121 protein-coding genes and 3 pseudogenes are annotated in these 115,343 nt (G+C 40.6%); 68 read left to right on the top strand and 56 right to left on the bottom strand.

From position 1 onward, the window contains the following. Positions 1–137: 137 nt before the first annotated feature. A complete protein-coding gene (locus RMZ43_RS18520) occupies positions 138–404 on the top strand; it encodes a hypothetical protein (RefSeq protein WP_322656008.1) in 267 nt (88 codons plus the stop codon). Between the two features lie 908 nt (positions 405–1,312). Here the strand turns inward: RMZ43_RS18520 and RMZ43_RS18515 are convergent. The 6 genes from RMZ43_RS18515 to RMZ43_RS18490 form a co-directional block, all read right to left on the bottom strand. Then, the gene (locus RMZ43_RS18515; protein ID WP_322656009.1) at positions 1,313–1,735 is read right to left on the bottom strand and encodes an acyl-CoA thioesterase; all 423 of its coding nucleotides are present in this window, start codon (positions 1,733–1,735) and stop codon (positions 1,313–1,315) included. Between the two features lie 381 nt (positions 1,736–2,116). Further along, on the bottom strand, positions 2,117–3,037 hold the full coding sequence (locus RMZ43_RS18510) for a M23 family metallopeptidase (protein ID WP_322656010.1): 921 nt from the start codon (positions 3,035–3,037) through the stop codon (positions 2,117–2,119). 547 nt (positions 3,038–3,584) lie between these two features. Continuing rightward, on the bottom strand, positions 3,585–3,788 hold the full coding sequence (locus RMZ43_RS18505) for a hypothetical protein (protein ID WP_322656011.1): 204 nt from the start codon (positions 3,786–3,788) through the stop codon (positions 3,585–3,587). 132 nt (positions 3,789–3,920) lie between these two features. After that, positions 3,921–4,409, bottom strand: coding sequence for a GIY-YIG nuclease family protein (locus RMZ43_RS18500; protein WP_322656012.1), 489 nt, complete (start codon positions 4,407–4,409; stop codon positions 3,921–3,923). 43 nt (positions 4,410–4,452) lie between these two features. Next, on the bottom strand, positions 4,453–4,974 hold the full coding sequence (locus RMZ43_RS18495) for a transposase (protein WP_416212469.1): 522 nt from the start codon (positions 4,972–4,974) through the stop codon (positions 4,453–4,455). A 16-nt stretch (positions 4,975–4,990) separates the two neighbouring features. Then, the gene (locus tag RMZ43_RS18490; RefSeq protein WP_416212470.1) at positions 4,991–5,239 is read right to left on the bottom strand and encodes a transposase; all 249 of its coding nucleotides are present in this window, start codon (positions 5,237–5,239) and stop codon (positions 4,991–4,993) included. A 329-nt stretch (positions 5,240–5,568) separates the two neighbouring features. Here RMZ43_RS18490 and RMZ43_RS18485 point away from each other — a divergent pair, with 329 nt between their 5' ends. From RMZ43_RS18485 to RMZ43_RS18465, 5 genes and pseudogenes are all read left to right on the top strand, one after another. Beyond that, positions 5,569–5,703 (top strand): hypothetical protein, encoded by a 135-nt coding sequence (locus tag RMZ43_RS18485; RefSeq protein WP_428850849.1) that lies wholly within the window; start codon positions 5,569–5,571, stop codon positions 5,701–5,703. A 10-nt stretch (positions 5,704–5,713) separates the two neighbouring features. Continuing rightward, a complete protein-coding gene (locus RMZ43_RS18480) occupies positions 5,714–5,938 on the top strand; it encodes a hypothetical protein (RefSeq protein ID WP_322656013.1) in 225 nt (74 codons plus the stop codon). Positions 5,939–6,478: 540 nt separating this feature from the next. Continuing rightward, the gene (locus RMZ43_RS18475) at positions 6,479–7,075 is read left to right on the top strand and encodes a hypothetical protein (protein WP_322656014.1); all 597 of its coding nucleotides are present in this window, start codon (positions 6,479–6,481) and stop codon (positions 7,073–7,075) included. 188 nt (positions 7,076–7,263) lie between these two features. Further along, the gene (locus RMZ43_RS18470; protein ID WP_322656015.1) at positions 7,264–7,533 is read left to right on the top strand and encodes a hypothetical protein; all 270 of its coding nucleotides are present in this window, start codon (positions 7,264–7,266) and stop codon (positions 7,531–7,533) included. A gap of 310 nt (positions 7,534–7,843) precedes the next feature. Continuing rightward, positions 7,844–8,706 (top strand): annotated as a pseudogene (locus RMZ43_RS18465) (IS4 family transposase); the annotation flags it as partial. Between the two features lie 102 nt (positions 8,707–8,808). Here the strand turns inward: RMZ43_RS18465 and RMZ43_RS18460 are convergent. Both RMZ43_RS18460 and RMZ43_RS18455 read right to left on the bottom strand, forming a co-directional pair. Further along, on the bottom strand, positions 8,809–9,594 hold the full coding sequence (locus RMZ43_RS18460; protein ID WP_322656016.1) for a DUF3598 family protein: 786 nt from the start codon (positions 9,592–9,594) through the stop codon (positions 8,809–8,811). A gap of 358 nt (positions 9,595–9,952) precedes the next feature. Further along, on the bottom strand, positions 9,953–10,150 hold the full coding sequence (locus tag RMZ43_RS18455; protein WP_322656017.1) for a hypothetical protein: 198 nt from the start codon (positions 10,148–10,150) through the stop codon (positions 9,953–9,955). A 65-nt stretch (positions 10,151–10,215) separates the two neighbouring features. On the opposite strand from RMZ43_RS18455, the gene RMZ43_RS18450 reads away from it, so the two are divergent. Both RMZ43_RS18450 and RMZ43_RS18445 read left to right on the top strand, forming a co-directional pair. Continuing rightward, positions 10,216–12,204, top strand: a complete 1,989-nt coding sequence (locus RMZ43_RS18450) for a beta strand repeat-containing protein (protein ID WP_428850848.1) — start codon at positions 10,216–10,218, stop codon at positions 12,202–12,204. Positions 12,205–12,468: 264 nt separating this feature from the next. Continuing rightward, positions 12,469–12,663, top strand: coding sequence for a hypothetical protein (locus RMZ43_RS18445; protein ID WP_428850847.1), 195 nt, complete (start codon positions 12,469–12,471; stop codon positions 12,661–12,663). A gap of 885 nt (positions 12,664–13,548) precedes the next feature. On the opposite strand, the gene RMZ43_RS18440 is transcribed toward RMZ43_RS18445, so the two are convergent. Further along, positions 13,549–14,109 (bottom strand): hypothetical protein, encoded by a 561-nt coding sequence (locus RMZ43_RS18440; RefSeq protein WP_428850846.1) that lies wholly within the window; start codon positions 14,107–14,109, stop codon positions 13,549–13,551. A gap of 233 nt (positions 14,110–14,342) precedes the next feature. Here RMZ43_RS18440 and RMZ43_RS18435 point away from each other — a divergent pair, with 233 nt between their 5' ends. Beyond that, on the top strand, positions 14,343–15,806 hold the full coding sequence (locus RMZ43_RS18435; protein WP_428850845.1) for an ISLre2 family transposase: 1,464 nt from the start codon (positions 14,343–14,345) through the stop codon (positions 15,804–15,806). Positions 15,807–16,008: 202 nt separating this feature from the next. On the opposite strand, the gene RMZ43_RS18430 is transcribed toward RMZ43_RS18435, so the two are convergent. Further along, on the bottom strand, positions 16,009–16,434 hold the full coding sequence (locus RMZ43_RS18430; protein ID WP_428850844.1) for a hypothetical protein: 426 nt from the start codon (positions 16,432–16,434) through the stop codon (positions 16,009–16,011). Positions 16,435–16,572: 138 nt separating this feature from the next. On the opposite strand from RMZ43_RS18430, the gene RMZ43_RS18425 reads away from it, so the two are divergent. Together RMZ43_RS18425 and RMZ43_RS18420 are read left to right on the top strand one after the other, a co-directional pair. Continuing rightward, positions 16,573–16,770, top strand: coding sequence for a hypothetical protein (locus RMZ43_RS18425; protein WP_100902070.1), 198 nt, complete (start codon positions 16,573–16,575; stop codon positions 16,768–16,770). Continuing rightward, on the top strand, positions 16,767–17,150 hold the full coding sequence (locus RMZ43_RS18420) for a type II toxin-antitoxin system VapC family toxin (protein ID WP_428850843.1): 384 nt from the start codon (positions 16,767–16,769) through the stop codon (positions 17,148–17,150). The genes RMZ43_RS18425 and RMZ43_RS18420 overlap by 4 nt, the downstream gene beginning before the upstream one ends. Before the next feature lie 49 nt (positions 17,151–17,199). Here RMZ43_RS18420 and RMZ43_RS18415 read toward each other — a convergent pair whose 3' ends face one another. From RMZ43_RS18415 to RMZ43_RS18400, 4 genes are all read right to left on the bottom strand, one after another. Continuing rightward, a complete protein-coding gene (locus tag RMZ43_RS18415) occupies positions 17,200–17,349 on the bottom strand; it encodes a hypothetical protein (protein ID WP_428850842.1) in 150 nt (49 codons plus the stop codon). Positions 17,350–17,592: 243 nt separating this feature from the next. Continuing rightward, positions 17,593–19,782, bottom strand: coding sequence for a xanthine dehydrogenase family protein molybdopterin-binding subunit (locus tag RMZ43_RS18410; RefSeq protein WP_428850841.1), 2,190 nt, complete (start codon positions 19,780–19,782; stop codon positions 17,593–17,595). Beyond that, on the bottom strand, positions 19,779–20,756 hold the full coding sequence (locus RMZ43_RS18405) for an FAD binding domain-containing protein (protein WP_428850840.1): 978 nt from the start codon (positions 20,754–20,756) through the stop codon (positions 19,779–19,781). The genes RMZ43_RS18410 and RMZ43_RS18405 overlap by 4 nt, the downstream gene beginning before the upstream one ends. Continuing rightward, a complete protein-coding gene (locus tag RMZ43_RS18400; protein WP_428850839.1) occupies positions 20,743–21,291 on the bottom strand; it encodes a (2Fe-2S)-binding protein in 549 nt (182 codons plus the stop codon). Before RMZ43_RS18400 ends, RMZ43_RS18405 begins: the two co-directional genes overlap by 14 nt. A gap of 686 nt (positions 21,292–21,977) precedes the next feature. Between RMZ43_RS18400 and RMZ43_RS18395 the strand changes: the two genes are divergently transcribed. The 4 genes from RMZ43_RS18395 to RMZ43_RS18380 all read left to right on the top strand — a co-directional run bounded on the left by RMZ43_RS18395 (position 21,978) and on the right by RMZ43_RS18380 (position 25,100). Then, positions 21,978–23,168: an FAD-dependent oxidoreductase gene (locus tag RMZ43_RS18395; RefSeq protein WP_428850838.1), complete on the top strand. Its 1,191-nt coding sequence runs from the start codon at positions 21,978–21,980 to the stop codon at positions 23,166–23,168. 236 nt (positions 23,169–23,404) lie between these two features. Further along, a complete protein-coding gene (locus RMZ43_RS18390) occupies positions 23,405–24,316 on the top strand; it encodes an IS982 family transposase (protein ID WP_428850837.1) in 912 nt (303 codons plus the stop codon). A 30-nt stretch (positions 24,317–24,346) separates the two neighbouring features. Further along, positions 24,347–24,724, top strand: a complete 378-nt coding sequence (locus RMZ43_RS18385) for a hypothetical protein (protein ID WP_428850836.1) — start codon at positions 24,347–24,349, stop codon at positions 24,722–24,724. Between the two features lie 166 nt (positions 24,725–24,890). Then, positions 24,891–25,100: a hypothetical protein gene (locus tag RMZ43_RS18380; protein ID WP_428850835.1), complete on the top strand. Its 210-nt coding sequence runs from the start codon at positions 24,891–24,893 to the stop codon at positions 25,098–25,100. Between the two features lie 125 nt (positions 25,101–25,225). Here RMZ43_RS18380 and RMZ43_RS18375 read toward each other — a convergent pair whose 3' ends face one another. Together RMZ43_RS18375 and RMZ43_RS18370 are read right to left on the bottom strand one after the other, a co-directional pair. Continuing rightward, complete coding sequence (locus tag RMZ43_RS18375; RefSeq protein WP_428850834.1) at positions 25,226–25,348, bottom strand: hypothetical protein; 123 nt, start codon at positions 25,346–25,348, stop codon at positions 25,226–25,228. A gap of 220 nt (positions 25,349–25,568) precedes the next feature. Continuing rightward, a complete protein-coding gene (locus RMZ43_RS18370) occupies positions 25,569–25,781 on the bottom strand; it encodes a helix-turn-helix domain-containing protein (RefSeq protein ID WP_190734108.1) in 213 nt (70 codons plus the stop codon). 204 nt (positions 25,782–25,985) lie between these two features. Here RMZ43_RS18370 and RMZ43_RS18365 point away from each other — a divergent pair, with 204 nt between their 5' ends. From RMZ43_RS18365 to RMZ43_RS18335, 7 genes are all read left to right on the top strand, one after another. Next, positions 25,986–26,885, top strand: coding sequence for a hypothetical protein (locus RMZ43_RS18365; RefSeq protein ID WP_428850833.1), 900 nt, complete (start codon positions 25,986–25,988; stop codon positions 26,883–26,885). A gap of 88 nt (positions 26,886–26,973) precedes the next feature. Next, positions 26,974–27,300 carry a hypothetical protein gene (locus RMZ43_RS18360; protein WP_428850832.1) on the top strand — a complete coding sequence of 109 codons (327 nt, stop codon included), beginning with the start codon at positions 26,974–26,976 and terminating at the stop codon, positions 27,298–27,300. After that, positions 27,293–27,496 (top strand): hypothetical protein, encoded by a 204-nt coding sequence (locus RMZ43_RS18355; RefSeq protein WP_428850831.1) that lies wholly within the window; start codon positions 27,293–27,295, stop codon positions 27,494–27,496. Before RMZ43_RS18360 ends, RMZ43_RS18355 begins: the two co-directional genes overlap by 8 nt. 33 nt (positions 27,497–27,529) lie before the next feature. Beyond that, positions 27,530–27,988 (top strand): DUF1392 domain-containing protein, encoded by a 459-nt coding sequence (locus tag RMZ43_RS18350; protein ID WP_428850830.1) that lies wholly within the window; start codon positions 27,530–27,532, stop codon positions 27,986–27,988. Between the two features lie 39 nt (positions 27,989–28,027). After that, entirely contained in the window at positions 28,028–28,834 is an 807-nt protein-coding gene (locus RMZ43_RS18345; protein WP_428850829.1) for a KilA-N domain-containing protein, read from the top strand. 196 nt (positions 28,835–29,030) lie between these two features. Continuing rightward, positions 29,031–29,645, top strand: coding sequence for a hypothetical protein (locus RMZ43_RS18340; RefSeq protein ID WP_428850828.1), 615 nt, complete (start codon positions 29,031–29,033; stop codon positions 29,643–29,645). Positions 29,646–29,675: 30 nt separating this feature from the next. Next, entirely contained in the window at positions 29,676–30,248 is a 573-nt protein-coding gene (locus RMZ43_RS18335; RefSeq protein ID WP_428850827.1) for an MT-A70 family methyltransferase, read from the top strand. Between the two features lie 101 nt (positions 30,249–30,349). On the opposite strand, the gene RMZ43_RS18330 is transcribed toward RMZ43_RS18335, so the two are convergent. Further along, positions 30,350–31,306 (bottom strand): cytosolic protein, encoded by a 957-nt coding sequence (locus RMZ43_RS18330; protein ID WP_428850826.1) that lies wholly within the window; start codon positions 31,304–31,306, stop codon positions 30,350–30,352. A gap of 40 nt (positions 31,307–31,346) precedes the next feature. Here RMZ43_RS18330 and RMZ43_RS18325 point away from each other — a divergent pair, with 40 nt between their 5' ends. The 7 genes from RMZ43_RS18325 to RMZ43_RS18295 all read left to right on the top strand — a co-directional run bounded on the left by RMZ43_RS18325 (position 31,347) and on the right by RMZ43_RS18295 (position 36,457). Continuing rightward, positions 31,347–32,153: a DUF5131 family protein gene (locus RMZ43_RS18325; RefSeq protein WP_428850825.1), complete on the top strand. Its 807-nt coding sequence runs from the start codon at positions 31,347–31,349 to the stop codon at positions 32,151–32,153. 43 nt (positions 32,154–32,196) lie between these two features. After that, positions 32,197–33,666 carry a hypothetical protein gene (locus tag RMZ43_RS18320; RefSeq protein ID WP_428850824.1) on the top strand — a complete coding sequence of 490 codons (1,470 nt, stop codon included), beginning with the start codon at positions 32,197–32,199 and terminating at the stop codon, positions 33,664–33,666. Between the two features lie 9 nt (positions 33,667–33,675). Continuing rightward, positions 33,676–35,040: a replicative DNA helicase gene (dnaB, locus tag RMZ43_RS18315; protein WP_428850823.1), complete on the top strand. Its 1,365-nt coding sequence runs from the start codon at positions 33,676–33,678 to the stop codon at positions 35,038–35,040. Between the two features lie 142 nt (positions 35,041–35,182). Then, positions 35,183–35,578, top strand: a complete 396-nt coding sequence (locus RMZ43_RS18310; protein ID WP_428850822.1) for an ASCH domain-containing protein — start codon at positions 35,183–35,185, stop codon at positions 35,576–35,578. Next, positions 35,575–35,802: a hypothetical protein gene (locus RMZ43_RS18305; protein ID WP_428850821.1), complete on the top strand. Its 228-nt coding sequence runs from the start codon at positions 35,575–35,577 to the stop codon at positions 35,800–35,802. Before RMZ43_RS18310 ends, RMZ43_RS18305 begins: the two co-directional genes overlap by 4 nt. 11 nt (positions 35,803–35,813) lie before the next feature. Beyond that, entirely contained in the window at positions 35,814–36,185 is a 372-nt protein-coding gene (locus RMZ43_RS18300) for a four helix bundle protein (protein ID WP_428850820.1), read from the top strand. A gap of 14 nt (positions 36,186–36,199) precedes the next feature. Then, positions 36,200–36,457, top strand: coding sequence for a hypothetical protein (locus RMZ43_RS18295; protein ID WP_428850819.1), 258 nt, complete (start codon positions 36,200–36,202; stop codon positions 36,455–36,457). Positions 36,458–36,706: 249 nt separating this feature from the next. Here the strand turns inward: RMZ43_RS18295 and RMZ43_RS18290 are convergent, their stop codons facing one another. Beyond that, positions 36,707–36,895, bottom strand: coding sequence for a hypothetical protein (locus RMZ43_RS18290; protein ID WP_322698096.1), 189 nt, complete (start codon positions 36,893–36,895; stop codon positions 36,707–36,709). Between the two features lie 863 nt (positions 36,896–37,758). Next, the gene (locus tag RMZ43_RS18285; protein WP_428850818.1) at positions 37,759–38,154 is read right to left on the bottom strand and encodes a hypothetical protein; all 396 of its coding nucleotides are present in this window, start codon (positions 38,152–38,154) and stop codon (positions 37,759–37,761) included. 200 nt (positions 38,155–38,354) lie between these two features. Here RMZ43_RS18285 and RMZ43_RS18280 point away from each other — a divergent pair, with 200 nt between their 5' ends. Further along, entirely contained in the window at positions 38,355–40,766 is a 2,412-nt protein-coding gene (locus RMZ43_RS18280) for an NACHT domain-containing protein (protein ID WP_428850817.1), read from the top strand. Positions 40,767–40,870: 104 nt separating this feature from the next. Next, positions 40,871–41,953 carry an iron-containing redox enzyme family protein gene (locus RMZ43_RS18275; protein WP_420759322.1) on the top strand — a complete coding sequence of 361 codons (1,083 nt, stop codon included), beginning with the start codon at positions 40,871–40,873 and terminating at the stop codon, positions 41,951–41,953. Between the two features lie 112 nt (positions 41,954–42,065). On the opposite strand, the gene RMZ43_RS18270 is transcribed toward RMZ43_RS18275, so the two are convergent. Next, positions 42,066–42,275, bottom strand: coding sequence for a hypothetical protein (locus tag RMZ43_RS18270; protein WP_428850816.1), 210 nt, complete (start codon positions 42,273–42,275; stop codon positions 42,066–42,068). Between the two features lie 232 nt (positions 42,276–42,507). Here RMZ43_RS18270 and RMZ43_RS18265 point away from each other — a divergent pair, with 232 nt between their 5' ends. The 3 genes from RMZ43_RS18265 to RMZ43_RS18255 all read left to right on the top strand — a co-directional run bounded on the left by RMZ43_RS18265 (position 42,508) and on the right by RMZ43_RS18255 (position 43,487). Further along, on the top strand, positions 42,508–42,891 hold the full coding sequence (locus RMZ43_RS18265) for a hypothetical protein (RefSeq protein ID WP_428850815.1): 384 nt from the start codon (positions 42,508–42,510) through the stop codon (positions 42,889–42,891). Beyond that, positions 42,851–43,048, top strand: a complete 198-nt coding sequence (locus RMZ43_RS18260) for a DNA cytosine methyltransferase (RefSeq protein WP_428850814.1) — start codon at positions 42,851–42,853, stop codon at positions 43,046–43,048. Before RMZ43_RS18265 ends, RMZ43_RS18260 begins: the two co-directional genes overlap by 41 nt. Positions 43,049–43,298: 250 nt before the next feature. Further along, positions 43,299–43,487 carry a DNA cytosine methyltransferase gene (locus RMZ43_RS18255; protein WP_428850813.1) on the top strand — a complete coding sequence of 63 codons (189 nt, stop codon included), beginning with the start codon at positions 43,299–43,301 and terminating at the stop codon, positions 43,485–43,487. Here the strand turns inward: RMZ43_RS18255 and RMZ43_RS18250 are convergent. The 4 genes from RMZ43_RS18250 to RMZ43_RS18235 all read right to left on the bottom strand — a co-directional run bounded on the left by RMZ43_RS18250 (position 43,412) and on the right by RMZ43_RS18235 (position 45,651). Continuing rightward, positions 43,412–43,687: a hypothetical protein gene (locus RMZ43_RS18250; RefSeq protein ID WP_428850900.1), complete on the bottom strand. Its 276-nt coding sequence runs from the start codon at positions 43,685–43,687 to the stop codon at positions 43,412–43,414. The two genes, RMZ43_RS18255 and RMZ43_RS18250, sit on opposite strands and share 76 nt — an antisense overlap. Before the next feature lie 60 nt (positions 43,688–43,747). Beyond that, a complete protein-coding gene (locus RMZ43_RS18245; RefSeq protein WP_428850812.1) occupies positions 43,748–43,966 on the bottom strand; it encodes a hypothetical protein in 219 nt (72 codons plus the stop codon). Then, positions 43,948–45,321 carry a WD40 repeat domain-containing protein gene (locus tag RMZ43_RS18240; RefSeq protein WP_428850811.1) on the bottom strand — a complete coding sequence of 458 codons (1,374 nt, stop codon included), beginning with the start codon at positions 45,319–45,321 and terminating at the stop codon, positions 43,948–43,950. The genes RMZ43_RS18245 and RMZ43_RS18240 overlap by 19 nt, the downstream gene beginning before the upstream one ends. A gap of 186 nt (positions 45,322–45,507) precedes the next feature. Further along, positions 45,508–45,651, bottom strand: coding sequence for a hypothetical protein (locus tag RMZ43_RS18235; RefSeq protein WP_428850810.1), 144 nt, complete (start codon positions 45,649–45,651; stop codon positions 45,508–45,510). A 91-nt stretch (positions 45,652–45,742) separates the two neighbouring features. Between RMZ43_RS18235 and RMZ43_RS18230 the strand changes: the two genes are divergently transcribed. Together RMZ43_RS18230 and RMZ43_RS18225 are read left to right on the top strand one after the other, a co-directional pair. Then, positions 45,743–46,045, top strand: a complete 303-nt coding sequence (locus RMZ43_RS18230) for an antibiotic biosynthesis monooxygenase family protein (RefSeq protein ID WP_335112365.1) — start codon at positions 45,743–45,745, stop codon at positions 46,043–46,045. A gap of 36 nt (positions 46,046–46,081) precedes the next feature. Continuing rightward, positions 46,082–46,282 (top strand): hypothetical protein, encoded by a 201-nt coding sequence (locus RMZ43_RS18225; protein WP_428850809.1) that lies wholly within the window; start codon positions 46,082–46,084, stop codon positions 46,280–46,282. Positions 46,283–46,356: 74 nt separating this feature from the next. On the opposite strand, the pseudogene RMZ43_RS18220 reads toward RMZ43_RS18225, so the two are convergent. Then, positions 46,357–46,572: pseudogene (locus RMZ43_RS18220) on the bottom strand (DNA polymerase IV); the annotation flags it as partial. Between the two features lie 97 nt (positions 46,573–46,669). After that, positions 46,670–48,151 (bottom strand): group II intron reverse transcriptase, encoded by a 1,482-nt coding sequence (locus RMZ43_RS18215; protein WP_428850893.1) that lies wholly within the window; start codon positions 48,149–48,151, stop codon positions 46,670–46,672. Here RMZ43_RS18215 and RMZ43_RS18210 point away from each other — a divergent pair. Further along, positions 48,151–48,636: a hypothetical protein gene (locus RMZ43_RS18210; protein WP_428850808.1), complete on the top strand. Its 486-nt coding sequence runs from the start codon at positions 48,151–48,153 to the stop codon at positions 48,634–48,636. The genes RMZ43_RS18215 and RMZ43_RS18210 overlap by 1 nt on opposite strands. An 11-nt stretch (positions 48,637–48,647) precedes the next feature. Then, on the top strand, positions 48,648–50,726 hold the full coding sequence (locus RMZ43_RS18205) for a recombinase family protein (protein WP_428850807.1): 2,079 nt from the start codon (positions 48,648–48,650) through the stop codon (positions 50,724–50,726). A gap of 77 nt (positions 50,727–50,803) precedes the next feature. On the opposite strand, the gene RMZ43_RS18200 is transcribed toward RMZ43_RS18205, so the two are convergent. The 3 genes from RMZ43_RS18200 to RMZ43_RS18190 form a co-directional block, all read right to left on the bottom strand. Continuing rightward, positions 50,804–51,763 (bottom strand): hypothetical protein, encoded by a 960-nt coding sequence (locus RMZ43_RS18200; RefSeq protein ID WP_428850806.1) that lies wholly within the window; start codon positions 51,761–51,763, stop codon positions 50,804–50,806. A 320-nt stretch (positions 51,764–52,083) separates the two neighbouring features. After that, positions 52,084–52,533: a reverse transcriptase N-terminal domain-containing protein gene (locus RMZ43_RS18195; RefSeq protein WP_428850805.1), complete on the bottom strand. Its 450-nt coding sequence runs from the start codon at positions 52,531–52,533 to the stop codon at positions 52,084–52,086. Positions 52,534–53,284: 751 nt separating this feature from the next. Next, positions 53,285–53,545, bottom strand: coding sequence for a hypothetical protein (locus RMZ43_RS18190; RefSeq protein WP_428850804.1), 261 nt, complete (start codon positions 53,543–53,545; stop codon positions 53,285–53,287). A gap of 238 nt (positions 53,546–53,783) precedes the next feature. Here RMZ43_RS18190 and RMZ43_RS18185 point away from each other — a divergent pair, with 238 nt between their 5' ends. Both RMZ43_RS18185 and RMZ43_RS18180 read left to right on the top strand, forming a co-directional pair. Then, the gene (locus RMZ43_RS18185; protein WP_428850803.1) at positions 53,784–55,334 is read left to right on the top strand and encodes a cryptochrome/photolyase family protein; all 1,551 of its coding nucleotides are present in this window, start codon (positions 53,784–53,786) and stop codon (positions 55,332–55,334) included. A 371-nt stretch (positions 55,335–55,705) separates the two neighbouring features. Further along, complete coding sequence (locus tag RMZ43_RS18180; protein ID WP_428850802.1) at positions 55,706–55,876, top strand: hypothetical protein; 171 nt, start codon at positions 55,706–55,708, stop codon at positions 55,874–55,876. Positions 55,877–55,886: 10 nt separating this feature from the next. On the opposite strand, the gene RMZ43_RS18175 is transcribed toward RMZ43_RS18180, so the two are convergent. The 3 genes from RMZ43_RS18175 to rpaB are packed head-to-tail and all read right to left on the bottom strand — an operon-like array spanning position 55,887 to position 57,351. Next, positions 55,887–56,330, bottom strand: coding sequence for an SDR family oxidoreductase (locus RMZ43_RS18175; protein WP_428850801.1), 444 nt, complete (start codon positions 56,328–56,330; stop codon positions 55,887–55,889). Beyond that, on the bottom strand, positions 56,320–56,568 hold the full coding sequence (locus tag RMZ43_RS18170; RefSeq protein ID WP_428850800.1) for an SDR family NAD(P)-dependent oxidoreductase: 249 nt from the start codon (positions 56,566–56,568) through the stop codon (positions 56,320–56,322). The genes RMZ43_RS18175 and RMZ43_RS18170 overlap by 11 nt, the downstream gene beginning before the upstream one ends. Positions 56,569–56,577: 9 nt before the next feature. Continuing rightward, a complete protein-coding gene (rpaB, locus tag RMZ43_RS18165; protein WP_428850799.1) occupies positions 56,578–57,351 on the bottom strand; it encodes a response regulator transcription factor RpaB in 774 nt (257 codons plus the stop codon). A gap of 278 nt (positions 57,352–57,629) precedes the next feature. Between rpaB and RMZ43_RS18160 the strand changes: the two genes are divergently transcribed. The 5 genes from RMZ43_RS18160 (at position 57,630) to RMZ43_RS18140 (ending at position 61,642) form a co-directional block, all read left to right on the top strand. Next, positions 57,630–57,923: a hypothetical protein gene (locus tag RMZ43_RS18160; protein WP_428850798.1), complete on the top strand. Its 294-nt coding sequence runs from the start codon at positions 57,630–57,632 to the stop codon at positions 57,921–57,923. Positions 57,924–58,035: 112 nt separating this feature from the next. Continuing rightward, on the top strand, positions 58,036–58,803 hold the full coding sequence (locus RMZ43_RS18155) for a Rieske 2Fe-2S domain-containing protein (RefSeq protein ID WP_428850797.1): 768 nt from the start codon (positions 58,036–58,038) through the stop codon (positions 58,801–58,803). 837 nt (positions 58,804–59,640) lie between these two features. Then, positions 59,641–60,096: a four helix bundle protein gene (locus RMZ43_RS18150; RefSeq protein ID WP_428850796.1), complete on the top strand. Its 456-nt coding sequence runs from the start codon at positions 59,641–59,643 to the stop codon at positions 60,094–60,096. 67 nt (positions 60,097–60,163) lie between these two features. Next, complete coding sequence (locus tag RMZ43_RS18145) at positions 60,164–61,174, top strand: tyrosine-type recombinase/integrase (protein ID WP_428850795.1); 1,011 nt, start codon at positions 60,164–60,166, stop codon at positions 61,172–61,174. Between the two features lie 3 nt (positions 61,175–61,177). Then, the gene (locus RMZ43_RS18140) at positions 61,178–61,642 is read left to right on the top strand and encodes a hypothetical protein (protein ID WP_428850794.1); all 465 of its coding nucleotides are present in this window, start codon (positions 61,178–61,180) and stop codon (positions 61,640–61,642) included. A 26-nt stretch (positions 61,643–61,668) separates the two neighbouring features. Here RMZ43_RS18140 and RMZ43_RS18135 read toward each other — a convergent pair. The 3 genes and pseudogenes from RMZ43_RS18135 to RMZ43_RS18125 all read right to left on the bottom strand — a co-directional run. After that, positions 61,669–61,905 (bottom strand): annotated as a pseudogene (locus RMZ43_RS18135) (YgjP-like metallopeptidase domain-containing protein); the annotation flags it as partial. A 156-nt stretch (positions 61,906–62,061) separates the two neighbouring features. Then, the gene (locus tag RMZ43_RS18130; protein ID WP_428850793.1) at positions 62,062–62,514 is read right to left on the bottom strand and encodes a hypothetical protein; all 453 of its coding nucleotides are present in this window, start codon (positions 62,512–62,514) and stop codon (positions 62,062–62,064) included. 397 nt (positions 62,515–62,911) lie between these two features. Further along, entirely contained in the window at positions 62,912–63,355 is a 444-nt protein-coding gene (locus RMZ43_RS18125) for a hypothetical protein (RefSeq protein ID WP_428850792.1), read from the bottom strand. A gap of 72 nt (positions 63,356–63,427) precedes the next feature. Between RMZ43_RS18125 and RMZ43_RS18120 the strand changes: the two genes are divergently transcribed. Then, complete coding sequence (locus tag RMZ43_RS18120; RefSeq protein ID WP_428850791.1) at positions 63,428–63,601, top strand: hypothetical protein; 174 nt, start codon at positions 63,428–63,430, stop codon at positions 63,599–63,601. Between the two features lie 246 nt (positions 63,602–63,847). Here the strand turns inward: RMZ43_RS18120 and RMZ43_RS18115 are convergent, their stop codons facing one another. Continuing rightward, positions 63,848–64,096: a hypothetical protein gene (locus RMZ43_RS18115; protein ID WP_185582802.1), complete on the bottom strand. Its 249-nt coding sequence runs from the start codon at positions 64,094–64,096 to the stop codon at positions 63,848–63,850. Positions 64,097–64,290: 194 nt separating this feature from the next. On the opposite strand from RMZ43_RS18115, the gene RMZ43_RS18110 reads away from it, so the two are divergent. The 9 genes from RMZ43_RS18110 (at position 64,291) to RMZ43_RS18070 (ending at position 70,731) form a co-directional block, all read left to right on the top strand. Further along, on the top strand, positions 64,291–64,869 hold the full coding sequence (locus RMZ43_RS18110; protein WP_428850790.1) for a hypothetical protein: 579 nt from the start codon (positions 64,291–64,293) through the stop codon (positions 64,867–64,869). A 22-nt stretch (positions 64,870–64,891) separates the two neighbouring features. After that, positions 64,892–65,266 carry a hypothetical protein gene (locus tag RMZ43_RS18105; protein WP_428850789.1) on the top strand — a complete coding sequence of 125 codons (375 nt, stop codon included), beginning with the start codon at positions 64,892–64,894 and terminating at the stop codon, positions 65,264–65,266. Positions 65,267–65,812: 546 nt separating this feature from the next. Continuing rightward, complete coding sequence (locus RMZ43_RS18100) at positions 65,813–65,986, top strand: hypothetical protein (RefSeq protein ID WP_428850788.1); 174 nt, start codon at positions 65,813–65,815, stop codon at positions 65,984–65,986. Beyond that, on the top strand, positions 65,979–66,194 hold the full coding sequence (locus RMZ43_RS18095) for a hypothetical protein (protein ID WP_069074056.1): 216 nt from the start codon (positions 65,979–65,981) through the stop codon (positions 66,192–66,194). Before RMZ43_RS18100 ends, RMZ43_RS18095 begins: the two co-directional genes overlap by 8 nt. Before the next feature lie 44 nt (positions 66,195–66,238). Next, positions 66,239–66,997 carry a hypothetical protein gene (locus RMZ43_RS18090; RefSeq protein ID WP_428850787.1) on the top strand — a complete coding sequence of 253 codons (759 nt, stop codon included), beginning with the start codon at positions 66,239–66,241 and terminating at the stop codon, positions 66,995–66,997. A 65-nt stretch (positions 66,998–67,062) separates the two neighbouring features. After that, positions 67,063–67,332 carry a hypothetical protein gene (locus RMZ43_RS18085; protein ID WP_428850786.1) on the top strand — a complete coding sequence of 90 codons (270 nt, stop codon included), beginning with the start codon at positions 67,063–67,065 and terminating at the stop codon, positions 67,330–67,332. Positions 67,333–67,343: 11 nt separating this feature from the next. Then, positions 67,344–67,574 (top strand): hypothetical protein, encoded by a 231-nt coding sequence (locus tag RMZ43_RS18080; RefSeq protein WP_428850785.1) that lies wholly within the window; start codon positions 67,344–67,346, stop codon positions 67,572–67,574. 390 nt (positions 67,575–67,964) lie between these two features. Then, positions 67,965–68,654, top strand: a complete 690-nt coding sequence (locus RMZ43_RS18075) for a hypothetical protein (protein ID WP_428850784.1) — start codon at positions 67,965–67,967, stop codon at positions 68,652–68,654. 733 nt (positions 68,655–69,387) lie between these two features. After that, entirely contained in the window at positions 69,388–70,731 is a 1,344-nt protein-coding gene (locus RMZ43_RS18070) for a hypothetical protein (RefSeq protein ID WP_428850783.1), read from the top strand. Between the two features lie 152 nt (positions 70,732–70,883). On the opposite strand, the gene RMZ43_RS18065 is transcribed toward RMZ43_RS18070, so the two are convergent. Both RMZ43_RS18065 and RMZ43_RS18060 read right to left on the bottom strand, forming a co-directional pair. Continuing rightward, positions 70,884–71,102: a hypothetical protein gene (locus tag RMZ43_RS18065; RefSeq protein ID WP_428850782.1), complete on the bottom strand. Its 219-nt coding sequence runs from the start codon at positions 71,100–71,102 to the stop codon at positions 70,884–70,886. Positions 71,103–71,172: 70 nt separating this feature from the next. Next, a complete protein-coding gene (locus RMZ43_RS18060) occupies positions 71,173–72,114 on the bottom strand; it encodes a hypothetical protein (RefSeq protein ID WP_428850781.1) in 942 nt (313 codons plus the stop codon). 1,096 nt (positions 72,115–73,210) lie between these two features. Between RMZ43_RS18060 and RMZ43_RS18055 the strand changes: the two genes are divergently transcribed. From RMZ43_RS18055 to RMZ43_RS18045, 3 genes are read left to right on the top strand one after another with little or no spacing between them, the layout of a single operon-like run. Continuing rightward, a complete protein-coding gene (locus RMZ43_RS18055) occupies positions 73,211–73,864 on the top strand; it encodes a PAP/fibrillin family protein (protein ID WP_428850780.1) in 654 nt (217 codons plus the stop codon). A 57-nt stretch (positions 73,865–73,921) separates the two neighbouring features. After that, positions 73,922–76,636, top strand: coding sequence for a filamentous hemagglutinin N-terminal domain-containing protein (locus RMZ43_RS18050; protein ID WP_428850779.1), 2,715 nt, complete (start codon positions 73,922–73,924; stop codon positions 76,634–76,636). A 55-nt stretch (positions 76,637–76,691) separates the two neighbouring features. Beyond that, on the top strand, positions 76,692–79,139 hold the full coding sequence (locus RMZ43_RS18045) for a CHAT domain-containing protein (RefSeq protein ID WP_428850778.1): 2,448 nt from the start codon (positions 76,692–76,694) through the stop codon (positions 79,137–79,139). On the opposite strand, the gene RMZ43_RS18040 is transcribed toward RMZ43_RS18045, so the two are convergent. Both RMZ43_RS18040 and RMZ43_RS18035 read right to left on the bottom strand, forming a co-directional pair. After that, positions 79,088–80,164: a hypothetical protein gene (locus tag RMZ43_RS18040; protein WP_428850777.1), complete on the bottom strand. Its 1,077-nt coding sequence runs from the start codon at positions 80,162–80,164 to the stop codon at positions 79,088–79,090. The genes RMZ43_RS18045 and RMZ43_RS18040 overlap by 52 nt on opposite strands. 93 nt (positions 80,165–80,257) lie before the next feature. Further along, positions 80,258–82,132 (bottom strand): protein kinase domain-containing protein, encoded by a 1,875-nt coding sequence (locus RMZ43_RS18035; RefSeq protein ID WP_428850776.1) that lies wholly within the window; start codon positions 82,130–82,132, stop codon positions 80,258–80,260. 415 nt (positions 82,133–82,547) lie between these two features. Between RMZ43_RS18035 and RMZ43_RS18030 the strand changes: the two genes are divergently transcribed. The 4 genes from RMZ43_RS18030 to RMZ43_RS18015 all read left to right on the top strand — a co-directional run bounded on the left by RMZ43_RS18030 (position 82,548) and on the right by RMZ43_RS18015 (position 90,669). After that, positions 82,548–84,059 (top strand): NB-ARC domain-containing protein, encoded by a 1,512-nt coding sequence (locus tag RMZ43_RS18030; protein WP_428850775.1) that lies wholly within the window; start codon positions 82,548–82,550, stop codon positions 84,057–84,059. A gap of 922 nt (positions 84,060–84,981) precedes the next feature. Continuing rightward, on the top strand, positions 84,982–88,551 hold the full coding sequence (locus RMZ43_RS18025; RefSeq protein ID WP_428850774.1) for a plasmid replication protein, CyRepA1 family: 3,570 nt from the start codon (positions 84,982–84,984) through the stop codon (positions 88,549–88,551). An 83-nt stretch (positions 88,552–88,634) separates the two neighbouring features. Next, positions 88,635–89,618 carry a tyrosine-type recombinase/integrase gene (locus tag RMZ43_RS18020; RefSeq protein ID WP_428850773.1) on the top strand — a complete coding sequence of 328 codons (984 nt, stop codon included), beginning with the start codon at positions 88,635–88,637 and terminating at the stop codon, positions 89,616–89,618. A 355-nt stretch (positions 89,619–89,973) separates the two neighbouring features. Next, positions 89,974–90,669 (top strand): hypothetical protein, encoded by a 696-nt coding sequence (locus tag RMZ43_RS18015; protein WP_428850772.1) that lies wholly within the window; start codon positions 89,974–89,976, stop codon positions 90,667–90,669. A 63-nt stretch (positions 90,670–90,732) separates the two neighbouring features. Here RMZ43_RS18015 and RMZ43_RS18010 read toward each other — a convergent pair whose 3' ends face one another. Continuing rightward, the gene (locus tag RMZ43_RS18010) at positions 90,733–90,897 is read right to left on the bottom strand and encodes a hypothetical protein (RefSeq protein WP_428850771.1); all 165 of its coding nucleotides are present in this window, start codon (positions 90,895–90,897) and stop codon (positions 90,733–90,735) included. 164 nt (positions 90,898–91,061) lie between these two features. On the opposite strand from RMZ43_RS18010, the gene RMZ43_RS18005 reads away from it, so the two are divergent. Beyond that, on the top strand, positions 91,062–91,301 hold the full coding sequence (locus RMZ43_RS18005; RefSeq protein WP_428850770.1) for a hypothetical protein: 240 nt from the start codon (positions 91,062–91,064) through the stop codon (positions 91,299–91,301). Positions 91,302–91,353: 52 nt separating this feature from the next. On the opposite strand, the gene RMZ43_RS18000 is transcribed toward RMZ43_RS18005, so the two are convergent. Continuing rightward, a complete protein-coding gene (locus tag RMZ43_RS18000; protein WP_428850769.1) occupies positions 91,354–92,382 on the bottom strand; it encodes a hypothetical protein in 1,029 nt (342 codons plus the stop codon). A 444-nt stretch (positions 92,383–92,826) separates the two neighbouring features. After that, positions 92,827–93,480 carry a hypothetical protein gene (locus tag RMZ43_RS17995; protein ID WP_428850768.1) on the bottom strand — a complete coding sequence of 218 codons (654 nt, stop codon included), beginning with the start codon at positions 93,478–93,480 and terminating at the stop codon, positions 92,827–92,829. A 648-nt stretch (positions 93,481–94,128) separates the two neighbouring features. Between RMZ43_RS17995 and RMZ43_RS17990 the strand changes: the two genes are divergently transcribed. The 4 genes from RMZ43_RS17990 to RMZ43_RS17975 are packed head-to-tail and all read left to right on the top strand — an operon-like array spanning position 94,129 to position 97,480. Continuing rightward, positions 94,129–94,962: a hypothetical protein gene (locus RMZ43_RS17990; RefSeq protein WP_428850767.1), complete on the top strand. Its 834-nt coding sequence runs from the start codon at positions 94,129–94,131 to the stop codon at positions 94,960–94,962. A 41-nt stretch (positions 94,963–95,003) separates the two neighbouring features. Next, on the top strand, positions 95,004–96,125 hold the full coding sequence (locus RMZ43_RS17985; RefSeq protein WP_428850766.1) for a hypothetical protein: 1,122 nt from the start codon (positions 95,004–95,006) through the stop codon (positions 96,123–96,125). A gap of 10 nt (positions 96,126–96,135) precedes the next feature. Continuing rightward, positions 96,136–96,852 (top strand): hypothetical protein, encoded by a 717-nt coding sequence (locus RMZ43_RS17980; RefSeq protein WP_428850765.1) that lies wholly within the window; start codon positions 96,136–96,138, stop codon positions 96,850–96,852. Next, positions 96,818–97,480 (top strand): DUF6753 family protein, encoded by a 663-nt coding sequence (locus RMZ43_RS17975; protein WP_428850764.1) that lies wholly within the window; start codon positions 96,818–96,820, stop codon positions 97,478–97,480. The genes RMZ43_RS17980 and RMZ43_RS17975 overlap by 35 nt, the downstream gene beginning before the upstream one ends. Positions 97,481–97,484: 4 nt before the next feature. Here the strand turns inward: RMZ43_RS17975 and RMZ43_RS17970 are convergent, their stop codons facing one another. Beyond that, entirely contained in the window at positions 97,485–98,168 is a 684-nt protein-coding gene (locus tag RMZ43_RS17970; RefSeq protein WP_428850763.1) for a response regulator, read from the bottom strand. 255 nt (positions 98,169–98,423) lie between these two features. Between RMZ43_RS17970 and RMZ43_RS17965 the strand changes: the two genes are divergently transcribed. Continuing rightward, on the top strand, positions 98,424–99,197 hold the full coding sequence (locus tag RMZ43_RS17965; RefSeq protein ID WP_428850762.1) for a sensor histidine kinase: 774 nt from the start codon (positions 98,424–98,426) through the stop codon (positions 99,195–99,197). 223 nt (positions 99,198–99,420) lie between these two features. On the opposite strand, the gene RMZ43_RS17960 is transcribed toward RMZ43_RS17965, so the two are convergent. The 12 genes from RMZ43_RS17960 to RMZ43_RS17905 all read right to left on the bottom strand — a co-directional run bounded on the left by RMZ43_RS17960 (position 99,421) and on the right by RMZ43_RS17905 (position 115,230). Then, positions 99,421–100,239 (bottom strand): hypothetical protein, encoded by an 819-nt coding sequence (locus RMZ43_RS17960; protein WP_428850761.1) that lies wholly within the window; start codon positions 100,237–100,239, stop codon positions 99,421–99,423. A gap of 1 nt (position 100,240) precedes the next feature. Further along, positions 100,241–102,901, bottom strand: coding sequence for a DUF3854 domain-containing protein (locus tag RMZ43_RS17955; protein ID WP_428850760.1), 2,661 nt, complete (start codon positions 102,899–102,901; stop codon positions 100,241–100,243). A gap of 1 nt (position 102,902) precedes the next feature. Beyond that, positions 102,903–103,313, bottom strand: coding sequence for a hypothetical protein (locus RMZ43_RS17950; RefSeq protein ID WP_428850759.1), 411 nt, complete (start codon positions 103,311–103,313; stop codon positions 102,903–102,905). A gap of 25 nt (positions 103,314–103,338) precedes the next feature. Continuing rightward, on the bottom strand, positions 103,339–103,854 hold the full coding sequence (locus RMZ43_RS17945) for a relaxase/mobilization nuclease domain-containing protein (RefSeq protein ID WP_428850758.1): 516 nt from the start codon (positions 103,852–103,854) through the stop codon (positions 103,339–103,341). Then, a complete protein-coding gene (locus RMZ43_RS17940) occupies positions 103,844–105,658 on the bottom strand; it encodes a type IV secretory system conjugative DNA transfer family protein (RefSeq protein WP_428850757.1) in 1,815 nt (604 codons plus the stop codon). Before RMZ43_RS17940 ends, RMZ43_RS17945 begins: the two co-directional genes overlap by 11 nt. A gap of 27 nt (positions 105,659–105,685) precedes the next feature. Continuing rightward, positions 105,686–106,900, bottom strand: coding sequence for a hypothetical protein (locus tag RMZ43_RS17935; RefSeq protein ID WP_428850756.1), 1,215 nt, complete (start codon positions 106,898–106,900; stop codon positions 105,686–105,688). Continuing rightward, complete coding sequence (locus RMZ43_RS17930) at positions 106,897–107,628, bottom strand: hypothetical protein (protein ID WP_428850755.1); 732 nt, start codon at positions 107,626–107,628, stop codon at positions 106,897–106,899. Before RMZ43_RS17930 ends, RMZ43_RS17935 begins: the two co-directional genes overlap by 4 nt. Next, complete coding sequence (locus RMZ43_RS17925; RefSeq protein WP_428850754.1) at positions 107,625–109,202, bottom strand: TrbI/VirB10 family protein; 1,578 nt, start codon at positions 109,200–109,202, stop codon at positions 107,625–107,627. The genes RMZ43_RS17930 and RMZ43_RS17925 overlap by 4 nt, the downstream gene beginning before the upstream one ends. Before the next feature lie 5 nt (positions 109,203–109,207). Continuing rightward, positions 109,208–109,972 carry a hypothetical protein gene (locus RMZ43_RS17920; protein WP_428850753.1) on the bottom strand — a complete coding sequence of 255 codons (765 nt, stop codon included), beginning with the start codon at positions 109,970–109,972 and terminating at the stop codon, positions 109,208–109,210. Positions 109,973–110,236: 264 nt separating this feature from the next. After that, positions 110,237–111,337, bottom strand: a complete 1,101-nt coding sequence (locus tag RMZ43_RS17915) for a hypothetical protein (protein WP_428850752.1) — start codon at positions 111,335–111,337, stop codon at positions 110,237–110,239. Between the two features lie 265 nt (positions 111,338–111,602). Beyond that, positions 111,603–112,325: a hypothetical protein gene (locus RMZ43_RS17910; RefSeq protein ID WP_428850751.1), complete on the bottom strand. Its 723-nt coding sequence runs from the start codon at positions 112,323–112,325 to the stop codon at positions 111,603–111,605. A 76-nt stretch (positions 112,326–112,401) separates the two neighbouring features. Then, positions 112,402–115,230: a hypothetical protein gene (locus RMZ43_RS17905; RefSeq protein WP_428850750.1), complete on the bottom strand. Its 2,829-nt coding sequence runs from the start codon at positions 115,228–115,230 to the stop codon at positions 112,402–112,404. Between the last annotated feature and the right edge of the window lie 113 nt (positions 115,231–115,343).

Below are 115,343 nucleotides of genomic sequence, written 5' to 3'. Positions count from 1 at the left end.
AGAAATCAAATAAAGTATGACCAAGTTGAGTCAAACTCATTATTAAAGTAAGTTTACTGCTAGTCCTACCCTACTTCCGTCAAACGACTTTATAAGATTAAAATTGCTATTAATACAAACTTACTACAGCATGAGAGATGACAGAGCGCCCAGGAAAATATGAGCATAACGGCAAGCCCCCGACAGTTAGCACCTCTTCACGAGAAATAGCCGAAAAGTTCGCCAATGCCATTGGTGAATTAAACTGGACAATCGATTATTTTCGGTTTTGCGAGCTTTTAGAACTGGAACCTGGGGAGTACGCCAACGACCAGTACAGATATTTTCAGCAACTAGCAGAATCGCTTACAAGGTTTAATGCAGAGTCTCTAGCCAAAATGATTGATGCAGGGAGCGTAGAGTGAAAAAGTAGCGATTCTCCTTGTGCAGTAATTCATACGCTTAACTACAGTGGGCACAAGTCTTCGGGAGCAAAGACATAAAACAAGCCCATCAAAACTATTCGCAATGCCAGAAATCTGAGATGCAGCAAGACTTTCGTAAGGGAGCATCTGTTGCTTAATTTGGGAGAATTGGTGGCTCCTAGAGCTAGGAGAGCAACGTTAACAGATGAAGGGGGCAGATTATCTGAGGGATGACACCAGAGCGATGCTTGCGGCGGGCTACGCCTACGCATTCGTGGGCTAAGGAAAAATAAGAACTTGGAGGAAGTTGCCCGTGCTGTGTTGAAAGACCTGGGGGTGATTAACCATTAGTACATCTGCAAATCTTCCTTTTACCGTACAATACAAAACTGCCCTGGAGTTAGGCCAGAGCAGTTTTAGATAGAAGTAAATTATATAGGAGACAATTAATGTTGTCCCCGGTTAATGCATAGTGAATACCGTTATATAATACTATTCACCTCCTGTCTAAGACTTTATGCAAAAAACGAATAATCTTGAAGTTGGCATTACAAAGTTTTAGAAGTAACCTCAAGGTATCCCAAGTATTACCGTATCATAGACGGCATCCGCGATTTTAAGCTTCTTCCTTGGCAGTCTACAGAATATAGCTGCTGACGATGAATGGGATGCTGATAAGAGGAAATCTAAGGTCAGAGCAAGGACGCAGTAGTAGCCGCGCATTATTAATTTTCCTATGTAACTAGATTTTTACTCCTTTCCCCCTAAGTAATAAGAGTGACGCGTGCTAGAAGATTAGCCATTGTAATTGGCTCGAAGAAAGCAATATCTCTGGCAGTCAGAACTACAGATGACCAACAGAGGTACACTAGGCTGTGGCAGAGGCTGTTGCAGCCGATTTAATAAGCTCAATTAATAGAATTGCTATTATTGCTAGCTGATTTTAAAAATTCTTGTAGCGTTCGCAAAGTTCGCTCTATGGAATCAATAAATACTACTTGAATGCGGGCTTCAACAGCAACTAGTAAATTCCCTTCTTTGATAACCTCAATTGATTGCCAAAAGTTGGCTTGGTAGAGTGATGGTTGATTTGATTGCTCTAACTTAGTGTTGACAATCACATCTTCCAATATAATTTCCTTACGATAATTAACTTCAATCCGAGCCACAACTGGAACAATTTTCTGTTTAATATTTATCTTATGGTGCTTTAACCAATCCCAACGTCCTGTTTCTAAATACTCCAAAATGGTAGCATTGTTAACATGACCTAAACTATCGAGATCATTTGGACGTCCCTGTAGTTTTAAAGAAACAAGTTCAAAACTCATTCGTTAAAAATCTTTGAATTTAAATTTATTTGACTAGTTAAAATACTAGTTGACAACATATTTAAATTAATTTTTGATAAAAACAATACAAATGAGGAAAAACGAGCATAGCTTATTTACATCTGATAATTTTCCAACCTGTTGTGGCGTTCACTTGATGATAGTTTTATTACAGGTATGGTAGAAGGCTTTGTAATGTTTCATAGAGAAAAAATCTTCATCGCTCTTATGACTAACGTACACACACAAATGCAGTAGGTAATTCACTAAAGGCGGCACAGTTGGTTAGATAGCTCAAGTGAAGCAATTGATGGAGCAGTAGATAACTGCACTGGCGAAATTATCTAGTACAAGTTCATAGAGAATTGGTAGAAGCTGTGTTCATGCTTTGACAAGGGAATTACGCACTAAAAATCTCCCATCAAAAATAATTAACACTCCTATGCCATGAAATAAATCCTCTAGCTGTTCACCTTGGACTGCATGAATATGTAAATGAGGTTCAGTTGTATTACCAGAATTTCCAACCTTTGCAATCAACTGACCTTTGTTTATCAATTCCCCTTGTGTAACTATGATTGAACTAATTCTGATGTGTGCTAGAACGACAAGATAGTTATCGGTTTTAATCACAATCTTGTTGCCAGCCAAGTTAATATCATCTTTCAAAGGCGGAATATTATCAGGTAGTTCATTTGTAATGTTGACAATCTCTCCATCACAAGGGCTGTATAGTTCATTGTCGAATATTTCGTATCTGTTTAACTCAGACGGGTAAAGTCCTCTTGCTCTAATACCCCATAGATTAAGTTTGACAATATCTAGAGCAAATCGCTGTGCTTGATTTTTATAGTGACTATTGACTAACGAGGAATTTCCCCCATGTGCAACGTAATATGTTCCCTGTTTGAGTGGGAATGAAAGAGAAATCGACGGTTCAAAGGTGGAATGGGCTTTGAATGCCTTGAGATTCAAAAACATAAAAAATATCAATACAAATCCGACAGCCAGTAAATCTGACCACTGATTTAATTCAGGGTTAAGCCAAAGGGGAAGTATAGTAAAAGATAATGCATATTTAATCGTTGCGATAGCAAAGAGGAATAGAAATAAATAGCGCAAGTAGTACCCAAACCAACTCCAGTTACCAACCAGAAAGATAAATAGTATATAACTACCGTAACTCCAGATAGTCATAAACAGTTCAATTTGGCTTTTTGGAAAGTCAATCCATAAGCTGACTATAAAAATAATTGGCACAATCAAATGTGTTGCTAATAAAACTGAAATTGAGAAAAGCATTTCTTTTTACTTATGGCTATCTTGCTTACTTTACGTTGGGCGCACAAGTTTTATGCAGAGCCAACCAATTTTTTATAAAAGTTCATTAAAAATCCTGCCTGATAATTTCACAACATAGTGTTTGTTAAGTTATCAGTTACGGCTTATAAGTTTTTCGCAGAGGACACTCTTTGTGTCAAATAAAAAATTATTGGTCATCTTTAACACATTAATGCCGCTTGTTTTATGCACGTTCCATATAAGGGCTTTCCCCAGTGCTGAAAAATGGTCACATGAGGCGATTGTTGCTTTTGTCAAATATGCGACCGGAGCGTATGCAAAAACTCTTGCGTTGCGGCGAATTTGGGGATATTTTAACACCCGCTTATCTCAAAGAAGCACTGTGAACTTGGAAAGGAATTAAGTCACCCGAAGCTATATTTGTCGCTGCTTGCAAGGAGGGCAGGAAACCAGAGGCACAGCAAGTTAGGAGCTGCTTATATTACCAAAACAACAACACCCAAGTTTTACTCGCTTCGCTATTGTACTATTCAATAAGCATTTCAATTTAGTCATCGGGAAACTGCCAAGATGAAATACTTTCTACGTCTTTGCTACTGCATTTAATACAAGTAACATCAAATGCTGAATCTATCCACTCATAATCGCAAGCACGACAATGACAGAAAATATTATTACGGTTGGCATCTTTTATACCCTGATGCCATTGCTGTAGTTGGTCAGGATTTTGAAAAGGTAAATTATCAGACATTCTAGTAAGCCTCTTATCGTCACAAAAAAAGTTTACCCAAACGGTTGTCCCCAGCGCTCCCAGTTCTCTTTATTAAATGGACTGCGCCACTTCAAAATAAGGTTCAACTCCAACTCTTGCCGTGCGCGTCGATCAACCGGAGCATCCCACCAAAATGCGGCGTTGACTGCTGGAGAGTAACCCATAGCGATAATGTAAATCCTGGTAGCTGGCGATGTAATCTTTGCAGGCGTGTATACCCTGCCATCGCTTATTAGAGCGGCACGTTTCGCCCACGTACAACACAACAGAAGCCGCCGAGTCTATGATGAAATACAGACAAGTTGACCCAGGACTATCAACTGGCATTCGATAAAACGACATTGGCACAAGCCGCAGCAAGAGTGGATCAATTTGGTCTGGGTCACAATGCTTAGGGGTAAGGTCAAATAATGCCGTCTGCTGTGGTGGTTTGTTCTCTTGAACCTTCTGCTGATATTCAAAAATCTGAGATTTCCACTTCAACAGCGCCTCAAGCCTCATTAACAGTGTCTCTGCTGTGCGTGCTGGTGTGACGATCAAATCAGAAAATAAATTTAGCTGGTTGCGTTCCAAGGTGATTAATGGGAATGTACAAACCACTAGATTATCCCCCACAATTCAATGGAGTCAAACCTGTTAGCAGCTAGTAGTCTGCCAAGGAAACGCAAGCGTTGTGGTCAGCAGAGGAGCGGAGGGGCAGAGGGGCAGGGGGGAAAGACTTACTGCAATTTTCTCCCCTGCTCCCACCAGCAAACCTGCTCCCTTGAACCCAGCGCTTGGGTAACAAAACAAACCCCTTATGCTCTTTGGGTCGGATGACTACTTGTATAATCCAACGGCAAAAGTCCATCACCCACTGCATAAAAGGATCACCATCAAAGCCACTATCAACCCAGACCTGATTTAGGCGGGACACGGCAGTTCCCATCCGTTTGACCTTCAGTAGTACTTGTTTCCCGCCAGCACGCTCACCCGTACTGGCAGCAGTGACCAACACCCTCAGTACTAATCCTAAAGTATCCACTGTTAAAAAACGTTTGCGTCCCTTGATTTTTTTACCCGCATCATAGCCTACTGCTTGACTTACTAATGCTGCACTTTTCACACTTTGACTGTCTATAATCGCTTCTGATGGACTCGGTTCTCGATCTGAGGCTACTCTCATCCACTCCCTTAGTTGATCATGCATCCTCACCCATGTCCCGTATGCAGCGCCAGTTACGGAAATATGTGTAGACTGTCTGCCAGTTTGGCAAGTCCCCTGGTAAAGCACGCCATCGACAGCCCTCACACAGTACATAGAAGATGGCGTTGAGAATGTCCAAGATATCGACTTCACATTTGCGACCACCGGGTTTTGGGGGTGGTATTAACCTACTAATCAGTTCAAATTGTTCTGGGGTCAAGTTACTAGGGTAAACTTTACTCATCGCTCTCAATGGTGCTGTATCTACGTATTTACAGCTTACGCCCTGAGAGCTTTTTTACTGCTTAACCGACTTTTCAAACAACCTCTTACTAAAAGCTAAGAGATCCCTTGCCTTTTCTTCAAACTACATAAGAAATTCTATTGGCTGATGGTGGGCTAAATTTAACCGGGTAATAGCATTCAACGTAAAGCTTTAAGAAAATTTTCTATTGATTACGGAATTGAGATGACATCCCTTGAAGTCATAATCGTCATCACACAAATTTTCTACCTCCTGACTGAACTTCTTCCTTTATCAAATGATTAAAACTACAAAGGAGATAAATTAATATGAGCGAGAATCAGAACTCACAACCTACAAAAAATAGACCACAACCTCCTAAAACAATAGGAAAACCACCTAAGACCGAATTCATTAACTCCGAACAACAGCCAACAGCGTCAGAATTATCAGATATTAATTGATCAAAAAGTTATGATACCAAACTTCAAAAAACTAGCCCTTGAAGATATCTATCTTCAAGAAATTCAACTTACAGACACTGAAGCTCAATCTATTAATGGTGGTTCACCAACTTTACCACTGCCACCACCTAGTAGTAGATTTTCGTTATTTTCCCTTGACTGGGTAGCAATCCAGCCCCAACCTCTCCCTCCTGGAGTTTTTGGGGATCAACGCCAAAAAGTTAGATCATCGTGAAATGAGCTTTCTTAGGCAGAGGGGAGCAGGGGGAGTAAAGAGAAATTTTTAGTAGATTTTACTACCGCAACCCCCTTGAATACACTGTTTTATTTCTTTCTTCTGCCTCAAGAGCTTATCCACCTCACCTAACGCTTTTCCATCACTCTCTCCGGTGGAAAAACAATAATCTTTGCTACATAAGACTTTCAGACAAAACTGATGATTATAGCCATAATGTTAGAAAATAAAGCTCGAAACCCAGTTTCTGTCTCTTGTTTAAAAGTTGGCTGAGATTTTTCTTTAACCAGAGTGATGGGAATACGGTTCGGATTGGTAGGATCTAGTGAGCTGGAGTTTAGACTAAATAGCCGTACAGACTATCTAGCATACATTACTTGTATCTCGGCTCAACCCTAATAGGTGTACATTCGTCAATAGTCCGAGTATCTTCTTTCAACAAGTAGTAATGGAATAATATAGGTCTTCCTGCAAACAAATCTCACAACTTCTTCAAATTCTTTTTCTATATTTAGAGTAGATTTTTTAGAGAAGTCAAATATGATTACTCCGCAGCTACCATCTGGCAGTCTTATCCGAGTTGAACGAACTACAAATGGTTTGAAGTTGAACTGGAAGAACCCAGATAATCCTTTTCTCCGTGTCTCAATTAGTAGTTTTTTACTCTTTTGGTTAGGGGGTTGGACTGTAGGGGGAATTTTTGCAATGCAAATGTTGTGGAAGTCTTATCAGGAGTCTATTCCTTTTTCATTGTTTTTACTCTTTTGGTTAGGGGGTTGGGCTTTTGGCGAAATCTCCGTCATTGTTAGTCTATCCCAAATATTAAGAGGGCCAAGCCGTTCATTGTTATCCCTCGGCTATCGAGACATCCAATATATACCTGGAAGAGTTCCACTTAGCTTTTTTGATTCTAATTTGGTTCAAAGAAGCCAAACGAGTAATTGGAACTTGTGGTCGAACCAAAAGCCCTTCTCTGCTCAAAAGCAAGAGGTTCAGAATTTACAACTCACAAATGTGGTTCAGCATTTACGTCTTAGTTTTGATGTTGGAACACGGCGGATTGAAATCGGAAGATATCTCAGTGAACCAGAAAAGGAGTGGTTATATCAAGTCATGGAAAAATGGTTGCATACTTAACGGGACTTAGACAAAAATTAAGCCCAAATGTAACCTAAACTAGCTTTATAAGCAGCAAACACGTCACGATTTAAGTTCAACCAATCAATAAATCGACTCATACATGGCTGTTCTGAACGCATCTATTACTTCAGTAAAAGTATTTAAATTGCTTCTAGTCTCAATCCAATGGCATTTGAACGACGATTATGAGTAACCCTCTTTCCCATCCCGAAGATCCAGACTTCCATTCATCTATTCAGGAGAATCTAAAACAGCTTTCTGCTCAGTTGGGATCTCCTTTGTCCGAATTATCAGTCATGGAAATATACCAAAATGCGTGTGATCTACTGAGCAACGTTTCTCCATCACCTCTTACTCTTGCCCGCGTTGCTGCAACATTACTCGTCTATCGAGTCAATGACACAGAACCGGAAGAATTTGAGTGGTTCAACCCAAGTGAAACAATGTCTGGATGAAGAAGAAGTTGAGGAGTTAATTGAATCCATACATCGCACGGATGCTTTGTAATCTTTCTCGTAATTGTTGCAATACCAATTGGCTAATTAAGTTTTCAAACAATCCAACCTGACTCAATCACTGACGACGTTTAGTGTGACATTCATAATCCTCAAAACGAATCTTAGCGATCGTACTTCGAGAAAAAGTTCTGGCAACAATACCTTGAGGGGAGACAAAATACCCTGAAATAGATATATGGCAAGTAGTGTAGCAATTTGTGGTAAAAGAAAAAGAGCCTTCATTCGCAACAAGCTCTATTTAATGATAATGTTACCAGAATTCTACGAAACAAACCTCAAGCGAGAATTGGGACGTGCAGAATATTTATTACTAAAAATCCTGATAAATTTATTACAATCAATAAAAACTGTAAGCCTTGAAGCATTGGCTACCGATTTACCTATACCAATATTATTTGAAAGTAGAAGAAAGAAAATCCAACGATTCTTATCTTTAAATTATATAAATGTTGAATAAATTTGGTTCCCAATTATTAAAAGTCGGTTAGAGATATATTTTCCTTTAAATGAAGTTATTTATTTAGTAATTGACCGGACTAACTGGGGGTGTATTAATCTGTTAATGATTAGTGTGGTTTGGGATAAAAGGTCTATCCCAATATATTTTAAGCTATTAGAAAAATTAGGTTCAAGTAATTTTGATGAACAAGAAGCAGTATTCAATAAAGCATTGCCGCTTCTTAATAATTATAAAACTGTCGTGTTAGGAGACCGAGAGTTTTGTTCGATAAAGCTTGCTAACTGGCTGACAGAGCAGAAAGTATATTTCTGTTTACGCCTAAAAAAAGATGCATTTATAGAAATAAAACCGGAAATTTGGCTGCAATTAAAAAATTCAGTCTTATCGCCTGGAGTTTCGTTCTTTTATCAAGGCATTAAATATACAAAAGCTACAGGCTTTATTAGCTTTAATCTTGCTGGTAAATGGAAACGTAAACGTTTGGGAGTTGCGCCGGAAGATGGCTGGTTTATCCTGACTAATTTAGATGATTTAGACTCAGCTATCAAAGCTTATAAACAACGTTTTGATATTGAGCGGAGTCGGAGACACTCCGCCTCCGAGAGATGTTCCGTGATTTTAAGAGTGGAGGCTATAACTTAGAAGAAACTTGGATGATCTGTATGGCTAAACCAAAACCAGTAGGCGAAAAAGTTACCTTGCAGATGGAAGGGAAATTTGAGGAAATTACCCGCTCTACCTCAAAGAACCTCTTAAACATTGGGTATCATAAATGCTTCTAGCGTCAGTGAATCAAACATCCCCAGCTCATCATAATTAGCAATTAGCTGATGCATTTTGTAAGGATTAATCAACCAATTGGCGATTAGAGAAAAGGGAGTGCCTATACTGATTGAATTAGGACAATTGACAGAAACACCATCAGGTAGATAGTAATATTTATGCCCTTCAGTATGCCAATTAAATTGAGTGGCTATTGGTTCGGAAATCTTCAGATTGGGAGTAATAGTCATAGATATCCCTTGCCAATCACTATTAAAATTTCGTTCTGGTAATTGATTTAATTTGTCTGACCAATATTTACTAGGAAATCCATTACAATCTTCACGAATATTTGCTATATGAAATAAATTTCCGTTCTCGTCATAAACAATACCTACACTATGTCGTAAATCTTCATGTCGAAAGAACAATTCTATCCCAAAATACGAGTTGGGTTTTAACTCCACTGTTGCCCAAGTAGCATGACCCGAAGCAAAGAAATATCCTCGCATTGTCTCGCGTGATGGATGGAAAAGTCCATTATCTAAGCTATTTGACAGAAAATTAAATTCCCAACTCTCTTGCTTATTTTCGCCATTTGCATAACTATAAGTATTAGTGTGGACGATTTTAGTCTTTTCTGGATTGCTTTCAAAACTTCTTAGACTTTGAAATGATTCTTTGACATCACCAGATGGTGTATATCGCGTCCAAATTCCATGCCAATTGAGCAAATGGTTAGTACAATAATTCCAATTTCGTTCTTTTGCATCCATAATATTGTGTCCAAAGTATATTTAAAATCTCATTGTTAAAAATAGTATTACAGTAGATTTGAGGTTAATGAGGCACACTAAATATTAGTGCATCAAGAATTACAATGAAACTTTACTCAGTTGACCTACGAAAGAAAATAGTAAATGCATACGAAGGAGGTGGCACGTCAATCAGAAAAGTTGCTGTTCAATTTGGTGTAGCAAAAAGCTATGTACAAAAGCGGACTTTTCCCGTTAAGTCATGAAACAACGAAGCAGCAAAAGTTTCATACTATACTCTATTCTCAATAACTTAAGATTAGTGACAATAAATTACGAGAAAATAGGGCTTTGGGCTAGAGGTATAGTAAGTGATCGCTCAATCAAGGAGATAACGAGAAAAGTCAGGTCGAGCAGAGGGAGCGGAAGTAGCAGGGGAAGAAAATTCCTCCCCAGCCTCAATATCTTCCCCAGCCCCCCCTGCCTGCCACCACACAAAGTTTTCTTGGAAGACTACTAGTAAGGTAGCTTGGAACCAACAGTTTAATAAATAAATTGCTACTTCAAATATGGGCATTTTTAGTATACTGCTCATCAGATAGCAAACTGACCGTACTAATCCGAATTTAGAGGATTGTAATTATGCCTAGATTGACGGTTCCACCCAATTTCACAGGCACTGCTGGTGACGACACAATAATAGGAGAAGATTTAAATAAATCTCCAGCAATTGGGATTGATATTTTAACTGGAGGTTTCATTGATACAGGCTTAGGAAAGGACACCATTAAGGGCAACGCCACTGGCGGTAAAGGGGCTGATGGTGTTATCGGTAAGAACGCCAATGGCAGCGAAGGCGGTGCTGGAATCGGCATCAGCAATAATGGCAATCTGAATGCAGGGCCCTGCGACGACGCTATCATCAGCAAGGGTATTGGGGGTCGTGGAGGCAACGGCGCGGATGAGGAGTTTACTTTAGGATCTGGCAATTTTGGCGGCAACGGCGGTGCAGGGATAGGCATCAGTAACATTGGCATCCTTAATACTGGGTTGGGAAACGATACTATCATCAGCAATGGCACTGGCGGCAACGGCGGCAACGGCGGCGGTCTCAGTTCCATTGGCGGCAACGCTGGATTTGGGACTGGCATCAGTAACAGTGGCAAACTGAATACTGGGTTGGAGAATGACACGATCGCTGGCACCGGTCAAGGCGGCATTGGTGCTGACAATCGCTTTGGCGGTGGTGGTAGATTGGGGACTGGCATCAGCAATACTGGGCAACTGGATACCGAAGACGGAAATGACGCGATCGCTGGCATCGGTATAGGGGGCATTCCCGGCACTGGAGTTGGACCCGGCGCAGGCGGTGTAGGGATTGGCATCAGCAATAATGGCAGTCTCAATACAGGCTCAGGAAATGACACGATCACTGGCACTGGCACTGGTACTGGTGACGACAGCTATGGCGGTGGCGGTACTGGAACTGGCATCAGCAACACTGGGCAACTGGATACTGGGGACGGAGAAGACGCGATCGTAGGCACTGGAACTGGTACTGGCAGCTTCTTTGACGACGACAAAATTGATGAAACTGGCATCCAGAACATGAAAGGTGCTACCATCACCACAGGACAGGGCAACGACACAATTACTGGTTCTGGCAACGGTTTAGCTTACAACCTTACCGTCAGAGGCATCTCCAACGATGGGGTAATTGATACTGGCAGTGGTTGTGACATCATTACAGGATTTGCTAGTACAACAATTGGTGGTGTTCCTTATGACAGTGGTAGTGCCATAGGCATTTTTGGACAAGGAACGATCCGGACTGGCGATGGCAATGACACTATCATCGGCACTGGTACCGGCGCTAACAGCGAAAAAGGCGATTACTATAGTAACCGTGCTAAAGGCTGCACTGGAACAGGTATTAGTAATAATGGCAATCTGAATGCAGGGGATGGGAATGACACTATCACTGGCACAGGAAAGGGCGGTAATGGTGCTAATGGCGATCAGGGCGGTAATGGCGGTAATGGTGGCACTGGAACAGGTATCAGCAATAATGGCAATCTGAATGCAGGGGATGGGAATGACACTATCACTGGCACAGGAAAGGGCGGTAGAGGTGGTACTGGCAAAATGTCAGGCGCAAATGCCACTGCCTATGGCATCTCAAACGACGGAGTAATTGATACTGGCAATGGTTGTGACATTCTTACCGGACAGGCTACAGCAACAATTGGTGGTACTGCATACGGCATTTATGGAAAAGGAACTATCAAGACTGGCGATGGCAATGACTTTATTACATCCACCAGTACCATCGATGGAGTTAAACAAAAAGTTACTATTGGTAGCGGTATCAACATTGATCTAGGCACTGGAAATGATTACTTCAAAGGGTTTGGGACTGGGACTGTGGATGGTGGAAAAGGTTTTGATACCTTAGACCTCAGTACTTTCAATCGTTCTGAACTCACTTTTTCTGGTCTAATTTCGGGCAATGCCCTAAACCCAGCTAACATCAGCTTCAATAACAATGGAAATGTTATTACACTGACCACAACAGGTTTTGAGAATTTTATCTTTGCAAATGGCTCTTTGGACTACAGCACTTTGGTCTAAAGTAAGGGGGAGGTAGTGTAATTGCTTCAAAGCTAATTGGATTTGACAAAGAAGATTGGAGATTGAAAATTGCAGATTACAGATTGAAGTTTTTGGTACAAGCCCCGTCCCTCATGGACGGAATAAATCTCAAATCTACTTTTCTTTAATCAGAGAAGCTGCATCCACTATGCAGGGTGCAGTCAATCTCAAATCTACAATCTCAAATCTACAATTGTTTGACAGCGATTACCTTATTGACAAGCCTCAATCTAGAAGAGTTTGGTGGTCGTGTATCAGATTTTGACGAAGGGCGCCCTTCGTGCGATCGCAGCAATTGACGAATCTGTAGTGACTCTGGTGAAAAGTTACGTGCTCTTTGCTCGTTTTAGCTCTCGTGGGCAAGCAAACTTTGCCGATAAACTTTTGTCAGCCATGCGCTATCAGTTTGGCGGGCATGATGAAAAAGCTAATTTTTAAAGAGGTTAGTCATAGAAACTCCTGATTCATATCATGTCCGGTTAATTAGTTATAATTACCGTAATCTATGCAGAAACCGGAAAACCCTCTTTCCCCCTGCCCCCTGCCCCCTGCGGTCTTAGTGATAAGTCTTTCACCGGACACGATATCAGACGCACTGGTATTTTTTGGGGCAACAGGTGACTTGGACTACAAGAAAATCTTCCCCAGCCTTCAGGCAATGCCCAGATAAGATTTTAACTGTAGAGCTTTGTTTGAAGGTTTCTATTAGCTTGCGATCACTAATCTTTCCACTAAATCTAGGTTTCATCATTTAGCCCCAAATTTTATTTTCTTATTTTATGTAATGTTCAAATCCCAAAATTTTTGGGAATACTAAGTTTACGTTTTTACAAGACATAAATAGATACTTTACAATCCTGGATAAATTGCAATCTCAATAGAGTTAGCATTTATCCAGGATTTTTTATCTGCAATAGGTGAGTTTATTACCCAAGAGTTTGTACTGTACAACACCAAAAGGAAGCTGGCTACTAAGTAAATCTCAGTGATTTTTTCAACATCCTTCGCCTGAAAGGCTTGCCCTGCCATCCGTTGTATCTATGTTGACAGTATTGTTGTTGTTGTCTCCCCATCATATACAATTATTGGGACTAGGACTTGCTTCCGGCGGGATAGATCGTTAATGAGCTTACCCAACCGACCGACATAATCGAGTTTCAAATCAATCTTCGCAAGTAACTTCTGTGCGATGCCTTCGGCAACCCGAAGCGGGAACGCTATGGAAGTAAGTTTTTTTGAGATAGTCACATTCAAATAATTTTTGATAGCAGAGGCGGGAGATCCATCTCAACATTGATAACACAACCGCCTCTGCCGCAACCCTCAAGGGTAGAGTGTCAAAACGAGTTGTTTAATGCCTGGGATTATCGATTTTATCCAGGATAACAATAGCGTCAGCAATTGGTCGCTCTCCAGTAGAATCAGACGGATGGTTAATAAGTTGTTGCTTGCTGGATTTTCGGGCCAGTGAAATCCTTCTCTAAAAGCAGTAATATCTATTTTTCCGTTTCGTAGCAACCTTGGGCCTCCATTAATGACTCCCAGACTCTCATCTCTTCTGGACACGTCCCATCCATTAGCCAAAACACGAGTGTTAATATCAATCTTTGAGCCTAGTTGTGCATAATTGCGTAACCACTCAACAGCATTACCCGTGGCTGATAAGACTGAGCCACTACTGGGAATCTGTCCTCCTCGCTGCTGTCGAAACTCGATGACTTGACCTGATTTATCAAGTACAGCTTCTGCTCCATCACCTGGCTCTGTAGTTTGCCCAAAAACAGGTGTAAATTGAATTAGTTCACTGCTATCTGTGCAAGTAAAGTCATGCTTAGGCTGTTGTGTCGGCAAGTCTCCACCGACACCACCACAACCTCGAATCAAACCGGGAGCAACGCGATTTGGTGAGGTTGGGCAAAAAAGGTGCGATCGCTAAAACACCTTCTAAGTATATTTAAACTATTTATAACTTACTTTGTGATATTACTACATAGAAAGTTTTACTGAAATTTGAAGTGTTGAGACAGACTCGTTTTTTTTGTGACAAAAAAAGGTAGGATTCCCTTTGGAGTAAAGGTTTTGATATCTGACATCAAAACCGGGAATGCCTACACTCAATGAAAAATAACATATATTCTACCTTTGATTTCAGCAAATCATTGTCACACTTTCAAGAAAAAGTTACGAAACTTTTAGAATTAACGAACATATCAGAATTTGATGGACGAGTTTTAAAATTACGTGAGGACAAGATTCGAGAATCTGCATTAATTTTAGCCGGAGAATGTATTGCTTTATTACTTCATAATCTGTCTAAATCTCAATATTTTTTAGAGAAATCAATGCAGCAGACACAAGGATGGTGGCATAAGACAACGCAAAAGCATGGTTATAAAAAGCGACAAATATTAACAGTTGGGAATGTAGAAGTAACTTTAAAACTACCGTATGTAGTTGAACGTATTTATCAACCAAATAAAGATAAAAAGTCTTTGCGCGAAGGATTTTGCCCATTTTTAAAATATTTAGGAATGGCTGAGGGCTTAACCCCGCTTGTTTTATCAACGGTGGCCCAATATGGTGCAATCGCTGGCTCCTTTGAAGCTGCACGTAGAATCCTAATTGATTGGGGAATAAATATTAGCTTAAAACGAATAGAACGACTAACATATTATTTTGGTCAACTGGGAATAGATTTACGTAATAATAAGTTAAATGATTTAAAATCTGGTAATTTATCTAACTTAAATACTCTTCAAGACCAACGTGTTGTAATCGCTGTGGATGGTGGGCGTACACGTATTCGCATACCTAAAAAAGGGAGACGTAGGGTTAAAACTAATCGTAGAGGCTTTACAGGAGAATGGATTGAGCCTAAGCTATTAACTATTTACGTAGTGAATGAGCAAGGTAAAAAAATTAAAGCATCAGATATTCCTATAACCAATGATGGGACTTATGAGGGATATCAAGGATTTTTAGAAATATTAGAGATGTATTTGTTCCGTTTGGGAATTAGTCAGGCAAAACAGGTTTTGTTAATTGCTGATGGTGCTGAATGGATTTGGAAGCATATTCCTCCTTTATTAAAAAAACTAGAATGTCCGCATGAAACTTATCACTTATTAGATTTTTATCATGCTGCCGAGCATTTACAAACCTTCGCTGACGCTGCTTTTAATACAGATAATGAGCGGCAAAGTTGGTTTAAAAAAGCTCGTTCTCTTTTAAGAAAAGGTCATACATTAGATTTAATGAGAAACATGGGTGAATTTATATTATCAGCTAGTGGAGAACGCTGTAAAATTTTGGTACGAGAACGAAATTATATTTTAAAAGCTTACCGACGCAGGCTTTTAAAATATAACGAAGTTGCATCTAAAAAACTCCCTTTTGGTAGTGGCGCAGTTGAAAGTTTAATTCGTCAAGCCATTAACTTATGTATGAAAGGAAACAGTAAGTTTTGGTTAAAAACTAATGCTGAAATTATGTTATATCTCCGATGTCAATGGATAGCTGGACGCTGGGATAATTTTTGTAATTCTGTCTTTAATTCCTTGATCAAGCCTATATCTGCTTGATAAATTTTATACCTTAATTTTAGTCTTAACTGATTAGCTGCTATAATTAAGACTAAGTAATTAAAATTGGAGCTTGCTAGTAATCTTTTTGAGATATCTCATCAAGATAAATTGTCCTATCAATCAGTATATTAATGGCAAATAAAGTTACTTTGTACTTAAATATAATTTTTAGCGATCGCACCTTTTTTGCCCAACCTCACTAAATCGCGTTGCTCCCCTGTTGCTCCTCGTAGCGTTTTCTTTCCCTGTCCTGCCGTTGCCTCTGCCGATAATCCAGCACGTTCTGGATAAACTCGACATCTTGAGTATTGAGCCGATAATATCGAACCCTCTGCCCATCTAAGAGTGGTCGCCGTGACTCAGTAGACAAACCCAGTTGCCAGAGGAATTGCCCCAAAATCCACACTGGAGACTCCAATAGCGGAATGGTCAGATTGAGAATACCTTTAACGTGAGAGGCATTGCGTTTGGAAAACTCAGCCAAAGCCTGAATCATCGGCTCGTCGCCTTTAATCTCAACCCCAGCCATCATAGACATCAGCACAGCCCTGAGTCCCAGCCGATGACGCATCAACCACGCGGTAGAATGATTACTCCAGGAGCGTGCAAATGGCCAAGCGATCACGTTCACTCACTTCTTTTATAAATTGGGTTCATGAATTAAACAGAGTAGAGATTTATTGACAGTCATCAATTTTGATAATAATTAAAATAAATTCGTTATAATCAAACCAATAAATCTGAGAAATAAGAGAATCTAACTGTGCCAATAATAAAAATACCAAAACATTATCTGATATATCAAGATGAAGATTCAATTACAGTAGATATACCAGAATCAATGCTGTTAGATTGGGAAAAAAACTATAAAAAAGTTTCTCAAGCTAAAGGGCTTTTAAAGCATAAAAAAGAAGCCATGTTGGCTCATTTAGATGCTGTACGTCAGGAGTGGGACGGATGAAATACGTATATGATACAAATATTTTTATTTATTATCTTGCGGATGAATCAACAGTTAATTCATTTTTTACAGAAGAATTTCTCAATTTGCACGAAGTTCTGATCTCACCGATTATCCACATAGAATTATTAAGTTTTGCAGGCTTAGAGAAAGAAGAAGAGCAAGCGATCAGAGATTTACTATCCCAGTTTTACTCAGTTCCTTTGTTAAGGGAGATTGAAGAGCAGACAATCCAATTGAAACGACAGTATAAAATTAAGCTTCCTGATGCAATTATTGCTGCTACTGCACTACATAAAGACGCATTTTTGGTTACAAGAAATGCTAATGATTTTCAAGGGATTGCTGAACTAAAAATTCAAAATCCTTTTATTAAATAAGGTAGGGAGAATTTGGTCAGAGCGATGTCTACGACGGTCTATTCGATCTCTACACCGCCATTAACCAATCGCACACCACAGACGTACACCCGCCTCCAAACTTAACCCAAACCTGCCATTGCCCCAAATACCCATTCCAGAACGGTTCACCATCAGCAACACCGACAGAAGAGCCAACGCTGTCTAGCCCAAGCTGCATTTTCACCATCAGCCCCAACAAGCCTTGTGGAGAAAGACTTTCAAGCTATTTAATAAAAGGGGTATTGATTGCGATATGTCAGTGAGCGATCGCATTCGTAGCTGTCTAATGATCCGCGAACGCGAACGCAGAACTTTTCAGTTTACTGAAATTGGCTAAGGTATTAAAAACAATAACTCTATTATATCAGTCCTTTCTTTTAATCCTCTTATTTTGGCTAAGGTATTGTAATTACAAACCTATTCACAGTAACTTATCTGGCGTGATGGGTAAATCACGAATTCGCTTACCTGTGGCATGATAAACTGCGTTAGATATGGCAGCCGCTACCCCAACAATCGGAAGTTCCCCCAGGCTTTTGGTTCCTAGTGCATTCACATAAGGGTCGTGTTCTTCAATGAATTGCACTTCCATGTTGGGGATATCTGCGTGAACGGGAATCAGGTAATCGGAAAGGTTAGCACCAACTATTCTGCCCTGATTGGCATCTATTACAGTTTTCTCCATCAGCGCCATACCAATTCCCCATGTAATCCCTCCTAAAACTTGACTCCGCGCTGTCTTGAAGTTAAGAATTTGCCCTGCATCATAAACGCCTACGCAACGTCTAATTTTGATTTCTCCCAATAATTCATCGACTGCAACTTCGACAAAGATCGCACCAAATGAGTGTTTGGCGTATTCTTCACTTTCTGGATTGAGTGAGGATTCCTCTGTAACTTCTAAATTCTCTAAACCGTGACGATGTAAAATATCGGTGTAACTGTCTCGCTTCGATGGGTCTTGTTTTAAAAATATTTGCCCTGACTCAACGATAATATCTTCTGCTTGAGATGTATAAAGCAGAGAATTTGGATCTTTGATCGCCATTTGAATTATTTTATCCCGTGCAGCGATCGCTGCTTGATGTACCACAGGAGAAACACTACCAACGGTGATTGAGTTACCTGTGATGGGCGCTTTCGGAAAATTGCTATCACCTAATTCAAACTGCACTGGTAAGCCTAATACTTCAGCAGCTACCTGCGTCATAACTGTATAAGTACCTGTACCGATGTCTTGAGTACCACTTTGTACCTTCACTTCTCCACTAGCAAAAATTTTTACTTTGACTGATGCAGTTCTAGAGTTACTGGGAAATGTCGCACTTGCCATTCCCCAACCAATCAGGAAATGATTATCTCGCATAGAACGGGGCATTGAGTTGCGTTGTAACCAACCAAAAATTTCTGCCCCTTTTTGGTAACATTGTTTCAAGGATTTACTTGACCAAGGTAATCCTTTATGCGGCTCGATATCTGCATGATTTATTAATCTTAGTTCAATGGGGTCAATATTTAAGGCATAAGCTAATTCGTCCATTGCCGACTCTAGGGCAAACATTCCCGTCGCTTCTCCTGGACCACGCATAAAAGTTGGTGTACCAGTATTGATGCGTGCCAAACGGTATTTAATTTCCAAATTAGGACAGGCGTACATCATCGTTGTGGCTACGCCAACAGGTTCCACGAAGTCATCAAAGAGGGAAGTTTTGGATGTGCCAATGTGATTGATGACGGTTAATTTGCCTTCCTTGGTTGCACCTAACGTTAGCTGCTGTTGAGTTTGCGATCTGTGTCCGCAAGAGGTGTACATTTGCGATCGCGTTAGCACAACTTTTACAGGGCGTTTTACTTGACGAGATGCGATGGCAGCTAAGATTGTATGTGATCGCAACAGCGCCTTACAACCAAATCCTCCGCCTAAATATTTGGAGATAACGCGCACATTCTCTTGCGGAATATTCAGTACAGATGCGATCGCTTTTTGGGTTGCCGAAATGCCCTGAGTGGTTTCATACAGCGTCAAATTATCCCCTTCCCATATTGCGATCGTTCCAGAAGGTTCTAGGGGATTATGATGTTCCATTGGCGTGGTATAGTCCTGCTCTACCACCACATTTGCTTGAGTTTTCCCTACTTCAACATCCCCTCTGGTAATTTTACTTGGCATCATGCCAAAAAATATTGATTCGGGTTCAAATATCTCTGCGTGTGCCACTGTGATTGTGGGAGCAGCTTCTTGGTAGATAATTTTTACCCTAGAAGCTGCGGTTTCAGCTTGTTCTAGAGTTTGGGCAATTACAATCCCTAGATGCTGACCATCATAGTAAATATTATTGTCTTTTTCGGTTGGCGGGGGTTGTTGAGGGGCAAAGAAGGGTATTTTCAGTAGAGATGGGGTTTGTTGGTAGGTAACGATATCTAGCACACCAGGGACGGTTATGGCTGCGGATATGTCTATTTGGATAATTTTACCGCTTGCGATGGCGCTTTGAAAAATCACTCCATAAGTTAAATTCTTTATTGGCACATCGGCTGTGTAAGGTGCTTCTCCGGTAACTTTGAGTCTCCCATCAACGCGATCAAGTGGTTTACCGATAATTTTATTCATAATTTTTCTGTCAGAACTGAAAGCGCACGTACCAAAGCGCGTTTAACTAATTCAATTTTGAATTCATTGTGTGTTTGCGGTTTCGCTTTTTTAACGGCTATTTCTCCTACGGCTGTAAAGGTAGCTGCGTTAATTGTTTTACCTTTGAGAAATTCTTCAACTTCCCAACCACGCCAAGGTTTGGGTGCTACTCCCCCAAAAGCGATGCGTGCTGATTTAATCATGTCTTGTTCTACCTCTACGGCAACAGCTACAGAAACAAGAGCAAATTCGTAGGAAGCTCGATCTCGGACTTTTAAATAATAGGACTTATATGCAAAATCTGGAATTTCAATGGCAACAATTAATTCTCCAGGCTGTAATAGAGTTTCTTTTTCTGGTGTTTCACCTGGTAAGAGATAAAAATCGTGAATTGAAATGCGACGGGCTTTTTCTAGCCCTTGAATGTAAATCACTGCATCTAATGCTGTCAATGCCACAGCTAAATCTGAGGGATGAACAGCAATACAATCTTCACTCACCCCGAAAATAGCGTGCATCCGATTGTATCCAGAAATTGCAGCACAACCTAAACCTGGAGTGCGTTTATTACAAGCAAAAACCGGATCGCGAAAGTAGCCACAACGGACTCGTTGCAGTAAATTACCGCCTACTGTTGCCATATTTCGCAGTTGCGGTGAAGCACTTTGTAACAATGCTTGGCTAATTACTGGATAACATTCTTGAATTTGGGGATGCTTTGCCACATCACTCATCCGAGAGATAGCACCAATACGGATTCCATTAGCAAGAGATTCAATATCTGTTAAGGGTAAACTATTAATATCGACTAATATATTCGCTGTTTGGACTCCATCTTTCATCAATCCCAGTAAATCTGTGCCACCTGCAATAAATGCAGCATTTGCGTCTTGATTAACTGTTGTGAGCGCAGCATCTTGGGAAGTAACTTTAGCATAACTAAATGGCTGCATTTTCCATTTCCTCCAACACATCCTGAATCGCTGCAATAATATTTGGGTATGCTCCACAACGACAAAGGTTTCCACTCATCTTTTCTCGAATTTCTGCCTCAGATTTTGGTGATTCTTCTAATATCATCCCTACGGCTGATACAATTTGACCCGAAGTGCAGTATCCACATTGAAAAGCATCATGGGTAATAAAGGCTGTTTGCATGGGGTGGAGTTTGCCATCTTGTGCTAATCCTTCAATTGTGGTAATTTCACTACCGATGTGCATTACTGCGAGAGTCATACAAGAGTTGATTCGCCGATTATCAACTAATACAGTACAAGCTCCACATTCGCCGCGATCACAAGCTTTTTTAGTACCCATCAAACCTAGCTTTTCCCGCAGTGCATCGAGTAAAGTAACGCGAGGTTCTAGCTTCAGTGAGCAGGATATATTATTGACATTCAACAATAATTCTCCTTCCTCTGAACCGAATATTTTCACTTCCTGGCTAAGAGGGTCTGAAGTTACTGGGACTAAGGAATTTTCTTTCATGTTTCATGTATATACTAATTACATTCATTACTTTCAATCAAACAGTACTGAGTTAAAAATAAGAATTATTACTCAGCACTGTTTCGCTGACATAATATTCAAGGAAATAGCCTAGACAGGCAATTTAGAGGTTCTTTTGGTAATATTCCTCTATTGCACTACAGCTTTTAATAATGGCGAATCTAACGGTTCAATCCAATCTGCTACTCCATGAGCTAAACCAAGAGTTTAAGTTCCTCCCAATGGTTCAAGCTAATCGTTTAGTGTCTTGGTTTCAATAGATTGTAGCAGCGATCGCATTATTTAAAGTTCTGAAAACTCAGGTTTGCCTTTAAGCGTCTGTTCGGCAATGTCAGACGCTTGGTCGATTAGCTTGATAAATTCTTCTATCTTAGTTTTCATGAAGGACATGAAGAGCTAACTTTTTGGACAAGGACTTTTGGTGAATTTACAAGAGTTTGTCAGATTTGTAAAAAATCCTAACTACGTATAATTTTTATTACTACTAGCAACCGCAAAGCTGATAAGAACTAATTAGAACAATCATTCAGAGTTGATTCTTAAGGAAGATTGACTAAAAAAGTACTTAGCAGTCAAGATAACAACTGTGAAGCTAGCTCAAACGTGAAGATGTCTTTAGGCATGGAGAAAAGACATATATTTGTGAGGATATTTTGATTTCCAATATGAACACAAATCTAACTCAGAAATTATCCAAACCAATAGTAGAGAAAGTTGCTATTGTCGGTGCTGGTCTAGGCGGGTTGGCTTCTGCTATAGCGCTGAAAAGCCAAGGTATAGATGTTCAAGTATACGAAAAAGCCCAAGAGTTTCGTCCCGTTGGAACTGGACTAGGGCTAGCTCCTAATGGGTTGAGTTGTCTAGATGCGATCGCACCGGGAATTGTCGAAACCCTTAAAACTTCAGGATGTGAGGTTCACCATACGGTCTTAAAGAATATTTGGGGAGAAACAATCCGTACTAATGCAACTACATATTTAGAGCAATATGGACAGCCATTATTGACTATTTGGTGGTATCGTCTACAGCAAGTCTTAGCATCGAAATTACCATCTGACATCATTCATCTCAATCATCGCTGTATCGGCTTTGAGCAAAATGAAAACGGTGTGGAAATTCATTTGGATGGCGAAAAATCAGTGTATGCAGATTTGCTGATTGGGGCTGATGGCGTTAACTCTGTAATCAGAGAAACTTTATTTGGTGAGGGTAAGCCTAATTATATTGGTAGTATGTGTTGGCGTGCCGTCATCAAGTATCACCACGAGCTATTTAATGACTATGAATTAGTTTTCGTCAAAGGCAATCAACAGTTCATGTACCTGCTGAATGTAGGCGGCGGCTATACCAGTTGGATTAGCCGGAAATTCTCGCCTGATTACTCTCTTTCCCACAGCGCAGATGAAGTGAAATCTCGCATTCTTCATGAATTAGCTGATTGGGATGAATCCTTTCGCGCGGTGGTCAAAGCGACACCAGCCGAGCAAATTTGGGAAGGGCCGATTTGTGATCGCCCACCGTTAAATCAATGGAGTCAAAACAGAGTCACTCTCTTAGGCGATGCTGCCCATCCGATGGCACCAGCGATGGGACAGGGAGCCAATACCACTTTTGAAGATGCTTATGAACTGCGAGAGTGTTTTGCTGATTCAACTAATTTCCAAGAAGCTTTAACTACCTACGAACAGCGTCGCATTGGACGCACAAAAATCATCCAAGCTCGTAGCGCTTTGGGCGAGATGCGCTACTACGATATCAACACCGAAGTATCTAACGGTCAACAGGAGCAGCAAATTAGCCTTAATAATGATTTTCATAAATGGCTGTATGATTACAAGCCATCGGTAACAATTTAAATTTTAAGAACTCATGAAGAACGTTCATGTCCCAGATAGTTTGAACGCAAACGGCGATTGATGACTTAAATTAACGTGAGTTCGACAGGTTTAAAAAGGCAAAAAGCTTGCTATGTATGGATTTATAAAACTGGGCAGACAAAAAGGTGATCGCTACGATTGATGGAGAATCGGTAAAAAAGTGACAAAAAAAGCCGAGACTCAGAATATCTAAAACAAAAATGAGAGTCTCGGCTATGTCTACCATTGTATCTCGGCTCGACATCACACAAATTTTCTGTGATGTAGATGACTTCTGTAAGCAGTGGGAACAGTTATGGCAGCAAATACCACAGTTACCATCGACAATAGGAAAGCGTCGCAGTCAGTCACGGATGTGTGTATCAGAAGTGATGACAATAGTCATCGCTTTTCATGGCAGTGGTTATCGTACCTTTAAGGAATTTTACACATTGCATGTACTTTCTAGTTGGCGTAGGGCATTTCCCAATCTAGTCAGCTACAACAGATTTGTGGAATTGATGCCGTGGTGCTTAATGCTGTTGTGCTGTTTTTTGCATACAAGAACAGGAGAAATTACGGGAATTAGTTTTATTGATTCAACTCCGATTAATGTGTGCCATAATTGCCGCGCTCATGCACATAAAGTATTTAAAGGATTGGTAAATTGGGGCAAGAACTCTGTCGGTTGGCACTTTGGATTTAAACTTCATTTGATAATTAATGACCAGGGCGAATTGCTGGCATTTAAATTAACTCCTGCCAACGTAGATGACCGCAAGCCAGTGCCAGACATGACTAAAGACTTAATTGGTAAGCTGTTTGGTGACAGAGGATATATCTCTCAAAAGTTATTTGAGGAGTTATATGAGCGAGGCTTACAATTAGTGACCAAATCCAAAAAGAAAATGAAAAACCGTTTGGTGAAACTGATTGATAAAATTTTGTTACGCAAACGTGCTGTCATTGAGTCCGTTTATGACCACCTGAAAAATATATGTCAAATAGAACACTCTCGTCATCGTAGTCCATTTAACTTTTTGGTTAACTTGATAGCTGGTTTAGTTGCTTATAGTTATTTGCCCAAAAAACCGTCAATTGACATTCATCCACAAGATTTACCTGCACTACCTCCTGCCATTTTTTAGTTCTGTCGAACTCACGTTAACAAGGGGCAGATGTTGCCATCGGTGCTGTTGTTAGAAGAACTGAATCTGTTGCAGTTTCTCACACCAGGCGTTCGGTTACGCTCTTCTGACGAGGCAATGCAGGAATTTAAAGCACTGGCACTAAAGCATCGGTATGTTATCAAGAATTACTTGAATGTTACTATCTCGGAAAAACTTACTCCGATAGCGATCGCACAAAAATTACTTGCCAAAATTGATTTGAAACTCGATTACGTTGGTCGGTTGGGTAAGCGTGAAAATCGGGAGTGCGTCTATCGGTTTGTGCCTGTTGATGATCAGCGTGATTCGATTTTTGGACAGTGGTTAAATCGAGATGAATTATTTCAAAATGAGTTGGTGTCAGTCAGGAATAATATAACTAAGTAGGTTGGTGTAAATAATTATTGTTGTAATAAGGCAGGGAGCAGGGGGAGAAAGAGTTTGAGCCTTATTTACTTTTGTTTACATAGTTTGATTTTATTGCACCAACTTACTTACAATTACACCAGTAACTGACACAACATCACTGTCCATATCCCACAATACTGAAGTGGTGTCAGGCACTAATAATATAGTCTTTGCAACACCACTCAGTGACACAGCACCACATACCCCAGAAAATATTGCGATTCTTGGATGGAAGGGGCTAAAGCTGAAGCTGCGGCAAGGCATGAATTGCGCTGGCTCGTTCTACAATCAGCTAGTCTCCACAATCGGCTCGGCTGTTGGCGTTGCTGATGGTGAGCCGTTCTGGAATGCATAAGTTAATAGTTAATTGTCATTCATTATAGGAATGCTCTCATCCGAAAATTAACCCGAACTCAGCTTAATTAATATATATTTTTTATTGAGGAATCGGATTAGCGATCGCACCCTTTTTAGCCGACCTCACAAAATCGCATTGCTCCCTCCTGTCATCTGGGCAAGCTTTTTATAGTCGATTTCTCTATCAGCCATTAATACAGCCAAGCGCCACTTGATCGGCATTGATTCTTCTATTGGTATCACCATATCTAACTTACACCTCCTTGTGTTTGCCCCAATGCTTACTGCGACAGTGGCACAAATCTAGTCAGCTTTAAAATGTGGTTATCTAGTGCTTGCCTAGTCTAAGTAGGTATTGCTAAGTAACCGCACAGAATTATTTACATAAGAGTTTCTAGCCTAGATAAGGGTTCCATGTCTGAATTTTGTGTAATTAATTTTGTTTCACTACTTAGCTTTGCATATTTTAATCTGGCTCGAACTTCAATAAATCGCCTGGATTACAGTTGAGTGCTTTACAAAGTTGATTAAGTGTTTCTCTATCCAATCTCTTGGGCATATCACGGTATGCCTTTAGCTTTGAAATTGTGTTTGGATGAAGTCCTGTAATTTCTGCCAGTTCTCCAGTTTTAATATCACGTTCAAGCATGAGATAGGCCAAGTTCCACTTAATCGTCATTGGGAATAATGCGCTGCACTGCATCTTTAAAATTACCCTTTAACGGATGGAATCTAAACCTAGATTAGCTTTTACTAACCGATATATCAATATTCTAATCGTAATGATTGATAACTAATCTAAACGGTTAGATAATAAAAATAGAGAAAGCGCCCGACTACCAATCTGAAGCGCTTCTCTATGTCCATTAAGACTTTATCAATCATGACATACCAAATCTACAGCCATCAACAGCTGCAACTGAAATCCATTGCCCGACTCAAGCAAATCTACAGCGAAATCGCCTGCACAGTTGAAGTAAACGACAAACGCTGTAAGGATGCCTGGATTAGTGCCATCGTTGATTATCAATCCACCCAAGCTCAGAAAATCGCCCAGGCTGCCCTTGACGAACAAACCACAGCCCAAGCCGAACTTGACAGGTACATCACCAACCAAGCCCAAGCGATCGCTCCTGAAGAACTGACGATAGTTGAAATCTCTTTTGACCACCACGAATATTACGCTGGTAATCAGCTGATAGCCACCATCAGCCATGAGGATGACCACTTAACACAACGTTGGGTAGTCATGATTAACGATAAAGAAGTATTTCGTGCCAACACTCTAATGCGTTGCGATCGCTTCATCTGCACTCACTACAAAGACGGTTCATTACCTGTGCAGGATAAAGAAGCAACACCCCCCACGACCGAAAACCGAATTATGGCGCATATCTTCAACGAGTGCCAGAATTACGGGTTTGAAGTTCTCGATGATGGCATTTACAACAACAAGGGCGTGAAACTGGGGCAAGTCGGATGCACTGACGGGAACTGGTGGGTGAAGAGGCGTTATTCAGTCCAGCAGCAGTATTCTAACTCCGTGCTTGATGCTGTGCGAACGCTGTCGATGGCAGATACTTCATTTGCAACTGAACCCACTCCTGAATACTTGCAGCATCGCCCATTGCAACAGCTGACTACTGACGAATTACAGCAGTTACTAAATGCAGAAGTAGCTAACTGTGAGCAGTTTTTAGACCGCCCTGTTGATGAACTGACCTCCCAGGACTGGGAACGGTTACGGGAATATGAGCCGTACTTGGAACTGGTAGCAGCGTAATTCCAATTCCCAATTCGCAGTTTAATTGCGAATTGGGAATTGATATTGCCCTTTCCCCCTTCCCCTAATAATTCATTCATCAATCACTATGCAACCCACAATATCAATCCCACAACACTGGGGCTACCTTCGCTTTGCTTTGGATCAGCGTACACAACAAGGCACGATTCTTGGACTTTACTACTATCCCTCTGGTACAGAACTGGCTAATGAATTTGATGAGGGATGGCGTTATGTACTGATGCCTAATAAGAATTCTGACGAGATATCGTACTTGCAAGAGAATCAAATCCAACCGCTATCTCCACAAGAATTGTTCACGCAAATTACCGCAGAGATTGACTTTTATCAACAGCAGATAAACATTCTTAACCGACAGTTAACCGTATTAACTAAGGGTGCAAACAATGGCTAAGGAAGCAAACAACGAGTTTGACCGCAGGGCTAATCATTTACTGCATGTGCTTCAGTTTTGTGGCGGTTGTGTTCCTCTGCATCGTTTGCAATTCCAATTCTCAGATTCAGTTATTCAAACTCTGCTGGATAAAGAACTAGTGCAAGTGCAGAACACAGGGCGGGGCTTTTTGTTGGAGATTGCCGAGGATTTTTAGGTTGTTGACCTTATTGAAATTAACGAGAGAAACATGATTGACTACGTTAACGCTCTGAAAACCAGTTGGTATATTTCCCCACCTTGGGGTCAAACAATCCCGCCTGTTGAGGTCAATTTATTAGAAAGAGTCTACCTGAAAACTACCAGAACATTCGGCTATTGCTCTGGTGTGCAGTGGAAACATGAATGTTGGCTTTATACAGTCATCTGTGGTGATGAAATTGTCCATGCTACAGAATACCAAATCATCGGTACTGGGCAATTAGAAACCATCAGCGTGCAAAAACCTGTTTTCGTTTTAGGGCAGAAAGTAATCCTTTGTTCTTATGGAGATAACACAAAACAACGCCTGATTCTAGGGGTTGTACTTGTAGACAAATCCTGGTTTTATCTTGTCGAGTTGGTATCGCCAACATTGAGCGAAACACCTACTATACTTAATCGCTTTTCGCTGGTCGGTGAAAAAAGTTTAGTGCGAATAAATGCCTGAATCAGTTCACTATTTTGTTCAATAAACAGGTAATGAATTATGTTGACACACTCATGGCGCAACTCAGAAATTCAGCAAATGCCCCAAGATGGGGAAATAGGTAAATACAGTATCCCAAAGGGCTACGTGAATGCAACCCAGATGGCTAAAGCTAATAAGAAATTATTGGCTGATTACGTTAGGCTTAAGTCTACAACCGAGTATTTGCAAGCTCTTAGCTACGATATGGGAATCCCCATATCGTCACTTGTAATCGAAATATCTGGACGCGCTAACTCCCAAGGCACTTGGGTTCATCCAGAAATCGCCATTGATTTAGCTCGGTGGGTGTCTGTAGAGTTCCGCATCTGGGCTAACAGAACCTTAATGAAAGTAATGCTCACAACCCAAGTAGAGCCAGTACAACAGCAAGAATCACCACATAAATTAGTCCCATCCCATGAAGCTGCACAGTTAGCCCTGCTGGTGGGTGAATTTGCCGGATTAGAGAAATCCCTCACCGCGCAGTTAGCTGTTAACGCCGCCACCAGAGTCAACCCCGCACTCAAGCCAGCAGCCGATGAACTCAAGACTGCGATCGCTTGCACCAACGTCAGCGATGATGCATATCTCAAGCCTACAGATATTGGTGAGAAAGTTGGAATGAGTGCAGTAGCTGTAAACAACTGGTTAGTCCATGCGGGTTTACAGTACCGTACTAATGATAAAAAAATTCCCTACCGCCCAACCGACTCAGGTAAGCAATGGGGGCGGATGGTTTCAGCAGTAGCCAAAGGTTCAAACCAGACTGTATTTCAGCTGCGATGGCTGACAAGCGTGACGCAGTTATTTCAGGAAGTAAATTGAGTTAGCAAATTTAGTCAAGCAACTAGCAATATCTTGACATCATTTTTTATAAGTATGGCTGATTTTGCAAATGCTGCACAGATGGAGAAAGTCTAGTAATTCCAGGATTTCCAACAGTCAAAATAAAAGCGATTATCACTTTTATAAGTAACAACCGCCACACTAAAACACTCATTGCATCTCTAGAGTAACAACAATGAAAGCCATAGTTACAGTAGTTGAAAAAATCACATCGGAAGCTCACATTAACCAAGTCGCAACTCGCAAGTCGCAAGTCGCAAGTGAAGAACAAAATTCGGTGGGTTTAAGTCCCCGGCTTCTATCAAGCCGCAAGTGTTTGCGGGGTCTAAATTCCCATTACAAAACTTACTTGCGACTTGCGACTTGTCACTTGCGACTTGTTTTTAATATTCCTGACGGTTTAGCAGTAACAGCAATTAAGCAGCATATAACAGACCGCTATAACAGTGGCGAAATGCTAACCGAGATGAACATTTTCCACGTTGATTTTGAATCTATTAGCGCTCATATTGATTCAAAACCTTATATTACTTGGCATCAAGGCAACCCTTGTGATCACCGTCAGTATTACTTCTGCAAACTGGGAAGATTTACTTTGACTCTGTTAACTGACACAGAGCAAAACTTGACTCTTACAGAAGCTTACTTGGGGAATTTTAAGCAACTTATTTACACATCAGAAAAAGAGATATCCAAAGAATTGGCAACAGTCGAACTCCAAAATTTCTTAAGTGGACTCGCTGTTGAACTCCAAACTTTAAGCCACATCGAATTTTCAGAACAAGTCTGAAACTAACATTAAAAATAACAGGAGTTAAACATGAGACTAACAATATTAGAAGGTCAATACCAGTGCATCGTGATTGACCCTCCCTGGTTCTATCGGTTGAGAAATCAGGATAAAACTCACCGAAACCGCATTAACTACAAGCCAATGCACATAGAAGAAATACTGTCACTTCCTGTTCCAGACTTAAGCCATCCCACTGGGTCAGTTCTTTGGCTTTGGTACACAAATAATCACATGGTAGAAGCTGCTCAATGCTTGCAAACATGGGGATTTGAACTCAAGACTATTTTGACTTGGGAAAAAGTCACCAAAGATGGCACTAAAACACATCTAGGTGTTGGTCATTGGCTGCGAAACTCGACCGAACATTGCGCTTTGGCTGTTCGTGGGAATGTCAAAGCTTTCTCTGGACGAACACTCACAAACGAGTCCACCATCCTGCACTCTCCCAGGCGTGAGCATTCACGTAAGCCCGAACAGTTTTTTGAACTTGTAGAAAAGCTGTGTCCTAATATGACCAAGCTGGAAATGTTCGCACGTTCGTCTAGAGTTGGCTGGGATTGTTGGGGTGATGAGGCTCTGAAGTTTGATCAAGCCTGTTGAGCAGAGTCAGCAAGATATTTCCTTAACTGCCTAACTAAGGAATAATTTAGGCACTAAAAGTCTACGCTCATCTGGAAAATCCAATACCAAGCTCTTAAATACTAATTTTCTATGGGAGCGTCGGTTGTTGGCTGATACAAGGAGCGCAATTGTTCTAAGTTACTAGCCGTCTCTAGTCCTGTAAGAACTGCTCTTAATTGCTCGACATCTTCAATTGTGGAAATTTCTGGTAATAGGCTTAAACCCTCAGTACCAAATTTTAGTTTTAAACCAACTGCAATCCCTTCTAATAAAGATTCCATTCTGGCAATTCGCTCAAATGATGTCATGTACTGCATAGATTGTTGCGCCTCCAGTTGTTCTACTTCCCTTTTAAATTCTCGTTCTAAATCTAATGGTAATGTCAACATCCAATCAATAAAACCTAACAAATTCAGAATAGCTTCACGCTCAAACCCCTGCTCGTACAACCTACGCGCTAAAGCTAATTTCTGCTGCTTGCGTTGTAACCTGTCACCACGGGTTTGTATTGCTGCCAAATGAGCCATGACCACCGTAGCAAACGGATTACGACTGGCTTCTAGCTCCAAGAACCTTTGTTGATAGTCTAGCAGCTTAATTACAGGAAACTGAAAATCAACCGTACAGCCAAACAATTCATAACCAAATTGATTTGGTCGCCAGTTGAAGTTTTCATCTCCCAGTACCGCGCATGATGCAACAGAGCGATCATAACGGTCAAAAATTCGATAGTTATAAACAAACATACGTTTTGGAAAATCTGTTTCTTCTTGGCTTTGAACTTCGACATGGATCAATAGCCAAGACTCTTCACCCCCAATGCAGTAAATTTTCACCAATTTGTCAATTAATCGCTTTCCTAACTCCGCATCACGGACTACTTGCTGTAACTCCTGATCAAGAAAATCAAAACCTCTACTCCAATCAATTTCACTGTGCGCTTGGGGAAAAAAGAACAACATGAAATCTTTGAAATACAACTGTAGTATCTGCTTCCAAGGAGAATCGTATTCAGTAAGAGGTGTTTTATTTGCCATTTTCAAATGTATTGTCTAATTTCAAATTTCAGAGGTGTTTATGCCAACAAACATAGAATGGACAGACTTAACAGATAATATCATCCGTGCTAAAGTCGGCGGTTGGTGGTGTCAAAAAATCTCAGAGGGGTGTAAAAATTGCTATAGCGAAAAGCTGAATCAAAATTCTTTCTTCGGTGGAAACAAACTGCCCTACTCTGGGCAACCACCAGAACTAACACTTGATACAGAAGCTATTCGGAAATGGGGCTTTCAAAGGAAAAGTAGAAGGCATTTTGTCGCTTCTATGACCGATATTTTTGGTGAATGGGTTCCACGTTTTTGGCAACATGAAATGCTAAATGGAATGTTCGTAGCGCCAAAGCAAATATTTCAAATCCTCACCAAGCGCCCAGAAATTATGTTGTCATCTATAAATGAATGGCTCTCTAATCATGGGCTAGAGGAATTACCCTCTAATATTTGGGTTGGAACTTCTATAGAGAATCGTCGCACTCTTGAAGAACGTAGTCAATTCATTGCCCAAATTCCAGCTAGTGTTAGGTTTTGGTCAGTTGAGCCATTACTAAAAGATTTGGGCGATATTAGCCAATATTTGAATGATGCCCAGTGGCTTATTGTCGGTGGTGAATCAGGGCCAGACTCTAGGCCATGCCACATCGAATGGATTGAGTCTATCGTCAAACAGTGCAGTGAGTCAAAAACCCCTGTCTTTGTCAAGCAGTTGGGGGCGAATGCTTACTACCAGGGACAGCGATTTAAAACCCGTGATCGTAAGGGTGGCGAAATCGAAGAATTTCCCCAACATCTAAAATTGCAAGAATTTCCTTTCCCAGTGCGTAATTAAAGCAAAATCCTAGTACATCCCACCGCTTTATAAAGGGAAAGTTATGAGACTAACAGATTTCTTAAAAGACCTCGGAAACCCAGTTGCTTATTACCCAAAGCTGGTTGCTGTTACTGGGGGTGTGTTACCAAACCTTTTTTTATGCCAAATGTATTATTGGTTGGGCAAACAGAAAGATGATCAGGGTTGGATTTACAAAACTCAAATAGAAATTGAACAAGAAACTGGACTCACTAGGAAGGAACAAGAATCGGCCCGAAAATCTCTCAAAGCTAGGGGTTTACTCAAAGAGCAGTTCAAAGGATGTCCCAGACGCTTAGAGTTTTGGTTGGATAAAGACGCTCTTAATCAACGTTGGTCAGCTTTCATGAACAATATTGAGCTACCAATTCAAGAAATTACTTCATCTTGGACTCGAAAAACAAAAAAATCTCAGGATGATGGCGACCAAAAACCCAGTATAATGCCCAATTTGTCCAATATAGAATGCCCATCAAGTGCAATATATAATGCCCCTCAAGAGCAATATATATTGCCCTCTTCATCCAATACAGAATGCTCCAATATGACAGGCTATATTGCCCCAGAAGGACATACTGTAATGCCAGATCGGGGCAATATATCTATATATACAGAGATTACTTCAGAGATTACACACAATGCGCCCCTAGCTCCGCTACCCGCGCCCCCCACCCAAGAGAGTGTGTGTGAAAAAGAAGAACTTGATTTAACAACCAAAGAAATTGAACTTGAAGAACCAACTCCAGAAAAATCAAGCTTAGAAGAATCAACCCCACAACAACCCACTTCGTTGTTAAATAAATCCGAGTCTTCGCTACAAACCGATAACCCCTCTTGTAGACCAACTATTGCGGTGGGGTCGTTCGATAAAAACGAACAATCCAACAAGTCTAATAAACCAAAATTCCAGTCGATTGAAGACTTTATTGACATGGTTTTAGTAGATCCAAGCATCATGGCAACTGACTCGTTGCCTGCTGTGTACAAAACAGAAATCAAAATGCGTAGTTGGCGCTTCCCCTGGCGTACTACTACCAGGGACAAGATTTACCAAACTTGCGATCGCCGACTGGTGGAGTTAATCGCCAAACACAGGGCTAAATGGAGTCAGAGTGAATCTTGGCAAGAGAAAATCCCCACAGTTCTCAAGTCAATTGGTAACTTAGAAAGCTCTAAAGCCGGGCTAGAAGAATTAATGGGCTATTGGTCACAAGTTTTTCAACCAGAAACCACATCATCACCAACAAAACAAGAAAAACTCGATGAAAAACAACCCATCGGCTATTTCGCTAACCGTTCTCTTGATTGGCATAAAGCCACATTCTGCGAATTACTTGACCTTGGAGATCGCCAAGGAGCAGAGCAGGCGATCGCCTCTTTCCGTACCCGCTATGACCAAGAAAGTACAGGAGCTACTGATGGTTGGTTAAATTGGCTATCCCTCAATTATCCCCAAATATATGCCCATTTATATCATCAACAAGCCGCATAACGAGGATGTATGACAGAACAATTGAATTTTCAATCCACCACTGTAGACCGCTTACCCCCACAAAACATTGAGGCAGAAGAAGTAATACTTGGTGGGATTATGCTTGATCCAGAAGCAATGAGCAGAATAGTAGATCGCTTAATCCCCGAAGCATTTTACATCTCCTCCCACAAAGACATTTACCAGGCTGCGCTGCGCCTCCATACACAAAGCAGACCCACAGATTTACTGTCTGTAACCAGTTGGCTAACTGATAATGGGCTTTTGTTTCGTGTTGGTGGTCGAGATAAATTGGCTACACTCATTGACCGTACAGTTTCAGCCATCAACATTGACGCTCTGGCAGAATTGGTAATGGAAAAATACCACCGCCGACAATTAATCAAAGCGGCAAATGAGATTCTACATCTCGGTTATGAAACTGATACTGAACTACCACTGATTCTTGACGCTGCTGAGGAAAAAGTTTTCAGCGTTACACAACAGCGCTCTCATGATGATCTGATTCATATTTCTGATTGTTTGGTTGACGCTTACCAAGAAATCGAGTCGCGTTACGCTGGTACATCTAGTCCCGCCATTTCTACCGGATTTTATGACCTAGATGGTTTACTCGGTGGTGGCTTTCGCCCCAAACGCCTGTATATACTCGCTGCTCGTCCATCTGTGGGTAAGTCTGCCCTTGCTGGTAACTTAGCTCTTAATGTCGCTCAATCCCAAAGATTACCTGTAGCTGTTTTCAGTTTGGAAATGAGCCGCGAAGAATATGTGCAGAGATTCTTATCAAGTGAGTCCGGTATTGAGAACAGCTTACTCGAAACCGGGCGGCTCTCTAACAATCAGTGGCAACCCCTGAGTCAGGCCGTAGCACAACTTTCCGAACAAGGGATTTTTATCAATGATAATTCCTGCCCCACAATGAATGAGATTCGTAGCCAAGTCCGAAAAATCTCAGCCACACATGGCGGTGTCGGGCTGGTTATTGTAGATTATTTACAGTTGATGTCCGAGGGTACTGATTCAAGAATGAACATGACCCAGAGAGTCGGTCAAATCAGCCGAGGACTGAAGAAATTAGCTAAGGATCTTGATGTTCCAGTCCTAGCCTTGTCTCAGTTAAGCAGGGAAGTCGAACACCGTAATGACAAGCGCCCTATACTGAGTGATCTTAGAGACAGTGGGGCAGTGGAACAAGACAGTGATGTTGTGATTATGCTCTACCGTGACGAGGTTCATAATCCCGATTCTCCTGACCGTGGCATTTCCGAGTTAATTGTCCGCAAGCAAAGAAATGGCCCTACTGGTACAGTCAAACTGCTATTTGATAACCAGTTTACCAAGTTCAAAAACTTAGTGCGTCATCGGCAATTTTAGGCATAACTGGGAATTTTCAAGTAACCGATGATTTGCTGAGAGAAGCAATTGCTGTATGACTCCAATAGCATTCGTCCTTGACGTTGCCGGAGGCATTGCTTCCAACCAGATATGACCTCAATTATTGGAGTTTTAAAACACCGTGAAAGCACTTTCAGTCCGTCAGCCTTGGGCATGGGCAATTATTTATGCTCTCAAAAATGTTGAAAACCGAGGCTGGCCCATTCATTATCGCGGCGACATTCTGATTCACGCTGCAAAAACCTGTATCAAGAAAGAGTACCAGCTAGCGAGAGAATTTTGCCAAGGGATAGGGATAGTAATCCCAGAACTAATCTCTTTACGTCGCGGTCAAGTTATTGGCATTGTCACAATAGTAGATTGTCGGTTCTCACAAGTTGCTTCTGGCTGGGGAATGCCCATGCAATATCACTGGAAGCTGGAGAATCCGCGAGAAATTACGCCGATTCCTTACATTGGGCGGTTGGGCATTTTTGAAGTACCCGATGAATTGGTCAGGAGTGCGATCGCCTTATGAAATCAGTCCTTTCGCTTTTCTCCGGCATCGGCGGACTCTGCCACCACGGAATATCAGCCGCAGGTCTATCCCACAAATTCCGAGTCCAGCAATTTGTCGAAATCTCCCCTTATTCTCAATCACAATTGCGCCATGAACAACCAGGAATTCCAATCCACGCAGATATTACCAACTACCATTGCCAAGAATCAATTCGCAATTCGCAATTCGCAATTATTAACTAGGAGTAAAATAGATGAATCAACAACTTAGTATTGCTGATAGAACCAAAGCTTTGGCAATAAGAATAGTTAAAGCTTGTACTTTCCTAGATGAAAAGCCTGGAGTTTGTCGAATATTATCAAAACAGTTACTCCGAAGTGGTACTTCTATAGGTGCCAATGTTAAAGAAGCTCAATCTGCCCAATCTGATAAAGACTTTCTAAGCAAATTAGAAATTGCGCTTAAGGAAGAAAGAGAGACTGAATACTGGTTAGAAATATTAATAGAGTCAGAACTGGTTGATAAAAGTAAGTTTGACTCATTGCTGCAAGAAACTAGAGAAATTGGAAAGATTCTGGTTTCATCTACTCAAAAGGTGAAAGAGAAAATCAACAAGCTCAATTAATTGCGAATTGCGAATTGCGAATTGGTTTGACCCCCTGGGCAGACCAAATTGGAAATCAGATTACGCAAGTACGGCTCTCTCATGAAGACCGAAGCTTTGAACCCGGCATTCGTGAGGTGGCTTCTGGGGTTCCCATTGGAGTAGCCAAGGGAATCAAGGGTAATTATGATGCCCGTCGTGCTTATGGATTGAGTTGTTCTCCACGGCAAGCTGCGATCGCTTGGAAACGGATTGATTATTTGTGGAATCTTCTCGCTCATAATCAGGCATAAGCATGATTAACCTTGTCACAACCTAGAAGGATAGTTGCTATCTTTCGCCTTCTTCAAATGCGATCGCCCATCGCACGAGCGATCAGCTACGATTTAGAGAGGCAGTGGGTATGACAATATACCCATAAGCACTTGGGTCCTTGAGTACTGATGCAACCAGCGCTCCTTATTGTTCAAAGTCGTCAAACATTAATTTCCCTATCAGCACAAGTGTATAATCTATCAAAATTAGAGTTAGATTATACTAAGTCAGTCTGAATCTTCACTCTCTTCAATTTGGGGTTTTGTAGTCTTACTGGAATTCAGCTGCAACAAACAAGTTATGGATGTAGGAATAATGCCAGTAGCTAAAGGTATATAACTAGAGTCCATAACGGCTAAACCAAGCGGTAGCAATGTAATAGCTACCAAATAAATATTCAAAAAAACTTTATTCATGACGATAATCTAATCCGATACCGCATGGATTACAAATTGAAGGAGGCAGGTATGCTGGAGGAGCTTTGCTCAGTAGGGGATTCGCTCCCTACTGAGAAAGGAGCCATGCTGACTGCCGTAATGAAAGGGGAAGTTGAGGCAACAATCGGGGCCTTAAACCCAAGACCCGTCGTCTGTCGCTTTACTGAAACAGATAGCGCCACGGAGAGCGAGTCCACATACTCCTACAAAGATTTAGCTAGCAAGATCGTCTCTTAGAAAGCGTCGGGCAGTTTTCCTCTCTCTTGAACTATCCACTAACTCCTACCTGACTCAATAATGTCGATAGACAATTAATGAGAAGACTCATAAATAATGGCAACTGCAAATAAGCAGAAGATAAACACTGCGATACGTCCAAGCCACTCCCATAGGCTCGGAGATAATAGCATTTGAACAATTATGTTAACTCCAAAAACTTGAGAGATGACATACGCAATCACAAAACCAAACAAACTCAGCAGAAAAAATTTCAGTACTTTACAAGCCGAGTTGAATAAGAAATTACCGTCGTCAGTTAGATGATGTTTCATACTTTTGCCCTTTTTTAAGAGTGAAATTTGGGATAAATACACCTTCGGTTACAACAAGCTATTGACAAATACAACAGCCCTGTATGTTGTATGTAAATTCCAACAAAAAAGCTGTTCATGTGGGTTTACACTTGAAACAGCATGTGATTAGTATCTAATCCTCAAGGCTAGTTGGATATTAACGAGTAGATATTTAATTGTTAGTAAGTGTCAGCTGTACCAGCTGCTCTAAATGAAGTGTGTAAAAACTAGGAGGACAGAATTTATTTTTCCTTCACCACTCAAAAACTATTAGCGAGTCTTTATTTGCTGCCCTCTATAAAATATTTCCACTTTGCCAATAAATGACCTAGAGTCGGGGAATTCCACTCTAACCATCCCAAAACCACTGATTATTGCCACAACAATAACCCTGGAACGAAAAAAATCAATCGCGCTATTAGGAGGTTGCTGCGACAACAAAGTGGTCATCCCCAAGGGTGATGGGGTAAGACCGTACTCCTTAGCTACATCAATTAGCTCCTCATAAGGACAGGTGATTGAATGTCTATTCGGAAAAGTAATTCTTTGGTTATCTTTCCCAACTCTTTTGAGAGAAGCATAATATGGACTTTCTGTCCCAATAAACCTGGGCAGACTGTCTAGGCACTCTCTTAGTGAAAATCCCGTAAAGTCATGATGAGTCATAGGTCTACTCCTGCTAGAGCGACTATGACTCGCTCTTTTGGCTTATAAGTACATTAACTTACAATGATTTATTTTGCAAGTATGTTTACTTATTTTTAGCTATTGTCTATTTATTTTTATTTAAAGCTTTTGCATAAAACTGCTATGTTGTTTTATTAAGGCTATAATTGCTAGAATGTATGTACCTAACTGTAACAGCAATGGCAAAACCCTCTTTGAAAGCATCTCCAAAAGGACTCCAGCAAGCACATGAGGCTTTTACCAAGCGAGAATTCACGCAAGAGTCTCTAGCTGCTCAACTGGGTTGCAATCGTTCTGTTATCAGTAAGTTTTTTAACGGCGAGAACGTTTGGGAAAAGTACTTTACCACCATTTGTGAAGCGTTAGAAATTGATTACCAAGAGATTGTGTATGGATATTTGGCACCTTCAGCTCAAGATTTAGTTGGAAAGGTGCGTACTCAGATAAAAGAACTAACCCAAGAGTTGTGCGGAACGATGCGTATATTAGATATGACGCAACCGATTGAGTTGAGTCAAATCTATACCGATGTGAATATTTTGGAGAAGCTAATAGCACTCCGACGTAAAACAATTGATGAATTACTTAAAGAATGTGGATATGAGGATTTTGACAGATTTGGGTTAGGTAAAGTTGTAGAAAAGCGGGTTCTTGGCGTAAAAGCAGTTGAAAAATATAAGAAATTAATTGTACTAGGAAAGCCAGGATCTGGTAAAACTACCTTCTTAAGATATCTAGCAGTTCAGTGCAATCAAGGTAGTTTTCAACCTCACCTTGTACCTATTTTTATCCCTTTAAAATATTTTGCGGAAGATCCAACTCAACCTAGTTTATTAGAATATATTAGGCAGCAGTACTCTGGGTGTGATGTAACAGAAGAAGAGCTTGTCGAATTATTTAAACAGGGTTCTGCTCTGATTTTACTGGACGGATTAGATGAAGTTAGCGCCGAATATCAAGAGCATACTTTAAAAGAAGTTAGAAGTTTTTCTCGGATATATTTTGACAATCATTTTGTTATTGCTTGTCGAATTGCGGCATGGGAGTATACCTTTGATAAATTCACAGAAGTAGAGATAGCTGATTTTGATAATAAACAAATTAATGAATTTGCCAACAATTGGTTCAAAAATAAATCAGTCAAATCAGAGAAGTTTATTAAGTACCTAAATAAGAATAATCGTATCTATCAATTAGCCGTCACTCCTCTGTTGCTAACTCTTCTATGCTTAGTATTTGAAGAATCTGCTAGTCTACCAAATAGTCGTTCGGAAAGTTATCATGAAGGATTAGATGTTTTACTAAAAAAATGGGATGCCAAACGTGGAATTCATCGAGATCAAATTTATCAAAAATTATCACTTCCACGCAAAAAAGATTTACTCCGTCAAATTGCCTACAGTACTTTTGAAAAGGAGAAGTATTTTTTTACCCCATTAGAAGTCAAGCTCATTCTGAAAAAATATATCGAGAAAATATCAAATTTTGATAGTGAGTCAAATGTTTCACAGGGTGATATTGAAGAGCTTTTGAAAGCTATGGAAGCTCAACATGGGATTATAATTGAGCGAGCTAAAGGTATTTATTCATTTTCTCACCTCACTTTTCATGAGTATTTTGTTGCTAAAAGAATTGTTAGCTTAATTCCACAAACATCAGATGAAGAATTACATCAGGATGAGGACTTTAAAAATAATGATAAGTTCTTAAATTCGGAAGCTAATAACAAATTAATAAGTAATCAGAAATTACAAAAAGATCAAGAAGAATTACAAAAGCTAGTTAAACATCTAAAAGACCGTAAATGGAGGGAGATTTTCCTTTTAGTAGCAGAGATATTATTAGATGCTAGTAACCTTTTTAGATTGATGAAGGAGAAAGCCGATCAAATCTTAGAGGGGAAAGATAATCTACAGAAATATCTGAAGCTTGTAAATAAAAAATCTCAATCTCTACTTCAACTATTTCAGATAAAAGATAATCTAGAAGCAAAGAAATTTTCTGCTGCTATTCGTGCATTTTATTTTGACATTGATTATGACATTGACCCAGATAGACAGCTTTGCTTTTTGTTGGAACCACGAACAAAGTACTTAACTTGTGGTAATTGTTTTACTCGTATACTTAAAGAGATTAATAGCTTGGAAGAAGGTATTATTCATGCTCAAAAATATGACGACATGACTGATGAAGCAAGTATAAAAGTAATTAATGCAGCTTCTGCTGATGAAATTATGAAAATTGCTGTTAATTATGGTATAAAATCTAAAAAAATACGCCAAGATAATCGAGAAGAACTAGAGAGGATAATGAGTGATTTTTTTGAAGTAAATAATACTATGCAAGAAAATGAAGAGAGATTAAAGCACGGTGCAGATAAAGTCAGAGAAGTTGCAAGTAAAAAACTATTAGGCGATCAATTGTTAGGAGTTAGTTTTAAAGATTTTAACGAAGAAGATCAACAAAGCCTTAAAGATTATTATTATGTAAATAAGCTGCTAATAGACTGTTTACTTCAAACAGATTGCATTGTTACTTTTCAAGTGCGTGAAGAAGTTTTGGAAACATTATTTTTACCAAAAATTCTATGAAATTTGTCTATTCTTTGATTGACAAATTAGGTTTTACATATTTCTTTGATTTCCAAAAACTCTTCCTTCATTGATATTAACCTTAAGAAAATTCTCTAACTTAAATGCTATTAAATTCATCAACTGACCGAGTAATTAACTTAAAACCTTCTTCTATAACTCCTCAATCTACAGAAAAGGCACGTACATTATCAGAAAAAATTGTCTATCTTCTTTCTAATACTCACCAGATGCTTCCAGAAGCTGAGACAATCCTTAACACCTTATATCAAGATTTGCCAATAATTTTGCATTCAGCATTTACTGATGAAGAATCTGTAGCACTTTTGGAAGTTCATAAAAGTCTTTATAATATCTATGAAGTAAGTCTTAGCCACCCCCTATCACCAATTTGTATACACGAACATAGCCCTTGGCTATTAACAATTCGTAATCAAATTGAAAATGCATGGCTTAATTATGAACTGCCACGTATTCAAAAACAATTACCATCTCCGTCTGAAGCAAAACACCCAAAATTACTTCGTGATTGGTTTGTTCAACAGGCACACACAGAATCGGATCTCGATAAATGCTTGTTAAACTTTTTAAAAAACCAAGCATCTATTGAGCAATTCAATATATTTATACTCTCAGATGCGACTTTAAACTATCGTTTTTGCGATGCCTTAGCTTTAGCACAACTCCACTTTTCAGAGACAGTGAAAGCTGAAATCGTTCATAATATGTGGGATGAATGTGGTCATGGAGTAGCAGAGAAGTCACACGGTAGGCAGTTCACGCAGATGCTTGCTTCCCTTGGTTTAGAGCAACCAACACTCCCCATTTGGCAAGACTGGCGGCCCTACGCAGGTCACAACCTGTACTTTTGCTTCGGTTTGAACCGGAGACACTATTTTAAGGGAATTGGAAGTTTAGGAATGCCCGAAATTTTCGACCCAAATCGTAATCGTTCAGTTGTTGCTGGTTTAGAACGCCTATATTCGGATGCACGGGTAAAATGCGAATATTTTTACGACCATATAGAAGTAGATGAGAAACATGGTTTAGGCTGGCTGAACAATGCGATCGTCCCAATCGTTGAAGTAGAACCAGAAGCAGGATTGGAACTGGCTATAGGAGGTGCGCTTCGCATGGAAGTCATGAGGCGCTACAACCAGTATCTGGCAGTCAGGTTAGGGGTATGAGAATCATTTGAATTCTTACCAGCTTAAGCTCAAAAGTCTTATTGTGTAAGGATTTTTTCACCTATTTGCCGACCAATGGTCGGCAAATATTTTTCGATATGCGAACCGACCATCATAGCTCTACACCAGACTTTGCTTGTTCGGGATTATGTACCCACAAAAATTCCAACATGGCGTTGTGGAAGAAGAAACGACGATTAGCTGTGCCTTGCCCAGGATGTGGGTTAGATGAACCCTCAACTAAACCAAAGGATACTAAAGCTTCAGCTTCCCAAGCATTAATATCAGTACATATAAACAGATGATCGAATTCAAATGCCATAGTTTCAAAACAATTTGAGGATAATAAGCTGACTCAGCTTCGGACACTGCAACAAGAGAGGGCAACACGAGAGAATATCATCGCCTTCATCAAAAAAGCGAAAACCAAAAAGACATCACCAAAATCAGATGTCTGCAAAAATTTTGATAACACAAAATTAAAACCAGTTCTTTCAAATGATGCAGCGATCGCTGTAGTACTTTTCGCGGGTGGCGGCGGCATTGAAGCGGGGATGGTCGAAGCCGGAATTCGTCCAGTCATCGCGGTGGAATTCGACCCCACAAAACCAGAACTAAGTCGGGCGATCGCCAAAACCCATCACCGCAACTTTAGCGAGTACGGCTGTAGAATAATCCAGCTAACAGTTCAAGAAGTAGCACGGTTAAAATTTCTAGGTTTTCCCCGCCGCCCCGACTACCTTCATGCCTCCCCAGTGTGTGCCAACTTCAGCCAAGCTCACACAGCTAAGGCGGGAAAAGGCATGGAAACGGCTGATGATATGACGGCTGCGATCGCCTCCGGCGGGCGCTCGCGCCATCGCAGTAGCAGAAGCCATCCGACAGTTACAGCCACGGGTGTTTACGCTAGAGAATGTCCCACACTATCAAGAAAGTGAGAGTTTCGCTGCTATTTTGGAAACTCTCGAAAGTTATAGATACTTGATTAATTATAGTGTGGTCAACATGGCTGACTTTGGACTGCCCCAGGCGCGGCCGGCGGTTAGTTCTGATTGTAAGTCGAGGTTTTGCTGTTTCACTACCATCCACATCTAAACCTATCGGTTGGTACTCGGCGATCGCCCATCTCATTCCCACGATGGCTGATTCACAACTGTTGCCCAAACAGCAACAAGCTTTGGAGAAATTTTTAGCCGGAAACGTGCCAACACCATTGCTAATACAAAGAGTTGGGGGACGTTTACAGTCCAAGTATAAACCTGGACATTCGCCCTGTAACACTATCTTATGATCGCATTTTACGGATCACAAGGGTCGCAACCAGAGTAAATTCGCTGATATTTGGTTGCCGGATGGGATAGTTAAATCTTTGTTTATTGAAGGGGCTGCAATCTTGCAAGGGTTTCCCAGTTGGTACGAATTCCCTAACGAAACTGCTACGGCTGGGTCAATCATCGGCTATTCTGTCCCTCCCAGTTTCGCAAAAAAACTATTTATATCTGCACAGAGCAAATTATTAGGAGTGACTGTATGACTAACCTTGTCCAAAACTAAGAACGGTGCTGGTACATCTCCACACCTTGGGATCAACCAATCCCGCCCCTGCTGGTCAATCTGCTTGAACAGGTTTATGTCAGATGGGCGTATGGTCAGAATTAGGAGTTTTGAATGTGCTGTCAGGATTGCAAAAGGCGTTTTACCGCGATCGCTTCGCTTGCTTGGTTCTGTTGTCATGGGTGATGTTGCGGCAGCAAAGACTGTTGCTCCACTTTGTTAAAATATTACCTATCAAAGCTATTGCCGCGATCTCAGTTTCTCAAGCACTGCATCTGTAAACGGATTCTTGCCAGCGCGTAACTCTTTCACCCAGCTTTGACGTTGTGCTTTATCAGCTTTAAGCTGTTTTAATTCATCTCCTTGAGATAATTTAATTTCTTTGTCAAGCTGAACAATATACGCCTCAAAGTCTGCTATTGCTCCTTTAGATTGATTACTTAGTAATCGTTCAGGCATCGGCAACTGCGAGATAACGAAACATCTAAATCGTCAATTCGCCATACCCTGGCTGTATTGTCAGCAGATGCAGTGACAACGCGTTTTCCATCTGGACTAAAACTCGCGCTAGTAAGAGGTTGGGTATGCCCTTTAAGTAAAGCAATTTCTTTTCCTGTTATTTCCCACACCCTCGCTGTATTATCTAAACTTGCAGTGACAATGCGTTTTCCATCCCGACTAAAACTCGCGCTAACAAGAGGTTGGGTATGCCCTTTAAGTAAGGCAATTTCTTTTCCTGTTATGTCCCACACCCTCGCTGTATTGTCTAAACTTGCAGTGACAATGCGTTTTCCATCCCGACTAAAACTTGCGCTCCTGATAGCATTGGTATGCCCTTTAAGTAAAGCAATTTCTTTTCCTGTTATGTCCCACACCCTCGCTGTATTGTCAGCAGATGCAGTGACAATACGTTTTCCATCTGGACTAAAACTCGCGCTAGCAAGAGGTTGGGTATGCCCTTTAAGTAAAGCAATTTCTTTTCCTGTTATGTCCCACACCCTCGCTGTATTGTCAGCAGATGCAGTAACAATGCGTTTTCCATCTGGACTAAAATCGGCGCTAATAACATAATTAGTATGCCCTTTAAGTGAGGCAATTTCTTTTCCTGTTATGTCCCACACCCTCGCTGTATTGTCCCAGGATGCGGTGACAATGCGTTTTCCATCTGGACTAAAACTCGCGCTAAAAACATTTTGGGTATGTCCTTTAAGTGAGGCAATTTCTTTTCCTGTTATGTCCCACACCCTCGCTGTATTGTCAGCAGATGCAGTGACAATACGTTTTCCATCTGGACTAAAATTGGCGCTCCAAACACCTTGGGTATGCCCTTTGAGCAAGGCAATTTCTTTTCCTGTTATGTCCCACACCCGCGCTGTATTGTCCCAAGATGCGGTGACAATGCGTTTTCCATCTGGACTAAAACTCGCGCTAAAAACATAATTAGTATGACCTTTTAGTTGATTCTGCTCATGAATGTTGTCAAGAATTGTTTGTAAAGCTACCTCTAGACTTGCTGCTGGATATTCTTCTAATAGACGACCATCTTTAACTATTTCTTGTAATTCTTGTCCAGCTTGCGTGGCCAATAATGCTTCAATTTCAATAAATTGAAAGTTCTGCACAGCTGTAACTCCAATTCGTTCTATTCTTGTACCTGCCTGTACTTCTTGACTTTGATGAAATTCACCCTTTGCAATTAAAGCGGCAATTCCGGCTAAAATAAACAATGATAACTGTTGTAGCGATAAGAGCGGCACACTTCGTGAACCCTCGTCAGGAGTGTGTTCATTTTCTGGCTGATGCTGTGTACTCATACAATTTCAATGAAAAGAGCGGAAAGGGGAAAGGGAACCAATTGTAACAATTCGCTACAGACGCAAGAGCGTTTCTGCATTGTCGAAGATTTTACTTATGTAGTTTAACCGCTCATCTGGTTTTAAATCGGGAAATGCCCTTGCCAGTACCATCTCTTGATCAGTGCCATCCCCTGCTCATATATGCTACCGTCTGGCCACTCCACTGAAACCATCGGCAGTACCTTCGAGTCTTTCAGGAATCTTTAGGTCAGCTTGGTAACTCTGGGTGGCAACCGTCTGATATGTGGCGCGAGTTGAGGGTCGATGATTTCTGTCGGTGAGCAGCATCTAAAACTTGTATAATCCTACTATAGGTACATCCCAGCTTCTGTTTGAAAATGCTATTGTCTAGCATGACAGAGTTTAGAGAGCTGCCTTTATGGATTCACCTGTGGTACTGATCAATGTCTTCTCTGTTCCTCAAGGTTTGGAAGATGAGTTTCTTCGCAAATGGAATCAGACTGCTCAGTTGATGAAAAATGAACCAGGGTTTATCGATACAAAGTTACATCGCAGTCTTGACCCAACAGAGAGATTTCAATTTATTAATATTGCAAAATGGTCTAGTAAAGAAGCGTGGCAATCGGCATTCTCTAAACGTATTTCTCAAAATGAGATTTTTGAACAACAATTACCTGTTGAAGCTAATCCCGCACTCTATCAAATTGAAGCAGAGTACTAATCTCAAAATAGAATTTAGAGGAGCTGTAATTCAGCTATGATTACTGAAAATGATGATTCACTCGATGCAGTGAATGAACTAGTGAGAAAAATCTCTATTAAAGAAACTCAGCTAAAAATAGCTCAAGAATCGAATCTTATTCAGACTGCTGAAGCGTTAGAAAATCAACTATCCCAATTACAACAAGAATTGGGAGATAATTCAGACACACAATTGCAGTCACTGATGAGCTTGTGAAATGCTTACGGCGGTAACTGAGCTTCTTATACTGAGAGCAGTTGAAGTATATATAAGCGTGGGCTACGCCTACGCTAAAATATAATGCCTGTATTTTGAAATAGTGGCAGTTGAATGGCTTGGGTTTGTTTAGCGTTATCAAGATTAGACAACGAAATCCCCAGCAACCTAATACTGCGGTTTTCCATATCAATCGACTCAAACAGTGTTTTGGCTATCTCAAAAATCGTAGAGAGTTCACTAATGGGAGCAAGCATTGTCTTACTGCGGGTTAGCTGCTGATAGTCAGAGAACTTAACTTGGTAGGGTCGAGGTGTGCATTACTGCATCACCCCTCCCATTCGGAACCGTGCTTGCGATTTTCACCGCACACGGCTACTCAGTGTGTTATCCATTTGTCAAGTCGGACTCCCTCACCTTTTGACCTATGAAATTAGGAATATCATATATCCACTCCCAGTTAGATTTATTCCAAAATTGAGAAAGTTTCTCGCGGAATTTTGAGTGGTCTTTTTTCCGAATTTCTATTAAGTCAAGTGCGGTCTTTTCGTCGTGACAGTGCCGATGTAATAATTGCAGATTTTTGTACTCATCCTTGCCGCCAATGGCTCTGGGGATGATGTGGTCTACTTCTAAAACATCCCATTCTTGGAAGCTTAAGCTGCACCAAGGACATTTACCCAATTGTAGCTTAAGTAACTTAGCCTTACGATTAGGCATTTGGGGGTGTATCCCTAGTCTTTTACTCCAGTAAACTGTGTCGCCATCGTAGGGGCTTTTATCGCTTTTAACTTTTACATAATCAGTGCTACTGCATTCAAACTGACTGTGTTTTAATAACCGGAGGGGGTTCGCTGTCCCCTCCCTGGTTGCGAATACCCAGTTATCACCATCTATGGAAGTCCAGTATTTATCTGAACCTGCTTTTGCTGTTCCACATCGGCGTTTTGCCCATCGTCGAAGTTTCAGGTATGTGAGGTAATCTTGTTTAGATAATTCTCCAACGTTTTTGACATCGGATTTTGTGTAGAAAGAAGTCCATCCCCTTATGACAGGGTTAAGGTCTTTTATGAGAACTGCTTGGGGAGTTGACCTATGTTTTTTGATGATCTTTCCGATTTCCTCAGTATGAGCCTTACTTGCCTTCGCGGATGGGGTGATGAGTGTGTTAAAACCTAATATTGTACCTTTTGAGTTTATATTGCTCCGGTATTTCCCGGCAGGGTATTGTCGGATGTGATGACCCAAAAAGTCGAATCCGGCTTTACCATCCTCGCTTAATTCCGGTAGGAATGTGTGAGTTAGCCTGGTTTTTTCAGGTTTTAATTCAAGTCCTATACCAGCTAACCATTCCGAGATAATTTCTCGACATCTTTGGACAACGGCTTTATCTTTGTGGAGAACCACAAAATCATCTGCGTACCTTATAAATCCAAGATTATCGCGGTTCTCCCGCTTTCTTCCAGGTAATGTTTCGGCATATTTTATCAGGTGATTTTCTAAACCGTGGAGGGCTATGTTTGCCAATAGTGGAGAGATGACCCCACCTTGCGGCGTACCCTCAAATGTGGCAGTAAATGCTCCTTTGTCTATCACCCCGGATTTTAACCAGGCTTTAATTTGTTGCCTGACTTTGCCCAAGATGTTCAACTTTTGGAGCAGTGCTTCATGGTTGATGCGGTCAAAACATTTGGCTATATCCGCGTCTAACACGTATTTAGCCTTGCCTTGAATACAGTTTTTAATTTGTTTTATCGCATCGCGGCATGACCTTCCGGGTCTAAAGCCATAGGAGTTTGGTTCAAAAATTGCCTCCCATTCTGGCTCAAGCGCAGCTTTTACTACGGCTTGTAGTGCGCGGTCGTACATTGTCGGCACAATATAATAAGACTGCACATAACCTCAAGTCACTTTTGGGAAGTTGTGTCACCATCACCAATCCCATTCATCCACTGTATGGTCAGTCCGTTGTAGTACGGCAAATCCGCAAAGTAGGGATTGAGATGAAAGTAACTGTGGAAAGTCCATTGGGAGGATTTTTATCTCTACCAGCAACGGAAACTGACCTATGGACACAACAAGTTTTCACAACCCAAAGAGTTGAGAAGTTTTTACCTGAAAAACTACTGCGATTGAGTGAATGGGTAGCAGCGCGATCGCAAATTATAACGTCCGAATCTTCTTGTGTTCTTGATGATATTGAAGTCGAACACAAGAAAAAAAATGAGAAAAAAGCATCTACTAGCAACCGCTCAAGCCAAAAACTCAGAAAGGCTAAATCGCCTCATAAAGCTAACAGCAAGGTTAGTGGACAAAATCCTCTCCACTCAACAGACACAGAACGCGATAACTAGGAGTGAACCAGATGAATAATAAAATTAGTTCAACCCATCTGGAACGCCGTGCTGTTGTGTATTTAAGACAGTCAACACCCACGCAGGTAGAATTTAACCGTGAAAGTACTGAAAGACAATATGCTCTAGCCGACCGTGCATTAACCTTGGGTTGGGACAAGAGTCAAATATCCGTATTGGATAGTGACCTTGGTAAAAGTGGTCAAACTACAACCGGACGCGAAGATTTTCATCGACTAATCGCTGCTGTTGGTTTAGGGGAGGTAGGGGCTGTTTTGGCTCTGGAAGCCTCAAGATTTTCTCGTTCCCAAGCAGATTGGCATAAGCTTTTAGATATCTGTGCCCTTACAGATACCTTGGTTATCGACCACGACGGAATTTATGACCCAAATGATTTTAACGACCGAGTGATACTGGGGTTTAAAGGAACTTGGAGCCACACAGAACTACACGGTATGCGTCTACGCTTACAAGGAGCCAAACTCAACAAGGCGAAAAAAGGAGAACTGCGCTGCTCTCCACCTACTGGCTATGTCTACGACCCAGAAGGAAAATTGGTGCTAGACCCAGATGAAGGTGTAGTTGCCGCAATACAGTTAGCCTTTCAAAAGTTCCGCGAATTTAGAACGGCGTTTAAGGTGATGCGCTACTTTTGTGTGAACCAAATTCCTTTCCCAAGAAGACGTTGGCGACCTGGGGATATTGGTACACTTCATTGGGGGCCAGCCAATCTTAGCCGTATAACTGCCCTACTGCGTAATCCTACTTATACAGGAACCTATGTGTATGGTAGACGACGCAGTCTTAACGTGATTGAGAATGGACAAATAACCAAGGTAAAAACCCAACTACTACCCCAACAGGAGTGGAAAGTGGTAATTCACAACACTCACGAGGCTTATATTAGTTGGTCAGAGTATGAATCTAATTGTGAGCAACTCAGACGCAATTGCCCAATTTTTATGTCTGATGGATGTCCAGGAACACCAAGGGAAGGCTTTGCTCTTCTTCAAGGTTTAGTAATTTGTGGTAAATGCGGTCGAAAAATGAGTCCTCGCTACCACGGTAATGGTGGTTGTAGAGCAGCTTATGAATGTACCCAAGCTCGTAAACTTGATGGTAGCGTCGGTGCTTGCTGGAGCGTTGCGGGAGCCGCAATTGATACAGCCGTTACGACTCATGTGCTGTCAGCTTTTACGGACGAGCAACTAGACATTTCCCTTGCAGTGCTATCTGAGCTTGAAAATCAAGCACATGAGGCAGATAAAACATGGCAACTAAGACTTGAAAGGGCACATTACGAAGCTGACAGAGCTTTTCGTCAATATGATGCTACCGAGCCAGAGAATCGTTTAGTCGCACGTACACTAGAAAGGCGCTGGAATGAAAAACTACAACAGCTAGCGGAATTAGAAGAGGCATACCAAAAAGCCCATCAAGTAGAAAGGCTGGAATTAACAGCAGGGCAACGGCAACAAATTTTACAGTTAGCCAACGATATTCCCACACTTTGGCACGCCAGTACTACGACTAACCTTGAGCGTAAACAAATACTAGGGTTGTTAGTAAAACAAGTTGCTATCACCCCAATAGATACTCCAGAACGCTCTACTCGTATCCAAATACTCTGGCATACAGGAGTTACAAGCGAATTGATTGCGACACGCCCAACAAATGCAGAAAAATTCCGAACACCCAAGCAAATAATTCAGCTCATTGACGAATTAACTCCAGGTCGAACTGATACCGAAATTGCCGCAGAACTGAATCGTCGGGGTTTAGTGAATGCTACTGGGCGAGCTTTTACCAAAAAAGGTATAGCATGGATTCGTTGGAAATTTGGTATTGATAAGCCTTTAAGTGATCCAAATGTTGCCAAATCAGGGATCAGTCCGCAAGGTTACTATTCCACCAGTGCTCTTGCTGTAAAACTGGGTGTTGGAATTCATACCATTCATTACTGGCGAGAAAAAGGAATTATTCAGGGTTTCCAAGAAACTCCCAAAAGCCCTTGGTGGCATATAGTTACACCCGAAGTTTTAGAGACTTTACGTGAAAAAATCCGCCGTGTGCCAGTTAAATCTGAATAATACCAGTTTGATAGTGAGCTGAAAACAATAGCTTGAATACTGTTAACCCCTTTGAGTAATTTTCTACTCCAGGGGTTTTACTGTATATCGGGTGAGGGCTTTTTGATAAATTTTTCACCATCAAAATGCCAAGCAATTCCATCTGGATCATGAACAGAAGTCCATTGCCCAAAATTGGGAGTATTCTTCTTATGACGAAGGGTGCTGGGAGAAACATTTAGTCTTCTGGCTAAAGCTGCACCAGTCAGGTGAGATAGAATTTGCAGGGAATTTTGACTTTCGTCTAGCTCTAGTGAGCTATCTTGTAAGTCATTAAGTAGCTCACTATTGCCCGATGATACTTTGGGATGATTATTTTCTGCGGACAGTGGTAGACCATCAAGTGAGTCAGTAAGTGATTCACTATTGACCGATTCCAGTGAGTCTCTTGATGGTAGCTCACTTAGTAACTCATTATGGGGAGGCGTGTTCTCCTCAACTAATGTATAGTTTAAGATAGATTCGGCAGTTGGCGTGACCAATAGTGACTCATTTGATAGCTCACTGTCGGCGGATACGGTTTCAGTAATAGATGACTTCAATAATTCAGTGTCAACATCTGCTCCAGTTATTTGTAGCTCACTTCTAGATATACTCTCGGAGGTAACTACAGCTTCGTTTGTCAAGTCAAGGATTATGTTGGGTAATTCGTTTGGTAGCTCACTTAATGCCTCGTAGTTATCAGGTTGATGCAGACATTCGTTGTGCGATAAGTCTTCACCAGATGCTTGACAAGTATACTGACTTATTGCCTGCTTAAGTACCGCTACATCAGAAAGCAGACTACTTACCTTCACCTCTAAATCCTCAATTCGCTTTGGTGTACTTGATAGCTCACTTGGTAGCACATTGGGTATGCTACCGCATAGGTAAGTCTCCAGAATTGCCACGATAGCGGCAGAATCTGACTTTAATCCTTGAGAGCGCTTAAATTCAACTAACAGTTCATAGACTTTGGGTGGTGGGTAGGCCGCTATACGGGGATTTTTTGTTGCCATTGTTGGTAGACTTCCACAGTTGATACAACTCTAGCCTACCCTATGAGTAGCTCACTTATAGCTCACTCTTCACTAATGTTTTTCACATTAGCCAAGCTCCTCTCTTTGGAAGGCTCCCTTGTTGGCAAAAATCTGTGTCCAAAAAGAGAATACTCTAAACTACCCTATTGGTGACTCACTTGTAGCTCACTACCCTCAGTGGTAAGTTCACCTCTATTTCTGATTGCTTTGTTTTTCATGATCGCTTGTGAGAAAATCTGTACCCAATTGCAGGCTCATTGAGTGGAGAATAATCATAAAGGAGAGAATATCCCTAAACTTCATTGAATCAAGGTGCAATATGGATACACCGTCGGTATTCCTAGTGGGCGTTTTTCTTCTCTTCCTGGTTTTGGAATCCATACTCTACGGGTGGGTTTGGACTTTCCAGTTAGTTTTAATTGCCCTGCAAGTTCAAGACGTGCTTTTGGGGACAGTGATTTTAGTCCATCCACACCTGCCGTCTTTTTACCTTGGTTGTCCTGTGTAACCCGTCGTACCGCTAACACCCTGTTAGACCAAGACCTCATCAGCGTCTTTTGGAGTTTACGGCATTGCTTGACATCGCCACGGCGGGAAGCAGCGTAGATGCGTTTTTGCAACTTAAAAACATATCTTTCGGCTTGTCGCCAATTGATGTCTTTCCATCCCTCGGTATTCAGTTGTTCTGAATCCAAATTAGGCTTTTGCATTGCTACTGTTACCTCTAGTTTTCCCACACTGCGGCTCACGTCTGCTTATCCCGGCAATTACGCCATCCCTTTTTAAGGCATTACCCCGTTAATTCGGGTTAGGCATTTGCTTCTTGAGTCATCCTGCGCCTTCATGTCTTATGGCTGATACCTACCTGTTACCAATTTCAGGAGAGCATGAAGGGTTGTTTCGTTCCCAGTATCCATAATTGAGTCTTTAGGGCGTGTCTATCCACCGAGGTTGTGAGAGGTGCGCTATCGCGGTTCTGAAATCCTGATAGTCTCTACCTTTGTCGGATTTTCCCGTTCCAAGTAGGGTGGTTTATGCCACTAGCTTTATAACCCTTGGTACATTATGACGATGGTTCAGATGACACTTTGCTTGTTCTACCCATAGACTCTTGCTTGCAGTAGGTGCTTTCAGCAATTACCACTTATTTCTGCTTTCACCCCCGCTTTACACCTTTGATAATCAGTCTCGGATGTAGGGGCTACCATAATTCTGGTAGTTTGTGTGCTTTTAATCCCGCACCGGGACAGTAGGACTTGGTGTATTTTGATTGGGTTATAATTCAAGTTGGTAACTTCAATCTTTCCCTTTCTCTTCTAGCTTTCTTAGCTGTTGGCTCGGCTAGATTTCCACACCTACATGGATAGTGAGTTGTCATTGATTGAGGCTTAAAGTGCGAACTCCACCCTTTATGGGTTACTCAATCAAAGCCAGTCATCCCCCGATTACTCGGTTTAGACTGAACGAATCGCACTCAGGGTTAATGTGCGGACTCGCGTTTCATGCTGCTCCAACCGTTGCTCGACAAGAAAGGGCAATCTGTTCGAGTTCTTGCAACATCTGGCTGATATCGTTTAAGTCTTGTGAAAACGAGGTTTCTGCACCAATGGACTTGCGAACCCGATTTGCCTCAACTGGACGGTCATCTTCCGCCCTGGCAATTTTGTAGTAATAATGACCAGCTTTACCAAAGTGGTGTGTTAGCTCCAAGAGCGATCGCCCTTTCAAATCCGCCCCAGTATGAATGCCGAGCGAGTGCATCTTCGCCGCCGTAACTTCTCCAATGCCGTGAAACTTTTCAATCGGCAGTTTCTCTACAATTTATGATTCAATCTGGATATTTGAGAAATTTCTCACCACAATAGTACATTAGCACTAGAGATTTTGGGCTTTCATAAGCTTTTTCATTGAGAAAGTTTTTGTAACAATAACGTTACACTTGATTGAGTAGCATTTTGTCATCACGTTGCCAACGCACGGATTAAGAGGAAGCAAGGGCATGACTATTGGTGTTTGGGTTCTCGGAGATCAACTTTGGGCTGGGCAGTCAGCGCTAGAGAGTTGCCTACAACAACACCAACAGACTCCTGTGATTTTTATCGAATCTCTTGCCCATGCAGGGCAACTTCCTTATCACTTGCAAAAAGTGGTATTGGTCTGGTCAGCCATGCGTCACTTTGCTGCTGAATTGCGATCGCTTGGCTTCCCAGTAACATACGCTCAAAGCCAAGATTTCAATACACCTTTACTTCAATGGATTGAACAATACCAAATTACCGAACTGCGGGTGATGACTCCCACAGATCGCCCTTTTGCTAGATTAATTCAAAAGTTAAACTTGACAATTCAAGTCACTTTTACACCAAATAACCGTTTTATCTGGAGTGATCAGGAGTTCATTGACTGGGCAGGTGGACGCAAACGCCTAATCATGGAGGACTTTTACCGCCAGGGACGACAGAAGTTCAACATTCTCATGGACAGTAATCAACCTGTCGGTGGACGATGGAACTTTGACAAGCAGAATCGCAAACCACCCAAGGGCAAGCTGCCCTTACCCGAAGCTTTATGGTTTGAACCAGACTCGATTACACAAGATGTAATTAACTTCATTAAGCAATCTGAGGTATTTGATCAGAGTCGCTCTCACTGGCTCATTGAGCCATTTCGTTGGGGAGTAACGCGACAGCAAGCATTACTTGTACTTGAGTTTTTTATCAAAACACGTTTGTCTTCATTCGGGCCATACCAGGACGCGATGGTGACTGGCGAACAGACAATGTGGCACGCGATGCTTTCTCCCTATCTCAATATTGGATTGCTTCATCCCTTGGAAGTTGTTCAGGCGGCACAACTTGCATATTTAGACAACAGCAGCGACTGGGAGCTAAACAGCATTGAAGGCTTTATCCGTCAGGTGCTTGGCTGGCGAGAGTATATGCACGGTGTTTATGTTTACCTAGATGATGACTATTCAGAACGTAACTGGTTTAACCACACTCATCCACTACCTGCTTTTTATTGGACTGGCGATACACAGATGAATTGTCTGCACCAAATTCTAACTCAGGTTAAACAAATAGGTTATGCTCATCATATTCAACGGTTGATGGTGTTGAACAACTTTGCAATGATTGCAGGTATCTCCCCCCAAGAACTTGAAGACTGGTTTCATGCTGCTTTTATTGATGGCTACGATTGGGTAATGCAAACCAATGTCATTGGCATGGGGCAGTTTGCTGATGGTGGAATGATTGCATCTAAGCCTTATACTGCATCTGCTAACTACATCAACAACATGAGCGACTATTGTAAAAATTGTGCTTATAACCATCGCCAGCGCAGTACGGATAATGCTTGTCCTTTCAACTTTTTTTATTGGGACTTTCTGGCTCGTCATTATGACTCGCTAAAAGAGCAGCCACGTATGACTCAAATACTGCGTAACTTGGAACGCCTCTCTCCATCGGAACTTCAAAAAATCCGCTCTCTGGCTTCTAATTGGCACACCACACAAGCAGCAACCGTTGGACAAGGAAATGCCCAGTAGCCTGATGCTGCGGTTCTTCAGCAAGCGTGGCTCAAACTGTGCTTTGGCTATCTCAACTCAAAAATCGTAGAGAGTTGACTATTGATACTTTTTAACTGTCTGTTTATCCTATCTACTCAATATTCACAATATGAATACAGACCGATTGCAAGAACTTAAGCGAAAACTCACAAATGACGCAGACTTGTCGGATATCTGGCTATTTTACATGGATCATTTTGCGGATCATTCAGAATTTACTGATATGGGCGAACCTGCCGATAATGAATACCTAAATGCTGTTCTTCAAAAAACTTGTCAGCAGATGTTTGACAGTGCAATAAACATTAGTGATTTTTTGCTGATCTACATCGCTCCATATCATTTATTTCATGGAGCTTTCCTTTCTCGAAGGACGTATTGGGGGTGTGATTTATTTCGAGGATATCAAAATTGGGTTAATTGCAGTGTCGGCAGATTATCCCCCTACTGATGCGGTTAAGTATTCACGTTTTTCTGAGGTGATTCAACTGTCAGCACCGCAGGGCAACGAGCGCAATTGAGATTCACTCTTTAATGTATAGTTAAGGGAATCCCGTTATCTTTGGGTTGCAACTTGAGAATAAACGGAACAGCTTTCAATACCCAATCGGACACGGGTGTATAATTAGCAGCTTCTTCTCCAAAGCTAATAGAAAGCATATCTGTACGAATAATCCCTGGATTAAGGGGTATGGCTGCCATACCACTTGGCAATTCTTGTGCCAAAGAACGAGTTAATCCTTCGATTGCCCACTTAGAAGCACAATATGGTGCAACTTGGGCTGAAGTCGAACGTCCCCAGCCAGAACTAAAGTTAACAATAATACCCCGTTTGTTTTTCACCATTGCTGGTACGAAATGGCGAATTATATTCGCCACTCCTTTGATATTGATATCTATAAGATCAGAAAATTCTTCAGATGGTATTTCCCACAAAGGTGCTGGGTAATTAGTAATTGCCGCATTATTTATCACTATATCTGGCGGTGAATATTTTTGAAGTACGAAAGAGTGCCCATTTTTTTACAAATTGTTCATTCGCCACATCTACAGATGTGAAATCATTGGGCGTACTAAACTTTTGACGTATTTTATCGATAGCATCTGATGAACGGGCACAACCAATAACAGTATGTCCCTGTTCAATAAAACCCTCGGTCATTGCATAACCTAGACCTTTACTTATGCCTGTAATTAAGATGAGCTTACTCATATTTTTCTGTTATTCTTGCTCTGATTCAACAATTCGCGGGAAAAAATAACCACTACCTCTTGCTGTAATAATGAATTCTGGGTCGTTGGGGTCGGATTCTACCTTTGTTCGCAATCGTGAAATATGCACATCTACTACACGGGTGTCTGTATTCATCTCTGGTACAAAGCCCCACAATTGCTGTAATATTTCGACCCTTGAAAAGATCTTTCCCGAATGATTCACTAACAACTCTAATAAGCTAAATTCTATACCTGTCAACCGAATGCGTTGCTCATTTTTATGAACTTGCCGCTTATTAATATCGATTTTGAGATTGCCCACATGGATTATAAGAGAGTTAGAAATAGCATTGATATTGGTTTTGTGGAAACGCCGTTTTAATACACAGGCAATTCGAGCTTCTAGTTCTTTAGGGGAGAAAGGTTTTGTCATGTAGTCATCAGCACCAAGTTCTAGCCCAGTGATTCGGTCTGCTACATCTCCCAAAGCTGTGAGCATAATGATTGGTACATCTGACTCTTTCCGTAATTCTTGGCACACACCGTAGCCATCCAGCTTTGGCATCATTACATCCAGAACTATCAAATCAGGGGTCAACAAGCGAAAAGCTGACAACGCTTCTTCACCATCACTAGCTGTAACTACACTGTAGCCAATCATTTCTAGACGCGTCTGCAAAATTCGGCGGATGCTGGCTTCGTCATCTACTACTAAAATTGTGCCTTTTTCACCTGATAAGTTTCTCAACACTGTTCCTAATGAGCGAGAACTCTCAATCATCCATTATCTGTTTATTGGGAGTCAAAAACGCAATCACATTTTTGACCTACAGTCGTGATGAAGAAGCGATCGCCTAATACTTGCATCTGTGCAATAGATTATGCTGGGGCATCTACCCGAAAACAGATTTGTACTGAAAAAGATAAATTCTTACAATTTGGGACTCGTATTTTCCATAGTTTTGCAGTAGAGTGTTAATTCCGTGCAATTATTAATACCTAACTTCTCCCAAATTTACCCATCCAAATTTTAAGCCAATGCCTTCGAGGGAACAGCCAATGAAAACTTCTAATGATATAGATACAAAAAAAATCATCAAAAAATCCGACAAGCTTACCCTGAGACAGATGAAACTAATCGAGGAGGCTGAAGACCAACTTCTTCAAGCTAATACTGACAATTCTACTGCCCCTGTGGTTGAGGTTGAGGAGAAAACAGTAGCGATTTCAGAGCCTAGAGTTCCTGACTATATTCCATTGCTTGACAATCCTCCAGTACAATCTGTGGGTAATTCCGGCTGGCAGGTTTCTGATGTCTGGCGGGATATTCGGGTAGATGATTTCTGTAGTTGATGGTAGCGAAAAGCAAGCGCCCAGCGTACCAGATCGCTGCCAAAATCAAGTTCAAGTTTCATGTTCACTCTGATTAAGATATAGGTATTTGACCTCAAGGGTGTCGATACTCATGGTGCAAGACCAGATTTTGCTGAATGATTGGCATGTAATAGCCCGCTCGCAAGACCTCCAACCTGGAACAGTACAGCACAAGCGTTTATTAGGCTCAGATTTAGTACTCTGGCATAATGGCGACAAAGTTCTAGCTTGGCAAGACCTTTGCCCTCATCGTGGCGCTCGTCTTTCTTTGGGATATGTCAATAAACAGACCCTTGTATGTTCGTACCACGGTTTAGCCTTTAACAGCGAAGGTAAATGTATACTAGCTCCAGCTAATCCAGACCAATCGCCTCCCGCACGAGCTTGTGTTAAAACTTACCAACTTCTTGAGCGTTATGATTTGCTCTGGGTCTGTTTAGGAACACCAAAACAGGATATAGCTCCATTTTCTGAGTGGGACGATCCGGTTTATCGCAAAATTTTCTGTGGCCCCTACCACTATCACTCTAGCCCCCTGCGGGCGTTGGAAAATTTTATCGATAAACTCGGACCTGGAGAGCATCGTCTAAATGTCTTCTATACAATTACCCCAGTCGATGAAGATGAGTGCGTGGCCCAATATTGGTTAATGGTAAACAGCGCCCGTGAAATTCCAGTTGAAGTCTATCTAAATATTCAAAATCTTGTTGCTAGTCAAGATATCGCCATTGTCAATTCCCAGCAACCCCGACGCTTACCTTTAGATTTGCAAGCAGAAGTACATTTACCGAGCGATCGCTATTCTATTGCATACCGTCAGTTGCTCAAACAACAGGGTATTACTTTCGGCACCATTTAGAACTTTGTTATAGTTTGCTCTCGTGACCAATTCTTCCTTGATGGTACAAGCCCCTAAATTCATTTATGGATAGATAAGTTTTAAACAATGCAGGGTTCAAGCCTCCGAATAAATCCTGGGGCATTAATTGCGAATTGCGAATTGTGCTGACATTGTTTGTATTGTGAGTTTGCTTCCTTAGTGAAATTTTTTCAACGTAATAAATAATAAGTGGGGGTTCGCAGATAAAGTGAAATTGCGGCAACGAACTTATAGGTATTTCAGCCACAGCAATTTGCAGATACAGTGAAATTACTTGTCAGACAAGGCTTTTAGCTAGCCAGCCAATTCGTGCATAAAGTGAAATTTTGTATCTAATCCCAGAAATTAACGTTATCCTGTACAGTGCTGATAATAATTTATACCTAATTCTTTAATATTCTATAAGAAAGTTGCTTGACTATCTATAGTTGGAGTGAGCGATGGCGTAACCGCCCGCCGGAGGCGATCGCAAAAAGGTCAGAGGTAAGCCCATCGCTCAAAAGTGCGTTTTTAATAACGTCAGTTCGGGTTAAGGACTCAAATTTGATTACTTTGACGAAAGAATAACGCTTTCACGCTATCAAAACTAACGACAGAATCTTAGTCTGCGGCAAAATTTCACTGAGCCTACAAATATAAAGTATTATTTTATACTTTAGTTACTGAGATATTTGGAGAAGTGATTTTAATCGTATTTTATGTCGGATAAAAGATAAGGGTTTCTTATTTTGTGTTGAACGTGGTATATTATCTTCAAGTCGGAAGTCGGAGGTCGGAAGTCGGAAGTAAGAATATGGAAGTGGAGTAGGTGCAGTTGTGGATAAAAATGTTGGGATTGCTGACAGGAGTAAGGCGTTTGCAATTAGAATCATCAAAGCTTGCAGCTTTCTTGATGAAAAACCGGGTATTTGCCGCACGCTATCAAAGCAACTGTTGCGTTCTGGAACAAGTGTTGGTGCAAATATAAGAGAGTCACGTTCGGCTCAGTCTGATAAAGACTTTTTGCACAAGATGGAGATCGCTTTAAAGGAAGCGCGTGAAACTGAGTATTGGCTAGAAATTTTAATTGAGTCTGAAGTTGTAGAAAAAGCTAAATTTTCTTCTTTACTTCAGGAAGCTGATGAGATAGTAAAGATACTCGTAGCCTCTACACGCAAAATTAAAGAGAGATTAAATGGCAATAAACTTCGCAGTAAAAAGATAGTGGTTGCAAGAGATAAGCACTCAGAATTTACAAATACTGTGAACTCGAAAGCGATACCCCCTAGCTAGGTTACACATTCTTACTTCCGACTTCCGACTTCCGACTTCCGACTTCTGAAGACTTTTGAAGAAGAGAATGAACCATAACGCAGATTCGTTGCCTCCAATTAAACTTATTCCTCTGGACGCTGAAAATGCATCGCTCTCTGGGCGTACTAGAGTTACAAGACCACCCACTGATATCCGGTGGGTAAAGGTACTGGAGTTTTTACGCAGCAACAATCTCGCACCCAACAGCCGCAAACTTTACGAACGCGAACTCAAAAGGTTTTTGGCATGGAGTGAGCTGCACTATCATGAGCTACGCCCGCGTCATTTCGCACTATATAAAGAGTATCTGCGGGATGAACTGCGGACTGATGCAGGTAAACCGCTTTCAAAAAGCAGCATCAATGCCTCAATTGCGGCACTCAAAAGCTTTTTCAAATGGATGTCCTACACGTATCCTGAAATTATTTCTACCTTACCCACATTGGGTATAAAACTGGAAAAAGTGCCACTGCCACCAGCCCAAAGTTTGACCCTTGAAGAAATGGAGCGGGTGTGGTCAGCGTTGGAGTTATTGGGAGAAACAAAGCAACGAGATACAGTACTTGTCCACATCCTTAGTCATGGACTTCGGGCTGGGGAAGTTGTGCAGCTAAATGTTGGCTCATTTGATGGCAAGCTGCTGTTTTTATCAGACACTAAAACCAATGAACCGCGCTTAGTGCCACTAAAAAAAGAGAGTCGGGAAGTTTTAGCAGAGTATTTGCAATTGCGCTCACAGCAAGGAGAGGTGTTAAACAGCGACTCTCCACTGATGATTTCACACCATGCTTCATACAAAGGTGAACGCTTGAGTTATCACGGCATTTACTTTGCTGTAGAAAAAATTGGTGAAATAGCTCACATTGAGGATTTACATCCTCATTCCTTTCGCCATACTTACGCTACTGACTTATTGCTCTTGAGAGTTGATCCCAGTCATGCGCGGAAGCTGACGGGACATCAAAGTGAGAAAGCGTTTCGGCGGTATACCCTCCGCAGCGAACAAGAAGCTGCGATCGCTGCTTACTATCGTGCAATCGGTGAAGAAGTGGAGTAAGGTATGCCAAAGCCACTCGATCCCAAATGTCAGCTATGCTCCAAACTACCAACAACTCAAGCAAAACTACTGCATGGCCCACAAGGGGACGGGTGTTGGAATCCAAAAGTCTGCCATAATCGCCGCTCATTCTATCGTCACCGGAGTGAAAGTCATTCAGCAGAAATTGATGCAATCGTAGTCGAACCACCAGCAACATATTTTGCAGTGCTGTATTTGTATAAAGAACCAGGGGATAAGCCATTGCACGCCTTGGGCGCAGAACTCTGGCTAGGGCAAAAACCAATTTGCCGCCTAGAACCAATTCACTGTTTTGGGCTAACGGCTGGCAAGATCCGCGCCTATACAGATCAGGTGTTACAGGCTTTTGCATCTCAATACGGTGTTTCATTATATCAATATAAGGATCTGTTCGAGATTGCACCAACACATTGTCCAGTGCGTCCTTGTCCCCTGCACCCTGACTGATCGTCATACAAGCGATCGCTCTAGCCTCACTCACATTCATACTTCCCAAGATTCCAGTTTTGACCCTTCCGCGTCCTCCAGCCCGGCATGACGCATGAGAGAGCTTCCCAAAAACCATTACCATAATTGCGGTGCAGCAAGTGAACAATCTCATAGGCTACTACGTACTCCAAGACTGACAAAGGCGCATCAATTAACTGCCAATTGATGCGAATCACTCCATCTTTTCCGCAGGTTCCCCAAACTCGCTTTTGCTCTGAAAGCCTGACAGGTGGTAATTAAACACCCAACTTACGGGCATAAACTTTGATTTTGATGAAGTTCTGAATATCCTGCCAAACGCGATCGCGTTTCCAATTAGTTAGTGCTTGCTCAATAGCATTTTGTATTGTTTAAGATTATGTATTTACGTATTTGAGTCAAATGATTTTAGATAAGCAATCTTCTGCTTCCTTCCTTAACAAATGACAACGAGTCATTGCAGTAATACTGGACAATCCCTGTTGGAGAAGGTCTTGGCTAATCACTTGACGGTCAAGCATCAACTTAAATAACAAGCTTAATGAGTAATGTTTGATACGCTTTATTTTAGCTAATCTTGCTAACTCAGGATTAATTATTAAAAGAATGAATTCACACTTTTGAGCTAAGGCAAATGCATAACCTTCATCCTGGCATAGAGTTGTGTGGCTTCGACAGTACTGAATTGCAAAAGTTGCCATTTCTGGTTCAAGTGATTGAATTTGTAAACCTAGCTTCAGTAATTTTTGTCCGTCGTAATCTTTTAATTCACGCTCATAAAGAAAATCAGTGACATTGATTTCAATAGGTAAGTTGAACAGTGGTTCAAGAAACCCTACTCGCTGTAGCATTATCAATATTGAAGGATTTGATATCAACAATCGCATCACATTCTAGTTAAAAAATAAGTGTTTTCAAGAAATAAAATTTCACATATTAAACTCTTAATTTTACGAAAGGAGATATTTTTATAACAACTATTTTAGTAACATAGACGTAAAGTTACTTATACCAAATTATTGTGAAGCCGCATGAAACTATAGAAAGCTGGAATGGTTGCCAAGCATAGTCTCTAACTCTTTGATTCTATGCAACTTCATACAAAATTGGTATTAGGCTGATCAGAATGGGAGCAACGCGAAAAAGTGAGATCGGGGTTTGGTTCTCAATTACACCCCTATATTCTCAACAAAACCTGGTTTTTTAGTTGCGATCGCATCCTGAAACAAGCTATATACGTCCCAGGTTTCAGCACCTCACAAAATCGCGTTGCTCCCCTTGCTGCACTGCTTTAGCGAAGTCTGCGGCAGTAGGGAAAGGTTTTTCTTTAACTGCGATCGCAACAGCTTGCTCTAACTTATCGGGAGTTTTGACCAGTCTGAACAAGGAGCGAGTTTGAGAGGGTTTGGTAATCTTGTCTTTGAGTGACTCTGGTAGGGTATCTCTTACCTCTGAGGCAGATAGCAAATCTCTCACCCGACGATACCCACCGTATTTGATTAGCTCCTTTTCACAATAATCTTCAAAGCTTTTGTAGCCAGCATCGAGGTAATAGCATTTTTCCCACATCACTCGCAACTCTTCTATTGCTTGCCATTCAAAACGGTTAATGGCGGTGAAAGTGTCTTGAATGCTGGTGTTGAGAAGATTGTAATCGAGTGCTGATGTGGTTTCGGGTTCTAGTGTCAGCATGATTGTTACCCACGTTTGGTAAATGCTTGTCCTGTATCAACCAGAGAGTGCAATTAGCAGCAAAGTGAGCAGTTGGCTGATTTGGGATCAGACCAAAAATATGTCAACATCGTAATTAGCTCACTTTGTAGTTCACGACTTGAGCAAGCGATCGCAGTGCTTTGCCGGCGGCGATCGCTTTTAGTATGCGGCAGTGTAATAGTTAATCAAACTGCTCGTTTTCTACTCCATTGCCGAATTGCCTGACAAGGCAATCTAATATTGCTTGGTCTAATGTCACTTCTATTCGCTCTAGCCGTCTATCTTGATCCATTCTCTTTCTCCATGCTAGGGGAATCGCCTCTCTTTTGTATCGATTTTACAATACTTGTATTGTAAAAGCTATATATCCCCTAAAAAAGACTTAACCCGCCTGATCATTGGCGGGTTTGTCTTTGTTGAGTAGTTCTAATAGTTGAGCGTGAGTTTGCCTAAGAGATTCGTTCTCCTCTCTTAGGCGGCTGATTCCCCCACTAGTCGATTGTTCTCAATGCCAACTTTTCTCTCAACTTCTTCCAATCGCTTGATTACCTCTGTTAGGTCTTGCGGTTTTTCAGTGGACTTCAAGTAATCCTCAATAAACTGTTTAAGAACAGCTGACACTGTTCTACCTTCAGATTTCAGTTGTTGACTAAACGCTTCCCTAATCTCAGGGTCTATTTCAAACGAGATAAAAGTTCTTTGTTTTTTTAAATTAGCCATACACTTCTTCAGTCCTTACACCCTAAATTTACTCTTGCTCAAACTTGTATTGCAAGGTATTGAATAATATGTATCGTAATGTATTAACAAGTATTGATTTAAAGGTTAAAGTAAATACAGAATAACAAAAAGCGATCGCCCCAAGCCTGGTAAGCAGTGCGATCGCCTTTGTTCCTAAAAAGGAGACTATTATTATGAACTACTTTGCTTATTCACAGCAAGCCCCAAGAAGCTTTCACTGCAACACAATAGACGAACAAGCCGCAGCCCAAGCGGAACTGTACACCCACCTCGAATCCCAAGCCGAAGCTGTAGCCCCAACCCAAGACTTTCTGACATCTCGCGATCGCCACATCATTGCTGAGATTATCGAAGTCCAACCCGAATCAGTTCGCACCATCTGGATCGAAGGCGGAATCACCGTATGGGTGCAATTCTTTGATGGTGGACGACTACCCTTCGATAGGGACTGGTTTGCTAAAAGAGTGCAACAGGTCAAAGCAACACTCCCAGAAACACCTCTGGAACGCAACGAACGCCTAAGCGATGAACTAGAAACAGCTTGCATCAAATTCGGTTTAACTTACGGACAGATTGACTGGCTTTCCTTCAGCACGACTCTATATATGAATCGCCACCGTGTTGGCTTCGTCGGGTACAACAGAGCAAATCAATGGTACAGCCGACGTACTCAACTGGGGGGCAGCCATACATCTGACAGCATTGATGCTGCCATCGCATCACTCGGAATCAGGCAAGCAGTAGCAGCGTAAATACCGAATCTAGAAAAGGCGATTGCAACCAAAACAAGTGCAATCGCTTGCTACTTCACCACGAAATGGCTTAATCATGGCACACGTCGCAATAACTACACTCTCACCTAAAACACCAGATTGGGATGAACACTGCGAAAAAATACTGCTGCCACCAACAGATCCAAACGCAGAGGTCATAAAAATTTCCGTTTACAAGCTGGTGTATTGCAATGGTGCTTGTCCCAAGTATTACCGCGTTTACAAAGCCGACTCAATGCTTGGTTTGGTTTTTCAACATATAACCCATTGGTCAAACGAGGTAGACGAGATCCGCTATACCCAGGCATTGAATGCAGTAATCGCACTAGAGAATTTTCTCAAAACTACAAGTATTGACAAGACTGTTGCAGCGTAAACCACAACTCATACCAATTCGCAATTCGCAATTCGCAATTCGCAATTACAAAACTTAGATACAGCAAGGCTTTCAGGATTTACATCTGTTTCATTATTTTAGTGAATTGGTATCAGGAGTCAGAAAATACTGAATTCTGACTTCTGGCTTCTGAATTCTCCCTAACTATTCACCAATTAGAACAATGGAACCAACAATATCAATTCCACACGGTTGGAAATACCCTCGTTTTACTTTAGGACAACGGTAAGGATTCAGGTGTTTGAAACCGAGTCACAGAGCGAGTTTCAAAATTTAATTTTGTTTATTAACATACCTTAAGTCGCAATAAGGAACGAAAACGTAGGCATTACATAAAACTTATTGAGAATAAAAAATCATGCCTAATTCATGGAAACTATTATCAGGAAAAGGTTGTAGCGATTTTGGTATGACCTGAATCCTTACGGACAACGTACAGAGCAGGGAATTATCATCGGCATCAAGTATTACCTAAGCAATAGTCTTTTAGCATACGAATATGGCGAAGGCTGGCGCTACATCGTCATGCCTGATATCAATTCTATTGATGAAGGAAATCACTTAGAGAACGAGATTAAATTACTGACACCGCAGGAATTGAGAGCAGAGATTCAGGCTGAAATAGAAAAATGTCTACGCCAACTTGAACTGCTTAAGTACGAATTAAAAGCAATTCCTGGAGGCATAGCTGATGGCTAAATCGCCTAAAAACTGCTCTGACCTCACGGCTGCTAGCTTGCTGCTTTTCTTGCGCCGCTATGGTGGTTCTGCTCCTTTGCACAGCATTAATTTCTCACGAACAGTAATCCAATCATTACTCGATAGAGAACTAGTACGAGTGCAGAATACCAAACACGGTTTTTTACTGACAATTACACAAGATTCTGACAAATTGCCGACTAACTAAACCCATTAACTTACTAAAACAAACACAACAAATACAACACCATCATGGAAACCATCAAAATCAACAACAGCGTTTTTCTCATCCCACCCAGCCAACCTAAACTGCAAGCCAATTGCGCTAAAGAGTACGGGCAATTCCTTTTAGATTGCCCTCCAAAGTTGACGATTTTAGAAGCACAAGCTGGTGGATATCTCAAAGGTAACAAGGCTGATTTTGCAATCGCAATCTCCCGCCCTGACCGTGCATTGACCATCAACGAGAACTTCACCAACGAACCATTTACTGAACTGTGGGTAATTCCAGTGGCAGGAGGACTCAAAGACCAGTTTAAGGGGCCAGCCTCCATGCTGCTTTCTTTCCTGATCCACCGCCGCAGTAAAGACAATTTTGCTGGATTGTACAATCACTTCGCCCATCGCGCATTTCAATCATGGTGTGAGGAAGGGATGCCCGGAGATCCAAAGGAGTTCTGTTATCAGGCGATCGCTTCGGTACTGAAAAACTACATCTTCTGTGCGGAGTTCCAAAAGGTGGAAGGAGCGCTGGGAACGTACTGGTTCATCCAATGGTCGTACCGTAACCCACAGTCTGACTTTGAAAAAGGCGCTCTCGAAGCAGCCGAAATGATTCGTAGTGGTGCGGAATCTGGGGCAACAGTTCATTGGGTAACGAATGAAACGTATGAACGCTGGGCTAGTAATGCTGTCACTGCACCAGCATTGCCCCCGGTTTCGGAGACTGAAGTGAGGGCATCTCTGCAAGGACAGAATCAGACAGTTATGCCACAAGGTAACAAGCGGTAATTAGGTACTACAACGGCGATTCACCTTTGAGTCGCCACTACATAAATTAGCAGCAAAAACGAGTAATGAAAATCGGTACTGTCTCAATTAACTATTCGAGAAAGTTTAACTTGGGCAACTACGAATCAATCGAATTAGGTTGTTCTTTATGGGCGCAGGTCGAGGATGAAGAAGATGCTTCAGGCGTAGTTCAATTTCTTTATTACCAAGCAAAAGCAGCAGTTAAAGAGGCAGCAATGCCCGTGATTAAAGCAAACGAATTCCAAATTACCAAAGCCAAATCTCAGCGCAAAGTAGTAACTGATGAAGGTGTTGCAGAACTAGATAATTTTTGAGCCAATCAAATATGAAACAACTAACAGGTTTTATTACCGTTGCCGCATTACCTGAATCTACTGCTGCTTCTGCTAAAAAACAGCTAATAGAAACAATTGAATGGCTCCATAAAGAAGGTGCTGCTACTGAAACCAACCTCAAACTTTTGACTGCAATTGTCGAATCGATTCTTTGCTCGGAAGAATCATACACAAACACGGTGAAAAACCCGATGGGTGGAAATCTTCTGGTCGTAGAGTAAAACGCGGATTGTTCCGCACGAGCCAGAATTGGTATATTAATGCAGATTGCAACGGAGCAGCCAATATCATCCGCAAAGTAAGCACAACACTTAGTTTAAACTTAAGTGGAGTGTCTAGGGGGTCATTGACTACCCCCACCCGGATCTATATCTGGGTGACAGCTAAGAAGAAACGGGGTAACGAGGTTTTAGCCCGTTGCATAGTTTCCGCTTAGAGTCTCCGCGTCTCAAGATGGGGGAGTGTCAAAAAGATATGTTCGAGATTAGTCTATCTCATTGACGATAAAGTTAATTTAGAAGATTTCTAAATTTGTGTCAAAAAGATATGTTCGAGATTAGTCCATCTCATTGCCCAGTGCGACCCTGCCCGTTAAATCCTGAATTTCTTCAATGACTACATACCGTCAATTAACCATCTGGGATGTATTAGATGAGTTGTCCGAATCTCCAGCGACATCCTCACTTGTACCGATGTGGGAATGTTTAGATGCGGAGCTAGAAAAATTACCCTTGGAGGCACAGTTATTAACCGCAGCGCTTGCCTTCACTCAAATTGCGGATATTCTCAAGTCTCGTGCCGAAGTGCTGTTGCAAGATACCCGCGATCTCAATAGCCCAAAGGGGCCAATTGTTAGTACCGATCTCTTTGCTGGTCTAGTGCGGACAACAATGCACCTAGATTTAGATGATTTGATTGAACCGCGAACACCACAAACCTTTAAACCACATGGCCCACACCAATTTTCATATCCTAACCAGGAGGGTGATTCTGTAGTAGCACCCGTTGAGAAAGCGAATGTTTTGGCAATGCTCGATGAGGTGACGAGTTTAGAGGATGTCCATAATCTGGCATCAGATGAAGATGTGCCAAAATGGCAAAATGCGATCGCTAACTACCTGATAAATGTCAAAGATGAGATTTCTTTAGTTAAACTGCAACGTGTGTTGCAAATGCCGATGGTAGAAGTATGGTTGGGATTATTGCTGGGTGGGTTTACATTAGAACAGCGTGGTGATTTTTATCACAACCATAATGTCTGGGTGAAAAGCTCTCCTTTCTATGTTCATCAATTCCCTTAGTTGCGATCAGGGAAAAGCGATCGCCCCAATCAAAAAACCTTAATAATGGAGAGTAACGCAGGCACGAATTTTTCCCAATTTGGGAAAAGCGATCGCTGTCCTCACACATAACAGCTGTTTTATCTATTGGATTTTTAATGCTGATTTAGTCAACTATATTGAATAAATCTATGATTAGCGATCGCCGACTCTTCCCCAGTCCCCAATTTGACCCCGGCTTACCTGCCAAAATTGCCAGTCAATCTCTTCTTTGGGGGCTGAAACATTATTTAATCTAGATTATTAAGTTCTCTTCAGGTTTTTCTTCCCCATTCTGTTGTGGCTCACAAACATTTCCCTGCCAATATGCGGGAATAATAACGGCAGACAAAAAAGACTTATCTGTGTGCGCTTAATATCTGCGCCAACCCAGTCCCTAACCTCTTTTAACGCAGTTTCAGGAGTTGACGAGAAATAGCCCCCCACAAATCCAAAGACCCCACAGCACATCAGAGGCTACGGGGTTGATTGGTGATGCCTGAATGACCTCTTTTCAACATCCTGTAAAAAAGATCGGGAGATTTGCATAAGAATACTTCATTCCCATGAAATAAGGAAGGAGCTGTTCTAAAGGTGTTATTGCACGTACAGAGAAAATGGCAAATTAAACAAACAGTGTGCAGCGCTTAAGCGCATACCCAAAGTTACGGCTTGCCAAAAGTTACACACATCACACACAGCGGAAAATTATATTATGTCCAGACTAATTGTTTCTTTGCCCCCATTAGAAAGCACTTCTGGTTCCGATCTAGTGGTGGGACAAGAGGATAATGCATTCCCAGCAATTGGAATTGAGGTTCTAAAAAACGGAGTCATCGATACTAGAGGAGGTAATGACACTATCAAGGGTAGTGCCACTGGTAGCGATTTTGATTTCTCCAGCAATAAGGGCCCAGGCACTGGCACAGGCATTGCTAACAGTGGCATCATCAATGCAGGGAAAGGAGATGATACTATCTCTGGCACAGGCACTGGCGGTTTCGACTATATAGGCTCTGCACCTGGTATAGGTATCTCTAACACGAATGGCGGCTACATTAATGGAGGAGACGGAAAAGATTTGATCTCTGGAACCGGAAACAGAGGCGACTTGGCTAAAGGCATCAATAATACTCAGGATAGCCGCATTGATGGAGCAAAAGGGGACGACTCCATCGAGGGAACTGGAAATGGACAATCTGGATTTGCTGGTATAGGAATCTTCAACAGTGGTGGCAGCAATATTAATGGAGGAGAAGGGAAGGATTCCATCAAGGGAACTGGAACTGGTGATTATTTTGGAGGAGATGGTACAGGCATCTTCAACAGTGATGGTAGCGTTATTAGTGGAGGTCTTGGAAACGATTCTATTACTGGTATCGGCAAGGGCGGTAACGCGTTAGCATCGCCCGATAGATTAAATACCCCTGCCGGTAACGGTATAGGTATCTCTAACAGTAAGGGTAGCACGATCAGTGGAGGGCAGGGAAACGACTTCATCTCTGGCACAGGCACCGGCGGTGGAGGGGACAATAGTCCTTTTGGGAATTATGAACCTGGTGTAGGTACAGGCATTGTTAACAGTGGCAGCATCAGTTTAGGCGATGGCAACGATACCCTTGTCGGTACTGGCATTAGTAAAGGCATAGGTATTGTTAATACTAATGGCATCATCTGTGGAGGGGCAGGAGATGATAGTCTTACTGGATATGGTGCCAAAATTGGCATCCAAGGTGGCACAATTGATGGCGGAAACGGTAACGATTACTTCAAAGCCCGTCTAATTGATGATAGCAGTAATGCCGTTTCAGACCAAGGGGGGGCTATTGCAGATGTCGTGATTAAGGGTGGATCTGGAGCCGACACATTTGATGTTGGTTACGGTAATGCTACGATCGATGGTGGTTCGGGATCGGATAAGCTAATTTTGCCTGATTTCAAAAGTGATTACACTATTCTAGGCAGCTCGAACAATTACACTATTAAGCGCGATCAGTTCACGTTGAATGTATTGAATGTTGAGGAAATTGCCTTTTTTGGCGTTGCTCAACATAGCTAGTGTGCTTGTTGGATTACTCTTTAGGGATTTCCAACAAATACACTAGCTCTTGAGTTCCTCCTTCAAGATGTTTGAAAAGTTCTATTGTAGGTATCAAAAAGTTCTATAACCTCCTAAATTCCTCGATAAATTGGGAGACTTAGATTCCGGTTCTAGAACATTTTATTGAGGAGTGGGCGCGGTAAAATACACTGTGTATTACATTCGCCAACAGTATCCCCACCGTAGGTGATCGCAGCGTAGTAGACTGTCCAGTTATGGCGGCTATAAAAGGACACTGCCACTCCCTCCTCAGATTCCTTCTTGAAGCGATAAGCCATTCCGGCAACGTCTTCTCTACCAGACACTCCGCGATCGCTTACCGCTTTCATACATGGGTTATTTATTGGATTGTTGCATCGTGTCTTTGTTGGATTAACCTCTTGTTTACTAGCTGTCTCGTCACTTCTGCTGCTTCCAAACAAGGTTGTACTCTCTTTCAACAGCCGCCAGCAGCTTTGCCTGCAAGGATGACAGATAAGGTTTAGCTTGTTTCCCCAAGCCCTGCAACAGCCAATCCACAGAAGAGTCACGGTTAGCCACTTGATGCAACTGCCGTAACCTCACACATAACTGCTGCATGAATTGGCAATCTTCATCAAGCAATTCCAGTAACTTCAGGTGTTCAATTTTCACGGTGTAGTCGCCGTCCCAGGTCTGGACTGTACAACTGTATTCTCCAGCATGAGTTACCACACCCCAATAACCCGCTTTTCCTCTCAAATCTGGATTATCCTTCGGCAACAGAAGGCATATTTCCCCAATATGATAAGGATTGGGTACTTTCGTGCTTTCGCGTATCCTATCCACAACATCTTTCACTATGCGACCGGATGGAATCTTATTACCAGCTTGCTCCACTGCCTGCTGCCATACATCCGCTTGTACAGCCGGTTCCAACTCGGCTTTCGCCAAAAAACGCAATTGTCTTTCGTTGGTCGGCATTGGAATTTGCCGACCATTGGTCGGCAAAAACTTTTGAAGATTCTCATAAACGACAGTAGCCGAAATCTTCAAGTACGCCGCATCACGACTATAATTGAAGCGTTCGCGGCAATACTCCTCAAAAGTCCGGTGCGTGGAACGGTACAGCCGTCTGTCCATCAACTCCATCAGCGCCTGACCTGCTGACAAAAATGCCCTTTCTACCTGACGTTCCAATTGCAAGCGTAAGCTTTGTTCTTCTTCGGTCAACTCTATAATTTCAACAGCCACAACCTCAATGGTTGCTGAGGCTGGCTTATCTTGGGCAGAAGTGTTTTCGGGAGCAAAGTCCGTAGCTGGCTTTGGTTCAACAGATGCCGCAGAGGTAGCTTTCTTGCGTCTGGATGGTAGTTTGTTCATTGTGCTACCTCCAAGACAAATTGGCTCGTAGCAATATTGAGTTGTGTCATCATGAAAATAGAGTTTTTTATTTATACCCCCATCCTTCAAATAGGTTAAGGTTTTTCATTGCTTTTTATATTTTGCACTGATGGAAGAATACTTTGACGAAAATCAGTCCAATACCACAGTTAACCAGAAATACTTCATAAGTCAGGAGCCTGAATTTAGTTTCAGCTTATTCTAGAAAATACTTTCTTCAACACATGGATAAAACAACGGCTAAAGCTTGATTATTTGACAGCGGGTATTGCATTTTGGATGACTTTGTTTGGAGTACAAGAGTCGTTGTTAGAATTTCGCCTGGGTTATCTCGGTCGCTATTGGTTTCTTGCCATTATTGCTAGCTTACTTCTGATACCAATTTAATGTGAAGCTGCACAAAATGATTAAGCCTCTATTCTTGGCGTTCTTGGCGTTTCGTTTTTAATTCTATGCATCTTCATAAAGAATTGGTATGAGCTTTTTGCTCTCTGCCCCGATTACTATCACGCTAATCATTCTTAAGACGGGGCATACCCTATCTCACATAAGTTATATTGTTTGGAAGTCCTAATATGCTAATTACAGGTCGTAATACTGGAACTTCCAAATATAGACATGGAGCAGCTTTAATCTAGTACAACTGTTTTGTCTATATGCATCTGTAGATATATATCGTTATTACGGTAAATATGGTAAACCAGCGAATAAACACATAACAAATTATACAATTCAACTGTCAATAGTTTCAGTAGAAAAAGCCCACTGTTGAATCAGGGACTTAACTTATACATCACTTTTTATAAATACTTAACATTTTTATTTACTACTATTATAATTCTACAATACAGGTATAATTACTAAAGTTCTTTATTAATACCGCATAATAAGTTTAGTCATAACAGATGCTAATTCTCAAATTGGGAAGTTTTTAACAGTCCTATTGTTGTAGTTCAGCATGGAACGTGGGCTATATAACTCATAAAAATAAATAACCAAACTTACTTGTATGAGATACGAAAATCATTGATTACTAGCGTTTGGTATTGGCAGCAATTTATACAATCCCATTTAAATGAATCAAATGAATCAAGATATGGTAGAGGATAACGCAACGAGACTTGCCTTAAAATCTGAGCTTCTGCAATGCATAGATAAATTAGGATTACAGCAAAGTCTATTTCCAATTCCTGATGAATCTATTGATAAACTGGTGCGACAGTTGGAAAGTATAAATCCGATTCCACATGCACTTCAGGCTAACTATCTTCCTTCTCTATTTGGTAACTGGCAATTAGTGTATGCATCTCAAGGGACAATTGTCACACGCCAGATCGCATCAATTCCAGATTTTTGGGGTGCAATCAAAATTAAACGAGTGTGGCAAACATTGGCTAGTGGTAGCAATACCAGAAACATCTTAGCCTCTAACAGCGCCCAGCTTGAATTACCTATTTTAGGTGAGTGGCAGTTACAAGCTAATGGACATTGGAAATGGGGCACAGATGAGAAAACTGCCACAGTGTCCTTTGACTCATTTTCCATCCAAGCAACAAAACCCTTTGGGTTATCTAATTGGAGTTTTCCTGAGCTAAAAATACCAGTATTAGAATTCCTACAAAAAGAGGCTTTATGGATAACCTCCTACTTAGATCAAGAAATAAGGATAGGACGAGGGGCAACAGATAATTTATTTGTATTTCGTCGTGAAGTAAGGCCTTCAATTTAGTCCTAACAGAGAAGTTTTGCTCACTGGAGTTAATTCTAAGCATAATTGAAAGTTTAGATGAAAATCTTTTCAAACATTTCTTTTACTTTTTGCCAGCATTTAGTTTCGATATCTTATGTGTTATTATCTTCATCTGCGATGGCACAGGTTATTCCAGATAATACATTACCTACCAATTCTATAGTTACGCCACAAGGCAATACCAGCAATATTACTGGAGGAACGCAAGCCGGAAACAACTTATTTCACAGCTTCGAGCAATTTTCTGTATCGATAGGTAGCACTGCTTACTTTAATAATGCCTCAAATGTTCAAAACATTATTAGTCGAGTAACTGGTTTATCTATCTCTAACATTAATGGTTTACTGAAAGCTAACGGCAGCGCTAACCTGTTTCTAATTAATCCTAATGGGATTATTCTTGGCCCCAATGCTGTCCTAAATATCGGTGGCTCGTTCTTAGCTAGCACTGCTAACAGGATTAACTTTGCTGATGGCAGCCAATTCAGCGCAAAAACTCCACAAAATCAACCCTTATTAACAGTGAGCGCACCTCTTGGCTTAGGATTTGATGGAAATCCAGGCGTAATTCAAGCTCAAGGTACAGGACACAATCTGACTCTCAATAGCCCATTTTCACCATTTATTAGAACCATTAGCTCAAATGGCTTACGTGTCAAACCAGAAAAGACTTTAGCTTTAGTGGGTGGTGACGTAACTTTAGAGGGAGGAAAGCTTGAGGCAAGTGAAGGGCGAATTGAGTTAGGTAGTGTTGATAAAGGAATAGTACACATTAATCCAGCTTCTAATGGTTGGAATTTGAGTTATGAAGATGCCGTTAGCTTCAAAAATATTCAACTATCTCAAAAGTCAATAGCAGATGTTAGTGGCTTTGGTAGTGGTTCTATTCAAGCACAAGCTGCTGATGTGGAACTAGTTGATGGCTCAATATTTTTAATTCAAAACCAAGGAGAGAAATTATCAGATGACATTATTGTAAATGCCTCTGAACAATTGAGAATAGTAGGAACTTCTCGGAATGGAACAATCCCTAGTAGCTTGGTTAATGAAACTTTAGTTGGAGATGGAGGAAAAATCGAAATTTCAACTAAAAATCTAATTCTTCAAGATGGAGCAGCAATAGCTGCTAAAACTTATGGTGTAGGTAGGGGGGGCAATATCTTCGTGAATGCTTCCGAATTCACTCAAGTTGCGGACGGTTCCTCTTCCGTTGTTCAACTACCTAGTAATATCATTACTTCAACCTTTGGCTCTGGAAATAGTGGCAATCTTACTCTAGTTACGAAAAATTTATCTGTAGAAGGTGGTGGAGAAATCCTAACTTCAACTTTTGGGACTGGCAAAGGTGGTAACTTAACAGTGAATACTCCTGAATCTACTCAAGTAATTGGTTACTTATTGGGGGCTTCACAGCTTTCTAGTACTATTCTTACTAGAGCTTCTGGTTCTGGTAATGCAGGCAATCTAATCCTTTCAACAGGAATTTTAAGTGCCAAAGATGGAGGTATTATTGGTTCTTTATCTCTTGGAACTGGCTCTGGAGGGGATGTAACTGTAAATTCTGAAAACTTTGTAGAACTTATTGGAGTAGTACCAAATGTCTTTACCCCAAGCTCTTTGGCTACTGCAACTTATAGCAGTGGGAATAGTGGTAAATTAATAGTTAATACAAAAAAGTTAACAGTTAGAGATGGCGGAATAATTAATACTTCTACTCGCTCAACTGGGAAAGCTGATAGCCTTATCATTAATGCTTCTGATTCTATCGATGTAATAGGTAGAGTTCCGGGCGCTGTAAATCCCAGTCTTATCAATTCATCTGTTATTGATTCCAATAAAAATTTTCAAGAGCTATATCTGTTGCCTTCAGAATTAAGAGGAGATTCGGGAAGTGTAACGATTAATACTAAAAAGTTAAATATTGGAGATGGCGCATTAATTAGTGTCAAGAATGATGGTTCTGGCAATGCTGGGATAATTAATATCAATGCTGATACAATCAACATTTCAAATAACGGAGGTCTTAGCGCTACTACTGCTGTTGGCCAAGGTGGAAATATTGCTGTTAACTCAAAATATGTTCAATTAAACAATGCGAGTATTTCTGCGACTGCTGGACAACAAGGTACTAATGGTGACGGCGGCAACATCGTCATCAACACAGATATCTTAGTTGCAATAAAAAATAGCAGCATTACAGCGAATGCTTTTGAAGGGCAAGGCGGTAATATTAGAATCGATACCAAAGGACTATTCCTTTCTCCTGATAGCAAAATTACAGCTAGTTCACGATTCGGTTTGGATGGTACGATTCAGATTAATACCTTATTTACTAATCCTGTGCAGGCTAAAACAGAACCAGAAGCAATTCGTGCAACTCCTGAGATTGTATCGGTTTGTCAGGGACGATCGGGGGCAGTAGCTAGGAGTAAATTGGTCATTACTGGTACTAATGGTCTTCCAACTAGTTTTAACGACCTGCAAGCTAGCAATTTGAGTTGGCAGAGTAACTTAGTTCCAAATGAAGCTTTTTATAATTCAGAGGAACCAAAGTCATACTCAAGCGAAGAACCAACACAAATCATAGAAGCACAAGCCTTGATACAAGATTCTAATGGGAATTTTATTTTAACGGCAAAACAACCCAATAGTGTCGTTCCTAATGCTTCGTTGTCTGCCATCTCATGTTCTCAAGAATCTCATGTATCAAAAATCTTACCAGTGACGAAAACCACTCACAAGGATGATTAGACTCCGATATTGGTTCAAGTACTTGTTGCTAGTTATTTTCGTGTTATCTATAGTTGTGAGCCAACCATTTCTTACCTCCGCTCAAACTGTAAATAAAGAAGCGCAACAACAGAAAGAGGCGGATTTACTCACTCAAAGAGGTCAAAAGCAATTGGATCTTGGCCAAGCAGAGTCGGCTTTTGAAACTTGGCAAAAAGCTACAAAAATTTATCAGAAACTCCGCTATGAGGATGGTATTACTGGGAGTTTAATCAACCAGAATCTTGCTCTACAAGCGCTGGGCTTACATCATCGGGCTTGTAATACGCTTTTGTCAGCTTTGAAGTTAGACGCAAATACTTCTCTTTGCACCACTAAGCCACAGCAACCTACTGATAAGATGGAAAAACTGCTGACGGCAACCATTAATAAGCAAACTCTTTCACCCGTAAAATTACTCGCATTGCACAACTTTGGGGAAGTCTTGCGTCGGTTGGGCAAGCTTGATGAATCAAAAAAAGTCTTGTCAGAAATATTATCTGCTGCTAAGTCGATACCTTCTATTGACACTAGCGGTATTCTGCTTTCATTAGGTAGTACTAGTCAGGATACTTACAAGCAAGCACGAAATCAATATTTAGAAATAGAAGAACCTGTTTTTCAGAAAGAATTTGTCAATTTGATTCAAAAACAAGCATTTGACTCACTTAATATTTATCAACAATTGATTAACAGCTTAAATACTCCAAAGGAAGTACAATTGCAAGCTCAATTACATCACTTGAGCTTAATGTTAGACTTTGAGCAATGGTTAGCAGTAGAGTCAAAATTAGGTAATAAAAAATTAGCCTCCTTTCGTACTATAATTACTCAACAAATACAGCCTGCTGTATATCTGCTTTTAAAAAATCACTCGACATTTTCTCGATTACCAGCCAGCTATTCTGTTTATGCCAAGCTGAACTTTTCTAAAAGTCTAAATAAAATTCCAGCCCAACAGTTCCATTCACTAGCTATTGAATATGCTGAATCTGCTTTACAAACTGCTAAAAGTACTAATAGTCAGAGATTACAGTCAGAAAGTTTAGGCACTTTAGGGAAGTTAAAACCAGAGAAATCACAAGCATATTTTGAAGAGGCTTTGGGATTGGCTCAATCAGTTCACGCATGGGATCTTGCCTATCAATGGCAGCAGGAATTAGGAATTTTGTATAAGGCTCAGGGAAAATATAAAGAAGCTCTACAAGCATATAGTGCAGCAATTGAAAATGTTACTTTAGTTCGCAACAATCTTTTGTCAACTAATACAGATTTACAGTTTTCGTTCCATGAAAAAGTGGAGCCTTTGTATCGTGACTATATGCGATTGCTCTTAACAGATTCTAACCCTAATTTGCCAGAAATAATTCAGACTAATGAAAGGCTGCAAATAGCAGAACTGGAAAATTATCTTCAATGTCGCAAGCTTAATCTTGCGACATTCAATGAAATTGAAAACTTAGATACTAGCCCAACAATTATTCATATAATCGACTTAGTTGATAGTGTAGAAGTAATCTCTCAATCTCCTAAACAACCTCTTCATCACCACTCTATTGAATCTCAACTAATTAGAGGGCATATTAATAATCTTGTAGATACTTTACAAGATAAGAATCTTGCTTATGTTGATGCAGATGTGATTCTTGAGCATTCACAAGCACTTTATAATTTATTGATTGCACCTATCAAATATTTACCAACATCAGGAACACTAGTATTTACTTTAGATGCATCTTTGCAAAGTTTACCGATGGGTTTATTTCATGATGGGAAAAATTATCTAATTGAGCGCTACGGTATTACAGGTACTTTAGGTTCTCGAATGCAACCACCTAAACTTTTAAAACAGAAGCAGTTAAGAGCTTTCATTGCTGGACTCAGCAAGATTAGCCCTAGTTTTTACGCTCCAAATGCTCCCAAAGGACTCAAAGTATTGCCAGGGGTGGAAGTAGAAATAGCAAATGTAAAAAAAGGAATTACTTCTTCAAAAGTATTGTTAAATGAAGATTTTGTTAGCCCAATGCTAGATAAAGAATTGAGTACAGATGATTTTTCAATAATTCACCTAACTACTCACGCTCAATTTAGTTCTGTTCCTGACCGAACAATGATTTTTGCTTGGGATAAACCAATTACTGTTTCCGAATTTAATGATTTACTCAAACAAAAAACTCAGTCTAGCCAAGAAGGAATTGAGTTATTAGTTTTGAGTGCTTGCCAAACTGCCAAAGGTAATAAGAGATCAACTCTAGGAATGGCTGGAGTGGCAGTACAAGCCGGAGCCAGAAGTACCATAGCCACTCTCTGGCAAGTAGATGCTGATTCCAGCGCTTTACTAATGAAAGTATTTTATCAAGGATTGAAAGATGGTTTGACTAAAGTCGAGGCACTACGTGTTGCACAATTGCAACTGATATTAAACCCTCAATATCAACACCCTTCCCACTGGGCAGCATTTTTACTTATTGGGGGTTGGCTATAATTTAATGAGCAAGAACCAGGTTTTTTCAACCATTTCACCATTTTCAAACCTGATTGTACCTTTTCTAATTCAGATGTTTTACCACTGCTCAAAGCTAATTGAGCTGCTATAGTGTAAGTCTGCTCCGCTTGATCTGGTAACAATGCTCCTAAATAGCGATCGCCTAGTACTCTGTATAAAGTTGGATTTTGACTACCTGCCACGACTCGTGCAATTAATGTCTTAATTGATTCATCTAAAAGAAGCTTTGACATATATATAGCATCCAAATCTCGGAAAGCGGCTTCATCAGGCGACAATCCCAAGTCTTTAATTTGCTTGACTTCATGTCTAATCTGCTGAACATCATCAAGAGATAGAAGATGGACTACTAAGGGACTATAATTCAGGGGCTGGTCGCCATAGTTACTAATTACAGTGATTGTGTACGTATTGCCATACTGTAATTCTTTTTGCTCTTGCGGATATGATAGATGAGTAGCATTTACTATATCCTTTTTCCAGTTAATACCATTGCCTTTTACTACTACTGTATAGCTATCAGCGCCTGCCACTGAGCGCCAAGAAATTTCTGGTTTATTATCTATAATTGAACTGCCGTAAGGACTAGTTACAATCGGCGCATTTTTTTCATCATCTGGTCCCTTATAGTCATGTGGACAAGGAACTATATTTAATACTGAACACTGTACAGCTTCGTTAGGTGGTGGCGCACATATTTGTGTATTAAAAACAGTGCTCTGCTTTAAATACAGAATTTTTCGATTTAAGAAACAGAGAACTTTGACCACGCTTCCGTTAACAGGATTGATCCGCTCTCCCAAACACAAATATCTTCCTGTTTTTAGGAAGCGATCGCCCGTGCTATAAATTCGACCACTTGGTTCATCACATAAATTATGAAGTAATATTCGTTGCTGTCCCCATGCACTGCTAGCCAACAAAAGTATTAGTGTTGGTATTGATACTAGGGTTATAAGTCGGACTGCAAAGACTTTTTTAATTGGGCTAGGTACGGTAAGCATTACAACTTCTTAAAAAGCTAGTTACTTTTTTGTAGTTTAATCTAAGTAGAAAATAAATAAAGCATAAAATTTAGTTGATAGCGTCAAAGCCTGTTATGGATTTGTCCTGACCTGTCGAGAATTAGGCTTAAGCCTAATTCTTTGTAATACATCCCCCCGCCAACGAAAGACTTCTGGCACTTTCGACTCAAGTATCAAGCAGGCTTCCCAATTAAGCCAGGAATCATCGTTATCACCCGAAGCTTCTTGAACTTGTGCCAGCAAACAGTAAGTGTCTGCTCTTTGAGGATCTAATTCTCCGGCTTTTTCTAAATATTCCTTTGCTTGACCCACTTTGTTCTGCTCAAAAAGCGCCCAACCTAAGTTTTTATACAATGCAGCTTGTAATTTTGGTTCTTTAGTTTTTTGTAACCCTTGTAGTGCTAGAGCAATCGCCGCATTATAGTCACCTTTTAGATTTTTCAATCTCGATAGATTATTAATAACTGGAATTGCTTGACTATTAATTTTTATCGCCAACTGATACTGCTGCTCTGCTAAATCTTTTTTTCCTTGATCATCATAAAAGGTTCCTAGTCCATAATGTCCTGACCAACTATCAGGCTTCAACTTCAAAGCTTTCTCATAATTAGTTGTTACACATTCAAACTCATTTAATAACTGGCAAACAAATGCTAAATTATTATAAGTGTCTACATCTTGGTTATTATATTTTATTGATAATTCATAATACTTTTTTGCAGAACGCAGGTTTTGAGTACTACGTGATGCTTTATCAAAATAAAACTTGAAAATAGAATTTTTGACTTCAGGATAGATTTTTATAGCTGAGTCAAAAGACTCTTGTGCTCCCTGAGAATTATTTGCTGCTTCTAACTTTTGTCCTTGAGTTACTAAATAGTTAGCTGCTAGACGTATAAATAGAAAGACACCTCCAATAATTCCCAAAATCATCAATGTATATTTGCTATATTTAAAAACTTTAGAATTAGCTAATCTATAATTTTTAATTTGCTTAGGCAGTTTTTCTAACCTCTGCAAAATTACTTCAGTCGTTTGCGGCCGCTGCCCTGGAAGGAAAGCCATTAATTCATCAATGAAATCAGCAACAGGTTTGTCAATCTGCGGTGCTTTATCTCTCCAAAGCAAGTTCCCTGTTTTTGCATCTTTAGACAAATCAGTAGGTGGAGTAGCAGTGACTAAATGTACAAAAGTCCGACCTAAAGCAAAAAAATCTGACTGTGGGACTGCCCGCCCTTCAATTTGTTCTAGTGAAGTGTAACCAGGCGTAACTACAGACGTAATTTCATATCGCCCTCCCCTCCCCGTATTAGTTCCTCCGCTTCCACTAATTTTTGCTAGGTAGGTATCAGTCACCCGTCGCGCCACCCCAAAATCAATTAATGACAGTTGCCCATTTGGCTGAAGAATTATATTAGAAGGTTTAATGTCTCGATGAAAAAAATTGGAGCGGTGTACATCATGAAGAATTTCAATTAATTGTCTGAACCATTCCAATACTAAAGATTGTGAAATTTTCTCATTAAATTCTATCCACTGCTCTAGGTTCTGTCCCTCAACTTTATCCATAACTAAACAACGCAGTGTCAGTTGAGTATCATTAGGAACAAAGGTGAAAAAATCATCTAAGGTACTTTTAGGGATTCTTGGATGATGAATTAGCTGTAAAGTTAGAGCTTCTTGCTCTATTAACTCAACCATCTTAGGCGAGCCCCATCTCAGAACTTTCATAACTCGCTGCTCACGTACAGGATTCCACTGAGTACCAGCGTCCTCTACTTCAAAAACTTCCATATAAGTGAACAATTCTTGAGTAAGCGCTCTCAACGGCTTAATTAAGCGGATGCGGTCATTAATCAGCAGCGAAGTGCCACAAGAGAGACAGTTTTCAATATTGTCGGGATTCTGACGTTGATTGCAAAGGGGATTAATACAGTAGCATGACATATTTTAAAAACTTATACCAATGCAGCTGACAATGGTTACTAGGCATTAATCAACTAAACATCACCTATTTTGAATCTAAGTTTTATTGCTCCAATACTGTACTAAATAGACTATTCTAGTAAATTTTGCTCAGTATACAAAAAAATCTTGTATATTATATGACTGTTTTAGTCTAAGTTTTGAGTAGAACAATCCTATTGATTTAACAGAAAATAGACTAGTTGATGCATTTACAGTTTTAAGTAACCTATTAGATATTTATATGTTACTTTTGTCAAATCAAGCAAATATAAGCAGAAAAAGCTAGTATTATTAAGTTTAATCTAACACACCTCTACCATTAACCATTTACTATTAACCATAATTAAACGTCCCTTGCCAGGACTTTACTAAACCGACAGGATCAACTACAGATATGGATTTTAGTGCGGAGCAAGGACTAAGGTTTTCAGATATCTCCCTCTCCTCCGTTGTTACAACAGCAGGGGAGCTTCCAGAGCAAAGAATTTCAGAAACAGTAGCTTTTGAAGAAGCTTTGGTCGTAGTGAATAACTTAGTGTTTGCAAAAAGGGGTAAACCCCTATCTGATGCAGAGATTAGAATTCTGAGAGGAGGGTGGAATAACAGGGAGTTTGTGGAGATAGCAGAGAACTCTCCGTATAGTGCTAATTATTTACAACGGCGTTTAGCTCCTCAGTTATGGGATCTACTCTCTGAAACTATTGGAAATGAAGAACGGGTAGGAAAGAGGAACCTACGATATTTCTTAGAACAAGCGACCAAAAAGTATTCTTCTGTTTCATCTGCACTAAACAAAGAGCAAGTACTTCCCCTTAGTGACTTTGTACAAGGCATTCGAGGCGAATTACCTGACTTATCTAATTTTTATGGACGGACACAGGAACTAATCAATTTAAAAGAATTAATAATAAAGCAGCGCTGTGTATCGTTGATAGGTGTGGCGGGAGTCGGTAAAACTGCATTAGCTGCAAAACTGTTAGCAGAGCTTAGTATATCTCCATCTGATTTTGATTGTTTAATTTGGAAATCAGTTGCTTATGCACCGAAAGTTCAAGACTTAGTAGCAGAACTAATACAACTAATCCAACCTTCGGAAACATCCTTAAGCTTGCCAGAGATCACCCAGACAATGATTACAGAACTGGTTAAGCAATTAAAATCGCGTAGATGTTTACTTGTATTGGATGAATTTGATGCATTATTCCAGAAAAATAACTTCGAGCAGAGGCTAGACTATAGAATATTATTTCGTCGTTTGGTAGAAGAACAACATCAGAGCCGCTTACTGTTAACTAGTAGAGTTTTACCTGATGAATTTGATAGTTTATTAAGCGCTAAACGGCACATTGAGTGGGTTAGAGTCGAAGGGTTAGACGCAGATGCCGCAATGCATTTTTTGGCTACTCAAGGATTAACTGATACGCAAAAATGCAACGAGTTGATCAACACCTATCGCGGTAATCCTTTAGAACTTAAAACAGTAGCAGATCGAATTAACCACTTCTTTGGTGGTAGTACAAAAATATTCTTTCAACACAAAACTACATTTTTTAGCAATGAACTTCAAGCAATGCTTGATGAAGCGTTTGGTCAAGTATTAAATGAGATTCAGAAGCAAATTATGATTTATTTAGCAGATAAAATAGCTTTAACTTTTAGACCTATTAAATTTGTTGAAATAATCAATGATCTAAATCAGAAGCAACAAGCATTTGTGTCAACTTCAGAATTGATAAGTGCATTAGAAAAACTTGAAAGACAGTCATTGATTGAAAGTAATAAAGACCCAGTTACAAAAGAAATCAGTTTTACTCTTCAACCAGCAATAAAAAAATATATCATGAAAGATCCGCAAGGATTAGTACGTATATCTCATGCTTTACCAAAATTAGCAAATGCATCTTGAGCAAGAGCTTTTACCACAGGGTAATCTACCTACATAGAGTGTCACCAAACCTCTGATTACCCATAACTAAAACAATCGTTAATAAATACGGAGGTCTAAAAGTAAAAATAAAAACTACGCTATATACCAGACGACCAAAAGTTCTGTAAGATCAAAACGAACAGAAAATGGAGGGAGATACACAAAAGCAGCAAAAATTTAAAGGACAAAGAGTCATTAATTAGTGACGCTTTGCCCAGTAGCAAAACAGAATAATTTCAGAGCGGGGTTATCTCACGAGAACCGAGCCAGTGGTATGGAAAGTTTGGCCGCTTTTATCCACTGACGGTCAGAAGAGATTAAATCCGCGCTGCTTCTCATATTATACGAGAAGCCACACGAAACGCACCAGTTTTGTGTGGCAGTTTTGGCTGTTGAAATTTCTCAAAGGGGCGATATATTAAGTTTGATTAAGAAAAGACCCGAATTTCGTAGTTAAAAATCCTTAGCAGCGCAACAACCCCCTCTGAAGCTTATAAACCGAGTTATCAGGGGAAAATATTGTGATAAATAGCAAACCCAAGAGCACAGTAGTTCAGTCCTTGGGATCAGAAAGTGCAGCTTTTGTACGGCAACTTTGTGCTGTAGCGTCGGGTAATTTCAGGAATATCCTGCCTAGTGGTCTATTAACCCAAAAATGCTGGATGAGGATTAGGGAAAGGTTAAAGGTTAAAGGGAAAGGGACAAAATACCTTTCCCCTTTACCCGTTTCTCTTTACCCAGCCAAGGGAACTTGGCTAACTACTAGAGCAACAGATTTGTTGCTGCTGATTTCAAGAGCGTTGCTTTTGGGCATTGTGTTGGTAAGTGGGAAAAGTTTGGGCACTGATATTACTTTGAGATTAAACCCATCTCTCTCCAAGGAGTTCCAAGGAGAGAACCGATGAATAGCCCGACAATTGAATATCCAAACAATCTCACTGATCACGAATACCATGAGATGACAGTTGGTAGTGCGATTCATCCGGCACTGGTTGAGCGCAACTTCTTCCACATTGAAGGGGAAACAATCTACGACTACCTGTTCATATCTGATAAGATCCCACGCAAGAATGCGGGTCGGGTAACAGATGGATACATAAGGCAATATCAGCATCTATTACTGGGCGGAACCTGGATTCAATCACTTGACCCCTTTAAAAACTGGCAACCAATGGAGTGGGGCAGGATCAAGCCCAACTTTCCTCGCATTGATTGGCAAAAAGGGAAACCCGTCAAATACGAGTCGCCACCCAAGACAGCAAACCGCGTTACCTATTTCGATATTCGCAACTGTATTTGGGACAAAGTTGCAAAGCGTTATTTAATTAAGCGCTATCACTCGCTTTTGGCGCTACGCTTGCTGGATCAACTCAATCCGCTAATATTTTGGGAGTGGGTGAAACAGCATCCAGAGATTCCCATTATCTTATGCGAAGGGGAAAAAAAGGCTGCTTGCTTGCTGAGTCTGGGGTTTGTAGCGATCGCACTTCCGGGAATTTGGAACGGGCGCGTGGGCAAACAAGATTTTGATGAACGGTTGCATCCTGACTTAGTACCAATGGCTCAGGCGGGACGCAAGTTCATAATTCTTTTTGACTACGAAACTTCTTCTAAAACCAGGTGGTCGGTGTTTCAAGCCACTGTTCGCACTGCAAAAGCAATCGAATCGGCAGGTTCTGAATGTGAAGTTGCATTGCTGCCGGGGCCAGAAAAAGGTGTTGATGATTTTGTTGTGGCGCGAGGCGAAGATGCTAACGCTTTACTGACCGCAATCATCGATGATGCTAAATCACTCAAAGATTACCAGCGCTCGTATCGGGCTAAAAAATGGGGGTTAAGCAAGTACCAGCCGGATGTCACTGTTAACGTTAAGTATCTCTCTGAGGCTTTGTGCATTCCTGAACTTGAAGAAAAATGCTTGAGAGTGCCTGAGCTTTATGATCTTGAAAAGGAACAACTTTTCACGCCATCTATTAAAGGACATCCTCCAAACAAGGAGTCTACCGATTCTGGCGGAGTTGATTCATCCAAATCGAAGAAATCCCCTACCTTCAATTTCCCAAAATCAGGACTGGTTGTACTCTGGAGCGATATGGGCACTGGTAAAACCCAACTCATGCGCTGGTGGCGTGACCAAAACCCCGACGCACGGTTCCTCAACAATGGACATCGCGTAAATTTGCTGAAAAATCTTGCCGAACGCTTGCAGACGGCGATGTATTCAGACTTGGGTTACACAGGTTTAGCCCAGGCCCAAGCCCTTAGTATTACTATTGACAGCTTGCATAAACTGAATACCCAGTCTCTCACCTACGGCTGCATATTTATAGATGAAGCCTGCCAATACCTCACACACTTACTACACAGTAATACTTGCAAACAGCACCGTGCAGCAATCTTGGAGGTACTGGAATATATAGTATACAACGCGCCACTGGTGGTAATTGCCGATGCACACATGGATGATTTAACGGTAAACTTCTTTCTTGCAATGCGACCCAAAGGTGAAGTACCTTACATCATTAAAAACGAGTGGCGAAATGGTTCACGCACAATTTATTGGTACGAGGGGGATAATGAGAGCGCCTTAGTCGCCCAAATCTCAGCAGCGCTGATGCTTGGAGAAAAAGTTATGGTTGCCAGCGACAGTAAGCGTTTTATCAAAAAACTCGACAAATCCTTTACTATCAAGTACGAAAAGGCAGGAGAAGGGGTGCATGGTAAAGGGGATACTTCGACTGCGCTCAGTAACCGGGTAAAGGAAGAATTAACAGATTCCTCCACCCTTTCCCCCTTACCCCTTACCCCTTGCCCAGTCCGTAGGGCTTCATGGCGTATCTGGTCTGTTCACTCTGACAATTCTGGCAGTGATGAGAATGTCGCTTTCATCAAAGATATCACCAACGCCGTCAAAAACTTTGATGCCTTGTTCACCTCTCCCAGTCTCGGTACTGGTGTCGATATTTCCCAGTATCATTTTGACTTAGTATTTGGCGTGTTTCACGGCGTTTCCCAAACTGCTACTGAGTGTGCCCAACAACTGTACCGCTATCGCCCGAAAGTTCCGTTTCATATTTGGGTGGCCCCGCGTCCCCCCTTTGGTTACAAGGATACAAACGCATCCAAGATTAAAGAACGCTTGCTCCAAACCAATGAAATGACCGCTTTTCTGTTGCGGATTGACAGAGAAACGGGTAAGCGGGGCGCAGAGAAAGATTGGGCGCTTGAGGCTTATTGCCAAATTATGGCTAACCGCCACTATTCTCTCAATAATCTGCGTGATGATTTACGATCGCTGCTCACAGAAATGGGCAATACATTTATATATGTGGGAAATGATTCAGATCCTCAATCAAGAGAAAGTCTTAAAGCAGCAGCGCAAGCTTTGGATCGTGCCCACAATTCGGCTGTTGCTAAGGCTAAGAATATTACTTTGAGTGAGTACCGCGCCCGTCAGAGCAAAGATTACCTTGACCCTAATGAAATTTTTGAATGTGAAAAGTTCCGCATTTCTGATTCTTACGGCATCGAAGTAACCGAATCACTCGTAGAAATAGATAAAGGTGGCCGCTTAATTAGAGCGATCGCCGGACTTGAGGCAATTTTAGCCCCACCCGAAGAATCGTTTACTGACCCCAAAACTGGGCGAAGTTATCCTACCCCACCAACAATTGTCACCCAAAAAGACCGCACCGAACGGGACAATCTCCCTTTGTGCATCGACTGGGGCAATTATTCCGCACGCTGGCTGGCTAGATTTAACCTGGGACTGCATCAAATTCTCTTAAGTTTAATGAGGGGTGATGAAGTTACCGCCGACGATTCCACCTTACTCAAGATGAGGGAGATCGCTATACATTGTGCAGCTCAGGTCAAAGCAATTCTTGGGTTTACTATTCCGGGTGATTGTAAACCTATTTGGTTGCTAGCCACAATGCTAGAGCAGCTGGGGCTAAAGTTGACCTTCCGTAAGCAGGGTAAACGCGGTCAACAGGTGAAACTTTATTCGCTATCAAAGTCAGAATTAGAATTTGCAATGCATGTAATTGCTCATCGCGTGGAAAAGCGTAATCAAAAAGCTCCAATGAGCAATTCGCAGTTCGCAGTTCGCAGTTCGCAATTAACTTCAAGAAATTGCGAAAAGCAGCGAATTGACAATTGCGAATTGGTATCCACACCCCCCCCTGATGCTATAGGGAACTCCCATTGCCAAGGGGAGGATACTACCGAATTTGAGTCGCCTCCAACCGATCGCATTACTCTACTCCACTGCGTAGAAATACTTCGCTCTGGTATTAAGCAGGGGGTTGACGCGATTAAAGGCATTCTCAAGCGATGGCAGAGTGATTTGCGCTGGGAGACGGTACTGGAACTTGAGGCGATCGCGGCAAATGAACTGCGTAAGCTTGAGTCGGCAGTACCAGAATTTTACGCCTTGCTAAGTGAAGAAGTGTTGCCGATGGAGGGATAAAGAAGAGCGATCGCCTTAGCGCTAATAATGAGACAATTACTTATCAGAATCTTGCTTATAAGAATATATGTTCCGATAAGTAAATGCATCAAACCCTTGAAAACAGCACACCTTCTCCTCTCGCTCTGCCTTCTCCCATCCCGCTAATCGAACATCCCGCTGCGGTCTATTTGGCAACCCTTTCCCCTGGTTCCCGCCCCACAATGCGCCAAGCTCTCAATGCGATCGCGCGATTGTTAACCAACTCAAGTTGTGATGCGATGACCCTGAACTGGGCAGCACTGCGCTACAAACATACGGCGGCAGTCCGCTCTGTGTTGAGCGAAAAATATGCACCAGCTTATGTCAACAAAGTGCTGTGTGCTTTGCGGCGAGTTTTAAAAGAAGCCTTGCGGTTAGAGATAATGGATGCTGTTGATTTTGCTCGTGCTGTAGATATTCCCAACGTTAAAGTCACCAAGCAATTGCGGGGACGTGTTCTCACGGCAGAAGAAATCGCCCAATTGATGCAAACCTGCTTTGATGACCCTACCCCCACTGGTTACAGAGATGCTGCAATATTTGCAATACTCCGGGGTTCTGGAGTCCGCCGCTCTGAAGTGGTGAATTTAGACTTGAGCAACCTTGAAGAGAATACTGGGGCAATAGAAGTGCGCGGTGGCAAAGGTGGTAAAGACCGGACTGTGTACTTACCCGATGCTGCTCTTACTGTCGTCTTGGACTGGTTATCGCTTCGAGGCTACGAGGCAGGGCCTTTGCTGTGTCATGTCAACAGAGGCTCAAGGATAGTGCGACGACGGCTTACCTCTCAAGCAGTGCTGTTCATCTTGCAAAAACGTGGTTTAGAGGCGGGAGTAACTAATTTCTCCGCTCATGATTTCCGGCGGACTTTCATCTCGGAGTTGCTCGATGCTGGTGAAGACATTTCTACAGTCCAAAGGTTAGCTGGACACGCAAACAGTGACCAGACTGCCAGATATGACCGTCGCGGTGAACAAACTAAACGCCGTGCTGTCCAAAAGTTGACTATTCCAGGACAGAGGAAGAAATCTCCTCTATTGATGTAGTTTCTACACTTTTTCTATACGTTCCTGGCTCTGAAATGCGATCGCTCTTCTTTTCGGTTTAGTCATCTGCATGGGTATTTTCAGCAATTAGCAAAATCACTGAGGATATTTAATACCCAGTTTCTTGCGAAGATGGTTGATGCTGAAATTGCTACGGGGTGATGTCTATATTAATTTGCTCCCAGCGTAACCGCTATGAGTCAGTGGTGTTGGCGGTAGCGTCTCTTCGTAGAAGGCATCGGCTGAAGAATGCGTTGACACATTTGGCGATGATAGCATCAAGGTAATTCATCATGATGAATTACACGATTTAATAAGCGTGGAGAGTCCAAGTTTACCTAGATGATACGTGAACATGAGCAATACAGGGCGTAAAAAAAAATTGGCATCTTTCAACTGTGACCAAAGGAAGTGGGAGCAGTTTATCGCCTGTTGCAACTCGAAAGGCACAACAGCAACAGCCACGCTGCTCGAATTTATCGATCTCTACTTAGGCGATTCCCAAGATCAGGTTGATGCAATAGGTGGTAACGATTTAGACGAACGCCTAGATTCAAAGATTAAGGCAAGTGTAGAGAAGTACTTGGTTGAGAGTAATAAAAATCACAGCAGTCCGACTAATGAAACGATAAGAGCTATTTGCGAAAGACTTGATAAGCTCGAGTCAGAGTTTTCAAATGAATCTAATAGCAACCAAACCACAGCAATTGATAATCTCGCCAATTTAGAACAAAAAATTGAAAAGATGACAGCCCGAATGACACAGTTGGCTGAGGCGATCATTAAAATACAAGACTATCTCAACAACCAACAAAAGCGGGGCCAAAAATCGTACAACAACAATTCATCCTTCAAAGCGCATACTCCTAGAATGCAACCGTTAACTGAAGAAGGTTTAGCCAAGAGACTTGGTGTAAGTGAAGAAAGTGTACGCAAGGAGCGAATTAATCTTCCCCCACCGCTTTTTGTAGCATGGTGTAAGGGGAAGGATAGAGCAGGGTTGGGGTGGGAATTTAACGAAAATACGGGATTATATCAGCCGGCAAGTTAGTATTTTGATTAATTCCAACTTGTAGCGGCGGATGTGCGTTCTGCTGTTGCCAATTTGAATTTTTTAAAATGTGATTATTTCACAACCTTCAAGCAATTCGTCATAAACAGTTAGTTGTTGTGTTTTTAAGTGATTTGGTAGTGAATCATCATCAAAGGTCAAAGTAACAATATGAGTATTTTTGAGACTAAGAGATGATTTGGTGATATCGGTTATTGCCGCACTCATACCGCTTCGAGTGCCGATTAGATACTTCACCGATTGCCCGATCTTTAACTGTGTTGCTGGAATAGCCATAAATGTTAAAAGTGTAAGTTAAGCAATAGTCTGGTTGGATGCGACGGCTCAAGCAATTCAGCTGTACTGTAAGAACTTGGGATGGGGAGTACACGGTGTCTTTACAACACCTGAAGCCCTTCAACTACTTACCTGCTGAGTGTGAGCAGATGCGACAGGTTTGCGATGCCTGCGGCGGGCTACGCCTACGCATTGAGCGAATATATTACGACTCACTGGAGGAGACAGTCAAAAGTCTGTTGCAGTCGTTGGGGAAGGTGAATCGGCTTTATCTTACTGCTGTGGAAGAGAAGCTGTTGGGTTTGATTGAGCGTGAATATGGTGTTACAGACTGAAGTACTATGCTCAACGCCCTACGGCATCAAAGGTTTGGGCAGGCATGTAGACCTACCAGGTATAAAATCCGAGTTTGTTAGGTACTCTATAAAATCTTCCTGTGCGATGCCCTCGTGACAATTCATTCTGTGCCTTGACTTTTACCTGTTTAAAATCAGCTGCATCAAGTTTTCCATAAATTCCATTGATAATTTCATCAATATGGAAAGGCTTGGGAGCATTCCCTTCTAAAAAAGCAGATAGTGCATCAATTAAAAACTGACCCTGAAATTCTTCGAGCATTGGTATGTCTTTGTGCTGGGGCGGCAAAACTTGTTTCTTATTTTTGCCTTTGACTCTGGTGGACGAATTCTTCGTCTCAGGTTTTGGTAGCAAAGTTAAAGAGAGAGTATAATATCCGGGTGATCCTGGGACACTGAACCATTTGTTAGTTTCCCTGCCTTTAGTGAGGGATGATTTAACTCTGTGTTTAAGCACTTTAAAGACTTCTGGCTCTAATTCTCCATAGAGCATTTTGACAATAAAATCGATGTGAACAATTGTGCCAATGTGTTCTGCCAAAACCTGTTCAATAGCTTCCGGGCGAGACAGGGATTGGAAAATAGGCAGCATGGCCGTCTCGGTTCCATAGAGCGCTTGCTGTTGAGTTGATGTTTCTATCGGTGGCTCTAGGAGTACTGGAGTATCTGTAGCTGCATCAGATTCTTCACCTGACCAAGCTTGTATAAGTGTGAATATGTTTTGTTGAGTGGACTCAAGCAATTGTGTTGCGACTGTTGATGTATCCTGTGAATCGTCTAGCTCAAGATGGGTAATAGGTTCAACATCGTCATTAACAGATTCCTCACTTAAGAATAAGAAGAAGTTTTTTCCTTTTTCAGAGGTGAATTCTTCATTATCATTATCTACCTCCTCAGTCAAAGACCAGTTAGATAATAGAGCTTCTACATGAGTGAGATTTGCTTTGGCTAGGGTATATAATTTTTCGTAATCTTCTACAAGAGGTGCGTAGTAATCCCGCAATGCTAATAATGACTCGATTGCTTTTTGGGGAGGCTCTAAAGGAAAGGGGCTATTCATCAAGTTTAGAGTTAAATATACCTTGCGACACTCATATAGTTATGAAACGACATCGAGTGAATTGGAAAAGAATTGACAGTTTCACATCTATTGTAAAGTATTTGAGCAAGTTAAAGCTCCGCTCTGCTTTTCATGTTGTCAAAGTGATTCATACTACAAGAGGATCGCGCTACCGATAAAGCAATGGAGTGCATTCCCCCTTGGTGTTATGGGAGGAACTGCACTCGTCGAATTTTACTTATTTAAGCAGTTGTGAATTTATCCAACAGAATACATGCGTCAGTCGTCAGAATTCAGTTTGGTATTCTGACCGAAAAAGCGGATGAATAATAGGGTTTAAAACCCCCACTAAATCGTAGATTTGGTGGTCAACAAGACCTGCGCCGGTCTGAATTCCCGACTGATTGATTCTGACTCCTGAATTCAGAATAGCTGAATTCTTCTTCAAAAGTTTTTCCATTTTTCAAGGGTGAGACAAGGTTGTTTTGCAGTAGTAGGTATAAATCCACTGGAAGAAACACCGAAATTGTTTAAAGAAGCAATTTCGTCTTCGGCATTGTTAATGGCTACTCCTATAGCTTTGGTTTTATCTTCTGGAGAAAGTTTATCAATTTTAGCGCTGTCAGGATTTGGAAGGGCAGAACCTTTTGTAAGTGAAAATTCGTGTATTTTGTAAAACTGATCTCCTGCTTCGGGTTTACCCAATAAGAGACAACCTTTAGATTTGACGAACAAACCAACACTCTGCATATTGGGACTGAAATGACGCTTAGTGACAAACTTCACCTCTTGAACAGGCCCCCAAACAAGGACGGCTTCAGAAAAACCTTTAGTACGGACATCTCGACTTTCGTTACAGCCGTTGTTGTATCGATCGAGAAAACCGTCACTACAAACTTTCCAATTAACTCTATACAGATCGGGAGTACTGTCAACAAATTTTTTAACTTCATCTGCTTCTGCTTTCTCCTTTGCTGCAATCAACTCAAGTTCTGTTTCGCGGGCAATCTGTTCAGGCGTTTTACTCTGGCAAGAGATGATACCACCACCGACGAGCAAAGCTAAAGCAATGGCGATTTTTGAAGTTTTGAAAAGCATACTATTCTCGCTTAATAGCTAACTAGTTATTGTCGGAAAAACTGGATAGTAAAAAAGCTAAATCTAGCTCAATTCGGAAAACTAACTTTATGTATTTATGAAATAAATAGGAGCTAAACTTTATCCTAAATAATATATAATAATTCGATTTTAAATAGCAAGCTAAAAACAGGAATTAACTATTAAAAAACTTGAATTTTTGTGATGTTTCTATTTTCTTTCAGGTGAAAGCGGTAATTTTATAACAGGATGTCAACAAAAAGCAATAGCCAGAAGTACGATATTTTTTTAGACTTTGAGCGATTCCTTTAAAGTGGGGGAATATGCCATAGTGTCTAAGTAAGAATTCAGCATGGGCAACACTCATTCAGGCAAAGTGAATTCTGATCAAAGCAGAATTCACTCCGTCAGGAGTAAGAATTCAGGTATGAATTCTATACGAATGGCGGATGAATCAAGGGGTTTAAAACCCCCACAAAACAAGAAAATTTAGTGGTCTTAAATCAGTGATGGATCTGAATTTCCCATTGATTTATTGTGACTCCAGAATTCTGACGGAGTGAATTTTGATGTATTTAATGTATCTTCTTATGGTAAAAAGCTAGCTTTTGCAGTAAGAGGAGGGAGAACAAAAAAGTTAGTGGAGAAATGGTAGAAGTTTGGCGATATTGGGAATTTGAGCATCCATCAAGTTATGCAGTAAGAGTGATAGCAACACCAACAGGGCTAGAGTTATTTGCAGTGGATGTATTGCAAATAGTAGCTCCAATTTTAAATGATAATTTCGTGAGGTCAATTGAAGTTCAGAAACGATTAGTGATGATGGAGAATAATCAAGTGAGTTTGGTATCAACACTCAGCGCTCTATCGATTCACTCATTAATATCACGAACAAGTGTAGTAGAACACAATGTAGTCAGGCAATTTATGCAATGGGTAAGAACAAATGTGATGCCAGTATTTAAAAATGATGTCAGTCTGATTGCCGTCGAGCAACCCAAATACTTATTTCAAGAAATAGATTACTCTCAGAAAGATTCTTTGATAAAGTATTTGTATTTTCAGAATAGTGAGTCTTGGTCATCAAATAGTATTGATTTATATTTAAAGTTCATTGTTAAAAAGCTTCCATTGCCAGCTAGCTGTCCTCAGACTATTGATTTAAATGGGATTGACTTCAGAACTAAGTATTTTCAAGTATTAAAAACAGTACTTAGGTCAGTGAGCAGTTATGAATATGTTTATGAAGATTTGGTGATCCGCTCGGAAAATTTATTGATAGCTCAATCATTAGATTTGTTAGTTTATTATCATTTAAATAAATTAAATGATTTGGATTTAAATCAGGTACTAGAACAAGGATTAATACTACAAGCTCTGGGGACAATGGTTAATAAATCAATTGAGAATTTCAAGGATTTAAAACCAATGTATTTAAATCTATTAAACTACTTTTCAGCAGAGATGCTAGCACTGGACTAAATTCTGAGACTGACTAAACATGAAATAGAGGAAAAAATCAGATGGCAAATATTTTAAACGATAAAGCAGAGATCCTTGGCGGAGCAGAAGAATTACTTTTGAAAATAGATGAAACAACAGAAACAGAAAGCACAGCAGAAAGCACAGAAGATGTACAGCAGCCAGAAGCAGTAGCCACAGATGAAGTGCGCTCCCTTGGGGGTGTAGGGATGAATGCGTTGTCTGAGGCTTCTAACCCCTTGGCTGTTGGGGCTGTCTCTTCTTCTCTAGACCTTGCACCCTATACCCCACACGCCGCCACAATGGGGCTAGGTGAAAAAGCAGAAGCAGGAAATACAGTCCTGCCACAAACAAAAACCGCAGTCACCAATAAAAAACACTGGAGTCGGAGATTAGTGATAGTGACAGGAGATAAAGGGGGAGTAGGAAAAAGTACTTTCGCCAGAGGATTAGCGCAAACATATTTGGATATGAAAAAAGAATTTTTGGCTTTTGATGCGGACATATCTAATTCTCATTTAAGCAGATTTTATGGGGATAAATGTTTAGTGAGAGAATTAGATTTTTTTACAGAAGGGAATGTAGACATTTTTCTAGATGATTTGAAAGAGTTAATAGAGGATAGTCTGGACACAGAAGGGGCAGTTATAAGAGGAAAGTCTTTATTCTTATTGGAATTACCACCACAGTCCATGAGAATCTTAAAAGATGTTGTACAACAAATGAAATTTTTATCTACAGTTGATGAATTATATGATATGCGAGTAACAATTGTAGTTGTAATTAGTCGAGTAATGGATTCGGTAAAGCAGTTAATAACTTTATATGATTTTTGTCAAGATCAAGTAGATTATGTCGTAGTAAAAAATTTGTTCTTCGGTTCGCCAGAAAACTTTGTCAGATATAAAGAATCCTCAGACATAACAGCAATGAAGGATATATTAATAGAAAGTAATATTCCGTTTTTAGAAATAACGATGCCAGATTTAATAGAACACGCTTATGATTATTTAGACAAAAATAGCTTGACATTTAATCAAGGAATAGAGCAAAAAGAAAAGCCATCAGTGAAAGGAAGGGTAAGTACTTGGATTAGCAAATTTAAGGAACAAGTTTGGTTGGCAAAAAGCATTTTAGGATTAGAAAATGTCCCCCGTTTGTAGACGTGTAGTTATGACTGTAGGTGACTCGCGTGTGGGAAAGTCTACAGTTATCAAGTTATTGATTGAACTATTCCTTAGCCAACATCAAGCGGTTAAGATTTATAACCATGACAACCGTAATAAGTTCAAAGCTTATGGAGGAATAGTGCCAATCGAAAGCTTAAATTTTTTCACAGACAATCCAGATTTGGTATTAGACGATTTACTCAATGACTCATTAGATGTGCTTTTTGTAGATATGCCGGGACAATATATTCAAGAAATATGTAACTACATATATGAGGCTGATTTTTTTACTGTTTTGGCTGAACTCAACTGGAAACTAACATTCTTACAGCCAATTTCCCATAGAAGTGATTGCATGGAATATTTCTTGCAGCTATTAGATTTTGCAACGGACAATGCTAATTATGTCATAGTCAAAAATCAACATTTTGATACGAGGTTTAAAGAGTATAAGCAATTAATCCAGCAAAAATTGCCATTGGTTGGGGGCACAGAAATTATATTAACAGCCTTGCACAGAGATCATTATCAAGCAATGGAGGATTTAGCCAAACCTTACTCACAATGTTTTCATGAGCAATCCCTATATGTGTTGTATCGCTCATATATTTATCACTGGCTAAAAAATTTCTTTGAGACTGTAAAAAATAATCAAGTCGCAAGTATTTACTTAGGAGTATCAGCAGGTGAGAACATCAGAAATATTGCAGGGGTATTCTGAGGCCGAACAACAGAGGATTGTTGAAACAGCGCAGCAACTGGGGTTAGCAGAAGATGACCCGATGTTTCAAGTCATGGCAACACTTGGCAGATATGAAGAGACAATGATTTCACTGCAAGCACGAATGGAGGCAATGATTGAAGCTTGGGTACTAACAGTCGAAGAGAAAGTGGCGAATACTTCTAAAACAGCCCAATCAATGAACAACACTGTAGTCAGTAATGCTGTGCGTGATGTCTTAAGTGAACAAATACCGAAGCTGATACAAGCATCAACATCATCTGCATCCTCGACATCCTCGACATCATCGCCACCAAAAGAGATGCGATTATCTACAGGAAATTCTCAGATGCGTTTTTGGTCTATCTGCGCTCTGGTAGGAGGAGTGACAGCAGCCGGTGCGATGCTTGCTTCATTTACAACTTGGAACGTGATAACTAACTTGGGTCAAAACCAATCAGTCATGTTGTCAAACAACGACCTGAAGATTTTACAATGGGTAAAATCTAGCGAAGGGAAGCAAACTTATAAGCTCTTTGTTGAGAATCAACAAACTCTGGCTGCTTGTCAAGAAGAAAATCGCTTGAAAGGATATTGCTTGATTCAAATGCAAAAGAACAAGAAATAATGAACTACCCAATAGCTCTCCAGTCTTGCGGCGAAGGTTCTAGATAGCCAAAACTTTGAGCTTTAAGAATGGCATTGACCCGATCCCTAGCTCCCAACTTGAGAAAAAGGTTGCCAGTGTGGGATTTGACTGTGCTAATACTGATAAATAGTTGATTAGCGATTTCCTTATTGGAGCAGCCACTAGCAATTAATTTGAGAATTTCAATTTCTTGAGTTGTAGGCAACTCATTATATCTTTTGCCTTTAATTTTTGTACTCTGACGATGGTTCAATTCCAGAAATCTCTTGATAATCGCTTGGTCAAGATATTCTTCGTTTCGATAGATACTACGGATAGCGTTTTTAATCGACTCGATCTTGGTTGTCTTTAAGAAATATGAATCAGCACCACAGGCAAAAGCTTCGTTAATCACATTTTGACTAGAATAAGCGCTGAGGATAATAACTTTGGATAAAGTGTCCTTCTTAATCCTGGTTGTCATCTCCAGTCCGTTGATATCTGGTAGCCCAATATCAAGTAAGACAATATCAGGATTTGTTGAGTTGACTAACTCTAACCCCTCCAATCCGCAGCTAGCCTCACCGCACAGTTCCATGTCTGATTCTTGTGCGATCGCCGTTCTAATGCCAAGTCTACACAGTTCTTGGTCTTCAATTACTACTACCCGAATTGTCATGATACTCATATTTGCACCAAGAGTTAATCTTTAACTTCTCCTATTTTTATATCATAAATGTTTGAATAAAAGCAGTAAAATCTAAGTATATATATTCTAGTATATTCCCAAAGTAGGGGAGTAAAAACATTTCTAAATAACTGGATTAAACTAAAAGTAATTAAGGTATATATCAGGGACATCCGCTATAATTATAAATAATAAGTTTTACTAAAAAGCAGTGTAATAGAATAACTTATATCCTGATAAGGAGTGTTTGTTTATATGTCCCAAAGAGAATTAAGAAATAAAATTAATATTTCTGCCTTGGTACATGACGTATCCAATGCAGTGGTTAATGAATCAATTGTTTTAAAGCAAATGATAGATGGAGAGTACGGAAGCAATCTCCAAGAGATAAAAACAATCCTAATATCCTTATGGCAGACTAATAACAGAGTGATTCAACTGATAGACATGTATCGAAATCATCAATCAAGAGATAGACTTATTGGTTTAAATCCATCCTTGATTCATGAATTTGATTTTGGCGACTTATTGAATAATTTATATCAAGAGTATATGCCAAAAGCTATTAATCGGGGTTTAAAATTGCACTACAAGACTTGTACAAAATATGTACATGGAACTAGGGTGAAAGGAGATGCAACACATCTTTACAGAATGTGTTCAAATCTACTTCAAAACGCCCTCTCATATACAGAGACAGGTGATATATTCTTGCGATTGTTGAACCAGGGTGATGACTTGGTAGTTTTAATTGAAGACACGGGCATTGGTATTGGATCAGAGGATTTGGCGAATATCTTTCTACCTTTTTATCGTGGGACTATTTCTTCACCTGGCTCCGGGTTAGGATTGTATATTGCAATGATGGTAGCTTATTCTCATGGGCTGAAACTGTCTGTAGATTCTGTTGTCGGTAAGGGAACGATATTTACAATAAAATTTCCCTATCAAGTAAACAATTCTTATGGAGTAGATGCTACAATCCCGAAAAAGTCGAGATTAACTCATGCGCTACCTGGACGACACTAAGCTATGGGACAAGATAGAGTATGTAGTTGGATGTTTGATATTTGGTGGGCTGTTTATCGCTGCCATTATCACATTTAGCACTGATATATTTGAAGCCACATTTTACATATTTCTTGCAACAATAATTGCTCCTTTTGTGAAAATAAATCCAATATTAAGACGGTATCTCTTAATCAGTGGATTTATATTTGGATTAGTGATGGGGTATTTTAGTTAAATATGCCTAATCTCCTAGCTCGGAACGATCATCTTTATCAAATGTAAATTGCTGAGTTTTATCAGTTTGAATAGGTAATGATTGAGATTGTTCTTTTGCAATTCGCTGCTGATTAAAAGCAACGATTTTTTGTGCTTCTTCAGTTGAGAGGTTATTTGAGGTAATTGTAAACTCGTTAGTGTGGTCTTTATATGCAGCAAAAGCATTTTGATTGGATTGAGTTTTGCGGTTAACATTGATAAACTGTATACCTTCTTGAATCAGTAATTGAAGTCTATAAAGAACTCCTTCATAAACGCGACCTTCATTTTTAGTATCTTGGCCTTTAGCAATGATAGTTTGAACAACGGCAGGAATCAGGGACTTTTTGCTAAAGTCATCGCCTTGATGTTGTTTGTTAACCTCTTGATTTGCTGGTGTGGAAGGAGTTAAATTAGTGTTTGCTTCCCCTTGAGCCATCATTTTTTGGAGGAATATATGCTTTCTTTGGGTAATTAGATTTTCAACTCTAGAGAAATTATGAGGCTGCTCAGTCACAATTTTTTCGGGTTGAGATACACCAAACTTTTGAGAATATTCAGCGAGATATTGATTTTTAAGTTGTTGCCTATAATCTTCAATATTTTGAGTGCTTTTGGTCAAAATACCTCTGAGATTATCTTCAATATTTTGACGTGATTGGGAATCTAATTCAATGGGTGATTGCACTGTAGTCTGTGGCACTTTCTCCATCATGAGAGCCAGTCGATAAGCCATCATATTATTCGAGATTCCGCTCCCACGATTAATGGAGGCGATAGTTTCTCTAACATCTGTGGATTGCATACTAAAATTCCAAGTTGTTTAATTGAGGTTCTGGGTTGTGAGGTTTTTCCTGAGTTGGCTTCTGTGTTTCGGCATTTGCGGAAATGTTCGAGCTATAAAAATTATTAATAGATTGTTCACGTAACAATTTTAAATCCTCTGTAATTTCGCTAAGTGGTGGCAAAATAATATCAGTTTTTCCATAAAGAATAATCTCTTCTTTAGTTTGAATTAAAAATTTAAAATAAAGTTGTGACTGCTCACCTAAAGTTAGTTTAGCATTAGGGTCTTTTTGAAATCGCTCACGAAAACCTTCATTACCCTGGTTCGCTCCAGATGTCCATTTGACAGAACTCTCCAGTAAGTTCCAAATTTCAGCTAATGCAGGATGAAGTGGCAAAGGGATATCACGAGTAGCATGAGCATTAGCAGCAGAATTAATTGTTGGAATTTGAAGTTTAGTTGCCAGAAGCCTGAGTTTGTCAATTTCTAATGAGTTAATAGCCATAGAGTGAACTTGATGACTCATTTGTTCATCAGTACGGCTCAATTCTATGTGTACAGCAACTCTAGTAGTTCCGTTATATTCAGTTTTTAAAAGCTTGATATCACCGCTATTTTCATCATTAGGAGTATAAGTAATGCGATAATTACCTAGTTCTAAATCGTGAGAGTCAAAGGCTTCTAGGGTACTTGTAAGTATTTTTAAGACTTCTAAAGATTTAAAACTTTCAAGTATTTTATGAGTGCCATCAGGAGAAAGAGAGCTTAAACTGTTAGCAATTTTCCTGGGGTCTTCATCAAGGGAGGGTAGCTCTTTACCTTGCTTTAAGGTATCTGCAACCGTTAAAAACTCCTGGCGTTCTATAGGTAAAAACTTATCTAAAGGTTTTTGAGTAATATTAATATGATATTGTAAGGTTTCAAACTCCATAATTGGATTATCTAAGTTTGTCGTCTGACGACGATGAATACTATAAGTAGATTTATTTTTTTTAATAAGAAAAGCATCGGCACGATAAACTGTAGAGCCATCATCCTGTTGAACGCCATAATTCTTGACAAGCTCTCTAGCAGCAAAAGCAATGTCTTGATTTTGTTTAGCTTCTAAAAAGCTTCGAGGGATTGTTTGTTTATAAACTGTTACCTGTTTGATATTGACCCAACTGTTACCAGTAGGTATGCTGCTAGATTCAAAAGAATCCTTGTTAACACTAGAGGGTTTTTCAACAAAAGTTTTGTTATCCTCTATGGTGTCAGAAATAATTTCGGATTGGCGACGACGGCGTTTCAATAGGTCTAATTCATCTAATTCGTCTAATTCATCGACTGATATTGATTCGGTGTTTTGTGAGTTCTGAGTGCTGTTCTGTTCTGAAGGCGGACTAACTTGAGATTGAGGGGCTTCGGGAATAATTACTTGATTATTTGTTTGGGAATTAGTTTGCAAAAGAGGCGCAATTTTTGACTCTATCTGTTGGGTTAATAATGCTTGTTTTATTCGTATGGATTTGATAATAGCAGCATACAGAGGGCGAGTACGGGATAAAGGAAGTAGGGGAGGCAGGGGAGATAGAGGAGGTAGGGGAGGTGTGGGGAGTGTGGGAGGTGTAAGGAGGCATGGAAGAGTGCTTGGATGGAGGAGAATCTCACTTCTCCCTACACTCCCCACACTCTCCCCACTCTTAAGCTTTAACTCTTGTCCATTTTTGAGAAAAATAAATTGTCGCAGGTCAGGTAAAGGGTTATTTTGCTGCCAATCTTCAAAAGAAACCGCTAAGGCTTTAAGCTTTTCATAAGCAGCTGCGCCTTGTGCGGCAATCAAATCGTCAACACCTTTTTCTGGCCCGGGTAAAGTGATGACAATGACTTTAGCCCCATGATTGACCAAAAGTTGACTAGTTTTAATCAAAGCTTTGCCGACGTTGACTTGAGTTTTACTTTTGGAATCATGGTCAAAGCAGATTCTCATTTCTCTGTCTGGAGTCGCAAACATCGCAATTTCTGAGCGTAATTTGCTCTCAATTGGATTACCCTGGTCATCTTTAGAGCGATATGCAGCATTTACCCCTGGCAAGCCGATGGCAGCATCGCCTTGAGTCAAAATACTAGCAGCTTTCTTAGCTCCTTCAGCAATGGTTACTGGTATATTGTGTTTCCACACAGAAAACCAGAAACCTGATTGGCGATCGCTGGCGCTTGGATTAACGCCAGCTTTGAAGTAAATCAGTTCAGCAATTTCTTTTGGTACTTCTAATAAGAAGATACTAAGTTCAACTTTGTAAGGATGTTCATATTTTATAAATTTCCCAGGTTTTTGAGGATCTGGTCTAGGAGAATCAGGCTTGTAACAGCCCCAAAGTTTCTCTTTTGGTTTGTCCCCAGGTTGTAAATCACAAAAAGTGCGGGGGTCAACTCCAGCATTACACCACCAACCATCAGTAGAATCAAGATATGCGTAAGTTTGTAGAGTTTTATCACCTAAGCGACCAGCATTTTTACGCTCAATCTGGTCACTATACATTAAGTATTCCCAAGATTCATGGGATTGTTCTATGGAATCATAATATAAAGACTTAAAATTGGCAGAAGCAATAATCGGATGAATGGCGCTATCAACTACCAGTTCATGCCAGTGTTTAGGCTCGATATGATTTGGGCGTAAATTAACGAATTCATCCATATTAGAACTCTATTTGGGAGCGAGAATCATCAGAGATTAAAGAATTGTTTGTCCTGGAGTCGGTTATAGATGTATTCGTTGATAATGATTCTGTAGAAGCTGGCGAATGCTGAGGAGCGTTTGTATTTGCTAAAGATTGTTCGACAATTTTTTCAACTTCTTTAGCTTCTTCTGGGTCTACTGTTACAAAGTTATTAGTTTTCGGATCAACTTTTGTCCAAGAATAACCTCCACCTTCATCAAGGTTAAGAGCATAAGTATCTTTTCCGAGTTCAATTCTTGCTCTTTTATTCCATTGTTCTACAGTGTCAGCGCAAACATATTTTATTAAAGGTGCTATGACATTTCTGGCAAAATAATCGCTGCTTTTAGCATAATTGGAAACCAGTTGTAAATGCCGTTCATCAAACATATTTCACCTCAGTTCCCATGTTGTTTTATTGAAGGAGGCAGTTCTTGCTGGAGTCAGAATGGGCGTTTAGGCCATTCTGACTTCTGACTTCTACCTCCTGCTTCGTGTCTGACTTGATAATATTTATTAAAGATTTTTGTAAAACATCATACTGCTGCGATTTAGCACCGAGACAATTTAAGTCAATCACTTCCCCCGATGCCATCACCCGATTAAAAATAAGATGGAATTCTAAAGAGTCTTGATGAGATTTCAGAAAAGTGACATATTGCAAATCATCCCAGCCGATGCCTTGGATATATTCATTGAGAATTTGTTCAGAAACATCTGATGATAAAGTAATTGGGAAACTTTTCAAAGTAATATGAACATAAATTCCGACCTTTTTTAATCTTGGTCTTTGCTTACTTAAAACTTGATAAGTATTAATTATCCAAGTAGGAGCATGAATGTTAACAAGATTACCGGAGTTAATGGTCAATGTCTGCATTAATTGGTTAATGATATAAAAATCAGAGAGAGCATATTCCTTAATCATCATTCTCATTGTTTACTATCCTTGGAATTGGGATCTCAGTATCTTTGTCTAGAATTGATTTGATTTCTCCAACACTTAAAACTTTATTATTAGGATTGTTGTCTTGTTTGACAGGTAAAGGGAAACGGTTATTGACATCATCTACTCTCAAATCTAAGTCGTGCTGAGTCGGATATCTTTGGGTACTTCTGCGAGCTAATCTACTGACAACTGGCTTCCATTTTTTTTCGTTGTATCTGTCGATATCGCGGAGAAATTGAGGAATATTGATGCTTTTTAACTGAGGAACAGACCCCTCTTTTCTATTGGAGTATGCAGGATTGATAAAAACACACTTCCCGGCTGGGAGCTTCAAAAACTGGGCGGACTCAAAGAGCTTTTTAGTTTTTTCTTGATCGCTAATGGTATTATTGCTCTTTCCACCACCTGTGGATCTTGATTTATGCTTGTACCTAATTTCTTCATCCCCCAGAAAGGAAGAAAACAGTTGTGCAGACTCGTTCTCCCCAGGGTTGAAAATAAATTTTGTACTGCAAGCACCAAGGATAGTCTTAGCAACTTCGCGTCCATAGTTTTTCTCAAGTTGCCCCATATTCTGCCAGCCGAGGATGCCGCAAAAACCCTCACTTCGGGATTCATTAAGCCATCTGAATAAATCAGGTAAATAAAGAGAAGGCAATTCATCTAACGCAACTATCAAAGGGTCTTGCCTTTTTTTGGCAATATTTCGGGCGATAGTCATGTGGAGAACGCTAGTCATCAACGGTGCAACAGCATCGCGGCGCTCTCTGTCTAAACCAAAGATAATCATTTGTTTACCCTGAATTGAGAGTGGTAAAGTCGTTTTACCAATAAAGCAACCGAGTGTGTTCTTGGCCATGAAGCGGGTAAACATGATACTAGCTGTGGCAACAATCCCGGCAACAGTTTTCTCACTTGCGGCGGAACTGAACAACTGACCAAAGGCAATCTTGACCCAAGGGTTGAGATTAGCAGACATTAACCGGGCAATCATCTGCTCACTAGACAAGATGGCAGCACTGGTCATGACATCTGCTCTTTTTCCAAACTCTTTGGTTAACATCAAGACAGCTTGGGTTAACTGATCCCCAGAGGGTCCGAAAAATCCATCTTCATTAGAATTATTCAGAATGCGGAAGTTTTTATTGATGACCGTGGCAATTTGACGAGCGTTTTCAGCGTCAGAAGAATCTCTTAAAAAGTCCAATGGGTTACAAACTTCTGATTCGGGAAAACCAGGGGCAAAAATATGAACATCGTAACCAAGGGCTTTAGCATAAGCAGCGATTTTCGCCTGAGAAGGGTACTTAAAGTCATAGAGTAAAATAGGGAAGCCTTGGTCAATTGCGGAAAACAACATGGGGTTAATAGCACTGAAAGTTTTGCCACTTCCGGGTGCGCCAATGGCAGCAGTTCCCCTTTGTACTTCTGGGACATAAATCGGTACTCCTGGACTACCAATTTGTTTTTTTGTCCCTTTGAATTGATGTCTACCAATATACAAAGCAACACTATCACACCGGGGAGATTGTATCTGTTGCAATGCTTTTTTCTTAGCTGTATTACTCTCCTTTCTTCCTCCCCAATAGCTAGTAGCAATCTTATTTTTACTACTGCCATCCCCAAAACATATTCTCATTAAAATGTAAGCAGCCACCATTGCTAAAACTGTCAGTCCATTTGGTGTAAACAAAGCATTGGTATACTTGCCAATGCTGTCATGAGGATTTTGAAGCTGCTCGAATCGAAAAGGTTGATTACTTGAAGTAGTCAAATTATTGCTCATCACGTAAAAGGTTAGGAATAAGAATAGTTAATTAGGAACAGTAGAAGGACTACCAAAAATAATGGGGTCTTTTTCATGGTAAGTAATGAATGGCACTGGCCCGATAAAGTAGGGAGTACAAGTGCGACCAACAAAAGGAATATTCTTGCAGAAACGGAAAAACATAGCAGTGTTAACGGAACCGCTTGATTCATCTATGTCCCACATCACTTGTTTAAATGATTTGCCAAAGGGATGACGACCAGTTGGCTCAAGACCACCATTAGCAACAGCTAAAATTCCATAGCCACCTTTAACTTTCTGGACTTTTCCCGAAATCCATTGCGCTCCAGTGGTCTGACCAAGACCTGAAGCTTCAAAATGGGCGCAATTATGGGACTTGCAAGGGACATTAAAACCCTCTTGATAACTGCCAGAAATGCTGCGAATCCGGTTGGATTCTATATCTCCCAATGGCAAATCTACTTGACCAATAAAAGAAAGATCCGGCTCTGGTACACTAGGAAAATTATTCCAAGATAAATCTTTCAATCCGGGGATGTCTGAAATGAGAGTATCTTGCCAATTAGCAAATTCATCAAATGATGAGTTTTCAATTCCCGGAATCGATGTCAGCTTGTATTTAGATAAATCAATTTTACTGCCGAGAGGGATATTGTCTAAGTTGTAATAATTAGCGACATTACCAATTCTTTGATTAGTGCTGATACCCATTTGGCGAAAAAAGTCAGCGATTGGTGCTACACTCCTGGCTAATTGATTAGCTAATTCAGGTATAGCCTTGACTAAATCGCTAAGGGTTTGAGTTTTGATGACTCCAAAATCGTCAAGCGTTAAACCATCTAAATCAATAGCTAATGCCTGAGATATTGCTCTGAGATTAAGCTTTTCAAGATTCAAATTGGCATCTTCAAAATCCCCAAGCTCCATAAAATCGCCAATACTTTGTCCAGCTTGCCAAGTTCTAGTCTGATTACCTTTCACGGATGGGTAAGTCACATTACCAGATTCAGATACAATCATGTCTTGAAACTTCATTTTTGACCAGTCTGGAATCAAGCCATTGTTGCTAGTGACAAATGGGACTTGTGCTGATGCTTTTGGCAATAAAAATCCAATTACCTGATTCATAATTCCATATTTCCAAAAACTGTGAATAAACAATCCTCCTAGCAATCCAAACAATATTAAATAGCGAATCATATCAAAAGTAATTTGGGGCGAACGCTTTGATGATTTCATATTTGTCCAAGCTCGATTAATTTGTTAACTAATTTCAGTGAAACACCAGCCTTATCTGCCGCAGTAGGCATTTGCTCTCCAGCTTGAAAATGAGTCAAGAATTGCTCAATCCGATTGTGAAGTTCATCAGATGAGGAGAGCAAACCATTACTAATCGCTACCCTGATCCCTGCTCTGATTTGTTTTGTGGTGTTGATAGTTTGTACTAGAGGGGATAATAAGGGTCGAGTTACTGTTGAAGATGGCTTGTCCGAAATAATTGACACTTGACTGTATTCAGGACGGGAATTAGATGGGGTAACTTGAAAATGGTAAACTTTGCGCGAACCAGAAGCAGTTTGAGTAATGACTGTAAGCAAAGTTGCACTTGTTTGCGGCAGTCCTGGAACCGAAAGCTTTTTGATCCGGCGTAAGTGAAGTAGTCCAGCACTACTGTTTTGACAGTTCTGGTCGATTCCCTCCAAACAACCATCAGTGTCAATCAGAACTTGGGAGGGATCGTCAATCCACACCCGCTTTACCATTTCTAAGACTTCATAAAACGAAATTGATACGCCTGAGCCATTCCAGACTTGAATTTTTTGTAGCTTGGCAGTACTGCCACTAACCTGAGATTGCTTTATGGTGCGGACTGTACTTTGAGCATAGGTTTTGACTGGAACTAGACACACTGCCAAAAAAGCAGCAACCCCAAGCTGGAACGCTGTCACGAGTTTTAACTTCTTCATGGCAACTCCAGAGAACGGTTCACCAAAAAGATAATCTTCGTCCCCTGTGGGATATACCAAACATTGGGACGAGGGGTGATTTGTTGGTTAGAAGTTTCTGCACGACGAGTAATAATGTCACTAAGCTTGCCAAAAGCACCTTGCAAGAATGCCCCGCCAATATTGCGCTGGCTGTTTGAAGTCGTGCTAGAGCTAAATGTCCCAGTAGCAGAGTTAACTACACTGCTACTGGAATCAGATTGATTCAGGATTGCTCCTACTTGACCCAAACCACTGACTAATCCCACAGTCAAGTCAGAACCTCCCCCTTTCTTATCTTGGAACTGTTTAGCTAACAAGGGTTTGCCGCCTTCTCCTAATACAGAAATTGCACCGCTACTAATTGGGTACTCAGTGTTATCTTTGATAATGCTGGTGACTTGCACACTTACATAAGAGCCACCATTAACCTGTAGGGGTTCAACGGCTAATAAAGTGCCTTTATGAATTGCCACATTTCCATAGTTGTCATGCAAATCAGCCGTTAATCTAGCAACATAGCGTTTAGTATCATCTGGATTTTGCTGTTGTTGGAAGCGATTTTCGCTTTGCTGCTTGACGACTGAAGTCACTAAAACACCATTTGCGAATTCCCCAACAACTAAATAGCGAGTTTTACGCTGTTGCAGAATTTGGTTTTCTTGAGGCAAGTAATTACCATCTGCTATTTGTTTATCAGATTTAGAATCGGCTGACCAACGAGGGCGAATTTTCTCAATTTCTGTGGGTGTACTGTTGAAAAAGTTAGGGCGTGTTTGCTGTGTTGTATAAGCACTATTGGTTGGCTGTACTTGAATTCGTGTTGTATTCGGCGTTTGAAAGGATGTTGCCTCTGTTGATATCTGCTGGTTATTTGAAGTAGGTGTATAAGCGATTTTTCCGTAAGATCCTAAGCTGCGAAGTCGATTAAATTCAGCTATCACGTCTGTTGGCGTTTCTGTTTTCGGCGTAACAGTCCTAACAGTCCTAGTCCTAACAGGATTAGTAATTCTCGGTAATGTTTGATTACGTGGTGATGAAATCTGGAGTTGAGTTCTATTCGGAACGTAATATCGTCTAGGACTAGGACTTTGTGTTTGTGCTACAGGTCTAGCTGTTGGTGTTGGTGGAGAAGCTGCAACATTTACAGGTTTATTATTAACTTTAACTTCCCGTTGATTCTGATTAATTTTTTCTAATTCATCTTCTTGTTTATTCAAGGCTAATTTGGCATAGACATCACCATCTTTGTTATCAACTTTCTCCAAGGCTGGGGAGGTTTTATCAGCTTTAGCAGTTATCGCTTCTGGACTTCTACCAGGATTGAAAATGCCATTAAGAAAATAAAATATCGCTAAAAACCCTAAGCCAAAAGGAATAGCGATTATCCCTAATCTTGACCAAGGAGAAGTACTGACAGTGTGCCTGGTAATCAATGGAAATTCTTCGGAGTCTTCCCGGTTAGGCTTTTCTCTGCTTTGTCCATCATTTGTATCCTCTGAAAATCTCAAGATTTGATCTATAGTCAAATTCTGGTGTTCGTTTTTTAGTGACATAATTATTAAGGTTTCAAATCATTGATTTGTGTAATTTCTAAACCAGCGCTCCGAGCTTCATAGATTTTCCGAGAAAGTTCAGTGAGAGCAGGAATTTCTTGTGGCGTATTCACTGCTTCTACAGTCACAGTCTTATTGAAGGTAATTCCCTGTCCAGTATTATCAGAAGTTGTAAAAGTCACAATAGTTGCGACGATATCTACTTGCCATACGCCATCTCTAATTAATCGCGGCTCTCCAATATAACGAGGAATTAAAGACGCTTGCATATTTCCTTCAAATATTCTGCTGGGGGTAAGTTCTGCCAGCTTTTGTAAAAAGGCTGCTCGAAAGTTCTGATTTTCACTAATTGCAAAAGCAGCTTCATAAGCCTTAGTTGTAACTTTCTTTTTTCCACTTGCTGCATCAATATCTATCCCTTTGTCTTGCTTGGTAATTACTTCTCCCTTATCGTTGTCAATTTTCACTAACCCATCCCAGCTAAACATTTTAATGAACGTATCACCAACAAACTTCTTGATTACTTCTGGCGAACGTTGATTTTGGTCTACTGATTTAGCAGTAATAGTTTTGCCATCATCTAACTGTACTAAAGCTAATTGCTTTTTGCTTAATCCTCTGATTGCTCCATAATTGAGAAATTGCAATAGTAATGAAAATATTGCAAAAGAAAATCCTACTAATGAAATTATTCCAATTCTTGTCGGGACTGATTTATTAAATTGCAGTAGCTGTAATGGCTCTGATTTTCGGTTTTTCGTGTTTACCATATCTCTTGAAAATGAGTGTAGGGAGTGTGGGAGGTGTAGGAGGGGTGAGGAGTGTAGGAAGTTAATCCAGTAACCAATCATCTGGATGGGTAATCTTTTTGACTAATCCACTAAAGGCTTGATTATAACGAGTGCAGAGTTCTCTTGCTTGTTGTTCAAATATGAGGTAATGGCATTTCACCGCAAACTTTAATCAAACTTCACTCTCTACACTTTCCACACTCCCCACACTCCCCACCCCTCCCACATTCCCTACACCTCCTTTTATTTCCTAGACTTCGCCAAACTAACACCTCTAGTGATTATTGCAATGCCTACTTCTGCGGCAATCACACCATAAGTTTCTGAGGCCTTATTAATTTGTTGTAGCAGGGCTAAACCACCGCCTGCGGCTAATCCCGTAGCCAAGAAGGGAGCACAAGTGCCAATTGTAAACAGGAAGAACATTGGTTGATCTGCTTGAGAATCAGAGATTAGTTGTCCAGCAAAACCAACAATCATGTTAAAAGAGAGTTTACATATTCCAATACTGAAATAACCAATTAGCCAAGTGTAAATTGATTTCGCTCCATAAGGTAATAAAGAACCTCCAACAGCTAGTGGCCCTAAAAAGGCTGTAACTAACATTGTTAATTCAATTGTCCATTGATATGAGCCATTCATTGACAGCATGACCAATGAAATTGTTGAAGTCACACCGGAACCAATAAAACCACTAATGGAAGAAAATAATATCTGAAGTGGATTTCTGTTATTTTTAATTGCATCAATCGGAGCGTCAACGACTTTATCTATCCCATCCATAAGCCATTTGAAGGGGCCACTATTTTGATCGAAAGCATCTGGGTATTTTTGGCTTAAATCTTTTTTAGCCTGTTGTAAACAATTAATTGCTTCAATAGGCTGTAATGAAGAACTCCGACATCTTTCAATTGCTAATCCGATAGCACTTCGAGCTACTGATACCCCTGCTGCTTTTTGAAATGCGACTCTTAAATCTAGCCCATCAGCCGTTTGTATCAACACCATATTATTTACATTGTTGATGTAGTTCCTAATCCCTAATGTTGAGTTTCCTAGCACTTTGCCTTGATTTGACAACAACACCACCACAATCAACGGCCAGATAAAATCGGTGAAAGCTCGTTGCTCATCACCATTGATCATTTGCTTTGTCCACTCAATCATGAAAAAAGTTAATGTTGCAACCGCAAATAATGCTCCTACCGTACATATATTGTTGTATAGTTCCCCAGCTAAAGTTTTATTCCACAAATCATCAAATCCGGCTGATATTGATGCAGAAGTTTGAGATGCTTGTCTGGCTAAATCACCACCAATCGCTTGTTGCGCTAAAAAATACATATAAGAATCCTTTCCTTTGCATAAGAGGTCTAAGGGAGTGGTTTGCAATTCGCAATTCGCAATTCGCAATTCGCAATTCGCAATTCGCAATTCGCAATTATTACCCCATAACTAAAATTGTGGGTTGAATATTGATACTATATATTTTGTTTTCTTTCATAATTAAAATTATGGGCTGACATCCCGAATGAATCAATTATTCAATTGCATTCACACACAATTGCGAATTGCGAACTGCGAATTGCGAATTGCAAACACACTTTCTTCAGGGTGAGTAAGTAGGATCTAGTACAGACATAGCAGCAACTTCGAGATTAAGAGAAATTAATCCTTCTTCTCGAATATCCTCTTTTTGACGATTTGCTGTTAATTGTTCTGCAATCTGCGTCAGCATCATATTAGACTGTGCGGTATCAGAGCGTGATTGCAATGAATCAGTGCGCTGTTGTGCCAGCATTGAAACCACCAGACTATTTTGGGCTGCTATTACTTTTAAAATATTCTGTGAGGCATTCATCTCTTGTGCAAGATGTCCCAGGTTTGAAGCATCTTGAGCCGTTTGTGTAGTTTGATCAATTTTGTTGGCAGTATCTTGCTGACCAAGTTGCCCTAATACACCAGAGACTGATGCTTTGGTAATTTCTCGCTGTAAGTCTTGTGCTTGTGTTGATGCTCCTGCCCAATCAGAGTCCGATGCTAAGGATACTTTCAAACGCTGACCACTTTCAACTGGATCTGGCGCACCCATCACACCAGTAGCACCATTAATTGCAGAATTAGCATCCTCTTGGGTTGCTGCCCAGAAATTATTAATTTTATCTGAAGCTATACTGCTAATTTGGCTCATTTCGCTCTGAATCTGATTCCTAATTGAAGCCAAAAAAGTATTTAGGTCTAGTGATATTCCATAACTCGGTGCAGCAATTAATAGACTCGTAACTCCACTAGATATAATGGCAGCTAGACTAATTTTTTTGAGTTGGTTCATGCTGGGATACTCCCCTTTTTTCAGTTTGAATAGAAAATTCATAATTTAGTTACCAGACGAATTAAGTCTTGATTAATTAGGAGTTATGCCCTTTAATTACTAAAGTTTTAGAAGTTAAACTCCTAAGCAATTCTTGGGCTGTTGAAGATAACGGCTCTCCCCGAACCATTCTGATATAATCTTCAGAAAACTTGACTTGTGCTAGTATTGGATTATCTTGATATTTTTTCAAGAATAGAGTTCGTAATTCTTGTTCATAAGGATTGTTAGCGACTGCGGACAATAAACAATGTGCTGGATAATAACGACAGAATGTAAGTTTGCCTGAATCATCCAATAACCACTGTGAGTAAATGCCGGATTTTGTTGGATAGAAAGCCTCTGTACTATTGGTTTGAATGATTTCGTAAGGATATTTAAATCTATCAACAAAGGAATCTACTGCCGAAGATTGGATTCTCCCGATCAATCGGGTTGTAATATTGGCGAAGATTTTCGCAGCGGCTTTGCTTTGGTAAATACTTTCTGGTTCTTGAGCTGAGAGAATCACCCGTATCCCTGCTTTTGCACCATTGGCACAAAGCCTTCCTATTAACTCGGCGATCGCATCAAATTGAAATAAAATCGGCGCTTCATCCAGAAAGAAGATACTGGCTTTAGAAGATAAAGCACGTCGAAGGGCTGCGGCATAAGCGCTCAGAGCTAAGATAGCTGCATCTGCCTCACTTGATAAATTCCGCAGTGCAAATACCAGCAACTTAGCATCAGTTCGGAAAGTTGAGGGACGACTAATTGATTCTCCAACTCTTGTTGAGAGCCAGTACTTTAATCTCAACCTGATTTGCTCTAAAGCTGATAAAATTTCCTGGCTATTGCTGGCTATAGAATCTATCTTAAGAAATGCTGGCGAACAATAATTCAAAAAATCTTGTAATGTCGGAGTGTCCAGCCAAGCTTTAGTGCCAACTCCTGCGGCTAATGCCAACTTATACCGGACTTTGATTTCATCATCATTAAAAAACGTTTTCAAGGCTAGGGCAATGATTGATTCAATATTAGTAATCATGGAAGAGCTAACGCCAATCACGCTAGTTCCAATCACCATTGTCATTAACACTGATTTCAAGAATTCCTTAAAATCATTCAATCTTTCATTAATGATTTCTTGATCCATCCCCCTCAAATTAGGTAACTCAAACAAATTATTCGACTCTTTGGAAATATCAAAGTATGCACCATCCTTACCTAGCAAATTAGTGTAGTCACTAAATGTCGATGTCCCGTCTGGTTTGGGGTAATCTAACGCTACTACTGGTATATCTTGAGCAAGTGCAGGTGTTAAAATTCCTGCCACCAGTACTGATTTACCCGAACGAGTTGCACCAAAAACTGCTATATTTTTATGATGTTTGTACAAATCCATGTGTACTGGTGTACCTCCCTCTTCGGCAATTAACTCAAAGCCAGTCCGATCTCCTGTAGCTGTACGAATCAAAGGCATCAGCCCTGGTGCTTCGGAACTGAAATAAGGTAATCTGCGGTTAAAAGGTTTTGCCAGCAGTGGCTCCCAAACAAATGGACAACATTGCAACCATGTCTTCCAGGCGTATTCTTTTTCTCGATCTACTGCTGCCGGCCTTAAAAAGTAGGAAGCTAAGTATTTGCAAGCCTCATTGAGTTCTCTTGTTGATTTTCTATGGACAAGAAAAGCTACTCCGGTATAAACGACAACGCTTCCTTTGTAAATGGTTCGTTGTGCCTCTACAGATTCTTCAATATTTATTCCAGCTTTAACATCGATGTTTCCTTTACTTGTTGATAAGGCTGTTGATGTAATTGACTGTTTAGTAAGGCGTTGTAAATTAGTTTTGGTAATTGCTTGATTAGCTTTAGTGATTTGACAGATAATTTCTGTATCTGAGATACTTTCTTTAGAAATCAATTCCCAAAGATATCGTAATTGAGAGCGTTCATTTAACCACCCCCCTGGTTTTTGGCTAAAGTTCATCACCCCAATATATTTATCTTGAATCTTTACCCATTGGCGATCCAAGAATGGAACAGATTCTTCATTTTCCAATAAATGATGCCGAATATGAAAATCGCTTGTTTGAGTTTCTACTAATCCTTGGGTTTGACTAATCACTAAGGGATTAGGAATCGCCGTTGGTGATGTCAGATTAAATTGATGCCATAAGACTTTCCAAATATCTTCAGCGCTCAAAACTCTGATCCCTAGTTTCATTTTGTTACTTAGCAACGATTCCCACTGCAAAAAACCGTCGCTAAATGAGTTCTTAAGAATATTTTCAATCCTGCTATTATTAAAAGCGTGAATTTCTCCGGTGAATTTAAACCAAACTTTCTCTAACTTTCTGATTGCCGATTCTACAATGTCTTGGCTGATTTCTGACTCAGCTAACGCTGTATAAGTACACCATAATCTTAAAAACTTGTTCTTCCTGACTCCCGAGTGGGTTAGTTCTTTGATTCGTAACCTTTCACTCCTAATTAGTAATTTCAATTGCTCAATATCACAATTGGTTTCGATAGACTCTAATTCTGATTGCCTCGAATAATCGTCTGTAAAGGAACCTAAATGTATGGTTAATGACTCTGCTGATGGGATCTCTTTTAAACCTGCCTCTATACTCTCAAAGATTGGAAGAATTTGCTCAGAGGCTAAGTTAGAATGAATTCCAACACAATCAAAACAGAATTTGATTTGAATCGATTCCCCATTTTTGAGAATTAATGCTCCTATCCCTTTTCTCCCTCCCAAAGCAACATCGCAAACCCCAGCTAAATGGATAATGTCTTCAAAAGGAGTAAGAGTTTTTACTACATTAACTTGCTCAGTTTCTAACCTTTGTTTCTTGACCTTATCTGTCTGCTTTGTTGCCATAACTTTAATAATTCGTAATTCGTAATTCGTAATTCGTAATTAACCTGAGTTCGGGTTAAGCAGATTGAGGTAAAAGCCATTCCATCTGAAGGCTGGGTTTCTTAGGTTGATGG

Origin of the sequence: Nostoc sp. CmiVER01 (assembly GCF_034531135.2) — a bacterium.
In the GTDB taxonomy this organism is placed as follows: Bacteria; Cyanobacteriota; Cyanobacteriia; order Cyanobacteriales; family Nostocaceae; genus Nostoc.
The sequence above is the reverse complement of the archived record's forward strand: the minus strand, read 5'-3'. Positions and strand labels throughout refer to the sequence as shown.

Coding starts and splice junctions, on each gene's coding strand:
- RMZ43_RS18520 (WP_322656008.1), top strand. CDS start 138: ATGACAGAGCGCCCAGGAAAATATGAGCATAACGGCAAGCCCCCGACA.
- RMZ43_RS18515 (WP_322656009.1), bottom strand. CDS start 1,735: ATGAGTTTTGAACTTGTTTCTTTAAAACTACAGGGACGTCCAAATGAT.
- RMZ43_RS18510 (WP_322656010.1), bottom strand. CDS start 3,037: ATGCTTTTCTCAATTTCAGTTTTATTAGCAACACATTTGATTGTGCCA.
- RMZ43_RS18505 (WP_322656011.1), bottom strand. CDS start 3,788: ATGTCTGATAATTTACCTTTTCAAAATCCTGACCAACTACAGCAATGG.
- RMZ43_RS18495 (WP_416212469.1), bottom strand. CDS start 4,974: ATGAGAGTAGCCTCAGATCGAGAACCGAGTCCATCAGAAGCGATTATA.
- RMZ43_RS18490 (WP_416212470.1), bottom strand. CDS start 5,239: ATGAGTAAAGTTTACCCTAGTAACTTGACCCCAGAACAATTTGAACTG.
- RMZ43_RS18485 (WP_428850849.1), top strand. CDS start 5,569: ATGAGCGAGAATCAGAACTCACAACCTACAAAAAATAGACCACAACCT.
- RMZ43_RS18480 (WP_322656013.1), top strand. CDS start 5,714: ATGATACCAAACTTCAAAAAACTAGCCCTTGAAGATATCTATCTTCAA.
- RMZ43_RS18475 (WP_322656014.1), top strand. CDS start 6,479: ATGATTACTCCGCAGCTACCATCTGGCAGTCTTATCCGAGTTGAACGA.
- RMZ43_RS18470 (WP_322656015.1), top strand. CDS start 7,264: ATGAGTAACCCTCTTTCCCATCCCGAAGATCCAGACTTCCATTCATCT.
- RMZ43_RS18460 (WP_322656016.1), bottom strand. CDS start 9,594: ATGGATGCAAAAGAACGAAATTGGAATTATTGTACTAACCATTTGCTC.
- RMZ43_RS18455 (WP_322656017.1), bottom strand. CDS start 10,150: ATGCCCATATTTGAAGTAGCAATTTATTTATTAAACTGTTGGTTCCAA.
- RMZ43_RS18450 (WP_428850848.1), top strand. CDS start 10,216: ATGCCTAGATTGACGGTTCCACCCAATTTCACAGGCACTGCTGGTGAC.
- RMZ43_RS18435 (WP_428850845.1), top strand. CDS start 14,343: ATGAAAAATAACATATATTCTACCTTTGATTTCAGCAAATCATTGTCA.
- RMZ43_RS18420 (WP_428850843.1), top strand. CDS start 16,767: ATGAAATACGTATATGATACAAATATTTTTATTTATTATCTTGCGGAT.
- RMZ43_RS18415 (WP_428850842.1), bottom strand. CDS start 17,349: ATGCAGCTTGGGCTAGACAGCGTTGGCTCTTCTGTCGGTGTTGCTGAT.
- RMZ43_RS18410 (WP_428850841.1), bottom strand. CDS start 19,782: ATGAATAAAATTATCGGTAAACCACTTGATCGCGTTGATGGGAGACTC.
- RMZ43_RS18405 (WP_428850840.1), bottom strand. CDS start 20,756: ATGCAGCCATTTAGTTATGCTAAAGTTACTTCCCAAGATGCTGCGCTC.
- RMZ43_RS18400 (WP_428850839.1), bottom strand. CDS start 21,291: ATGAAAGAAAATTCCTTAGTCCCAGTAACTTCAGACCCTCTTAGCCAG.
- RMZ43_RS18395 (WP_428850838.1), top strand. CDS start 21,978: ATGAACACAAATCTAACTCAGAAATTATCCAAACCAATAGTAGAGAAA.
- RMZ43_RS18390 (WP_428850837.1), top strand. CDS start 23,405: ATGTCTACCATTGTATCTCGGCTCGACATCACACAAATTTTCTGTGAT.
- RMZ43_RS18385 (WP_428850836.1), top strand. CDS start 24,347: ATGTTGCCATCGGTGCTGTTGTTAGAAGAACTGAATCTGTTGCAGTTT.
- RMZ43_RS18375 (WP_428850834.1), bottom strand. CDS start 25,348: ATGGTGATACCAATAGAAGAATCAATGCCGATCAAGTGGCGCTTGGCT.
- RMZ43_RS18370 (WP_190734108.1), bottom strand. CDS start 25,781: ATGACGATTAAGTGGAACTTGGCCTATCTCATGCTTGAACGTGATATT.
- RMZ43_RS18365 (WP_428850833.1), top strand. CDS start 25,986: ATGACATACCAAATCTACAGCCATCAACAGCTGCAACTGAAATCCATT.
- RMZ43_RS18360 (WP_428850832.1), top strand. CDS start 26,974: ATGCAACCCACAATATCAATCCCACAACACTGGGGCTACCTTCGCTTT.
- RMZ43_RS18355 (WP_428850831.1), top strand. CDS start 27,293: ATGGCTAAGGAAGCAAACAACGAGTTTGACCGCAGGGCTAATCATTTA.
- RMZ43_RS18350 (WP_428850830.1), top strand. CDS start 27,530: ATGATTGACTACGTTAACGCTCTGAAAACCAGTTGGTATATTTCCCCA.
- RMZ43_RS18345 (WP_428850829.1), top strand. CDS start 28,028: ATGTTGACACACTCATGGCGCAACTCAGAAATTCAGCAAATGCCCCAA.
- RMZ43_RS18340 (WP_428850828.1), top strand. CDS start 29,031: ATGAAAGCCATAGTTACAGTAGTTGAAAAAATCACATCGGAAGCTCAC.
- RMZ43_RS18335 (WP_428850827.1), top strand. CDS start 29,676: ATGAGACTAACAATATTAGAAGGTCAATACCAGTGCATCGTGATTGAC.
- RMZ43_RS18330 (WP_428850826.1), bottom strand. CDS start 31,306: ATGGCAAATAAAACACCTCTTACTGAATACGATTCTCCTTGGAAGCAG.
- RMZ43_RS18325 (WP_428850825.1), top strand. CDS start 31,347: ATGCCAACAAACATAGAATGGACAGACTTAACAGATAATATCATCCGT.
- RMZ43_RS18320 (WP_428850824.1), top strand. CDS start 32,197: ATGAGACTAACAGATTTCTTAAAAGACCTCGGAAACCCAGTTGCTTAT.
- dnaB (WP_428850823.1), top strand. CDS start 33,676: ATGACAGAACAATTGAATTTTCAATCCACCACTGTAGACCGCTTACCC.
- RMZ43_RS18305 (WP_428850821.1), top strand. CDS start 35,575: ATGAAATCAGTCCTTTCGCTTTTCTCCGGCATCGGCGGACTCTGCCAC.
- RMZ43_RS18300 (WP_428850820.1), top strand. CDS start 35,814: ATGAATCAACAACTTAGTATTGCTGATAGAACCAAAGCTTTGGCAATA.
- RMZ43_RS18290 (WP_322698096.1), bottom strand. CDS start 36,895: ATGAATAAAGTTTTTTTGAATATTTATTTGGTAGCTATTACATTGCTA.
- RMZ43_RS18285 (WP_428850818.1), bottom strand. CDS start 38,154: ATGACTCATCATGACTTTACGGGATTTTCACTAAGAGAGTGCCTAGAC.
- RMZ43_RS18280 (WP_428850817.1), top strand. CDS start 38,355: ATGGCAAAACCCTCTTTGAAAGCATCTCCAAAAGGACTCCAGCAAGCA.
- RMZ43_RS18275 (WP_420759322.1), top strand. CDS start 40,871: ATGCTATTAAATTCATCAACTGACCGAGTAATTAACTTAAAACCTTCT.
- RMZ43_RS18270 (WP_428850816.1), bottom strand. CDS start 42,275: ATGGCATTTGAATTCGATCATCTGTTTATATGTACTGATATTAATGCT.
- RMZ43_RS18265 (WP_428850815.1), top strand. CDS start 42,508: ATGGTCGAAGCCGGAATTCGTCCAGTCATCGCGGTGGAATTCGACCCC.
- RMZ43_RS18250 (WP_428850900.1), bottom strand. CDS start 43,687: ATGACAACAGAACCAAGCAAGCGAAGCGATCGCGGTAAAACGCCTTTT.
- RMZ43_RS18245 (WP_428850812.1), bottom strand. CDS start 43,966: ATGCCTGAACGATTACTAAGTAATCAATCTAAAGGAGCAATAGCAGAC.
- RMZ43_RS18240 (WP_428850811.1), bottom strand. CDS start 45,321: ATGAGTACACAGCATCAGCCAGAAAATGAACACACTCCTGACGAGGGT.
- RMZ43_RS18235 (WP_428850810.1), bottom strand. CDS start 45,651: ATGCTGCTCACCGACAGAAATCATCGACCCTCAACTCGCGCCACATAT.
- RMZ43_RS18230 (WP_335112365.1), top strand. CDS start 45,743: ATGGATTCACCTGTGGTACTGATCAATGTCTTCTCTGTTCCTCAAGGT.
- RMZ43_RS18225 (WP_428850809.1), top strand. CDS start 46,082: ATGATTACTGAAAATGATGATTCACTCGATGCAGTGAATGAACTAGTG.
- RMZ43_RS18215 (WP_428850893.1), bottom strand. CDS start 48,151: ATGTACGACCGCGCACTACAAGCCGTAGTAAAAGCTGCGCTTGAGCCA.
- RMZ43_RS18205 (WP_428850807.1), top strand. CDS start 48,648: ATGAATAATAAAATTAGTTCAACCCATCTGGAACGCCGTGCTGTTGTG.
- RMZ43_RS18200 (WP_428850806.1), bottom strand. CDS start 51,763: ATGGCAACAAAAAATCCCCGTATAGCGGCCTACCCACCACCCAAAGTC.
- RMZ43_RS18190 (WP_428850804.1), bottom strand. CDS start 53,545: ATGCACTCGCTCGGCATTCATACTGGGGCGGATTTGAAAGGGCGATCG.
- RMZ43_RS18185 (WP_428850803.1), top strand. CDS start 53,784: ATGACTATTGGTGTTTGGGTTCTCGGAGATCAACTTTGGGCTGGGCAG.
- RMZ43_RS18180 (WP_428850802.1), top strand. CDS start 55,706: ATGGAGCTTTCCTTTCTCGAAGGACGTATTGGGGGTGTGATTTATTTC.
- RMZ43_RS18170 (WP_428850800.1), bottom strand. CDS start 56,568: ATGAGTAAGCTCATCTTAATTACAGGCATAAGTAAAGGTCTAGGTTAT.
- rpaB (WP_428850799.1), bottom strand. CDS start 57,351: ATGATTGAGAGTTCTCGCTCATTAGGAACAGTGTTGAGAAACTTATCA.
- RMZ43_RS18160 (WP_428850798.1), top strand. CDS start 57,630: ATGAAAACTTCTAATGATATAGATACAAAAAAAATCATCAAAAAATCC.
- RMZ43_RS18155 (WP_428850797.1), top strand. CDS start 58,036: ATGGTGCAAGACCAGATTTTGCTGAATGATTGGCATGTAATAGCCCGC.
- RMZ43_RS18145 (WP_428850795.1), top strand. CDS start 60,164: ATGAACCATAACGCAGATTCGTTGCCTCCAATTAAACTTATTCCTCTG.
- RMZ43_RS18140 (WP_428850794.1), top strand. CDS start 61,178: ATGCCAAAGCCACTCGATCCCAAATGTCAGCTATGCTCCAAACTACCA.
- RMZ43_RS18130 (WP_428850793.1), bottom strand. CDS start 62,514: ATGCTACAGCGAGTAGGGTTTCTTGAACCACTGTTCAACTTACCTATT.
- RMZ43_RS18125 (WP_428850792.1), bottom strand. CDS start 63,355: ATGCTGACACTAGAACCCGAAACCACATCAGCACTCGATTACAATCTT.
- RMZ43_RS18115 (WP_185582802.1), bottom strand. CDS start 64,096: ATGGCTAATTTAAAAAAACAAAGAACTTTTATCTCGTTTGAAATAGAC.
- RMZ43_RS18110 (WP_428850790.1), top strand. CDS start 64,291: ATGAACTACTTTGCTTATTCACAGCAAGCCCCAAGAAGCTTTCACTGC.
- RMZ43_RS18100 (WP_428850788.1), top strand. CDS start 65,813: ATGCCTGATATCAATTCTATTGATGAAGGAAATCACTTAGAGAACGAG.
- RMZ43_RS18095 (WP_069074056.1), top strand. CDS start 65,979: ATGGCTAAATCGCCTAAAAACTGCTCTGACCTCACGGCTGCTAGCTTG.
- RMZ43_RS18090 (WP_428850787.1), top strand. CDS start 66,239: ATGGAAACCATCAAAATCAACAACAGCGTTTTTCTCATCCCACCCAGC.
- RMZ43_RS18085 (WP_428850786.1), top strand. CDS start 67,063: ATGAAAATCGGTACTGTCTCAATTAACTATTCGAGAAAGTTTAACTTG.
- RMZ43_RS18080 (WP_428850785.1), top strand. CDS start 67,344: ATGAAACAACTAACAGGTTTTATTACCGTTGCCGCATTACCTGAATCT.
- RMZ43_RS18075 (WP_428850784.1), top strand. CDS start 67,965: ATGACTACATACCGTCAATTAACCATCTGGGATGTATTAGATGAGTTG.
- RMZ43_RS18070 (WP_428850783.1), top strand. CDS start 69,388: ATGTCCAGACTAATTGTTTCTTTGCCCCCATTAGAAAGCACTTCTGGT.
- RMZ43_RS18065 (WP_428850782.1), bottom strand. CDS start 71,102: ATGAAAGCGGTAAGCGATCGCGGAGTGTCTGGTAGAGAAGACGTTGCC.
- RMZ43_RS18060 (WP_428850781.1), bottom strand. CDS start 72,114: ATGAACAAACTACCATCCAGACGCAAGAAAGCTACCTCTGCGGCATCT.
- RMZ43_RS18055 (WP_428850780.1), top strand. CDS start 73,211: ATGAATCAAATGAATCAAGATATGGTAGAGGATAACGCAACGAGACTT.
- RMZ43_RS18050 (WP_428850779.1), top strand. CDS start 73,922: ATGAAAATCTTTTCAAACATTTCTTTTACTTTTTGCCAGCATTTAGTT.
- RMZ43_RS18040 (WP_428850777.1), bottom strand. CDS start 80,164: ATGCTTACCGTACCTAGCCCAATTAAAAAAGTCTTTGCAGTCCGACTT.
- RMZ43_RS18035 (WP_428850776.1), bottom strand. CDS start 82,132: ATGTCATGCTACTGTATTAATCCCCTTTGCAATCAACGTCAGAATCCC.
- RMZ43_RS18030 (WP_428850775.1), top strand. CDS start 82,548: ATGGATTTTAGTGCGGAGCAAGGACTAAGGTTTTCAGATATCTCCCTC.
- RMZ43_RS18025 (WP_428850774.1), top strand. CDS start 84,982: ATGAATAGCCCGACAATTGAATATCCAAACAATCTCACTGATCACGAA.
- RMZ43_RS18020 (WP_428850773.1), top strand. CDS start 88,635: ATGCATCAAACCCTTGAAAACAGCACACCTTCTCCTCTCGCTCTGCCT.
- RMZ43_RS18015 (WP_428850772.1), top strand. CDS start 89,974: ATGAGCAATACAGGGCGTAAAAAAAAATTGGCATCTTTCAACTGTGAC.
- RMZ43_RS18010 (WP_428850771.1), bottom strand. CDS start 90,897: ATGAGTGCGGCAATAACCGATATCACCAAATCATCTCTTAGTCTCAAA.
- RMZ43_RS18000 (WP_428850769.1), bottom strand. CDS start 92,382: ATGAATAGCCCCTTTCCTTTAGAGCCTCCCCAAAAAGCAATCGAGTCA.
- RMZ43_RS17995 (WP_428850768.1), bottom strand. CDS start 93,480: ATGCTTTTCAAAACTTCAAAAATCGCCATTGCTTTAGCTTTGCTCGTC.
- RMZ43_RS17990 (WP_428850767.1), top strand. CDS start 94,129: ATGGTAGAAGTTTGGCGATATTGGGAATTTGAGCATCCATCAAGTTAT.
- RMZ43_RS17985 (WP_428850766.1), top strand. CDS start 95,004: ATGGCAAATATTTTAAACGATAAAGCAGAGATCCTTGGCGGAGCAGAA.
- RMZ43_RS17980 (WP_428850765.1), top strand. CDS start 96,136: ATGACTGTAGGTGACTCGCGTGTGGGAAAGTCTACAGTTATCAAGTTA.
- RMZ43_RS17970 (WP_428850763.1), bottom strand. CDS start 98,168: ATGAGTATCATGACAATTCGGGTAGTAGTAATTGAAGACCAAGAACTG.
- RMZ43_RS17965 (WP_428850762.1), top strand. CDS start 98,424: ATGTCCCAAAGAGAATTAAGAAATAAAATTAATATTTCTGCCTTGGTA.
- RMZ43_RS17960 (WP_428850761.1), bottom strand. CDS start 100,239: ATGCAATCCACAGATGTTAGAGAAACTATCGCCTCCATTAATCGTGGG.
- RMZ43_RS17955 (WP_428850760.1), bottom strand. CDS start 102,901: ATGGATGAATTCGTTAATTTACGCCCAAATCATATCGAGCCTAAACAC.
- RMZ43_RS17950 (WP_428850759.1), bottom strand. CDS start 103,313: ATGTTTGATGAACGGCATTTACAACTGGTTTCCAATTATGCTAAAAGC.
- RMZ43_RS17945 (WP_428850758.1), bottom strand. CDS start 103,854: ATGATGATTAAGGAATATGCTCTCTCTGATTTTTATATCATTAACCAA.
- RMZ43_RS17940 (WP_428850757.1), bottom strand. CDS start 105,658: ATGAGCAATAATTTGACTACTTCAAGTAATCAACCTTTTCGATTCGAG.
- RMZ43_RS17935 (WP_428850756.1), bottom strand. CDS start 106,900: ATGAAATCATCAAAGCGTTCGCCCCAAATTACTTTTGATATGATTCGC.
- RMZ43_RS17930 (WP_428850755.1), bottom strand. CDS start 107,628: ATGAAGAAGTTAAAACTCGTGACAGCGTTCCAGCTTGGGGTTGCTGCT.
- RMZ43_RS17925 (WP_428850754.1), bottom strand. CDS start 109,202: ATGTCACTAAAAAACGAACACCAGAATTTGACTATAGATCAAATCTTG.
- RMZ43_RS17920 (WP_428850753.1), bottom strand. CDS start 109,972: ATGGTAAACACGAAAAACCGAAAATCAGAGCCATTACAGCTACTGCAA.
- RMZ43_RS17915 (WP_428850752.1), bottom strand. CDS start 111,337: ATGTATTTTTTAGCGCAACAAGCGATTGGTGGTGATTTAGCCAGACAA.
- RMZ43_RS17910 (WP_428850751.1), bottom strand. CDS start 112,325: ATGAACCAACTCAAAAAAATTAGTCTAGCTGCCATTATATCTAGTGGA.
- RMZ43_RS17905 (WP_428850750.1), bottom strand. CDS start 115,230: ATGGCAACAAAGCAGACAGATAAGGTCAAGAAACAAAGGTTAGAAACT.